The organism is Gordonia insulae (genome assembly GCF_003855095.1).
Taxonomy (GTDB): Bacteria; Actinomycetota; Actinomycetes; order Mycobacteriales; family Mycobacteriaceae; genus Gordonia; species Gordonia insulae.
In genome coordinates, this window is the sequence record NZ_CP033972.1 from 973667 (window position 1) to 1089009 (window position 115343).

Genomic DNA, 115343 nt, shown 5'->3' on the forward strand with positions numbered 1-115343 from the left:
TGAGTTCGAAGTCCACCCGGCGGGGCATGGGGGTGAACGATCCGAAGACGAGCGAGCCGCCACCCACGCCGGCGCCGTAGACGGCTTCGACGCCGTTGCCCATGACGTGATCGAGCACGCCGGGATACGGTTCGGTCGGAACGGCGAGCGCGGAGCTGACCCCGGCGGTGCTACCGAACCAGGCGGTGCGCTTGTCGGGGGAGGCGAACGTCGCGAAGGTGTTTCCGTCGGGGCGGATGTTCCATCGCCGGCCGCGTTCGAACACGGTGGTGGCGATGCCGGCCTGCCCGAGCCGGAGAGCGGCGACCGAGCCGCCGAAACCGGTGCCGATCACGATCGCCGTCTCGCCCGGCGCCGCCGACACGCGGCCGGTGCCGGCGGCCAGCGCACCCAGCGCACCGAGTCCGGCGGCCCCACGCACCACCGCGCGGCGTGATATCGGTGCGCTGGGTGCCGTTTCGCGATTCATTCATCGAACTCTAGCCACTTAGGTGAACCTCACCAAGCACTGATTTCGGGCGGATGCGAATCGGCGGTGGCGGCTCAGCGTTCGATGCGGACGGACTCCTCGACGAGGTCGAGGACCGCGTGGAGGTCATCGGTGGGCTGGCCGGTCGCCAGACGTGTGATCAAGCCGTCGAGAACGAGATCGAGGTAGCGGACGAGCACGTCGGTCGGCACGTCGTCGCGCAGGCGACCGGCTTGCCGGCCGCGCTCGAGGCGCCGCAGGGTGGCCTGTTCGACATCGGCCGAATGCGCCAGCCATGCGGAGCGGAACGAGGGATCGGTGCGCAACTTGCGGGCGATCTCCAGCCGGGTCCCCAGCCAATCGAAATCCTGTGGGCGCGCCAGCATGTCGCGCATCACCTGGACCAGACCCTGCTCGGCGGCGACGTCGGCCATGCGTTCGGCGTCCTCGTGCGCCAGCGCGAGGAACAACGCTTCCTTGTCGCGGAAATGGTGGAAGATCGCACCGCGAGAGAGGCCGGTCGATTCCTCTATGCGCTTGACGGTGGCACCGTCGTAGCCGTACTCGGCGAAGCAGTGCCGCGCGCCGTCGAGGATCTCTCGACGACGCGCGGCGAGCCGGTCATCACTGACCTTGGGCACTTCTGTGCTCCCTGCTCAGCTCTTGATCATGTTGCGCAGCACGAACTGCAGGATGCCTCCGTTGCGGTAGTAATCGGCCTCACCGGGGGTGTCGATGCGGACGACCGCGTCGAATTCGATCTTCTCGCCGCTGTCCTTGGTGGCGGTGACGTGGACCGTCTTCGGCGTCTTGCCCTCGTTCAATTCGGTGATACCGGCGATGTCGAACACCTCGGTGCCGTCGATTCCCAGCGACTTGTAGCTCTCGCCCTCGGGGAACTGCAGCGGGACCACGCCCATGCCGATGAGGTTGGACCGGTGGATGCGCTCGAACGATTCGACGATGACCGCGCGCACGCCGAGCAGCATCGTGCCCTTGGCCGCCCAGTCGCGCGACGAGCCGGAGCCGTACTCCTTGCCGCCGAGCACCACCAGCGGAACACCCGCCTCCTGGTAGTTCTTGGAGGCATCGAAGATGAACGACTGCGGTCCACCCTCCTGGGTGAAGTCGCGTGTGTAGCCACCGCTGACGTCGTCGAGGAGCTGGTTCTTCAGGCGGATGTTCGCGAAGGTGCCGCGGATCATGACCTCGTGGTTGCCACGACGTGAACCGAGCGAGTTGTAGTCCTTGCGCGCGACGCCGTGCTCGTCGAGGTACTGCGCGGCAGGCGTTCCCGGCTTGATCGCTCCGGCCGGCGAGATGTGGTCGGTGGTGACCGAGTCGCCCAGCGCTGCCAGCACGCGTGCACCCTTGATGTCGGTGACCGGCTCCGGCTCCTTCGTCATGCCGTCGAAGTACGGGGCCTTTCGCACGTAGGTCGAATTCTCGTCCCACTCGAAGGTGTCACCCTCGGGGGTCGGGAGGTTCCGCCAACGCTCGTCGCCCTTGAAGACGTCGGCGTAGGACTTGGTGAACATCTCCTGGCTGATCGCCTGGCTGATCGTGTCGTCGATCTCCTTGGAGGACGGCCACACATCCTTGAGGAACACGTCGTTGCCGTCGGTGTCCTGGCCCAGCGGATCGGTCTCGAAGTCGAAGTCCATTGTGCCGGCGATCGCATAGGCGATGACCAGCGGCGGCGACGCCAGGTAGTTCATCTTGACGTCGGGCGAGATCCGACCCTCGAAGTTGCGGTTGCCCGAGAGGACCGCGGTGACCGTCAGGTCGTTGTCGTTGATCGCCTTGGAGATCTCCTCCGGCAGCGGACCGGTGTTGCCGATGCACGTGGTGCACCCGTAGCCGCCCAGGTAGAAACCGAGCTTCTCCAGGTAGGGCCAGAGGCCTGCCTTCTCGTAGTAGTCGGTGACGACCTGGGAACCGGGTGCCATGTTGGTCTTGACCCACGGCTTCGACGTGAGGCCCTTCTCGACGGCCTTCTTGGCCAACAGGGCGGCACCGATCATCACGGTCGGATTCGAGGTGTTGGTGCACGAGGTGATGCCGGCGACAGCAACCGCGCCGTGGTCGAGAACGAACTCGCCCTGGACCTCTGCCTTGACCCGGACCGGCTTGGTCGGACGTCCCTCGGAGCCGTTTGCGGCCGACTGAACGTTCACGGCACCGTCGTCGGCGAAGGACAGGCTCGCCGGATCGCTGGCCGGGAAGCTCTCCTCGATGGCCTCGTCGAGCTGCGTGTGATTCGCCGGGTGATTCTCCTCGACGTACTGGTGGATGTCCTTGCGGAACGCGGTCTTGGCTTCCGACAACAGGATTCGGTCCTGCGGACGCTTGGGTCCGGCAATCGACGGAACGACGTCGCCCAGGTCCAACTCGAGGTACTCGGAGAAGACGGGCTCCTTCTCCGGGTTGTGCCACATGCCCTGTTCCTTGGCGTAGGCCTCGACCAGGGCCAGCTGATCCTCGGATCGACCGGTCAGGCGCAGGTAGTCGACCGTCACCTCGTCGATCGGGAACATGGCTGCGGTGGAACCGAATTCGGGGCTCATGTTGCCCAGCGTCGCTCGGTTCGCCAGCGGCACCTCGGCGACACCCTCGCCGTAGAACTCGACGAACTTGCCGACGACGCCGTGGTTGCGCAGCATCTCGGTGACCGTGAGGACGACGTCGGTCGCCGTGACGCCGGCGCTGATCTGGCCGGTCAGCTTGAAGCCGACGACGCGGGGGATGAGCATCGAGATCGGCTGGCCGAGCATCGCGGCCTCGGCCTCGATGCCGCCCACGCCCCAGCCCAGGACGCCAAGACCGTTCTCCATCGTGGTGTGCGAGTCGGTACCGACGCACGTATCGGGGTAGGCCTGGCCGTTGCGGACCATGATCGAACGGGCGAGGTGCTCGATGTTGACCTGGTGGACGATGCCGGTGCCCGGGGGGACGACCTTGAAGTCGTCGAACGCGCCCTGGCCCCACCGCAGGAACTGGTAGCGCTCACCGTTGCGCTGGTACTCGAGGTCGACGTTGCGCTCGAAGGCGTCCGCGCGACCGAAGACGTCGATGATGACCGAGTGGTCGATGACCATCTCCGCCGGCGCGAGCGGGTTGACCTTGGTCGGATCGCCACCGAGTGCGGTGACGGCCTCACGCATCGTGGAGAGGTCGACGATGCAGGGGACACCCGTGAAGTCCTGCATCAGCACGCGCGCCGGCGTGAACTGGATCTCGATACTCGGGTCCGCTGCGGGATCCCACTGCGCGATCGCGTTGATGTGGTCCGCGGTGATGTTGGCGCCGTCCTCGGTGCGGAGCAGGTTCTCTGCGAGCACCTTGAGCGAGTAGGGAAGTTTCTCGGTTCCCTCGACAGCGCTCAGTCGGAAGATCTCGTACGAGTTGTCGCCCACCTCGAGGGTCCCGCGGGCGCCAAAGGAATCGTTACTCACGTCTAATCCACTCTCCTCAAGTACCGGCGGGCTGCGCCGGCCTGCTTCTCCGTGGTCCGCTCGTCCATCCGGACGGACCGCTGTGATCCATCGATGAGCACCGCCTGCTCGTCGACTCTGACCGTGGCGCCGACGGGCTGCGTCGGCGTCGTGTGTGCAACGGGTCTCGCTGCGGTCGCTGCCACCCGCTCGCGAACCGCACGTGCGGGGTTCGATCCGCCACGGGTGACGACGTCCTCAATGTTAACAGTACGGCCGTACTGTTAACAATCCGACCCCGTCCGCGACACACGGAGGTCACGCGTTCGATCCGGACCGGGTTGTCCAGACGTGTCCATTCTGTCGTACGGTGCTGCAGGAGGTTTGGCGAGCCGCGGCTGTGCGTGCGAATTTAATGCTTGCGAAACCTGGTCGGTGATGCCGCGACACGGCCCGGCGACCGTTGCCGGGTGACGGTAGGGATCGATGTGAGGATGGCCAGATGAGTCCGGGTGCGACGACGCAGAATGTGCTGGCCCTTCCGGCGATGGGGGTGCCGTCGCCGTCGATCATCCCCGAGGACGTCGACATGTCCGCGATCCTCGCCGACATCCAAGAGGACGGCGTTGCCGCGCCCGCCGACCAGGTCGACGGGCTGCGCCAGGTCGTCGCGCACGCGAAGTCCGAGGGCTACGACGTCAGTTTCGTGGTCCTGCCCACCGCGCAGCCGAAGTTCACCTACTACCGCGACATCGCCACCGAACTGCAGTCCGAGGTCGGTGGGACGGTCATCGTCCTCGGCCCGAACTCGGTGGGGAGCTCGTCGCCATACTTCAGCCGGGTGCAGCAGGAAGAGGCGACCGACAACCTCACGCTGACCAACCCTCCGCTCGCCGCCCGCCAGATGTGGGATCAGATGAGCGGGCCGTCGTTGAACTGGACGGCCATCAGCCTCGTCCTGATCGTCGTGGTCGTCGTCGGCGCCGTGATCGCGCGGCTCCGTTCGACACGTCGGGCGCGGATCGCCGATCGCGACACCGCCGAGTCGGCGCCGGAAGGCGCCGCGGGTCCCGGAACCACGGACCTCGCTCGCGACCTGCCGTAGTCGGCCGGGCCGGGACCGCCGATCGTCGCATCTTTCGTGCCCTTACACCGCGTTCCGCGTTGATCGCCCATGGGCATGCCCGAGTGCGTCTTTCGTTGCGAATTCGAGACCTCTCGAATCGCTGGGTCTTTTGACCAGTTCACAGCATTTTCGCAGGTAATCACCCCAATGTAATTCGTGACGTTTGTTTTCCGATGTGTCCGATGTGACGTACGGTTCTGTTGTCACGTGTGGTGCCCAAGTTATGGGCGGCACCGCATGTGATGCATGGTGCAGGTCGAGTACGCGGTCGGGATCGGACAGGCACCAACGTCGCAAACGGTGCGGATGTGGCGGGGTTTGCCGCGAACGACAAGGGAGAACTGGTGAGGCGAGCTAATACCGGTGTGGCGCGTGGGGGCCGAATGTCGACGCCACCACTGGCCCGCCTCTGCGCGCTGATGGTGATCGTCGTCCTCGGCGCGATCGGTGCCGGCCAGGCGAATGCGGCGCCGCGCGGTCAATCCGGGGTGTCGGGACTGATCAACCAGATCGCCAAGGCCAATCAGAACATCGCCGACCTCGACAACGCGGTCGCGGTCCGGCAGGAGAACGTCAACCGCGCGCTCGTCGACTACCAGAACTCGGTGGCGGCCCAGAACCTCGCGACCGTTGCGGCCGGCTCGGCGAAGCGCTCGCTCGACGAAGCCGCGCGTCGGGTCGCCCGGGCGCAGGAATCCTTCGACAAGTTCGCGCGCGACGTCTACCGGCAGGGCAGCGCACAGGGCTCGATGTCGAATTACGTGTCCTCCGACAACCCGCAGTCCGTGCTCGACCGGATCACCGTGCTCGACCGGGTCGGCAAGCAGCAACGCGACACCATCGAGCGACTACAGGTCGCCCGCAACCAACAGGCCAACCGCGTGGCCGCCGTGCAGGCCACCAAGCGCCAGGCCGCCTTCGCGACCAAGAGCGCCGCCACCCGCAAGGACGACGCGCTCGCCGCCGTCGCGCAGGCGCGCACAGCCGCAGCGTCCGAGCAGCAGCGTCGCACCGATCTCATGCGCCAACGCGACAAGGTGCAGGCGTCCCTCGACAAGATCCGCGGGGTCGCGCCCCGGCGTGAGGTCGCCGACCCGACCGTCAACGACCTCCTGAAGAACCTTTTCCCCGAGTCACCCGGCACCCCCTCGACCCCGGGGACGCCGGCGGCCCCCGGGACCGGCGGCGACAACCAGGCGCTCGCCGTTGCCGCCGAGGCCGCGGCGAAGCTCGCCCTCGACGTCGGGCAGAAGGTCCTCGCAGGCGTCGTCGGGCGCCAGCAGCTGCCGCATTCGCAGCTCCTCGACGAACTCGGTATCGGCGGGTCCGACATGACCGGCAGCGGCGCCGACTCACTCAGTTCGACGCTGAGCACCGGCAGTCTCGGATCGCTGTTCGGCAGTTCGTCGGGCGGCGGCGGTGGCATGGTCCGGCCGGGCCTGCGTGGTCCGCAGGCGGTGGAGATCACCGTCAACCGGGCGCTGTCCCAGCTCAACGTCCCCTATGCGTGGGGCGGCGGCGACGGCAACGGTCCGACCCGGGGTATCCGCGACGGTGGCGTGGCGGACAGCTACGGCGACTACAACAAGACCGGTTTCGACTGCTCCGGGTTGATGATCTACGCCTTCGCGGGGGTCGGCATCGATCTGCCGCACTACACCGGCTACCAGTACACCTCTGGTCCGCAGTTCCCGTTGTCGCAGATGCGTCGTGGCGACATGATCTTCTACGGACCCAACGCCAGTCAGCACGTGGCGCTCTACCTCGGTGACAACAAGATGGTCGAGGCGCCGCAGTCGGGTGACGTCGTGAAGGTCTCGCCGTTGCGTACCGCGGGTGCCATGCCCAACGTCGTGCGTCTGCTCTGAGTCCGCGTCGCGCGGATGGTGTCGTCGGCCGTAGGGTCGACGCGGGCGACCCTTCTTGGCCGCATTTCAGACAACGCGACTACGCTGGCAGCGACACGACAGGCCGCCCCACATTGCTGCGCCCCGTAGACGAACAGGAGCACCGGTTGACCTCATCGCATCCCCCTGCCGACCCCGCGGGCGGAGCCGGCCGCGACGGATCGGTCACTCTGTCCGACAGCGACGTCAAGCTGCTCGAACGCGCGATCTACGAGGTGAAACGGGTCATCGTCGGGCAGGACGAGCTCGTCGAGCGCATCCTCGTCGGACTCCTGGCCCGCGGACACATTCTCCTCGAAGGTGTGCCGGGCGTGGCGAAGACGCTTGCCGTCGAGACGTTCGCGACCGTTGTCGGCGGATCGTTCTCGCGCGTCCAGTTCACGCCCGACCTCGTCCCGACCGACCTCATCGGCACCCGGATCTACCGGCAGGGCCGTGAGGAGTTCGACACCGAACTCGGTCCGGTGGTCGCGAACTTCCTGCTCGCCGACGAGATCAACCGTGCGCCGGCCAAGGTGCAGTCGGCGTTGCTGGAGGTGATGGCCGAGCGGCACGTGTCGATCGGCGGGACCACCTACGCGATGCCCGATCCGTTCCTGGTCATGGCCACGCAGAACCCGATCGAGAACGAGGGCGTCTATCCGCTGCCCGAGGCGCAGCGCGACCGGTTCCTGTTCAAGGTCCTCGTCGACTACCCGACGGTCGAGGAAGAGCGCGAGATCGTCTATCGGATGGGCAACGTGCCCCCGTCGGCATCGCAGGTCCTCGACCCGGAGACGATGATCCGGCTCCAGCGGACCGCGGCGAACGTGTTCGTCCATCACGCGCTGGTCGACTACGTCGTCCGCGTCATCAACGCCACGCGCCGGCCGGCCGAACTCGGACTGACCGACGTCGCCGCCTGGCTGTCCTATGGTGCGTCGCCGCGCGCGACCCTCGGCATCGTGGCGGCCGCACGGGCGCTCGCGCTGGTGCGCGGACGGGATTACGTGATCCCGCAGGACGTGGTCGAGATCGTGCCCGACGTGCTGCGGCATCGACTGGTGCTCAGCTACGACGCGCTGGCCGACGAGGTCGATGCCGACCAGGTCATCACCCGCGTGCTGCAGACCGTGGGTCTGCCACAGGTGGGCGCCCAACCGGTTGCCCCGTCGGGGGGCTATCCGGCACAGCCGGCCGGTCCGTCCGCCGGTAACCAGCAACCGCCGAATCAGCAGGCGCCGCAACAGTATCCGGGTCAGCCCAACGGTGCCGCGGTGAACCAGGCCTCGCCACGGTATGCCGGCCAATAGTGACCTGCCGTCGCTCGGCGCCGGCCTGTTGTCCGAACCGCAGTTGACCGCTGCGCTCAAGACACTGGAGCTGACCGTGCGTCGCAAGCTCGACGGCGTGCTGCAGGGGGAACACCTCGGCCTGATCCCGGGTCCGGGGTCCGAACCCGGTGAGGCGCGGGCCTATCAGCCCGGCGACGACATCCGCCGGATGGAATGGTCGGTGACCGCGCGCACCACCCAACCGCACGTACGGCAGATGATCGCCGACCGCGAACTCGAGACATGGTTGGTGGTGGACGTGTCGGCGAGCCTGGATTTCGGCACGGTCAACTGCACCAAACGTGATCTGGCGGTGGCTGCCGCGGCCGCCCTCGTGCATCTGACGTCGGGCGGTGGCAACCGCCACGGTGCCATCGTGGTGACCGGCGATCAGCTGGTGCGGGTGCCTGCGCGCAGCGGCCGGGCGCACGCCCAGAACCTGCTGAAGGCGATCGCGACGACCACCCGCGCGTCCACCGGGGTCCGCGGCGATCTGCACGCGGGGATCGAGGCCCTGCGTCGACCGCAGCGGCGCCGCGGACTCGCGGTGATCATCAGCGACTTCCTCGGTCCGATCGACTGGGAGCGCTCGCTGCGTGCCATCGGTGCCCACCACGAATTGCTCGCGGTCGAGGTACTCGACCCCCGCGACCTGGAACTCCCGGACATCGGTGAGGTCACGCTCGCCGACGCGGAGTCCGGCGAGGTCCGCGACATCACCGTCACGCCGGCGGTGCGCCGCGACTTCGCCGCGGCGGCCAGAGCCCATCAACAGAAAGTGCACCGGACGGTCCGCAGTTGTGGTGGCCCGGTGCTGAGCCTGTCCACCGATCGCGACTGGATCACCGACACGGTCAAGTTCGTCGCTCAACGCCGTCGCGGTCTGGCCGCCGGGGTCGGGTGACGCGGACGTGTCGTTCCTGGCGAGCCCCTGGTGGCTCCTGCTGCTCCTGGTCGTGGCCGGACTGGCCGCGGCCTATGTCTACGTCCAGCGGTTACGCCGCAAGCGGGCACTGAAGTTCGCGAATCTGGATCTGCTGAACCAGGTTGCGCCGCAACAACGCAACCGCTGGCGGCACGTACCGATCGCGCTGTTGCTGGTCTCGTTGTTCCTGCTCGTCGTCGCGGTCGCCGCACCACAGGCCGATCGTCGTGTGCCGCGTAACAAGGCGACGGTGATCCTGGTGATGGACGTGTCCCGTTCGATGAACGCGACCGATGTGTCGCCGTCGCGGATCAAGGCGGCCCAGGCCGCGGCGCGGACGTTCGCCGACGAACTCACCGACGGCATCAATCTCGGCCTGATCTCCTACGCCGGCACGGCGTCGACGTTGGTGTCGCCGACACCGGACCACAACGCGACCAAGGAGGCCGTCGACAAGTTGCGGCTCGACGACAAGACCGCGACCGGTGAGGGCATCTTCGCCGCGATCCAGCAGATCAAGACCCTCAACGCGGTCCTCGGCGGCGACGCCGCGGCGCCCCCGGCCCGCATCGTGCTGCTCTCCGACGGCAAGGAGACGGTGCCCGACGACCCGGACGACCCGCGCGGGGCGTTCACGGCCGCGCGCAAGGCCAAAGAGGAGAAGATCCCCATCTCGACGATCTCGTTCGGCACCATGAGCGGCACGGTCGACCTGGAAGGCGATCAGGTCCCGGTTCCGGTCGACGACGAGTCGCTGCGCAAGATCGCGAATCTCAGTGGCGGGCAGTTCTTCACCGCGGCCAGCCTCGACGAGCTGAACAAGGTCTACGAGACCCTGCAGCAACAGATCGGATACGAGAAACGCCGGGGCGACAATTCTCGGCCTTGGTTGATCGCCGGTACCTTGTTGGCGCTGCTGTCGGCATTCGCCGCGCTGGCCATCAACCGGCGTCTGCCCTGACAGTTCCCCGGATCCGACGAAGCGATAGGTTGGCCTCCATGGCAGACAGCAACGAAGCTCAGCAGGTGTCCCGTTCGGTCCTGGTGACCGGCGGCAACCGCGGGATCGGCCTCGCCGTAGCGCGCCGGCTCGCCGCCGACGGCCACAAGGTGGCCGTGACCCACCGTGGTTCGGGTGCTCCCGACGGGCTCTTCGGGGTGCAGTGCGACGTCACCGACAACGCCTCGGTGGAGCGGGCCTTCGATGAGGTCGCCGAACACCAGGGCCCGGTGGAGGTCCTGGTCGCCAACGCGGGCATCACCGACAACATGCTGCTCATGCGGCTCTCGGAGGAGTCCTTCGAGAAGGTCGTCGACGCCAATCTGACCGGCGCGTTCCGGTGCGCCAAGCGAGCCACCAAAGGTATGCAGCGCGCCAAGTGGGGACGCATGATCTTCCTCGGGTCCGTCGTCGCCACGTCGGGTATCCCGGGTCAGGCCAACTACGCCGCGTCCAAGGCGGGATTGATCGGACTGGCCCGCTCGATCGCCCGCGAGCTGGGATCGCGCAACATCACCGCGAATGTCGTCGCGCCCGGATTCATCGAGACGGACATGACCGCCGCCATGGAGGACCGCTACGTCGAGATGGCCAAGCAGGCCATTCCGCTCGGCCGTGTCGGGGCTCCGGAGGACGTCGCGGCGGCGATCAGTTTCCTCGCCTCGGACCAGGGCAACTACATCACCGGCGCCGTCATCCCCGTCGACGGCGGCATGGGCATGGGCAACTGACCTTCCACCTCGACCATCACACACCAGGAGTGAACCCGTGACCGGAATTCTCGACGGCAAGACAGTCCTCATCACCGGCATCATCACCGACGCCTCGATCGCCTTCCACGCGGCGGCGATGGCGCAGGAGCAGGGCGCCAAGGTGATCATCACCGGTATCCCCGAGCGGCTTCGGTTGATCGATCGGATCGCCAAGCGGCTGCCACAGGAGGTGCCGCCCGCGATCGGTCTCGACATCACCAACGAGGACGACCTCGCCGGTCTCGCCGACAAGGTGAAGGAATTGGCGCCGGAGGGGATCGACGGCGTAATGCACTCGATCGCCTTCGCGCCGCGCACGCTGATGGGTCCCGAGGCCAAGCCGTTCCTCGAGGGACCGGGTCCCGACGCGGCCAAAGCGTTCGAGATCTCGGCGTGGAGCTATGCGTCGCTGGCCCGCGCGGTGCTGCCCGCGATGAACGAGGGCGGTTCGATCGTCGGTATGGACTTCGACCCCCGCACCGCACTGCCGTACTACAACTGGATGGGCGTCGCGAAGGCCGCGCTGGAGTCCGTCAACCGCTACGTCGCGCGGGAAGTGGGCACCGCCAAGAGGATCCGGTCGAACCTCGTCGCCGCGGGTCCGATCAAGACCTTGGCCGCCAAGGCCATCGCCGGTACCGCGACCGACGACGCCAAGCAGCTCACCATGCTCAACACCTACTGGGACGGCGCCTCGCCGATCGGCTGGGACGTCGACGACCCGACCGTGGTCGCGAAGTCGGTGTGCGCGTTGCTGTCCGACTGGCTGCCCGGCACCACCGGGTCGATCGTCTACGTCGACGGTGGCGCGAGCCACAACACCTGGTTCCCGGAGAACTTCACCGGCTAGTGGACGAATCCACGCAGTCATCCCCGTCCGCGGTGCTCGCACCGACGCGGTTCGACGCCGTCCTGTTCCTGAGCTTCGGCGGACCGGACGGGCCGGACGACGTGATGCCGTTCCTGGAGAACGTCACCCGGGGCCGAGGGGTGCCGCGCGAGCGCCTTGCCGCGGTCGCCGAGCACTACCTGCACTTCGACGGGGTGTCGCCGATCAACCGGCTCAACCTCGCCATGATCGACGCACTCCGGTCGGCGCTGGCGGACCGCGGTAGGGATCTCCCGGTCTATTTCGGCAACCGCAACTGGCATCCGATGGTCGAGCAGACGCTCGCACAGATGTATCGGGACGGTCATCGTCGGGTGCTGGTGTTCCCGACCTCGGCCTGGGCCGGCTACTCGGGATGTCGTCAGTATCACGAGGACATCGCCCGCGCGATCGATGCCCTCCGGGAGTCCGAACCGGCGAGTGTGCGTGATCCGATGCTGCTGCGGAAGCTGCCGCAGTACTGGGACGAACCCGCGTTCGTCGCGGCAGGCGCCGACGCCGTGCGGCGGGCGCGCGACGACCTGCCCGGCGGCGAGGGGGAACCGCGTCTGGTGTTCACCGCGCATTCGGTGCCGACCTCGGCCGATCGGGCTGCGGGTCCGGCCGCCGACGGCGGCGGTCTCTACTCGGCGGAGGTGTATGCCGCGTCGGTGTCGGTGGCAGCCGAGGTCGGCTACGGCGATTTCGATCAGGTGTGGCAGTCGCGCTCCGGCCCGCCGCAGATCCCGTGGCTGGAGCCGGATATCTGTGATCACCTGGAAAATATTGCTGCACAAGGCGTTCAACAGGTGATCGTTTATCCCGTCGGATTCGTGTCGGACCATCTCGAGGTCATCTGGGACCTCGACAACGAGGCGTCGGAGGTGGCCCGACGACTCGGGATGGACTATGTCCGTGCCGACACCGTGGGTACCGACGCACGGTTCATCGAGATGATCGCGGACCTGATCGAGCGATACGCCGATGGCGGCGGCGATGTGCGCGCCCTCGGCTGCGGGGACAACGGCCGGACCTGCCGGCCGGACTGCTGTGTGCCGGTCCGCGGCGCCCGGCCATCCCCGGGTAATGCGCGCACGTCCTGAATCATGAGCGATTTCTCTGTGGTGCCAACAGATTTCGACGCACCCTGACCAGCATTGTGGCGCGATCGGCGACGAGCTGCCATCCTGGCGGAAGGTCGCGGCACCGACGACCGTGGCCGGTCCGAACACATCACAGGAGATGAGTGCATTGGCGCTGGCAGACAAGTTCGACAAGGCCTACGAAGACAAGCCCATCGACGACCTGGCGAATGCCCCGGTGGCCGCGCTGCAGGGCGTGAGTGACTCCGACGCCGAACTCCTCGCGCAGGCGTTCGGCATCAAGACCGTCAAGGATCTCGGGACCAACAAGTACTTCCTGTGGGCGCAGGCGGTGGCGAAACTCGCCGAGTGACGCTGCCGGCGTGTGGCGGCCGGCAGCCTCAGCGCTCGGGTGCGGCGTATTCGCGGATCACCTGATTGACCGCCGTCGCCCGTGCGGCACGCGCGAGTGCGGCCAGTTGCCGTAACCGTGCGTCCCCGGTCGCCACATGCCGCGCCGTCATCCCGAACGTCGGCGTCTGCGCACCCGCCAACGTCACGATCGCCTCGACCTGGGCGGCCGAGTCGATGACGCGTGTGGCGCGGACGTCGTCGTGGGGCGGCAGGGTCACCTGATGGCGGACCGTCAGGGCGGCCAGCGCGCTCCGCAGGTCGGTGCCCGACAGTCGGATCCCTCCGCTGCCGAGCTCGCCGATGAGTGTGGCCGTTTCCCGGATCGTCTCGCGCAGATCGTATTCCACCTGGCCGAGCGGATCGGGTCGGCCGACCGGCACCGATGTGGAGTACCGGTGCACCGTCCACCGGCAGGTGTCCCCGACGAGTGTCGGGATCAGGGCGAGGGGGAGGTCGTTGCCTTGTTCTCCATGGATCAGGAGGGTCTCGCCCGCCTCGAGCGCCGCCCGCGTGGCGGCATCGGGCGGCAGTCCCTGCGGGTCACCCGCGGTCGGCAGACGCACCTCGATCCGTCCGGCGCGACGCATCAGTGACAACAGACCCAGGCGGGCGTCGGCGCCCGAGCCACCCAGGACGTCCCCGGGATCGACGACGTCGTGGCGGGCGGCGAACTCGGTCAGGGTGTCGGTGACGTCGTCGGGTGCGCAGCGACCGCCCAGCCAGGCCGCCGCCCACGCGCCGAGCGCGCAGCCCGGCCACGCCGGTGGGCCGGAAGCGATGAGGTCGGTGCTGGTCATAGGTTTTCCACGATAGGCGAGTGCTCGGATTCGGGGTAACCCGGCGTGGCTCTGCACGGTTGGCCGCTCCGGGTCCTACGGTGTCTCACCGTGACCGATGACCGTTATGGACGAGATGTGCTGGCGAATCCGCGCCGGGCGAAGCCCCGCGCGCCCGAGGTGGCCGCGGAACGCGACCTCGTCGTCGAGGACGCGGCCACCGGATTCTGCGGCGCGGTCGTCGGTCTGGAGAAGAGCTACTCCGGCGACCTCGTGCGGCTGGAGGACCGACGCGGCGCGACCCGGGTGTTCCTGATGCTGCCCGCCGCGTTTCTCATCGACGGCCGGGCGGTGACGCTCGTCCGGCCACGGACCCGCGGACCGCAGGCCGCGACCACGACGGCGTCCGGTTCGCGGGCTGCACCGCGGTCGCGCGCCCGGACCGCGCGCGCGAGCCGGATCTTCGTGGAGGGGGTGCACGACGCGACTCTCGTCGAACGCGTCTGGGGTGCCGACCTCCGTGCCGAGGGCGTGGTGGTGGAGAGCCTGGACGGACTCGACAATCTTGCGGCACGCCTCGAGGAGTTCGGTCCGGCGGCCCATCGTCGGGCCGGCGTCCTGGTGGATCATCTCGTCGCCGGCTCCAAGGAGATGCGGCTGACCGGCGAGGTCGGCGAGCACGTCCTGGTGTGCGGTCATCCCTACATCGACGTGTGGGAGGCGGTCAAGCCTGCCTCGGTCCGGATCGCCGCCTGGCCGCGGATTCCGCGCGGCACGGACTGGAAGACGGGTATCTGCCGCGAATTGCGTTGGGGCACACCGCAAGATGGGTGGCGGCGCGTGCTCGCCGGAGTGCATGACTTCCGCGATCTCGAGGTGGACCTCTTGCGTTCGGTGGAGGAACTCATCGACTTCGTGACCGCCGCCGCCGACGACACCTGAGCCGGATCTCGGAGAAACCGGCAGTTCCGGCGGTTCTGGCACACTGGAATCATGACGGCACTGCTCTGGCTGGCAGCCGCGATCGTCCTGGTGATCGCGGAGATGTTCGGCGGGGATCTCGTGCTGCTCATGCTGGGCGGCGGCGCATTGGCCGCGGCCGGGGTCGACTACCTGCTGGAGCCGCCGATCTGGGTGGACGCCGTGGTGTTCGCGATCGTGTCGGTATTGCTGTTGGTTGTGGTCCGGCCGGTCGCCCGGCGGCACATGCTCAATCGCCCGCAACTGCTGACCAACACCGAGGCTCTGGAGGGCCGTCATGCGGTGGTCACCGCACAGGTGGACGAGCACGACGGGCGGGTGAAGATCGGCGGAGACATCTGGTCGGCACGAACGCTGAATGCCGGTGAGGTGATCGAGCCGGGCACCGAGGTGACCGTGGTGCAGATCGATGGCGCCACCGCCATCGTATGGAAGGGATGAGGACCATGGAATACGTCGGCCTGATCGTGTTGGCACTGCTGGTGCTGCTGGTGGTGGTCGTACTGGTCAAATCGGTGGCGCTCATCCCGCAGGCGGAGGCCGCCGTCATCGAGCGGCTCGGTCGGTACACGCGCACGGTGTCGGGTCAGTTGACGCTGTTGCTGCCGTTCATCGATCGCATCCGTGCGCGGGTCGACATCCGTGAGCGGGTCGTGTCGTTTCCGCCGCAGCCGGTGATCACCGAAGACAACCTGACGCTGTCCATCGACACCGTCGTCTATTTCCAGGTCACCAATCCGAGGTCGGCGGTGTACGAGATCGACGACTACATCGTCGGTGTGGAACAGCTGACCATCACCACGCTGCGGAACGTCGTCGGCGGGATGACGCTGGAGGAGACCCTCACCTCACGCGATTCCATCAACGGACAGCTTCGCGGTGTCCTGGACGAGGCGACCGGACGATGGGGCCTGCGCGTCGCGCGCGTCGAGCTGAAGAGCATCATGCCGCCGCCGTCCATCCAGGAATCCATGGAGAAGCAGATGAAGGCCGACCGTGAGAAGCGGGCGACCATCCTCTCCGCCGAAGGTCAGCGCGAGTCCGCGATCAAGACGGCCGAAGGCAACAAACAAAGTCAGATCCTCGCAGCCGAGGGTGCCAAGCAGGCGGCGATCCTGAGCGCAGAGGGGGAGCGGCAGTCCCGGATCATGCGGGCGCAGGGCGATCGCGCCGCCGCGTATCTCAAGGCGCAGGGCGAGGCGAAGGCCATCGAGAAGACCTTCGCGGCGATCAAGGCCAGCAGGCCAACCCCGGAGGTGCTGGCCTATCAGTATCTGCAGCAGCTTCCGGAGATGGCCAAGGGCGACGGCGACAAGGTCTGGGTGGTGCCGTCCGACTTCGGCTCGGCGCTACAGGGTTTCGCGAAGTCCTTCGGCGTGCAGGGTGACGACGGGGTGTTCCGCTACGAGCCGAGCGATGACGAGCCGACCGCGATCGACGAGTCCGACACCGAGGACTGGTTCTCCCTGGCCTCCGATCCCAAGGTGGCACAGGCCGTGGCCGAGGCCGAGGCGGTGGCCCGCACACCCGTTGCACCCGAGGTGACGTCGCGGTCCGCGCGGGAGATCTCCTACGAGAGGCCTGCGGCACGCGTCACCGCGCCGGCCCCGGACGACGAGACCGGGGAAGAATCCTGGACGACTCCGGAAACCGCTGTGCCCAACCGACACTCGGCTGACTAGTGGGTGATCAGGAATCCCACGCCGGCCATCGCCGTCGCCCACAGGACTGAGGCGAACGTGCCCATGATGAACTGCTCACCCGCATGCGGGGCGCGCAGTTCCGGATAGCGGGCCAGGCTCTTGACCGCCAGGATGACGGCAAGTCCCTCCGGCCAGCCCGCCAGCAGGGTGGCCGCGACAGCCGCGCGTTCCAGGTAGCCGATCACCCGTCCGCCGCGCAGCGGGCCGGCCTCGGCCTCGGTGCCGGATTCGGATTCGGCGTCCGGGACGTGTTCGCCGTCGCCGGTTGCCGAATCCCTTGCCCGCTCCCGGGTGTCGGCGCCGCCGGCCCACAAGACGAGTCGCACCACATACCCGCCGCCGCCGACGGCGGCGATCATCGCCGCACAGGCGACGACCACCACACCGACGCCCCGGGCCGGTGCGGCGTCCGCGGCGAGTGCCGCGGCCGTCGCCGCGAATCCGACCATCACCGCGGTGGTCACCGCATCGACCACCAGGGTGGATCGCAGGCGACGTCGGACGATCACCGGGACGAGTGAGGACAGGGCGGTCGCTACGAGCAGGACGATCGCTGTCGCGGTCATGCGGCACCGTCGCTGTCCCGAGCCGTGTCGGCTCTCTCGAGGAGGTCGGCCACGAGGAGATACGCGTCGTCGTCGATGTCCCATCGAGCGCTACGCAGTCGTTGCGACATGGCCTGCGGTGAGATGCCGAGCTCCGTCGCACCCTCGGCCTGGGTGACGCCGGTCCGCATGACCTCGACGGCGCGCGTGCCGTGATCGCTCCGTGCGGCGACGATGTCGGCCAGCATCCGCGCCGCGGTCTGGGCGTGGCGAGACCATCGGGGGTCGCCGCCGCGGATCGTCAGCGGGATGCGCTGGGTCTTGGCCGATTCGACGGCGTCCCGCGCGAGCTCGAACGCGGGCCCGCGTCCGGCGCGAGTGGACGAGGGGAGTGGGATGTCGACGGCACCGACGCCGATGCCGACACTCCAGTGGCCGTCGGCGGCCATGTCGACGGCGAGATGGGCGGCCACGGTCGCCGAGTCGGCGACCGCCTGGACCTCGTCCCCCGCAGTTCGTTCGAACTTCCGGTGGAGGTCGGCGTCGGCGAGGGTGTCGAGGAGATCAACGACGCGGTCGACATCAGTGCGACTGCCACGTTGATCGATGGTGAGGACGAACATCGGATCACCTCCGCGATCAAGCCTATATGCTTGATACTTTCATATCAAGTGTTTTGACTTGATGCACGCCGGCGGTAGGAAAAAGGCAAGTCTGAAGCCTTGATTTGTGACAATCAAGGGCTTGGGCCTCATTCAGGTGCCGGTGCTGACAGCGACTCGGGTACCGGCGCCGAGCGGACCGGCAGTCGCGCGTCGAGCACCAGTCCGATGATGCCGAGGGCGAAGAAGGATGCACTCAGCAGCAGAAGCAGTGGGTTTCGCTGCCCGGTCAGGGCATCGCCGAGGAACACCACGGCGGCGGTGCCCGGGGCCATGCCGAGCACGCTCGCGACGAAGTAGGGGAGCGTCCGCACCGACGACAGCCCGGAGCAATAGTTGGCCACGGAGAACGGGCAGGCGGCGATGAGTCGCAGCGATCCGACGGCCAGCCAGCCGCGTCGGCTCAGCCGGTACTCGACCGCCTGGACCACGGGCTTCTTGAGGTACGGCCGAACCCGGTCGCGGCCGAGGACCCGGACGAGCCCGAAGGCGAGCAACGCGGCGACGGCGGAGGCGATCATGGCGCCGGTGAATCCGACGACCGGACCGAAGAAGATCCCGGACATCACGGTGAAGGTCGACCGGGGGAAGGGCGCGATCGTGACCACCGCGTAGGCGACGAAGAACACCCAGACGAAGGCCGGCCCGAGACTCTCACCCCAGGACCGCACGCTGCCCACCGAGGGCATCGGGATCAGATATGAGCCGATGAGCACCGCGGCCACGACCGCGGTCAGCATCCCGGCCCGACGGAGCACCCGACGGTCGATCCGGCGCCGGACGGGTCCCGTGCTCCCGGATCCCGTGTTCCCGGATCCCGACGCACTGTCGGCAGCGGTGACGGACTCGAGAGGCACCGCGCCACTCTACTCGGCGTCACGCCGTGGCATATCTCACGATCGGCCCTCGATGTGGGGGCCGAGCGAGCGTTCGGCTAAAGTCGGGTACGCGCTCGACCCGAGCATCACGGAGGTGTCACGCCCCATGTCGCAGACCACTGCGTCGAAATCCGATCGGTCCGGCCGGTCGCTCGACGAGGCCTATCAGGCCTGGTCGGATGCCGCGACCGCCGTTTTGGCGAAGTCCCGGCGGTCCACCGTCGAGGAGTTGCCGGCCTCGGCCGAAGAATTGTTGTCGACCGCCACCCTCGACGGTCTGACCATCCGCCCGCTCTACACCCGCAAGGACGAGACAGCCGAATCGGGACTGCCCGGCGGCTTTCCGTTCGTCCGCGGTGCCGACCCGGACCGCGACGTCGCGCTCGGGTGGCGGGTGACCGAACGATTCGGCGACGACGCGACCCCGGTCGCGGACGTCAACGGGTCCATCCTCGACGCGCTGTCCCACGGAGCGAGTGGCCTGTGGCTCTCGGTCGGTGCCGGCATCGCGCCCGACGACCTCGCCGCGGTCCTCGAGGGCGTCTACCTCGACCTCATCCCGGTGACCCTCGACGCCGGCGCCGACGGGTTGACCGCGGCCCGGGCGCTGCTGGATGCACGCGTGCGCGCCACCGACGCACCGGAGGCAGCCGCACCCACGGTCGCGACGATCACCTCGTTGGGACTGTCCCCGCTGACCGCGACATTCTCCGGCCGCCCGACGGTGGACATCGACGCGGCGACCGCGCTCGCCACCGACGTCCCCGCAGGCGTCCGGGCGTTTCGTGTGGACGGCACCGACTTCGCCACCGCGGGCGCCGACAACGGACTCGAACTCGCACTGCTCGCCGCCGCCGCGGTCACCCACCTGCGTGACCTCACCGCAGCCGGACTCTCGGCCGCCGATGCGGTACGCCAGATCACCTTTGCCGTCTCCGCCGACGACGACCAGTTCGCGACCATCGCCAAGTTCCGTGCGCTCCGCAAGATCTGGGCGCGCGTGACCGAGGTCGTGGGCGCGCCGGAGGTCGGTGCCGCGGTGACCCACGGCATCACCGATCTGTCGATGCAGAGTCAGCGCGATCCCTGGGTGAACATGCTGCGCACCACCATCGCCGCCTTCGGTGCCGGCGTGGGTGGCGCCGACCAGGTCACCGTGCTCGGCTACGACGCGGCCATCCCGCCCGACCGGCGCACGTCGAGTGCTGCGTTCTCACGCCGTATCGCGCGCAATACCCAGCTGTTGTTGCTGGAGGAGTCGAACATCGGCCGCGTTCTGGATCCGGCCGGCGGTTCCTGGTTCGTCGAGTCGCTCACCGACGAGCTCGCGTCGGCGGCGTGGACGGTGTTCGGCGAGATCGAGACGGTGGGCGGATACCGTGCCGCGCTGGACTCCGGCTGGATCACCGATCGGGTCGGCGCCGCGCTCGCCCGTCGCGACGAGTCGGTCGCGCACCGCCGCACCTCGGTCACCGGCGTCAACGAGTTCCCCAACCTCGACGAGAAGCCGCTCGGCGCCGACGTCGCCGACACCGTCGACGTCCCGCTGGGCGCGCCCCGGCTGGCCCGCGTCGGTCGAGGCTACGAGGAACTACGTGACCGGTCCGACGCCGTCCTGGCGGACACCGGCCGTCGCCCGGCCGTGCTCCTGCTGCCCCTCGGTTCCGTCGCCGAACACAACGGCCGCACCACCTTTGTCGCGAACCTGCTTGCCGCGGGCGGCATCTCGGCCGTCAACCCGGGTCCGCTCACCGCCGACGGCATCGCCGCGGCGGTCGCCGACGCGGGTTCGCCCATCGCGGTGATCTGCGGCACCAAGCAGCGTTACGCCGAGGACGGCATCGCCGCACTCGCCGCCGCACGTTCCGCGGGGCTCACCGCGGTACTGCTCGCCGGACCGGACAAGGAATGGCCCGACGCAGACGACCGACCGGACGGCTCTTTGCGGGTCGGCATCGACGCGGTCGCGACGCTGCGAGATCTGCTCGATCAGCTGACCCACGAAACCGCCGGAGCGACATCATGACCCAGACGGAACCCAGCCGGCGTCAGGCCGCCGACACCGGACAGACGTTCGGCGCGATTCCTAGCTTCGCCGAGGTCGACCTGTCCACCACCGCGGTCGACGAGACCCCGGCCGCCGATGCGGCGATCGACCGGCTCGCCCGGGCGCAGGGGCAGAGTGTCGACGAGATCACCTGGACCACACCGGAACAGATCGACGTGCGGCCGATCTACACCCGCGCCGACCGGGATGCGGTGACCGCCGTCGACGACAATCCGTACCCGATCGACTCGATTCCCGGCGAGGCGCCGTTCGTCCGCGGGCCCTACCCGACGATGTACGTCAACCAGCCGTGGACGATCCGTCAGTACGCCGGGTTCTCGACCGCGGCGGAATCGAACGCCTTCTACCGCCGCAACCTCGCGGCCGGTCAGAAGGGACTGTCGGTCGCGTTCGACCTCGCCACTCACCGCGGCTACGACTCCGATCATCCGCGGGTCGCCGGCGACGTCGGGATGGCCGGTGTCGCGATCGATTCGATCCTCGACATGCGGCAGCTCTTCGACGGCATCGACCTCGGTTCGGTCTCGGTGTCGATGACGATGAACGGTGCGGTCCTGCCGATCCTGGCGCTCTACGTGGTGGCCGCCGAGGAGCAGGGGGTGCCGCCGGAGAAGCTGGCGGGGACCATCCAGAACGACATCCTCAAAGAGTTCATGGTCCGCAACACCTACATCTATCCGCCGAAGCCGTCGATGCGGATCATCTCGAACATCTTCGAGTACACCAGCCAGAAGATGCCCAAGTTCAACTCGATCTCCATCTCGGGCTATCACATCCAGGAAGCCGGGGCCACCGCCGATCTCGAGTTGGCCTACACGCTGGCCGACGGCGTGGAGTACATCCGGGCGGGCCTCGAGGCCGGCCTCGACATCGACAAGTTCGCACCGCGCCTCTCGTTCTTCTGGGGCATCGGGATGAACTTCTTCATGGAGGTCGCCAAGCTGCGCGCGGCGCGCCTGCTGTGGAGTGAACTGGTCGCCGACTTCGCGCCGAAGAACGCGAAATCGTTGTCACTGCGCACACATTCGCAGACATCGGGCTGGTCGCTGACCGCCCAGGACGTGTTCAACAACGTGGCCCGCACCTGCATCGAGGCGATGGCGGCCACCCAGGGCCACACCCAGTCGCTGCACACGAACGCGCTCGACGAGGCGATCGCCCTGCCGACCGACTTCTCCGCGCGCATCGCCCGTAACACGCAGCTGTTGTTGCAGCAGGAGTCCGGCACCACGCGCCCGATCGACCCGTGGGCGGGTTCCAATTACGTCGAATGGCTCACCCACCAGCTGGCGGACAAGGCCCGTGCGCACATCCGCGAGGTCGAGGAGACCGGCGGCATGACCCAGGCCATCAACGAGGGACTGCCGAAGCTGCGCATCGAGGAGGCGGCCGCGCGCACGCAGGCCCGCATCGACTCGGGTCAGCAACCACTCGTCGGCGTGAACAAGTACCGGGTCGACGACGACGAGGAGATCGAGGTCCTCAAGGTCGAGAACTCGAAGGTGCGCGCCGAGCAACTGGAGAAGCTCGCACGCCTGCGGGCCGATCGTGACGAGTCCGCGGTGCAGTCGGCGCTCGCCGACCTCACCCGGGCCGCGGCGTCCGGCGAGGGTGGCATGGAGAACAACCTGATGGCGTTGGCGATCGAGGCCGCCCGCCACCAGGCGACGGTCGGCGAGATCTCGGATGCGATGGAAAAGGTCTATGGTCGCCACCAAGCGGAGATCAAGACCATCAGCGGGGTGTATCGGCATGAGGCGGGCGAGGTGAGCAACGTCGACGCGGCGACCGAGATCGTCCGGCAGTTCGGTGAGGCCGAGGGCCGTCGACCCCGAGTGCTGGTCGCCAAGATGGGGCAGGACGGCCACGACCGTGGTCAGAAGGTCATCGCGACGGCGTTCGCGGATCTCGGCTTCGACGTCGACGTGGGCCCGTTGTTCGCCACACCGGAAGAGGTCGCGGCGCAGGCCGCGGACAACGACGTGCACGTCGTCGGCGTCTCGTCCCTCGCGGCGGGCCACCTCACCCTGGTGCCCGCGCTCCGGCAGGCGCTCGCCGACGCCGGCCGGCCGGACATCATGATCGTGGTCGGTGGGGTCATCCCGCCGGGGGACTTCGCCGAGCTCTACGACGCCGGTGCGGCCGCGATCTTCCCGCCGGGCAGCGTGATCGCCGACTCCGCGGTCGAATTGGTCACCAAACTCGCGGGCAATCTCGGCCTCGAACTGGCCGGGGTCGCCGCCGAGTGATGGACGAGGGCTCCGGGGCGGGCGCCGCGGTGCGGCGCCGCGTCGATGTCGATGCGCTGGAAGCGGCGATCCTCGCGGACAGCCGCGCCGACCTCGCCCGCGCGATCACGCTGGTGGAGTCGACCCGACCGGATCATCGGGCGGCGGCCCAGGAGTTGTTGCTGCGCTTGACCCCGCACTCGGGCAAGTCGTTTCGCGTCGGCATCACCGGTGTGCCAGGGGTGGGGAAGTCGACCACCATCGAGGCGCTCGGCATGTACCTGATCGAGCAGGGGCACAAGGTCGCGGTCCTCGCGGTGGATCCCTCGTCGACGCGGACCGGCGGGTCGATCCTCGGGGACAAGACCCGGATGGGCCGCCTGTCGATGTCGAAGAACGCCTACATCCGGCCGTCGCCGACATCGGGAACCCTCGGCGGTGTCGCGAAGGCGACCCGCGAGACGATCGTGATGGTCGAGGCGGCCGGTTTCGACGTCGTCCTGGTCGAGACGGTCGGCGTCGGCCAGTCCGAGGTGACGGTCGCCAACATGGTGGACACCTTCACCTTCCTGACCCTCGCACGTACCGGGGATTCGTTGCAGGGCATCAAGAAAGGTGTCCTCGAGCTCGCCGACGTCGTCGTGGTGAACAAGGCCGACGGCAAGCACCTGACCGAGGCGAAGGGTGCGGCGCGCGAGTTGAAGAATGCGCTCAAGTTGATCTACCCGCACGACGCCCTCTGGGTGCCGCCGGTGCTGACGATGAGCGCGATCGAGAACACCGGTGTGGACGAGTACTGGGATGCCGTCCTGCGCCACAAGAAGACGCTGACCGACGCGGGACAGTTCGCCGCCCGCCGGAACCAGCAGCAGATCGACTGGACGTGGGCGATGGTCCACGACATCGTCCTGTCCCGACTGGCGAACAGCCCGGCGGTCAAGGACATTCGCGGCGACATCGAGGCACAGGTCCGCTCGGCAGACCTGACGCCCGCCCTGGCCGCCCAGCAGATCGTGGCAGCCTTCGACGAGCGCTGAGACAGCACGCGGGGCGCCGCCGACGGTGATCGGCACGACGTGTGCAAAAGGTCACCAGTCTTGGCCGTCCCGAGACCGACCTGTTACTTTGCTTAGGATCACCTAATTCGCGGGTGATTCTCGCCGGGGGTCGATCGCGCACGATCGCGTGGTGGTGAGTGGGGATCTGTCTTGGGTAGAGAGGTTGGACGCTTGCTTCGCCGTCTGACGATCATCATGCTGGCCGCGGTCATCACCGTCGGATTCGCCGAGACCCGCGGCTCGCTCGCCGCGCCGGCCGAGGCGGTACCCGCGACACCGCCCTCGTCGTCGCAACCGATTGCCACCGGGGCGAACAGCAAGGAGTGCGTGGGTTCGGACTTCGCCACGCTGGGCAAGATCTACGACTCGATCTTCGATTCGTTCCTCCCGTACCTTCCGCCTCAGGTGAAGAAGGACAAGGACAAGATCAAGGCGCAGACCCACCGGGACATGGACCGGCTGCGCATCTCGAACATGCTGGTCTCGAATCATCCGTCGCAACTCGGCGCACAGCGCGGTGACGCGATCATGAAGTACCGCGACCCGATCTCGTTGTATGTCGTCTCGCAGCTGCTGAATGTGCGGCACGGCAAGCAGTTCCAGGCGATCACAGTAGAGAATCTCACCCTGGCCCAGGCGGTCGAGACGGTGTGGCTGCTGATATACACGACGGTCATCATCCCGTTGACGGTCGTGTTGAGCGCCGTGCCGAACATCGCGCCGATCTGGGGTCCGATCAACGTGCGGTTCCTCATCACGCTTCCGTTCTACGTGGGGATGTACGGCGCACGCTACCTGTACCAGTTCATCTCCTCCGCCCTCGTGAACTCCTGTCTCGTGTCGATGACCAAGGAGGAGCGCGACCGCGCCGGCAAGCCGATCAAGGATCTACGCTTCTCCGGTTCGGTCCCGAAACTCATCGAGGACATCGCCGGGCAGGTCGATCTCGCCGACCAGAAGGGCTGCGAACCCATCGGCAATCAGCCGATGTCGCGCATCGTCGACCGCACCACCCGGTACCTCACGGACACCAACAAGGATCCCGCGACGAGGGCGGCGATCGCGGGCATCGCCAGGGACGTCGAGAACCGCATGCGCAACACCTGGGTGCCGGTGAACCTGATCCCTGCCGATCCGGCCGACTACAACCAGATCGAGGGCCTGATCTCCCTGCTGGGTGGCTACGTCTCACCGGACATCCCGATCACGATCGGCGACAACAGTTTCGGTATCGCGACCGGTGGTGCGCCGCTCGACATCGTCATCGGCCTCGTCCACAACATCACCACCGGCGAGAACATGGGCAAGCAGGTCCGGCTGTGGGACCTCCCGGTCACCAAATCGATGACCGCGGCCTACTACACGATGTACTTCAGCATCTACGTCGCGCAGGTCGTCTATGCGAACGCGTTGCCCATCGCACTACCGGGCGTCGCGAATCTGGTTCCGCGACCATTCGGACTCTTCTACGCGCCGTTGAACTTCGGTTTCAACGCGTATCACAACGTCCTGCGGTCGATGTGCTTCGCCGAGGACAAGAAAGTGGAGGCGGCGGTCGCATGACGTCATCACGTGCGATAGCGATCATCAGCGTGCTGGTCCTCGGCATCGGTCTGGTCTCGATCTCGACGGCCCAGGCCACCCCGCAGCAGCGGGCGGGCACGGTGCTGCGCACCACCGACATCACCGATCGACCCGACGCAACGGTGGCCGGAGCGGGGACGGTCATCGCGATGACCTACCTGTCGGAAGGCCCCGACGGCGCGCTCGTGCCCGTGCGCGGCACCGTGATGATCCCGAAGAAGGCGGCACCAGAAGGTGGTTGGCGCGTCCTCGGGTATGCCCACGGCACCGCGGGGCTGGGTGATCAGTGCACGGTCACCGACCGCATGGGCCATCAGGGTCGTTACGACGACTGGCTGGGACCGTGGCTCGAGGACGGTTACGTGATCACCGCGACCGAGTACGCCGGCATCGGCGGGCCGGGGGAGCACGCCTACCTCGACGGCGCGGTGTCGGGCCGGAACGTGCTCGACTCGGTCCGCGCGGCGCGCACAGTCGTGGCGCAGCGCGGTGGACAGACGTCGACCGGGTTCGTCACCAGCGGTGCCTCGCAGGGTGGTCACGCGTCGCTGTGGGCCTCGCACCTGGCACCGTCGTACACACCGGAGTTGACGAATGTCGGGGGCGTGGTCAATTCGCCGCCGGTTGGTCTGGCGGACTACTTCCAGCTGTTGCGGCCCGGCGTACCGCCCGTCGCCGTACCCGATTACGTCACGTACTTCTCCTACGTGCTGGCCGGACTCAAGGTCGCCCGACCGGGCCTCGACGTCGATTCCTACCTGACCCCGCTGGGACGCAAGGTCGTCGAGGATGCGAAGACGCTGTGCTATCCGAACCAGGGCCGCGCCACCCGCGGTATGACGGTGGGGCAGCTCATCGCCAGGCCGTTCGACCAGGGGCCGCTGATCCCGGCGCTCCGTGCGGTCACCGGCGTCCCGACGTCGGGCTACCAGGCGCCACTGCTCATCCAGCAGGGCACCCTGGACCCGGTCGCCTTCGCGCCGCTGACCGCGGAATTCGTCGACCGAACCCGTTCCGGCGGCGCGCGCATCGACTTCCGCACCGCGCAGGCCGGGCACGGTCTGGGGTCGTGGTCGGAGACGGTGGCGCTGAAATGGTCCGACGAGCAGCGATGGCCGGTCCGGCGCTGACCCCGACGTTCCCGCCGACCAGACCAGCGTGACCAGACCGTCGACGTCGCGTACACCCATGATTCCGAAGTGATTGGTAACTGCCTTGAACACTCTGCGTTTCGCCATCCGAACCCTGCTGATCGCGCTGACCGTGGTGCTCGTCGGCGTGGTCGCCGCGTGCTCGGCTCCGGCCGAGGACGACAACTCGAGCAGCGGGGGCGAGTACACCCCGGTGACGATCGAGCACGAGTTCGGCAGCACGACGATCGAGAAGCGGCCGGAGCGTGTGGTCACGTTGCTCGCCAACTGGACCGACACTCTTGCCGCCCTTGACATCCCCATCACCGCGGAGTTCGTCGAGAAGGGCTATGCCGGCCCGAACAACCACTTCGCCTGGACACCGGAGCACGACTCCGAGGTGAAGGTGGTCAATTCGCTGGCGGCGCTCGATATCTCGGAGATCGCCGCGTTCCAGCCGGATCTCATCCTCGCCGGGTACACCGGGGATCAGAAGAACTACGACCGGCTCCGTGCGCTCGCGCCGACCATCCCGGTGATGAAGAAGGGTGCGACGGTGGACACCTGGGAGGACATCGCCACCACCGCCGGCAGGATCTTCACCAAGGAGTCGCAGGCGCAGGAGCTGGTCGACGAGACCAACGGCAAGATCGAGAAGTTCACGTCCGATCACCCGAACGCCGTCGGCAAGACCTTCACGTTCGCGCAGTTCCAGCCGACCGGCAACATCGGCGCGATCAACTCCACCGACGATCCGGCCGCGGGACTTCTCACGCAACTAGGGTTCACCCTGAACCCGAAGCTCGCGGCCGAGCACACGGGTTCGGCGACACGCTCGCCGATCTCGTCCGAGCGGATCGACCTGCTCGACTCCGATCTGCTCGTCGCGTGGACGCTCGGTGACGACTCCGTCTATCAGAAGGTCCCCGGGTGGGACAATCTGACCGCGGTGAAGAACGACACGGTCGTGTACCTCACCAACGACAACGCCCCGGCCTTCGGTGTGCCCAGTGCACCGTCGGTGGCGTATGTGATCGGGCTTCTCGACCCCGTTGCCGCGCGAATGTAGCTGCCCCTCGTGAGAAATCCACCCTCGCGCGCGAGGGTGGATTTCTTTTGAGACGGCCGATGATCGTTCACATGTCGAGCGTGGCGCCTCCGTCGACCCGGAGGTCGTGCATGGTGACGTGGCGCGCGGCATCGGAGACCAGATAGACGACGGCGGCGGCGATGTCGGCGGGGTCCGCGATGCGCCCGAGCGGGATGCCCAGCCGGAACCGATTCGGGGTGCCGGCGAGCACCCGCGCCTCGTCTGCGTCCGACGACCACATGCCCCGCAGCATCGGGGTGTCGGTCGATCCGGGTGACACGATGTTCACCCGGACGCCGGCCGGCGCGACGGCCAGCGCGACGCTGCGTGCGTACGAAGTCGCGGCGGCCTTCGATGCCGCGTAGGGCGCCAGGTCGGCGCGTGGGGTGGCGCCGGCGTTGCTCGAGACGACGACCGCGCAGCCTCGTCCCCGGGACGTCATCGCTGCGACCGCGACATCCACGACGTTGCGGACACCCCCGGCGTTCACCGCCATGCACAGGTTCCAGTCGTCGGTCATCACCCCGGCCGCCTGCACCACGATGTCGACCGGACCGCAGGCGTCTTCGGTTGTCCGCCAGGCATTCTGGACCGCCGATCGATCGGCGACGTCGACGACGGCAACACCCACGCCCGCCCGGTCCCAGCCATGGACCTCCGCACCCGCCACACGCAGCGCGTCCACGACGGCGCGGCCGATCCCACCGGCAGCGCCGGTGACGATCGCACGGCGGCCGGCGATCCCCGCGATGGGGGCCTCGGTCACCGGGTCGATCCGGTGGCGACGACGTCGGGGTGGTCCGAGGCGGTCGCCGCGGTCATGGCGAGTGACTTCACGACGTGATCACTGGTCACCACCAGGCCGGCCCGCTTGCCGATGTACTCGGCCGCCATCTGATGCTCGTCGCGGGTGAAGTCGCCCATGCCATCCACGACGAAGAACGGTGCGACGTCGCTCATGAACGCCTCTGCGGCACTGATCATGCAGCCCATGTGGGCGTACACACCGACGACGATCAGCTGGTCGCGCCCGTGATGGGCGAGCAGCTGGCGCAGGTCGGTGCGCTGAAAGCCCGAATAGCGCCACTTGGTCACCGTGATGTCGCCGGCATCCGGGGCGAGCTCGGGGATGACCTCCTCGTCGCGACCGGCCTCGAGTCCGGTGCCCCAGAAGTCGGCGAGAATGCCACGGCGGGAGGGATGCTGATCGCCGGGCTGTGCGGTGTAGACCACCGGAACGCCGGCGCGCCGGCACGCCTCGCGGATCCGGATCATGTTCGGCAGCGCGGTCGCCATGGGCTCCCGATCGACTTGATAGGCGTCGATGAAGTATCGCTGCATGTCGTGGATCAGGAGCGCAGCGCGAGGCGCCTCGAGTGTCCAGTCAACGCGAGCGGGGAAGGGTCCACGGGGAATCTCGTACGGGTTGATTGAAGGAATGGCCACATCGTTAGGGTAGCCTCACCTGTCATGAAGGTTGCACCGTGGTCCCCCGAACTCGCCGAACAGTACCGTGCGCTGGGTCTATGGAGCGGTGAGACGTTCGACGACGTGCTCCGAGCGTGGGCGGGTGACGCCGACATCGCGTCACACACCGCCGTCGTCGACGTCGACCGCCGTCTCAGCTACGCCGAGCTGCACGAACGCGTCGATCTGCTCGCCGCGGGTCTGGCCGCACTGGGCATCCGCCCCGATGATCGCGTCCTGCTGCAGATCCCGAACCGCGTCGCGTTCGTCGAGACGGTCTTCGCGCTGTTCCGGGCCCGCGCCGTCCCGGTGTTCGGTCTACCGGCCCACCGGGAGGCGGAACTCGTCGGTATCGCACGTTCGGCCGGCGCCGTCGCGATCGTCGCACCGCGCGCGCACGAGGGATTCGATCACCGGGCGCTCGTCGAAGCCGTGGCCGGGCAGGTGGATTCGGTCCGTCACCTCATCGATGTCGACGACCTCGACTCCCTGTTCGCCGAGCCGATCGAGCACGGCCGCGCCGATCCGTCCGAGTTGGCGTTCCTGCAACTCTCCGGTGGCAGCACCGGCATCCCCAAACTGATCCCCCGTACTCACGACGACTACCTCTACAGCGTGCGACGCAGCAACGAGGTCTGTGGCGTCACCGGCGACACCGTCTTCATGGCGACCCTGCCTGTCGCGCACAACTTCCCGATGAGCTCACCGGGCATCCTCGGTGCTCTGTACGCGGGCGGCACGGTGGCGTTGACGGCGTCGCCGACCCCGTCGGTCGCATGGGAAATGGTGCAGCGCGAGGGCGTGACGATGACCGGCCTCGTGCCGCCCCTGGCACGCCTGTGGACGGAGACGGCGGAACGGGGCACCGAGTTCGACATCTCGTCCCTCGAGACCATCCAGGTGGGCGGCGCCCGCTGTCCGGATGAGCTGGCCCGACGGATCGGTCCCGCGCTCGGAGTCACCCTGCAGCAGGTGTTCGGGATGGCCGAGGGCCTGGTCTGCTACACCCGCCTCGACGACCCGATCGAGGAGATCTGCACGACCCAGGGGCGTCCGATGTCGGACGCCGATCAGGTGCGCATCGTCGACGAGGCCGGCGAACCGGTGTCCTCCGGGCCCGGATTCCTGGAGACGCAGGGCCCGTACACGATTCGGGGATACTGGGCCGGCGCGGGTGCGGATTCGTTCGCACCCGACGGCTGGTATCGCACCGGTGACGTCGTCGAGCTGAACGAGCACGGCAACCTGGTCGTGCGCGGTCGCGGCGGCGATCGGGTCAACCGTGGCGGCGAGAAGGTGTCCGCCGAACAGCTCGAGGAACAACTGCTCGAGCACCCCGGCGTCCGCGATGCGGTGGTGGTGGCGGTCGCCGACCAGTACCTCGGCGAACGGACATGCGCGTACGTGATCCCGGCCGACCCGCAGGAACCGCCGAACCTGGCCGGCATCCGCCGATTCGTGCGGGAGGCCGGCCTGGCGGAATGGAAATTGCCGGACACGGTGAAAGTGGTCGACGGGTTTCCCGAGACCGGGGTCGGCAAGGTCAGCCGAAAGAAGCTGCGGGCCCTGCTCGCCGGGTAGCGCCCCGGGGGCTCGACAGACCCCGGATCGCCGTCAGTTCACCGCGTCCGCGTGCACGGGCTCCTTGCGTACCCCGACCAACGACCGCAGGGTGACCAGGGCGATCAGTGAGAGCACGACCATCACGACGCCGTAGTAGACGATGGCGTCCGACGCCACCCAGATCGTGCCGAAGGCACCCGCGACGAGGGCGCCCACCGTGATGCCCCCGACCTCCTGCGCCATCCAGATGCCGTTCACCCGACCGAGCAGCGGACCCGGGGTGTGGTGCTGGATGATGGAGTACCGCAAGACCTCCTGGATCGCCTCGATGAATCCGATCACGGCGAGCAGCCCCAGGGCCAACCACACCACCGGGGCCAGACCGAAGAAGATCTGGACCACGAACGCGGCGGTGAGGGCGGACACCAGGAGCAGGCCGGGCCGCCGGACGGACGCGAGCCAACCACTCGTCAACGCCGCGATCATGGCGCCGGTCGCCACCGCGGCGTACAGGAATCCCGTCGCGCGGGCATCACCGTCGAATCGCTCGGCGACCAGCGCGGGCAGCAGCGCGACGACTCCGGCGCCGAGCATGGCGAGCACCCCGACGATCATCACGCCCGCGACGACCCGCTGCTCGAGGATGAAACGGACCAGCGACGTCGTCGCGGGTGTCGCCTCGGTGCCGGCCGGTGCGGAGGGTAGCTTCTCACCCACGACCGGGGCGCTGGGCGGCAGCGACGGCAGGCCGAGCAGGATCAGCACCGTCGTCGTCGCCAGGCATGCGGCGACCACATATGCCCACTCGACGCCGGCGCCGGCGATGATGAATCCGGCGATGCCGGGCGAGACGGCGGAGCCGACACGAACGGTCAACGCGCTCAACGCTCCGACGGCCACCAGCTTGTCGCGGGGGATGAGGGTGGGCACCGCCGCCATGAGCGCCGACGTCGACAACGCACCGATCAATCCGTCGATCCCGGCCAGGGCGTACAGCGCCGCGACCGACGGGGTGCCCGGGAGGATGCCGAACGCATTCACCGCGAGACCCGCGAACGACAGCGCCGCGCCGCCGCGGCCGACCAGGATGAGTCGTTTGCGGTCGAACCGGTCGGCCAGCGAACCCCCGACGAGCATCCCGACGAAGGTGGTGATCCCGGTGACGGCGGTGGCGGCACCGACCTGTGCGGACGACCCGGTCAGGTCGTACATCTGGACCGGAACCGAGACCAGCAGGAGGCCGATTCCGATCAGGGAGATCAGGCGGGCGACGAAGATCCGGCGGAACGGTGCGCTCTCCCGCAGTGGGGAGATGTCGATGAGCAGGGACCGTGCGCCGCTCATGCGTCGACCCCGGTGGTGTCGACGGGTGCGCCGTGCGTCAGTTCGCGCAGCGCCGCCGACCACCGTCCGGCGAGGGCGACGACCGCCGCCGGGTCGATGACCCCTGGCTGGTAACTCCAACTGGCCTGCATACGGGTTCCTTCCGGTCCGTCGAGCGTGGTCACGTCGATGATGAGTCCATATCCGCCGGGCATGTCGTCGTCGGGGCCGATCTCGGCGGACTCGGGCGCCGCGCCCCAATCGTCGAACCCGAACGAACGGTACCGACCCAGATAGTTGAATTCGATTGCCGCTCCGGGGAGATCGTGTCCGTTCAGGTGGCGGAGTATGCCGTAGCCGATGCCGCCGTCGGGTAGTTGCGCCCGCTGGGCCGCCAGGTCACGCACCTGCTCGGTGACCGATCCGGAACCGCCGACCCGCACCGGATGCACCGCGGTGAACCACCCGACCGTCCCGTTCAGATCGGCACCTGCGACCAGATGCTCCTCGCGGCCATGTCCTTCGAGGTCGACCAGGGTGGGCGCGCCCGCCGCCGCGCCGAACGCGCCGAGCAGGACGTCGTCGACACCGACGCCGAGTGCCGTCGGCACGGGGCCGAGCAGACGATCGGTGACCTCCGGATCGATGTCGACCCGGTGACGCCGGACCGTGCGCTGCCGGTCGATGCTCGGATCGAGCGCCCTGCCGAACATCGCGTTCGCGGATACGCCCCCGACGAGTTCACGCCACATCGGCAGTTCGGCAGAGCGTTCGAGGTCCACCAGTTCCCGCGCCCACGCCGCGAACGCGGTGGGCGCGGGTGGCAGGGACAGCTGTGTGGCTCCCTCCCGGAGCTGCGCATAGATGGCGAGCAGCTCCGGAACCAGGGTGCGCCACGACACCCCGTCGACGACCAGGTGATGGACGAGGAGCAGCAGGCGACCCGGCTCGTCGCCGAAATCGAGCCACACCGCGGAGGCCATCACGCCCGCCTCCGGATCCAGACGATCCCGTGCGCGCCGCGCCGCGGCCTCCACGTCCCGGTCGGTCTCGCGCAACAGCAGGACCCCGGCCACCGCGTCGGGCACCTCGAAGCGCCACGGCGTCTCGTCGGCGACCAGGCGGGCCCGCAACAAGTGATGCCGGGCGACGAGCTCGGCGAAAGCCTTGTGCAGCAACGACTGATCGAGATCTGCCGGGACCCGCAGCACCGCGGACTGATGGAAGCCACGGATCAGGTCGACCGGTCTCCGTCCGACGGATGCCGCACGGTCCCCGGCGGTGACGAGGTCCTCGAGCCAGCGAACGATCGGTGTCGCCGGGACGACGCCGGAGGTGACGTCGGCCAGGGACGGCGCCACATCCGTCGGCTCACCCAGCGAAGCGGCGAGTTCGCCCGCGGTCCGGCCGGACATCACGTCGCGCGGGGACACGGTGAAGCCCTCCGCGCGCAGCCGCGCGACCAGTTGCATCGCGACGATGCTGTCACCGCCGAGCTCACCGAAGTCCTCGTCCAGGCCCACCCGGTGGCGGGCGAGCCCGAGCACATCGGCGATGGCATGGCAGATCTGTTGCTGCACCGGCGACTCGGGCGCGCGGACCTCCACATCGAGATGCGGCTCGGGCAGCGCGAGTCGGTCGATCTTGCCATTGGGCAGAGTCGGGAACCCCTCGACGACGACGATCGCCGACGGCACCATGTAGTCCGGCAGGACGTCGCGGACCGCTGCGCGCAGCGCGGTCGGTCGCGGCACCGTATCCGGTTCGGCGACAACATAACCGACCAGACGTCCGGACCGGGCAAGGGCGAGTGCGGCATGGACGCCGGGCGCCGCGGCCAACGCCGCCTCGACCTCGCCGAGTTCCACGCGGAAACCGCGGATCTTGACCTGGTCGTCGCCACGACCTCGGTACTCGAGATTGCCGTCACGATGCCACCGCACCGTGTCGCCGGTGCGATACATCCGCGCGCCGTTCGCCGCGAACGGGTCGGCGACGAAACGCTCCGCAGTGAGATCCCCGCGGCCGAGATAGCCGCGGGCCAGTCCGGCGCCGGCGAGGTACAGCTCGCCGTCCACGCCGTCGGGCACCGGGCTCAGACCGGCGTCCAGGACATAGGCCCGCGCGCCGTCCACCGGCCGTCCGACGATGGGATGGGCGGCGTCGGACGCGCGGGCGACGAGCGCGTCGACGGTCGCCTCGGTCGGGCCGTACAGGTTGTAGGCATCGGTGCCCCCGAGGCCCGTGGTGCCCAGTTCCCGAAGCTGTTGCCACTGGGCGTCGGGTACGGCCTCGCCGCCGAATCCGACCGCCACCATCGCACGCTCTGCGCCGCCGAGCCGGCGGAGGTGAGATGGCGTGAGCTCCAGGAAGTCCCACGACTCGTCGATCAGCTGGGTGGAGAGGGCCTGGGCGTCGTGTCGGGTGTCGGCATCGACGATGCTGATCTCGTGGCCGTCGAGCAGCCACAACTGCGGCTGCCACGATGCGTCGAAGGCCAGCGACCAGGCGTGTCCGACGCGCAGCCGTTCCCGGCCGGCACGTGCCCTGGCCGGCTCGTGGAGCATCCGTCGATGACTGGCGAACAAGTTGGTCAGGCCTCGATGCGGGACCACGACCCCCTTGGGGGTACCGGTCGAACCGGAGGTGAAGATCAGATACGCGGGATGGTCGGGCCGGAGTGGACGAACACGCCGGAACCCCTGTGGTGCAGCTTCGTTGATCGCGGCGGCATCGGCGGCAGCGGGATCGGAGGCAGCGGCGTCGAGGTCGACGAACAGATCGTCGTCGAGACGATCGATCACCCGTCGTGGTCGTGCGATGGTGAGCATCGCCTGCATCCGCTCGGCCGGTGTGTCCGGTTCCATCGGCAGATAGGCGGCGCCCGCGTACAGGACCGCGAAGATCGTCTCGAGGGCCACCACGCCACGCGGGAGCCGGACGACGACGACATCCTCGGGACCGATGCCGTCGGCGACGAGCCTGCCGGCGATGTCACGGACCCGACGGTCGAGTTCACCGAACGTGCGGGTGCCATCGGGGCCGCGGAGAGCGGGCGCGGATCGATCGCGGGCGACGACGTCATCGAACAGCACCGGGAAGGTGGTCGGTTCGGCCGGTGCGCGGAACTGCTCACGCCGCTCGTCGGGCACCCGGACGTCGAGTCGGCGCAACGGTGTATCCGGCTGGGCGGCCATGAATTCCAGGATCGTGACCAGCCGCGCCGACATCGCCTCGACGGTGCCCCGGTCGAACAGGTCGGTGCTGAACTCGATCACCCCGCCGACTCGCGGCTCGCCGGACGAGCTGTCCTCGGTGAAGTCGAAGGACAGATCGAACTTCGCCGTTCTCGGCGCCGGGGGAGCTGTGCCGCCCGTGCCCGCTCCGACGGCGACCGACGCGACGGAGGAAGCGACATCCGGCAGTCGGCCGTCGACGTAGACGACCATCGTCTGGAACAGCGGGTTCATCGCCGGCGACCGCGAGGCGGACACGGCGTCGACCACCTGCTCGAACGGGACGTCGCGGTTGTCGAAGGCGGCGAGGTCGGCAGCGCGGACCCGGGCCAGCAGATCGACGGCGGTCGGGTTCCCGGACACATCGGTACGCAGGACCAGTGTGTTCAGGAAGTAGCCGATCAGGCGATCGAGCCGTGCGTCATTGCGGACCGTCACCGGGGTACCGAGCGGGATGTCCCCGCCGCCACCGAGCCGGGACAGCAGCACGGCGACGGCCGACTGCATCACCATGAACATCGAGGTGCCCGTCCGGTCGGCGAGCGCCCGCAGGGATCGCGCCACGGCGGGATCCAACACGACGAACACGCCGTCGCCGCGCCCCGACGGCCGCGGCGGACGCGGACGGTCATAGGGCAGTGTCAGCTCGTCGGGCGCACCCGCGAGTGCGTCGCGCCAGAACGACAACTGTCGGTCGCGACGCTCGCCGGACACGGCCGCACGCTGCCACGCGGCGAAATCCGAGTACTGCAGCGGCAGTTCGTCCCACTGCGGCGCATCGCCGACGACCCGCGCGGCGTAAGCGGTGTCGAGGTCGGCGCGCATCGGTGCGGCCGACCACTCGTCGGTGGCGATGTGGTGGATGGTGACCACCGCGACGTCCTCGGTCGCAGTCACCCGGATGGGGATCTCGCGAGCGAGGTCGAAGGCGTGGGCGCTGCCGGTGAACAACTCCTCCGGGCCCGCCGCATCGACGACCACGACCTCCGGTCGCGCGACGGCCTCCGGCCCCTGTTCGGGGTAGCGGGTCCGCAACACCTCATGGCGCAGAACAACATCGGTGATCGCAGCGCGGAGCGCCGCCCGGTCGATGCGATCCCGGCCGGCAGCTCCGCCCGGCCGCCAGAGCATCGGCACGTTGTACACCGACGACGGGCCGGACATGGCATGGAGGGTGAGCATCTGCTCCTGGCCGAACGAGAGCACCGGTGTGCCACCGCTACGCCGACGCAGTTCGACCACCTCGCCGATGCCGGCGACGAAGTCGGCCGACGTCACGTATCCGGCGAGTGCGGACACCCGCGGATGATCGAACAGCACCCGCAAACCGAGGTCGTAGCCCAGAGTCGCGCGCACCAGATTGATCACCTTGATGGCGAGCAACGAATGACCACCGAGAGCGAAGAAGTCGGCGTGCACATCGGTCACCGGATGTCCGAGCACGGCGCCGAAGATCTCGGCGAGGTCGGACTCGAGGTCGGTTCGCGGTGGGGTGCCGCCGACCGCGGTCGCCGGCGCCGGCAATGCGCGCCGGTCCAGCTTGCCCGCGTGGTTGAGCGGGAACGTATCGAGTACGACGATCGGCGCCGGGATCATGTAGCCGGGCAGCGTCGACGCGAGCCGACTCGAGACGGTGTCCACGATGCCGGCGTCGTCGTCACCGAGCACGGACCGGTCGGGGACGACCCAACCGACCACACGGTGACCGTCGACGGCCACCGCGGCGCCCGAGATACCGGGCAGAGCACGGAGGGCGGCCTCGATCTCACCGATCTCCACCCGATTGCCGCGGATCTTCACCTGGGTGTCGGCTCGCCCGACATACTCGAGCAACCCGTTCCGGCGGCGGACCAGATCGCCGGTCCGATAGGTCCGGGCACCCGGCCACTCACCTGTCGGGTCGGCGACAAAGCTCGCCGCGGTGCGACCGGGGCGCGCGAGATAGCCTCGCGCGACGGCCGTTCCGCGGACATACAGTTCGCCCACCGTGCCGTCGGGAACACGTCGCAGCGACCCGTCCAGAACCACGAGGTCGGTCCCGCTGATCGGCTGTCCGATCGGCACGGTGCGCGTGCGGGTGTCCGGCTGTGCGGTGAAATCGGTGACGACGACAGTGGTCTCGGTCGGCCCGTACGCGTTGATGAGCTGCAACCGGGGCGCCGCCGTGAGCACACGGCCGGCCAGCTCCGCGGTCAGCGCCTCACCACCGGCGATGATGTGGCGCAGGCTCGGCACCGAATCGAGATACGGAACGAACAGCTCGAGCAGGGACGGGACGAACACGGCAGTGGTGACACCGTGATCGGCGATGATCTGCGCCTGACGCGCGGGGTCGCGCTGCGCGCCGGGCTCCGCGACGACCGCGGTGGCACCGGTCACGAACGGCAGCAACAACTCCCACACCGCGCCGTCGAATCCGACGGGGGTCTTGACGAGTACGGCGTCACCCGGGCCCAGCGCTCCGCCGGGCATCGACGCCAGCCGCCACGCCAGGACGTTCACGACGTTGCGGTGACTGACCACCACGCCCTTGGGATGGCCCGTGGAGCCGGACGTGTAGACGACATAGGCAGGATGGTGCGGACGAGGCGTGGTGTGCTGCGCGTCGCCGGACGACCCGACCTCGACGTCGATGGGGACAGACGGCGACTCATCGGAGACCGACTCGTCGGACACCGTGAACGACGGCAACCCCGGCGACACGACCACCGCCGCCGCGGTCGGCGACGTGTCGACGATGACCGCAGTCGGTGCGCCGTCGGCCAGCAGGTACGCGATCCGGTCGACGGGCAGATCGGTGTCGACCGGAAGATAGGCTGCTCCCGCGCGCAGCACCGCGTGCAGGGCGACGAGTTGGGCGACGCTGCGGTCGGCGATCACCGCGACCACGCTCTCCGGTCCGACACCGTGGTGGCGCAGCCTGATGGCCAGGCGTTCCACGGCGCGATCGAGTGCGCGATAGGTGAGTGTGCGGCCCGCGGTGCCGCGGATCGCGATCTCGTCGGCGTGGCGGATCGCCGCGTCACGCAACAGATCGACCACGGTGACACCCGGGTCGGCCGACTCGGCCGGTCCACTCTCACGAGCGCGTATCGCCGCGAGCGCGGTGTCGTCGAGCAGAGCGATCCCGTCCACCCGCACACGCGGATCGGCGACGACGGCGTCGAGGACGAGACACAGATGATCGAGCAGCATCCGCGCGGTCTGCCCGTCGAACATGTCGGTGGCGTACTCGAGGCCGATGGTCAATTCACCGGTGGCAGTGATGTCGACGAAGGTGAAAGCGAGATCGAACTTCGCCTGAACCGCCGACAACGGCTCGAAGGTCGCAGGTGCGCCGAGGAATTCACCTGGCACCGCCTCGAGCGGCAGGTAGCCGACCGTCACCTGGAAAAGGGGATTCCGGCCGATCATGCGTGGCGGTGCCACACGCTCCACGATCTGCTGGAATCCGATGTCCTGGTTGTCGAAAGCGGCCAGATCGAGTACCCGGACCCGCTCCAGGAGTTCGTCGAACCGCGGGCGGCCGCCCAGATCGTTGCGCAGCACCTGGGTGCCGACAAAGAAGCCGACCAGATTGTCGAGAGCCGGATCGACACGACCGGACACCGGTGTGCCGAGCGGGATGTCGTCGCCTGCTCCCTCCCGGTGCAGCAGCGTCGCAACCGCGGCCTGTGCCAGCATGAACATGCTGGCACCGCCCGAGCGGGCGATCTCGGCCAGCCGCGATCGAGTCGCCGCACCCACGGTGACGGTCTCGGTCGCGGCAGGTCCGGGCGGACCCGGGCGACGTGGCCGATCGCGCGGCAGGACGAGCTCCTCCGGGAGATCGGCCAGCGTCTCCGCCCAGAAATCCAGCTGATCCGCGCCCGACTCGGCGATGCGTCGCCGCTGCCAGAGCGCGTAATCCGCGTACTGCACGGGCAATGGTGAGAAGTCCGGTGACATCCCCGCCACGCGTGCGGCATACGCCACGGTGAGATCGGTCAGCAGCGGCCGGTCCGACCACTCGTCGGTGGCGATGTGATGGAGCGCGATCGACAGCACCCCGCTCGCTTCGCTCCCGGCGCCCGGTTGATCGGGCCCGCTCGCTTCGCTCCCGGCGCCCAGTTGATGGGGCCCGCTCGCTTCACTCCCGGCGCCCAGTTGATCGAGACGCACACGTATCGGTGGCGCACCCCGCAGGTCGAACGGGCGGGTCATGAAGTCGCGTGCACGGGCGGTGACCTCCGCGATCACCGCGTCCCCGTCGACGTCGGCGGCGAAGGCGAGGTCATCGATTTCGACGACGTCGGGGACCTCACCGGGCTCGAGGATGCGTTGGGAGGGTTCACCGGAGTCGTCCACGTCGACGACGGTCCGCAGACTCTCGTGCCGCAGCAACACATCCCGGACGGCGGCACGCAGGGCGACCACATCGACGGCGGCCCCCAGCCGGATGACGTGGCCGTAGTGATACGACACGTCGGAAGGGTCGAGAGCGTGCAGCACCCAGAGGCGTTCCTGCGCGGGGGACAGCGGGACGCGGTCGGGGCGGGGACCGACCTCGATGTCGGACGCGGTACCGGTCATCCGGGCCCGCAGGGCCAATTCCGCCGGTGTCCGCGCCTCGAACAGGTCCCGGATGGCGACCTCGGCGCCGAGTTCACCACGGAGCACGGCGGCGAGCCGCATCGCCGCCATCGAATGCCCGCCGAGTTCGAAGAAGTCGTCGTCCACGCCGACCGCACAGTCACCGTCCTCGTCGGCGAGACCGAGGACCTCCGCGAAGATCTCGCAGAGGCGGCGTTCGAGATCGGTTCGTGGCGCACGGCGGACACCAGATCGTTGGGGCTGCGGCAACGCGCGGACATCCAGTTTGCCGTTGACCGTCATCGGGAATTCGTCGACTGCCGCGAACAAGGTCGGCACCATGTAGTCCGGCAGCACGGTCGCCAGCCGGCGACGCAGGTCGGCGAAGTCGATGCCGGCCGCCGGGTCCCTCGGGATGACATAGGCGACAAGCCGTTTGACGTCGGGCGCACCGGGGTCGACGGTCGCGACGACCGCCGACGCGGCGACCTCCGGGAACGCCGTGAGTGCGGCGTCGATCTCGCCGAGTTCCACTCGATGGCCGCGCACCTTGACCTGATCGTCGGTGCGACCGAGGAAATCGAGGTTCCCGTCGGGTCGCACCTTCATGAGGTCGCCGGTGCGGTAGAGGCGTCCGCCCGACGAGAACGGGTCGGCGATGAACCGCTCCGCGGTGAGGTCGGGGCGCCCGAGGTAACCGCGCGCCAAACCCGCTCCGCTGACGTACAACTCACCGGCGACGCCCGTCGGCACCGGACGCAGCCACGGATCGAGCAGATGCGCGGTGGTGTTCCAGATCGGAGTACCCACCGACGAGGTCGGCGACTCGTCGGTGCCGATGCCGAGCGTGTTGATGGTGTACTCGGTGGGGCCGTACAGGTTGTACCCGAGGGTGTGCGGGTCGTCGCGCAGACGTGTCCACACCGGCTCGGACACCGCCTCGCCGCCCAGCAACACCAGCGGGGGCACATGGTCGCTGTCGAGCAGACCGTCGGCGAACAGTTGGGCGGCATAGGTGGGGGTGACGTTGACGACGTCGATCCGGTGCTCGACGCAGTACTCGACCAGGGCCGCGGAGTCGCGGCGTAGTTCCTCGTCGCACACGTGCACCTCGTGGCCCTCGACCAGCCAGAGCAGTTCCTCCCACGACATGTCGAAGGCGAACGACACCGTGTGCGCGATCCGCAGCCGACCCTCGATGCCGGCGTCGGCGGCGAGCGCGATCGCCGGCTCGAACACCTTCTCGCGATGGTTGAGTTGCATGTTGGTCAGCCCGCGGAACGGCGTGAGGACACCCTTGGGTCTCCCGGTCGACCCCGAGGTGTAGATCACGTACGCGGGAGAGTCCGGATCGACCTTCGGCGCAACCCAATCCGGAGATACGGGCTCGGGTAGGTGGTCGATGTGCAATGCGGGCAGCCCGACCGCGTCGACGCGGTGCGCCACGTCGCCGTGGGTGAGCACCACCGCCGGACCGGCATCGGCGATGATCGCCTGCAGCCGGTCATCGGGGTGATCGAGTTCCAGAGGCAGGTATGCGCCGCCGGCGCGGAGGATCGCGAACAATGCCACGACGGTGTCGATGCTGCGCGGGATTGCCAGCGCCACGATCGTCTCCGGTCCGACCCCGTGGTCGTGCAGCACGTGGGCGACGCGGTCGACCTCTGTCTCGAGTTCGGCATAGGTCAGTCTGCGGTCACCGAACACCAACGCATCGGCGTCCGGAATCCGGGCGGCGCGGGCGGTGAGCAGATCGGACACCGTGGTCTCCGGCAGCGCATGCGACCCGCCGGTGAGAGGGAGGTCGCCGGGCAGGGTGGTGTCGAGTGCGGCAACCGGATCGGACAGTCGAGCGCCGATGTCGCACAGCAGGTTGCGCAGCCGCGCGACGAGATCCTGTGCCGCGCGATCGTCGATGAGGTCATCGCGATACTCGAGACGGAACCGGATGTCACGGCCGGGCGTCACCACCAGGGCGAGTGGATAGTGCGTGTGGTCCAGGCTGCCCTCGCCGACCACGTCGTGCAGCTGCGACTGGGCGTGTTCTTCGTCCTCGGTCCGGAAGTTCTGCAGCACGTATAGGACGTCGAACAACACCGGATGGCCCGTCTCCTGCTGCAGCTGTGCCAATCCGATGTGGTCGTAGGACATCAACGCCACCCGGTCGCCCTGTACGCGCCGCAACAGGTTCCCGACGGTCTCGGCCGGGTCGAGGACGGTCCGTACCGGCACGGTGTTGAGGAACAGTCCGATGACGGTGTCGATGCCGGGGACCTCGGTCGGCCGACCGGCGACCGTCGAACCGAACGCGATGTCGGTGCGGCCCAGCACCCGCGACAGGGTGAGGGTCAGTGCCGTGGAGACGATCGTGTTCAAGGTGACGCCTGCGGCTCGGGCATCTGCGCGCAACCGGTCCGACAGCTCCGGGCCGAGGTCGACCTCGATCCGTCGGGGCGATCGCGGCGCCTGTCCGACGGCGCGGGGCGCGACCAGCGCCGGCTCGTCGTATCCGGCGAGATGCTCCCGCCACGCGGCGACCGCGGCGGTGTCGTCCGAGCGGGCGATCCACGACAGGTAGTCGCGCAATGACGCCTCGCGTGGCGGTACCGGGGTGCCGTTGAGATGGGCGAGGAGTCGGGAGACGAACAGGCCGCCGGACCAGCCGTCCCACAACAGGAATCGTCGATTGACTACGAGTCGGTCCCGCCCGCCCGGCAGCTGCACCAGCGTCATCCGCCAGAGCGGGGCGTGGTCGAGGGCGAGCGGGGTGGCGCGGTCGCCGGCGAGGAGCCGGTCGAGGTCCGCGTCGACCGTGTCCGGCCGGTCGGTGAGGTCCACCACGGTCAGTTCGGGTTCGGCGTCGGCCATGACGATCTGCAGCGGACGGCCATCGTGCTCGACGAACGCCGCACGCAGCTCGGGATTCCCGCGCAGCAGCGCCCGGGCCGCGGCCCGGACGGCCTCCGGGTCGAGGCGGTGGCCGAAGTCGAGCCAGAACTGTGCGGTGTAGATGTCGTTGTCGGCGTCGACGCGGGCCTGATAGTAGAGACCCTCCTGCAGCGGTGCGAGCGGCCACACATCGTCGATGGCACCGTGCCGTTCGGTGAGTCGCCCGATGGTGGCGTCGTCGAGCGGTACCAGCCGGGTGTCGGACCGTTCGGCGAGTGCGGTCGCGACGGCGGCGCTCACCCGGTCGGCGTCCGCGATCCGGGACGGGTCGGCGGATACCTCGACGGCCCAGCCGTCGACCGTGGCGATCACCGCGGCGGTGAGCGCGTGACCGGTCGGCAGACCGTGATCACCGAGGAGGATCGCCGGCTCGACGATGGTCCCCGCCGCCGCGGCGCCCCTCAGGGCGTTGCCGACCTGCGGGGACAAGAAGCGGAGCACGTCGAGCGGCGGACCCGCGGGCACGACGGCCACGGGATCGGTGACGTCGATGCGCGCCGGACTCAGCCCCTGTAGTGGTCCGGCGGTGCGGTCGGCGCCGGCCGGGCGCAGGTCGACGACGAGGTCGACGAGCACCGAGGGCGGCATCCGATCGCCCAAGACGTCGGCGAGTGCATCGATGACGACGGGTGCCATCGCGGTCGCCGACGCGAGGTCGGGGCGAGTGCCGGCCGGTGCGTCGAGCTCCAGCCGCTGCACGATCGGCCCACCGGCCGTGCAGGATTCGGGCGTGGGCGATTCGGGTGCGGGTAGATCTGCACCGGGTGCGAGGGCGTCGAGCCACCTCGGCAACGACGACGGGTCGGTGGCGGCAGCGGTGAGATCGCCGACGACGCGCTGCAACGAGCACGGCACCGCGTCGATCTCGATGTGCCGTGCCGCGGCGAGATCGTCCAGCGCGGTCTGCAGATCGACCCTGAGCAAGTGCGCCGACACGGGATCGACGAGGACCGGATCGACGGAGAGGACGACTTCCCCCGTGGCAGGCACATAGGTGACACCGGGAGCCGGCTCGTGCGGCACATGATCCGACTCGGCGACGACGACGGCGGGGACGCAGGCAGGTTCGGTGGACAGGGTCCACAGGATCGGGACGGGACGCTGCAGGGTCGTGCGCAACACCCCGTGGCGTGCCGCGAGCGCATCGGCGACGGTCTGGATGTCGGCCGTCGGTGTCTGCGCAACGGCTCGGGCGTGGATCAGGCGGCGCGGCAGCGTCTCCGGATCACGTCCGAAGTCTCGGAGCCGGTGCAGCGACGGGGTGGGTGCGACCGGACCGTCGGCATCGTCGTGCTCGATCTCGACGGCGTCGGCGGACAGCGCGGCGAGCCGTGCGTCGGGCTGTCCGGACAAGGCGCGGAGGAAATCGGCGAAGGCGTCGGCGATCTCAGCCGCCTCGGTTGCGGCCGCTTCCACCGCCCGCACGACCACCTCGGCCGGCCGGTCCCTGCGCCGCAGCTGGATCTGGATCTCGACGTCCGACACCGGGCCCGAGGCCAGCGAATGTGCCGTCAGGACGTGGCCGCCGACCGACTGTCGGGTGGTGTTGGACATGACGTTCACACCGAGTCCGAACATCCGGTACGGCCCGTCGGAGCGGTCGGCGGTGGTGGCCAGCGCTCGGCCGAGATCCTCACCGCGGAAACGGCTGTGGGCGATGAGCGCGAAGAGGGCGCGATCGACGCGCAGGGCGATGTCGGCGAGATCGTCGCGGCGACCGGCCGTGATCCGGAGGGGGAGCACGCTGGTGACCATCGACGGCGCGGTGCGCATCGCCCGATCGAGCCGGCCCGTGACGGGCAGCGCGAACACGAGGTCCTCGCGGCCCGTGCGGACCTGGGTGAACGCCGCGACCGCCGCGATCATCAGCACGGCCGGGCGTACGCCGATCCGTGACGCCAGCGCGCGCAGAGGTGCGAGCTCGTCGGGGGAGACGGCGAAGCGGGCGTGGATCTGGCCCTTGCCCGGCGGCAGATCGGATTCGAGGAGTCGGGCCGGCTCGGGACGGTCGGCCATCCGATCGACCCAGTACCGCTTGTCCTCGAGGAAGCGCTCACCGGACCGGTAGTCCTCCTCGGCGGCCAGCACCGTGCGGAGGTCCCATGCGCGGGACACCTGCTTGCCGTCGTACTGCTCCTGCACGGCCTGCAGCAGGTGGATCAGACCGATGCCGTCGCACACCAGATGGTGCACCTTGAGGAACACGAAGATCGTGTCGTCGGTGACCCGCAAGATCGCGAACTGCGACAGCGGGCCCGCGTCGATGTCCATCGGCTCGGCCATCCGCGAACTCATCCAGGAGTGCGGATCGCCGTCGCGGAGGTCGAGCACCGGCAGGTGCCACCGGTCCGAGGGCAGCAGTCGCTGACGGAGTTCGCCTGCGTCGTCGACGAACACCGCGCGTAGTGCCTCGGCGGACTCGAGCGTCGTCACCAGCGCAGCATGGAGTCGGCCGACGTCGAGTTCGGCCGAGACCTCCGCGTACAGGCCGGTGTTGTACAGCGTCGGGTCCGGTGCGACCTGCATCGCGAGGTAGATGTCCTGCTGCCCGGCCAGCGCCGGAACAGTCTGGGTCGAGGTCGAGGCCGTGGTCACGCGTGCGCTCCGGAATCGATCGGTGCCGACAGGGATTCGAGCGCGGTGCGCCACGCCTCGGCGAGGTCGTGAACGGTGTCGGTGCTCAGTTGGTCGGGCAGATGGGTGAAGGTGGCGGACAGGACGGGTCCGGTTGTCTCGTCGCGGCACACGATGTCGATCTCGAGCGGGTAGCCGCAACCCAGGTCGGGATCGGGCACGGCATTCAGCGCGGTGGACTCGGCCGCCGGTTGCCAGGCGATGCCGCCGCCGACCGGGAACCGGCCGAGATAGTTCATCAGCACCGACGCCCGCGACATACCGGCGAGTGCGCCCCACAGCTGTGGATTGAGGTACCGGAGCATCCCGAATCCGGCACCTGCCGAGGGCATCTCGTCCCACAGTCGTTCGGCGTCGAGCACGGCCGTCGTCAGGTCCACGGCCGGGGGCAGACGCAGCGGGGCGACGGTGGTGAACCAGCCGACCGTGTGCGACAGGTCGAGATCGCCGAGCCCCGCGCGGTCGGTGTCGCGCCCGTGTCGTTCGGTGTCGACGATCAGATCGCCCGTGCCGAGCACCGCACCGGCGGCCACCCGGAACGCGCCGAGGAACAGCGCGGTGATGCCGACTCCGAGCCGGCCGGGAACATCGGTCAGGATTCGGGTGGTGACGTCGGGCTCGGGCGTCACCACGTGATGCCGCTGATCGCCCACGCGGCCACCGGCCGGTGGTGTGCCGGGGATCAGCTCGCCGCCGGGGGCGAGGACGGTCGCCCAGTGCTGCGCCTCGGCCAGCACCGCCGGGTCGGCCGCGCGTGCGGCGACGGTGCCGGCGAAGGCCGGGAGCGTCGTGCCCTCCGGCAACGCGACCGGCGTGATGCCGGCGACGGCCGCCTCGTGGAAGGCGGCGAGGTCGTCGAGGATGATGCGCCGCGACACCCCGTCGACGGCCAGGTGATGGATGACCAGGATGAGTCGACCCGTCTCGCCGGCCGTCGGCTCGAGAAATGTCGCGGCCAGCATGATGCCTGCAGACGGGGCCAGACGTGCCGCGGCACGGTCGGATTCGACGTGAACAGCCATCGCCGTGTCGTCGTACCCGGACAGCGCAACCACGTCGAGGACGTCGGCCGCCCGCACCGAGCCGACCGGATGGGCCTCGATGCTCCACACCACCCCGGCGACCACCGACAGACCGGTGCGCAACGCGTCGTGACCATCGAGCAACGCCTGCAACGCCGCCGCCAGGGAGGCGCGATCGGTGCCCACCGGCGTGTCGACGACCAGCGACTGGTTGAAGCGGTCGATCGTGCCGCCGAGTTCACGGAGCCGGTGAACGATCGGCAGCAGCGGGACCGCCCGGGAGGTGGACGTCCCGGCCGCGCCGCCGGGCGTGACCACCCGATCCTGATCGGCCCATCGGGCGACGGTGGCCAGTCCGGCGATCGTGCGATGGGTGAACACATCTCGCGGGGTCAGTTGCAGTCCGCGGCGGCGGGCCCGGTTGACCATGGTGGTCGACACGATGCTGTCGCCGCCGAGCGAGAAGAAGTCGTCGTCGACGCCGAGCGCCGGGATGCCGTCGGTGTCGCGGTCGATGCCCAGGCTGTCGGCGAAGACCTCGGCGAGGGCGAGCTCCATGCCCGCGGCCGGTCGGCGACTGCCCCCACCGCTGAGCTCCGGGTCGGGCAACGCGGCGACGTCCGTCTTGCCGTTGACGGTCAGCGGAATCCGGTCGAGGACCACGATTGCCGCGGGCACCAGGTGATCGGGAAGCCGTTCGATGAGAGCGACCCGGATGGCGGCGGAATCGATGCCGTCGCCGACGACGTATGCGAGGAGCCGGTCGGCACCGTCGGGACCGGGTCGGGCGATCACCGCGACATCGCGGACGTTCTCGAGCGCGGCCAGCGCCGCGCGTACCTCGCCGAGTTCGATACGGAATCCGCGGATCTTGACCTGTGCGTCCGAGCGGCCGACGTAGAGCAGTCGGCCGTCGGCGGTGTGCCGCAGGACGTCTCCCGTGCGGTAGAGCACGGCTCCGGGATGGTACGGATCCGCCACGAACCGGGTCGCGGTCAGACCCGCCCGTCGCAGATAGCCCGTCGCCAGCTGAGGGCCGGCCAGATAGAGCTCGCCGTGCGCGCCGGTCGGGACCGGGCGCAGGTACTGATCGAGGAGGTGCCCGCGGAATCCGGGTAGCAGGGTCCCGACGTCGCTGCCCTGGGCGCGTGACGCGATATCGGCATCGATCGCGAGATGGCTGGCGTGCACGGTGATCTCGGTGATCCCGTACATGTTCACGGCCCGCACCCGGGGATGCCGGGTCAGGAACCCATCCAGTCGCCCGAGGTCGAGGGCCTCACCACCGAAGATCACGTAGCGCAACGACGAGAGGTCGAAAGCCGCGAGCGCGGTCCCGGGGGTCGAGGTACCCGCACCGTCGACCGCATCGAGTGCGAAGAAGGCCGATGGTGTCTGGTTGAGCACGGTGACGTTCTCGGCGGCGATGAGGGCGCCGAGTTCCTCCGGCGAGCGCGTCGTCGCGCGATCGGGGATCACGACGCTCGCGCCGGTCGAGAGTGGACCCCACAACTCCCACACCGAGAAGTCGAATGCGTAGGAATGGAACATCGTCCACACGTCGTCGGAACCGAACTCGAACAGGCCGGCGGTCGCATCGAGCAGCGCGACCACGTTGCGGTGGGAGACGGTGACGCCCTTGGGACGACCGGTGGAGCCGGACGTGAAGATGACGTAGGCCGGGTGGTCGGGCCCGACCGTCGGCCACACGACAGAATGCGGTGACGTCGCATCGCCCGATCCCGATGCGAGATAACGATCGTCGACGATGAGCCGGGGACGGGCGTCGTCGAGGATCCCGCTGACCCGGTCGGCCGGATAGTCGGGGTCGATCGGGACGTAGGCGGCCCCGGCACGCAAGGTCGCCAGCACGGCGACGACCAGGTCGGTCGACCGGGACACGAGCAGGGCCACGAAGTCGCCGGGCACGACACCGTCGGCGATCAGTCGAGTAGCGAGTCGTGCACTGCGGTGGTCGATCTCGCGATACGTCAGTCGTTCCGCGCCCGCGATCACCGCGGTCCGGTCGCCGGCGATGGCGACGGTGGCGGCGACGATGTCGACCAGACTGCGCGGCGGTCCGTCGGGCACGGGCACGGCAGAATCGGACAGGGCAGGATCGGACAGGGTTGCGGCCGGCCCTCCGGCGAGCCGGAGATCGGCGAGTCGGGTGGTCGGTGCGTCGGCGATCAGGCCGAGCAGGGTCACGACCCGGTCGGACAGTGCCGTCGCCGTGTGCCGATCGAAGAGCTCGGTCGCGTATTCCAGCCGGAACCGGATTCCGAGATCGTCGGCGAGTTCGGCGAACTCGAAGGTGAGATCGAACTTCGCGGTGCTGGTGCGGGGGAACTCCGGAGTCGCACGCAGATCGTCGAAAACCGGCGCCACGATCGGGTCGCGGTACTGCACCATCGTCTGGAACAGGGGGTGGCGGGCCAGTGACCGATCCGGTGCGAGGGCGGCCACGACCGCGTCGAACGGGACGTCCTGATTCGCATACGCGTCCAGATCGCCGCGCCGGACGCGGGCGACGACCTCGCTGAGATCGGGATTGCCGGACAGGTCGGTCCGCAACGTCAGGGTGTTGACGAACATGCCGATCAACTCGTCGGTGGCCGCCGCTGCACGGCCGGCGATCGGCGCGCCCAGCACCACGTCGTTGCCCGCGCCCGAGGCCGAGAGCGCCACCGCCACAGCAGAGTGCACGAGCATGAACATCGAGGCGTTCTCGTGGCGCGCCCGGTCGCGGAGAGCGGCGAGCCGGGCGGGGCCGACCGTCGCGACGATCTCGTCTCCGCGGTTGTCTCGTTCGAGCTCCCGAGGCCGGTCGTAGGGAAGGTCGAGTTCGTCGGGGGCGTCGGCAAGTGTGCGGCGCCAGAAGGCGATCTGCCGGTGGACTCGTGACGCCGGGTCCGCGGGATCCCCGAGCCGGCCGAGCTGCCATATCGTGTGATCGGCGAACTGGATTGTCGGCGTGGGGACCTCGACGCCGTTGTACCCGTCGGCGAGTTCGGCGAACAGTCGTCCCGCCGACCATTCGTCGGCAGCGATGTGGTGCACCGTGACGAGGAGGACCGCATCGGATGTCGGATTATCGCTTTCGCCCGTGCCGTCCGCATGGATCCGCAGCAGATCGGCCCGGATGGGGAGGTCGGCGGTGAGGTCGAAGGGTCGCGCGATCAGCGTGGCCATCGCCGTGGAGAGCCCGTCGTCCGTCGCGTCATGGTCGGGAATGTCGATACTCTCGGCGCGCTCGGGCGGGTCGATGACCTGCGCCCCGCCGACGATCCGGGTGCGCAAGGCCTCGTGCCGTCGCACGACTCCCCGCAGGGAGACGCGCAGCCGATCGGCGTCGGCGGCACCGGCGCCGGTGCCCTGCAGTCGTACCGCGAACGGCACGGTGTACGCCGAGTCGTCGATACCGCTCTGGAACTCCAGCCGCCGCTGTGCGGGGGACAGGGGGATCGGGTCCGGTCGGATGGCGAGGGCCACCGGCTCGTCCGAGGGCGCCGGGGTCGACGTCGCCGACTGCTCGTCTCGCCGGGCGTCGTCGATCAGCCCCACGATGTCGGCGAGAACGGGATGGTCGAAGACCTGTGCCACGGTCAGCGCCACACCGGAGCTCACCCGCAGCCGGGTGAGCACGCGGGTCGCGGAGAGCGAATGACCACCGAGGTCGAAGAAGTCGTCGTCGAGGCCTGCGTCGGCCACGCCGAGTACATCGGCGACCGCGGCGACCACATCTCGCTCGAGCTCGGTGCTCGGCGGACGGCGGTGGCCGGCGCGCGGCCGATCGGGAGCGGGCAGCCCGCGCCGGTCCAGCTTGCCACCCGGGGTCATCGGGATGGCCTCCAGCCGCGTCCATGTCGCCGGCATCATGTAGGTCGGCAGGAGGCGCCCGATGGCGGCGGTGACATCGCGCGTGGCCGCCGAACCGGCCACGTAGGCGTCGAGGCGGGCATCGCCGTCGCTGCCGGTACCGGCGACGACCGCGGCCCCCGTGACGCCGTCGACGGACAGCAGGGCCGACTCCACCTCACCGAGTTCGACCCGGTTGCCGCGGATCTTGACCTGGGCGTCGGAACGGCCCAGCAGGATCAGACGGCCGTCGGCGCGACGCCGGGCACGATCTCCGGTCCGGTACATGCGGCCACCGTCCCCGGCGATGTCCGCGACGAAACTCGTTGCGGTCCACTCGGGATGGCCGTGATACCCCCGGCCCACCTGGACACCTGCGACATAGAGTTCGCCCGGGACCCCGGGTGGAACGGGCTGCAGATGGCGATCGAGAACCCGCAGCGCCACCCCGGGCACCGGATGCCCGGCGTGCACCTCCACCTCTACGCCGACCGGCCCCATCGCGACGTCGCCGGCGACCTCGGAGGAACCGTAGGAGTTGATCAGCTCGTCCGTATCGACGCGGAGTCGCTCGGCGACCGGTAGGGGTAGCGGCTCACCGGACACGATCCAGCGGGCGGTGTGCAGTGGTCGGGTGGCCCCCTCCACCACCGCGCGCGCCAGGGCGGGCACCGCGGTGATCTGATCGACGCCGGAGTCGAGGGCGAGCTGCGCGAGCGCGACCGCGTCGCGGGACGTGGCGTCATCGGCCAGGACGACGGTGGCGCCTGCGGCCAACGCACCGAAGATCTCGGTGGTGCCGTCGATGAACGCGATGGAACTCTTGGCGAGCACGATGGTCCCTTTCCATCGGGCCGCCGCCCAGCCGATCCGGTTCGCCAGCGCCCCCGCGGTACCGACGACGCCCTTGGGTGTGCCGGTGGATCCGGAGGTGTAGACGAGGTAGCCCGCGGATGCCGGATCGACGTCGACCGGCGGCAATGTCGCCGGGTCCGAGACGGTCTCGTCGATCAGCGCGTCCAGGACGGTGTCGTCGACGATCAGGTCGGGCATGGCGTCGGCCAGCATGAACCGCACGCGGTCGTCCGGGTATCCCGGGTCGACGGGGAGATAGGCGGCGCCTGTGCGCGCGACGGCCAGCAACACAACGACCATGTCGACGGTGCGGCGCAGGCGGATCGCCACGATCGACTCGGGGCCCACACCGCGGCGGGCCAGTGCGGCGGCGAAACGCCCGGCGGCGGTGTCGAGCTCGCGGTAGCCCAGACGACGCTCGCCGGCGACGACGGCCGCCCGACGCCCATGCGCAGCCGCGGTGGCCGCGATACGCGTGGCGACCGACTGGTAGGGCTGGACCGGTTGGGCCACCGACTGGGTGATCCCGTGATCGGTTCGTCCGATGCGCCCGACGACCTCCCCGGGGCGGTCCACGATCGATTCGAGGTGACGGACGAGCCTGTCGAGCACGGTGGCGTCCACACCGCGGCGCTCGAGCAGGAGACGTATCTCCGGCTCGTCCTCCACGAGCAGGGTTGCCGGATAGGTGTTCTCGTCCTCGATGCGGGGCCGGACGGAACCGCGCGGGAAGCTCTCGAACACCACCACCGAGTTGAACAGCTCACCGATGCCCTTCGCGGACTGGATGTCGCCGAGAGCCGTGTGATGGTGATCGAGCAACGCGAGCTGTTCCCGCTGGACGCGGGCGAGGAGTGTGGTCACCGACTCGGTGGGGCGCAGCCGGATCCGGACCGGGATCGTGTTGATCAGCATGCCGACCATCTCGTCCACACCGGTCACCGCGGGATTGCGACCGGAGACGACGGCACCGAAGACGACGTCGTCGACGTCGTCGAGTTCGGCGAGCGTCAACGCCCAGCCCACCTGGATCAGGGTGTTCACCGTGGCACCCGCGTCCCGGGCGACGGCGCGTAGCCTGGCCGATCGCGCCACATCGAAGTGATGGTCGGTGACCTGCGAGGTCCCCGTGGACTCCGGCACGTCGACGAGGGTCGGGGCGGAGAGCCCGGCGAGGGCGGCGGTCCACGCCGCGGTGTCGCCCGTGCGCGTCGACAGCCAACCGAAGAAGTCGCTCAGCGGTCGTACCGGTGGCAGGTGGTCGCCGCGATAGGCGCGCACGATCTCGTCCAGCACGCGGTGGATGGACCATCCGTCGACGGCCACGTGGTGCGCGATCATCACCAGTGTGGTGATCGGTCCGGTGGAGTCGGAGGCCGATGCGAGGACGAAACGCAGCGGGGGAGGAGCGGTCAACGCGACTCCTGCGGCGCGCTCGCGTCGGTGCAGGGCGGTGAGGTCGGTCGTGGCGTCGAGCCGGACGACCGACAACGGGACGTCGACGGTTGCGTGCACGCGGGCGACGGGCTGTCCCGTGCGGCGCCGGGTGTACGACGTGCGCAGGGCCGCATGGCGATCCATCACGATGCCGATCGCCTGCCGCAGGCGATCGGCGTCGACGTCGCCGACGAGCGGAAGCAGATCGAGATCGGCGAGGATCAGGTATGGATCGGTCTCGCCGGCGCCGCGCGGTCTCGTCGAGTGATAGACGATGGCCTCCTGCAGCGGGGTGAGCGGCAGGACGTCCTCGATGGCCTCTCCGGGTGCGGCGGTCACAGCAGGTTTCCGTCCATCAATTCGTCGAGTTCGGCGGAATCGATTCCGGCGGTGGTCAGTTGGTCGATCGTTCCGGGTCCGGGAGCGCCGCTTGCGGGCACCTCGACCGAAATCGGCCGTGCCACCGCGGCCAGCCTCGCGACGGTCGGCCCGTCGAACACCTCGAGTGGGGTGATCTGCAGGCCGGCCTGCGCCGCGGCCGCGACGAGTCGCACCGCGGTGATGCTGTCCCCGCCGAGGAGGAAGAAGCTGTCGTCGGCGCCGACGCGGGCCACGCCGAGCACGGCGGCGAATACCTCGGCGAGCGTGCGTTCGGTGTCCGTTTCCGGTGGGCGGGTGTGACCGGCGATGCCGGCGAAATCGGGTGCGGGCAGTGCGCGTCGGTCGATCTTGCCGTTCGGCGTCAGCGGGAAGGCGTGCACCGTCACGATGGCAGCGGGCAGCATGTAGTCGGGCAGCCGTGCGGCGAGATCGGTCCGTACCGCGGCCGGGTCGATGTGGTTGCCGGGTGCGGCGGTGACATAGCCGACGAGACGTCCGCCGACCGTGGTGGCGACCGCCTTCTCGACCGAATGATGCTCGGCCAAAACGGATTCCACCTCACCGAGTTCGATGCGGAAGCCCCGCACCTTGACCTGGTGGTCGGTACGGCCGAGGCACTCGAGCGAGCCGTCCACCCGTGTCCGCACCAGGTCGCCGGTGCGGTACATCCGGCTGCCGCTGGGGCCGTAGGGGTCGGCGACGAACCGCTGAGCGGTCATCGCACCCAATCGGTGGTAGCCGCGGGCGAGACCCGCGCCGCTGAGATAGAGCTCGCCGACGCGACCGGCCCGCACCGGGTGCAGCGTCGCGTCGAGCACACGGATACCGGTGTTGTCGATGGGGCCACCGATGCAGACGGCATGACCGGCGCGCACCGGAGCGGTCGTGGACCAGATCGTCGTCTCGGTCGGGCCGTACATGTTGCGCACCGAGCGGGCCGTCGCGACGAGACCGGACGCGACCTCGGGCGGCAACTGTTCGCCCCCGACGAGGACGTCGACACCGGCCAGCGTGCGGCCGTGCCCGCCGTCGAGGAACGCCGACCACAGCGAGGGGGTGGCCTGCATGTGGGTGACCCCGTGTCGCACGATGAGGTCGGCGAGCCGGCCAGGGTCGTGCACCTCGTCGGGGGTGGCCACGACGACCGACGCTCCGGCGGCCAGCGGGACGAGGGTCTCGAGGATGGCGATGTCGAAGGAGATGGTCGTCACCGCGAGCATCGACGTGCCCGGGCGATGGCCGATGTCGCGGATCATCGCGTCGGTGAAGTTCACCAGCGCACCGTGTCCGACGACGACGCCCTTGGGTGTGCCGGTGGATCCCGAGGTGTAGATGACGTAGGCGGCGGCGTCGGCACGCGCGTCCGCGCGGGCGCGCGACGGGCTCTGCCGCACGTGGCGGTGTCGACCGACGTTCGGGCCGTGCACGCCGGGTTCGATCACGGCGACCGGTTGCGCGTCGTCGAGGGTCGCCGCCAGCCGGTCCGCGGGAAACCCCGGATCCAGTGGCAGGAAGGCGGCTCCGCTGCGCAGCACCGCCACGAGGGCGACGACGAGGTCGAGTCCTCGGGGCAGGCGGATGGCCACGATGTCCTCGCCGCCGCACGGGCCGATGCGGGACGCGAGATCGTCGGCCCGCCGGTTCAGTTCGCCGAAGGTGAGGCGCTCGGCGCCGCAGACGGCGGCGGTGAGGTGGTCGGGCTGTCCGGCGATGCGTGTGGCGACAGGGGTGGGATCGGTGCGCACCGTGGCGCGGGCGTCGCCGGTCCGGATCGCGGTCACCCGGGCCTGCTCACCCGACGCGTCGAGCGGGATGCCGCCGCAGCGCGGCCGGAGGTCGTCGAGAAACGTCGTCACAAAGGTGCGCAGGGTGTCCGCGACATCGCTGATCTCCTCGGCGCCATACAGATCGGCGTCGGCGTCGAGCAGCAATTCCAGGTCACCGCTCGGGAGGTCCAGTGCCGTCACCGAGAGGTCGACGACGGGTCCGCGCGCCAGCGAGGCGACGGTTGCGCCGATCTCGCGGCCGTCCGGGTCGCGGCCGAAGGAGATCCCGGCACCGAACGGCTTGATGTTGATGGTCGGCCCGACGGCGCCGTCCACGCCGCGGCGACGGAGATCGCGCACGATGTCCTCGCCGCGATACCGCGCATGGGGTGCGATCGCCCGCATCTTCTCCCCGACGCGGTCGGCGAGTTCGTCCACCGTCTGCCCGGGTCGCACCTCGATGCGCAGCGGAACGACATTGACCGTCGTACACGGCACATTCGCCGCCGGAGAACCCAGACGGTTCATCATCGGGAAGCCCACCACGACGTCGGTCGTCTCGGCCCGGCGGCTGCAGAAGGCGGCGATCGCGGCGGTGAGCCGGGCGGGCGAGCGGGTGAGTGCGCCGGCGCCGGCGACCGTCACCCGAACGGTTCGTACCCGGGTCGCGACGCGATGTCCGCGCGGGCGATCGGACAGCGTGAGCGGTCCGTCGACGCCGGACAGTTCGGCGGTCCAGAACTCCTGGTCGCCGGGGCGAGCGGCATCGACATCGACGGGGAGTTCGGTCACCGGTCGCAGTCGGCGATCGTCTTCCGGATCGGCGTACAGCCTCCCGATGCGTCGGCCCAACAATCCCAGGCCGTAGGCGTCGAGGACGATGTGGTGCGCGATCAACAACAGGGCGATGCGGTTTCCGGCGGTCAGCACCGTCGCCGATGCGCACGGACCGACGGCCGGTTCGACAACGGTCCGCACCGCCTCGCCCGCGTGGCAGTCGATCGCCGCGGGGTCGTCCCCGAGGTCGATGGCCGACACGGGTATCGGACCGCCGAGGTCGACGGAGACGTCACCGTCGCGCCGCTCGGTGAAACGCGAACGCAGGCCGTCGGCTTCGTCGATCGCGGCCTGTACCGCGGCGAGGAGCCGAGCGTGGTCGGGGGCCACGCCGAAGTCGATGAGCTGGCCGACGGTGAAGACCGATGAGGATGGCAGGAGCGACTGGGCGAACCACAGTCCACGCTGCGCCGCGGACGCTCGCATCAGCCTCGTGAACCCGGGACGTGGTGGGTGCGCCCGTTACAGGGTTCACGATGGACGTTCAGCACAGTAGCTTAGCCTACCCAATCTTTTGCTGCCCTCCCAATCCGACTCCTAGACGGTGACTTAGTCGATCTGGACATGAGGGGGATGGTAAGGAAGGTTAGGCTAAGCGATGTAACGTGCTGGCGCCGGGGCGGGAGCGGGTCGGAATGCTGCCGACGATTCGGGTCGCACTGCCGCGCGGCGCCCTTCGAGAAGCTCCGCAGTAGAGGCCATCCCGGGATGGCGGAAATGAGGAAACACCATATGGCGACGACCAGTTCGACTCTGACCAGGGAACGGATCATCGGCGACATCGCCGAGATCCTGCAGGTACCCGTCGAGGAGATCGGCGACGACACGAACGTTCTCGATGTCGGTCTCGACTCCGTCCGACTGATGTCGCTGATCGAGCGATGGCGCGCGGCCGGGGCGGTCAAGGCGGATCTCGTCGCGCTGGCATCGGATCCCGTGGTCGGTGCGTGGGTGCGCGAGCTGACCGAGGACGCGGCCGCAGCGGGTCACACCCAGGGGGCGGACCGATGACATCGACCACCATCGAGGACGTCGACGTCGTGGTCGTGGGCGGTGGGCCGGGTGGCTCGACCGTCGCGACCCTGCTGGCCAAGAGCGGGCATCGGGTGGTCCAGCTGGAGAAGGAGACCTTCCCTCGGTACCAGATCGGTGAATCGTTGCTGCCGTCCACGATTCACGGGGTGTGCCGTCTCCTCGGCGTGGATCAGAAGATCAAGGACGCGGGCTTCATGCACAAGCGGGGCGGAAGCTTCCGTTGGGGTAAGAATCCGGTGCCGTGGAACTTCCTGTTCGCCATCTCGCCGGAGTTCGCGGGCGAAGGCTCCTACGCATACCAGGTCGAGCGCATGAAATTCGACAACATCCTGCTCGAACACTCCGCCGAATCCGGTGTCGACGTGCGGCAGAACTGCCGGGTCAACGGCACCGAACAGGACGAGAACGGACGCGTCGTGGGCGTCCGCTACGTCGACGGTGACCGCGTGGACCGTCATCTGCGGGCGAAATACGTCGTCGACGCCTCGGGCAACACGACCCGGTTGTCGAAATACGCCGGCGGAGAGCGGATCTACTCGGACTTCTTCCAGAACGTCGCCATCTTCGGCTACTTCGAGAACGGCAAGCGGCTGCCCGCGCCGGACTCGGGCAACATCCTCTGCGCGGCGTTCGACGAAGGGTGGATGTGGTACATCCCACTGTCGGACACGCTCACCAGCGTCGGCGCCGTCATCTCGAAAGAGAAGGCGGACAAGCTGAACGCCCAGGAAGAGACGCTGCGCCACTACATCGACCGCTGCGGACTCGTGAAGGACATGCTGGCCGATGCCACCCGGGTGACCGAGGGCACGTATGGCGAGATCCGTCTGCGCAAGGACTACTCGTACGCCAACACCAGGTTCTGGGGCAACGGCACGGTCCTCGTCGGCGATGCCGCCTGCTTCATCGACCCGGTCTTCTCGACGGGCGTGCATCTCGCCACCTATTCCGGTGTGCTGGCCGCGCGGTCGATCAACAGTGTGCTGTCCGGCTCGATGACCGAAGAACGGGCCTTCGGAGAGTTCGAGGGGCGCTATCGCCGCGAGTACGCGGTGTTCTACGAGTTCCTCTCCGCGTTCTACGACATGGAGCAGTCCGAGGACTCGTACTTCTGGAAGGCACGCAAGGTCACCAACTTCGACCGCACCGACCTGGCGTCGTTCGTCTCGCTGGTGGCCGGCGGCTACTCGGGTGAAGACGTACTGACCGACCCGGACCAGATCATCGAGAAGTTCAGCGCCTCGACCCGGGCGCTCACCGAGGCGACCGAGAAGACCGGCGGCATGGACACCGATTCCGGCCAGCGGATGGGCCACATGTTCAGTGCGCCGGTCGTGCGCGACGTGATGGAGGAGATGAACGCCTTCCAGGCGCGCGGGGCGTCGGGCGACGGAACGATCGAGCCGCCGCTGCTCGACGGCGGTCTCGTCCCGTCGGCGGACGGACTCGCCTGGGCCGAACCGGCCACGGTCTCGGTGTGATCCGTCCGAATCGACGCGTGGCCGCGAGACCCGCTCTTGCGCCGTGATGCTCACCCAATTGGCGATCATCCTCGGCGCCGCGGTGGTGCTGGGGATGATCGCCCGCCGGGTGGGCCTGCCCGCGATGGTCGGCGAACTCCTCGCCGGTGTCGTGCTGGGCCCGTCGCTGTTGGGCTGGGTCTGGCCCGACGGGGCGGCGAACCTCTTTCCCGACAACGGTGACCCGTCGGCACTGGTGACCGGCATCGGGCAACTCGGCGTCCTGCTCTTGGTGGGACTCGCGGCCGCGGAACTCGACTCCGGTGTGCTGCGGGCCCGCCGCCGGGTCATCGCTTCGGTCAGCGTGTGGTCGTTCGCCATCCCGCTTGCCTGCGGGATCGGTGTGGGCTTTCTTGTGCCGGAACGATTTCACGGCGCGGAGTCGACCGCGCTGGAGTTCGCGCTCCTGCTCGGCACCGCCATGTCGGTCAGTGCGATCCCCGTGATCGCGAAGATCCTCACCGACCTCGACCTGCTCCGCAAGGAGATCGGTCAGGTGATCCTGAGCGCCGGCACGCTCAGCGACGTCGGCGCCTGGATGTTGCTGGCCATGGTGTCGGCGATGGCCACCGTCGGCCTGCGCGGATGGCAACTCCCGCTGACCGGGATCTCCCTGGTGGCGGTGGTGACGGCAACCTGGTTGTTGCGCCCGTGGGTTCGGAAAGGGCTGGACCGCCTGGAGGGTTCGGCGCACGGCGGGTACGTCAACGCGATCGTCGTCGTCCTCATCGTCGGGGCCGCCGCGGTGACCGACGCACTCCATCTCGAGGCCGCACTGGGCGCGTTCCTGGCGGGCCTGATGGTCGGCCGCCGTGGCAGCGGGGTGCTCGCACCCCTGCAAACCGTCACCACGGCGGTCCTCGCACCCGTCTTCCTCGCCACGGCCGGGCTGCATCTGGATCTCACGCTGCTGGGTGAGTCGGCCACCGCGCTGCTGGCCGCGGTCGTCCTCGTCGTCGCGGTGAGCACCAAGCTCGCCGGCGGATACGTCGGGGCCCGGCTGGCCGGCGTCGGCCACTGGGAGGCGATGGCGCTGGGCTCGGGACTCAATGCCCGCGGGATCGTCGAGATCATCCTCGCGGCGATCGGTCTGCAACTCGGCGTGTTCACCGACCCCGTCTACGCGATCATCGTGCTGCTCGCCCTGACGACGTCGATCATGGCCGGGCCGATGCTGGTGTTCACCACGCGCCGATTCGAGTCGGCATCAGTGCCCGCGCAGCGTGCCGAGGCATCGACGAACGGGCCGCGGCACGCGGATTCGATGGGGAACATGGCGGTGCCGCCGCCCGCCCGCCGCTCGTGATCGTGCGTGTGCCACGGCGGTGAGGGCGATGCAGCAAGCGCATCGTGCTTAGGATAGTCTTACCTACAGTCTGGCGAACGAGCGCGTCCTGCCGGATGACGCGGTCACACACGACGCTGCGGCCCACCAGGGCGACGCACCGTCTCACAACGACCCAGAGGAGCAAACGCTTGTGCAGTGACTATTCCCCCGTGGTCGATCTGGTCGGCATCGGGTTCGGACCCTCGAATCTGGCGCTGGCGATCGCGATCGAGGAGCACAATCTCACCGCCGGTCCGCACGAGACGGTCGCCGCGCGGTTCTTCGAGAAGAAGGACGCATTCGGGTGGCACTCGGGCATGCTGTTGCCCGGCACGACGATGCAGGTGTCCTTTCTGAAGGACCTGGCCACGCAGCGCAACGCGCGCAGCGCCTACACCTTTCTCAGCTACCTCGCCGAGCGAGGGCGGTTGACCCACTTCATCAATCGGCAGGACTTCTTCCCGTTGCGTGCGGAGTTCCACGACTATCTGTGCTGGGCCGCCGATCGGGTCGACCTCCCGGTGGAGTACTCCACCGAGGTGACCGGTGTGCGATGGGCGGATGGCCACTTCGAGGTCACCTCGAGGTCGCAGGGCGTGGTCCGGGCGCGCAATGTTGTCCTGGGCGGCGGTCTCCGATCGAAACTGCCCGCAGGTATCTCCGCCGGCCCCCGTGTCTTCCACAACCATCAGATGCTGTCCCGGTTCGCGGACGTGCCGAGTCACCACCACCGTCGTTACGCGGTGATCGGCGCGGGACAGAGCGCGGCCGAGGTGGCCGCCTACCTGCACGATGAGACCGACGCGGAGATCCATGCCGTCTTCGCCAAGTACGGGTACACACCGGCCGACGACAGTCCGTATGCGAACCGCGTCTTCGACCCCGAGGCCGTCGACGAGTACTTCTCGGCCGACCCGGCATGGCGCGAGCGCCTGCTGCACTATCACCGCAGCACCAACTACTCGGCCGTGGATCCGGTCCTGATCGAGGATCTGTACCGACGTGAGTACACCGAGAGGGTCGACGGTGCTCGTCGACTCTTCGTCCACGGCGCCAGCGAGATCGTCGAACTGGACGAGACCGACGACGCCACGCGCATCCGGATCATCAACCGGCTCACCGGTTCCGAGACCGTACTGGAGTGCGACGCGGTGATCTTCGCCACCGGGTTCGAGCCGACGCCGTTGTCCGACATGGTCGGTGATCTCGCCGCCCACTGCCAGGAGGATCGACATGGTCGTCCGGTGCTGGATCGCCAGTACCGCGTGCAGACCGACGATGTGGTCGGCGGGCAGATCTTCGTCCAGGGCAACTCCGAACACACCCATGGCCTGACGTCGACGTTGCTGTCGAACGTCGCGATCCGCTCCGGTGAGATCGTGCACGCCATCGTCGACGGCCGTGCACTGGTGTCCGCGGGCACGGTGCCGGACATGGTCGACGTGTCGGGGGAGCCCGCGAACAGTCGGGACGGGTTCCGGTGACCCGCGCCGATTCCGCCCCGCTCGATCTCACGCCGGACCCCGCCGAGATCCGGTTGACCATGTACGACCTCGAGCCCCGCACGGTCGAGGTGGTCGAGACCACCGATCTCAGTGCGGAGATGCGTCGCGTGCGGTTCGCGATCACCGCGCCCGAGGAGTTCCATTTCGTAGAAATGGCCACCGACGACCACATCAAGCTGTTCTTCCCGGACGCGGAGACCGGCGAGATCGTCATGCCCGGAATCGGTCCGGAGGGCATGCGCCTCCCGGCGGAGGGCCGCCATCCGATCTATCGGGACTACACCGTGCGTGCCTACGATCGCGCCGCGGGGCTGCTGGACGTCGACTTCGTCCTGCACACCCACGGGGTGGCCGGTTCCTGGGCGATGAGCGCGCGTCCCGGCGAGCGCCTGGGCATGCTCGGGCCGCGCGGCTCCACCATCTTCCCGACGGGTTATGACTGGTATCTGCTCGGCGCCGACGACACCGCGTTGCCCGCGTTGACGCGCTGGTTGGAGGAGCTGCCCGCCGACAAGCCGGTCATCGCCTTCGTCGAAGTGTCCGGTCCGGCTGCCGAGATCGAGCTCCCGGCTCGCGCCGGCGCCGAAGTGCATGTGCTGCATCGTGGTTCGGCTGCACCGGGTAACAGCACCCTGCTGTATGAGGCGATTCGCGATCACCCTCTGCCGGGTGGGGACTTCTTCAGCTGGGTGGCCGGGGAGGCCAATTCGCTCAAGCCGGTCCGCCGCCATCTGCGGCGCGAACTCGGGCTGCCGAAGCAACGCGTCAAGGTCGACGGCTATTGGCGGGCGGGAACGGTCAACCTGGACCACCACGAGGCCGACGGCGAGGACTGAGTCGCCGTCCGGCCAGAACGCGACCGAGGCCCGGCTATCCGATCAGCGGCGCGAGGGTCTGGCCCAGCAGTGACACCCGTCCCGGGACATGTCCGTTGGCCGGCGCGTTGACGGTGACGCCGTCGATCCCGGTCGCCAGCAACTCGCCGAAGCGTGCGGCCACCTCGTCCGAGTCGCCGACGATGGTCGACTCCCGGCGCACCTCGGCGGCCGGATTCCGCGCCAGGTAGGCCTCGAACTCCGCGACCGCCTCATCATGGGTCGGTGCGATACATGCCGACGTCTGCAGACTGACCGTGATCTCGGAGCGGTTGCGGCCGAGCCGCTCACAGTGGCCGGCCAGCGCGTCGAGTTTGCGGCCGATGTCCCCGACTGCGCAGATCAGGTTCGATTCGTCCGCGTACTGGGCGACCATCCGCAGCGTCTTGCGTTCGCCGCCACCCCCGATCATCACCGGGATCTTCGAGAGCGGCGCAGGCACATTCATCGCCTCGTCGACCTGGTACCACTTCCCGTCGAGGCTCGGCGTGGACCTGTTCAGCATTCCGAGCACGATCTGCAGCGATTCCTCCAGTTTCTCGAATCGGTCCGTGAAGGTGCCGAACTCGTAGCCGAGGGAGTCGTGTTCGAGCTCGAACCAGCCTGCGCCGATACCCAACTGACCGCGGCCGCCGGACACCACGTCGAGGGCGGTGACAGTCTTGGCGAGCAGCGTCGGGTGCCGATAGGTGTTGCCGGTGACGAGCGCTGACAGTCGCACCTCGGTCGTGTGCTGTGCGAGCGCGGACAGCAGCGTGTAGCACTCGAACATCGCCTCGTCCGGGGAGCCGAGGATGGGCAGTTGGTAGAAGTGGTCCATCACCAGGACCGTGTCGAATCCGGACCGTTCCGCCTCGACGGCCTGCGCGACGACCGTCGGGAAGAGTTGGTCGGCGGCGACGTCGGGGTAGGTGAAATTGGGGATCTGGTAGCCGAGTCTGGTCACATCTCGACGCTACTCCCGTGGTGGTGCGGATGCCCCCGATCAGCGGGTCGCTGTGGGTGCATTGTCGGAATTGCCGGATGGTGCAAACGATCTGGCGAACTCCGCGATCGTGCCCAGCAGTTCGTCGAAGACCGCGTCGACGTCTGTCGCCATGGCGATCCGCGCGTTGGGTTCGCCGGTCATCGACCGCTCGTCGGCCACCGTCATGCCCCGGGTGAGCGTGCCGGTCAGCTCCACACCGACCCGGGCGGGGATGGTGGTCACGATGTCGGGCGCCAGCGCGACGAGCGCGGCGAAGGGGTCGTGCAGATGGGCGATGTATCCCTCGTCATGTGCGTGGTGGAACTCGAGGTAGAAGCGCAGCGCATCGGTGACGTGCCGTATCAGCACGTTGTCGGCCACCGAGCGCAGGCCGAGCTCGTCGCCGGCATCGGGGCATTCGACCGGATTGCTGCCCGCCGCCGCGGCCAGCCGGACGAGGTGGTCGGGCGTCAGAGCCACCGACTCGGTGAGGTCGAGCGGACAGATGATCGGCGGTTGCACGCCGGCGGCGTCGAAGACCTCGGCGGCCGCCTCTGGATCCACCGCGACATTCCACTCCGACGTGGGGGTGGTGTTGCCGTGCACATGGAATGCACCGCCCATGGTCACCAGCCGGGCCAGTCGGTGGGGCAGGCCGGGATCCCGGCGCACCGCCGCGGCCAGCGACGTCAGTGGACCCGTCACCAGCCCGATCAGTTCGCCGGGGTACGTCGCGGCGGCCTCGATCCAGGCGTCCGCGGAGTCGAGGGGGCTCGGCGACAGCATGCTCGGGGACAGCTCGGCGTAGCCGACGCCGAGCGGACCGTGGGTGTCCTCGGTGGTCATCAGTTCGGCGACCAGCGGTGTGGCCGAACCGATGTGAACCGGGATGTCCGTGCGGCCACACAGCTCGAGCCAGGCCAGATTGTTGGCGGCGACGACGTCGACCGGGACGTTGCCGGCCGTGGAAGCGATGCCGATGAGGTCCACGTCGCGGCGCGCGAGCAGATACAGGAGGGCGAGAGAGTCGTCGATCCCGGTGTCGCAGTCGAAGAAGAGGCGGGTCACCCGGCCATTGTCCCCGGTAACGGTCCTGACGTGCGATCGGGGACATTACGATCTCCGTACCCGGGTATCCCCGTATCCGGTATCGACGTATGCCCGGCAGAATCGAGAGTCGATGATCACGATCGGTCGTCACATGCGGGTCGTCCTCGCCGTCGTCGCGGTGGCGGTGGCCGCGGGCTGCGCGTCGGATGAGCAATCCGCCGGTTCGGCTTCGAGCCCGGGGTCGGACACCGCAGCGGATTCCGCGGCGTCCGGCGCACCGCCCGAGCCGGTGGTGACCCCGGTGGTGGGCTCGGTGATGTTCGACCCGACGCCTTTCGCGGGTTCCGATGGCGACACGCACCTCGTCTACGAGGTCACGCTGACCAATTTCACGCCCACGGACGCCACGGTCAGCTCGGTCCGCGTCCTCGACGCGGCCGGCGACGCCTCGTTGGAATCCCTGGACGCGTCGGCGGTCGCGGCACGACTCAAGCCCGTCGGTCGCCCGGTGAGCGTCACGCCCGGGGCACCGGAGGGTTATTCGAACATCCTCGGCGGCGGTCAGGTGGGCACATTGTTTCTCCACGTGACGCTGCCCGGGGGCGCGACACCGCCGGCTGAGCTCATCCACGAGGTCGCCGTCCGCGTGACCGGCCCGTCCGGCGAGCAGACGATCACCGAGAGGATCGCGCCGACCGAGGTCGACGACCGCACGGTGCCGGTGCTGGGCGCGCCGCTGCGGGGCGAGCGTTACATCGCGGCCGACGCCTGTTGCGATGCCGTCCGGCACACCCGAGCGATGCTGCCGGTCAACGGCGCACCGGAGCTGGCACAGCGATATGCCGTCGACTGGGAGCAGGCCGATGCGCAGGGTCGCATCTACGTCGGCGATCGTCGGGACCCGTCGAGCTACCAGATCTTCGGCGACGATGCCCTCGCGGTGGCCGACGGCACGGTGGTGGCCAGCCGCAACGACCTCCCCGAACAGACGCCGGGCACCTATCCCGAGGGCATCGACATCGCCGACGCCGACGGCAACAACCTGGTGCTCGACATCGGCGACGGCTTCTACGTCAACTACGCCCACATGCAACCCGGCTCGGTGCGCTTCGCCCCCGGGGACCGGATCCGTCAGGGCGACGTGATCGGCAAGGTCGGCAACACCGGGAACTCGGTGGCCCCACACCTGCACGTGCACGTGATGAACGGCCCGTCGTTCCTCGCCTCGCAAGGTGTGCCCAGCGTCACCCACCGATTCACCATCACCGGACGCGTCGCGAGCACCGCCGCATTCGACGCCGCCGAGGGGGAGGGCGTGCCGCTGGTCATGGCCCCGGGCGCGCCGACCGGCGAGCGCACGGACGAGATGATCCTCGATCAGAACGTCGTGACGTTCGCCGCAGGCTGAGCGGGCCGTCGGCAGCCCAATCGTCATCGCGGGCGCGCTCGGCTGGACATGCGCGTCCTCATCCGTACGGTCGGAGTCATGACGGCACACGACATCGCATTCGAATGGACGGAGACAAACCGCGAGTGGCTCATCGAGAATCCGATCAGGATCGTGGCCTACATCGCCGTGGCGCTCATCGTGCGGTTCCTGTTGCATCGTGCGATCGACCGCGCCACCAGACGTCCCCAGCCGGCGACCGGGAGCAGCTCGGAGTCGCGGAAACCGGCCCTGCTGCGGCACCTGCGTGAACGTACGCCGTCGTCGGGCCGTAGCGCCGCGGTGATGGAACGTCGAGCCCAGCGCGCCAAGACCATCGGTTCGGTGCTCAAGTCGACGGTCTCGATCATCCTGCTGGCCTGGGTGATCCTGTCGGTCCTCAGTGTGCTCGGCGTCAACATCGCACCGTTCATCGCCTCGGCCGGCATCGTGGGTCTGGCGATCGGTTTCGGCGCGCAGAACCTGGTCCGCGACTTCGTGTCCGGTGTGTTCATGCTCCTCGAGGACCAGTACGGCGTCGGCGACGTCGTCGACCTCGGCGAGGCCGCAGGCGAGGTCGAGTCCGTCGGCCTACGGGTCACCACGCTGCGCGACATCGACGGCACCCTCTGGTACGTGCGCAACGGCGAGATCGTGCGGGTCGGCAACATGAGTCAGGAGTACGCCGTCGCCCGTGTCGAGGTCCTCGTCGCACCCACCGCCGACATCGACCGGGCCGAGGAGGTCGCGCTGACCGCGGCCAACGCGGCGTTGGCCGAGGAGCCGGTGGTCGGCGACGTCCTCGGGCAGGCCGAGATGCTCGGCGTCCAGGAGGTGTCGCCGTATCAGATCACGCTGCGTCTGACCGTGAAGACCAAGCCGAACACCCAGTGGGCGACGCAGCGGCTGCTACGCCGCGCGATCCTGCAGTCCTACGAGGAGCACGGCATCGAACTGCCGCATCCGTTGGGGCGTTTCGTCGGCGCCGCGCCGGGATCCGCGGAGTAGGGCCCCGCGGCCCGGCGCGTCCGGTCAGCGCGACACGATGGTTGCCGACGCCGTCCCGGGTGCCCCGTAGACCTGCGCGAGCCCGACCCTGGGATTGCCCGGCACCTGTCGGTCGCCGGCCTCCCCGCGGAGTTGGCGCACGAGTTCGTGCATCTGACGTAGGCCGGACGCCCCGATGGGCTCGCCGTTGGCGATCAGACCGCCATCGGTGTTGATCGGGATCGACCCGGTGATCTCGGTCGCGCCGTCGGCGAGCAGCTGTTCCTGCTCGCCGTCCTTGCACAGTCCGGTCTCGGCCATGTGGATGATCTCGGCGCCCGCGTCGGTGTCCTGCAGTTGTGCGATGTCGATGTCCTCGGGCCCGATGCCGGCGCGCTCGTAGGCCGCCTTCGCGGCGTAGACGGTCGGCGACACGTCCTCCTCGATCGGCGCCGACGTCGCGTGCACCTCGTAGGCGCCGTACCGTCGGGTGCGGATCTCACTGGCGCGCAAGAAGACCGGCTTGTCGGTGAACTTGTGCGCCAGGTCGCCGCGACACATGATCACCGCAGCCGCGCCCTCGTCGGGCGAGCAGAACATGTACTGGGTCAACGGGTAGTTGACCATCGGCGAGCCGAGGATGGTCTCTTCCGGAATCGGGCTGCGGCGGAAGGCGTTCGGATTGCGCTCCCCGTTGCGGAAGTTCTTCGCCGCGACCTTCGCGAGGGTGGCGGGGGAGATGTTGTGGTCGTGGATGTAGCGATTGGCCTTCATCCCGAAGAACTTGGTGGTCAGGAACTGGCCGTTCTCTGCATACCACTGGGGCAGTGCGAGCTTCGCCGGATTGTCGGTGAACGCGCCCCGCGGATGCTTGTCCATCCCGACGGCGATCCCGATGTCGTAGGTGCCGAGACGGATGGTGTCCGCGGTCTGTTGGATGGCGCTGGCCGAGGTGGCGCAGGCGTTGAAGACGTTGGTGAAGGTGATCCCGGTGAGCCCGACGAGGCGGGTGACCGCGTCCGGGTTGGAGATCTCGTAGCTGCCGCCGAAGCCGAATTGAATGTCCTGCCATGTCAATCCGGCATCGGTCAACGCCAGTTGGATGGCGTCGGCACCCATCTCCATCGCGGTCTTGTCGAACCGTCCGAAGGGATGCAGGCCTACGCCGATGATGGCGACGTCGTTCGTCATGGGGGTCCTCTCGGGTCAGGCCGGTGCGAAGGCGAAGGTGTAGATCTCGTCGCCGTCGTCGTCGGTGGCGAACGGGATCATGGTCAGCTCGACCTTCTGGCCGAACGCCAGTCGGGCGGGGTCGTTCTCGGTGAGACGGCCCTCGACACGCACCACGTCATCGAGCTGGACGAGTCCGACACCGAACGGCACGAAATCGTCGCCGACGGGACCCGCGTAGGGCGCTCCCGGCGGGAACCCCTGCACCGTCCATGCGACGAGGGTTCCGGTGCGCGGCAGGCGGGTGTCGGCCATGCCGCCGGTGCCGCACTTGGGGCAGTGGCTCTGCGCCGGGAAGGTGACGAACTCGCAGCTGCCGCACGTGCTGCCGATGAGCTGCGCCTCCTTGTCGGGCCACGTCGAGATCTCGGGCGCCAGCGCCTTGGGCATGTCGATTCCTCCGCGATCGGTCGATCAATGATTCTGCGCAAGCGTATATTACAATTCCGAAGATGGAAATGTCATTCTCGCGGTGCAACGACGAGCCACCGCCGACAGCCCTGGCGGGCACGGACAGAAGGACATGAACAGATGACGGCACGGACAAAAAAGACCCCGGCCGCCGGCCGGGGTCTTCCATGTGGTGTCCGAGGGGGGACTTGAACCCCCACGCCCGTTAATAGGGCACTAGCACCTCAAGCTAGCGCGTCTGCCATTCCGCCACTCGGACCTGTCTTCAGTGCGGCACCACAGTAACCGAGGTTGCCCGCCTATCCCAAATCCCGTAGGAGTGGGGGGTGACTTCCCAGCCCGATACCGGTCGCGCCGTCGACGAAGTGGTCGATCTCGTCGGTCGGCTGATCCGTTTCGACACCACCAACACCGGCGAGCCGGAGACCACCAGGGGCGAGGAAGAGTGCGCCAAATGGGTGGCGCAGCTTCTCGAGGAGGTCGGGTACACCACCCAGTACGTGGAGTCAGGCCGGCCGGGGCGGGGCAACGTGTTCGCCCGCCTCGCCGGTCCCCCGGATTCCGACCGTGGCGCCCTGCTGGTGCATTCGCACCTCGACGTCGTGCCGGCCGAACCGTCGGACTGGAGCGTTCACCCGTTCTCCGGGTCGGTGAAGGACGGCTACATCTGGGGCCGTGGCGCCGTCGACATGAAGGACATGGTCGGGATGGCGCTGGCGTTGGCGCGCCAGTTCAAACGCGACGGCACCGTCCCGCCGCGCGAGTTGGTCTTCGCCTTCCTGGCCGACGAGGAGGCCGGCGGGACGTGGGGGTCGCACTGGCTGGTGGACAACCGCCCCGATCTGTTCGAGGGCATCACCGAGGCAGTCGGTGAGGTCGGCGGATTCTCGCTGACCGTCGACCGCCCGGACGGCGAGCAGCGGCGTCTCTATCTGGTCGAGACGGCCGAGAAGGGACTGTCCTGGATGCGGCTGACGGCGGACGCCAGCGCGGGTCACGGGTCGTTCCTGCACGAGGACAACGCGGTCACCGAGGTCGCCGAGGCCGTCGCGCGGATCGGACGACACACCTTCCCGCTCGTGATGACCGAGTCGGTGAGCGAGTTCCTCGCGGCGGTGTCCGGCGAGACCGGCCTCGATCTGCGGCCGGACGCACCCGATCTGGACACGACCTTGTTCAAGCTCGGCAACCTCGCCCGGATCATCGGTGCGACACTGCGCGACACGGCGAACCCGACGATGCTGAAGGCGGGCTACAAGGCCAACGTGATCCCGCAGAAGGCCGAGGCGGTGATCGACTGCCGGGTGTTGCCCGGCCGGCAGGCCGAATTCGAGAAGGAGATCGACGAACTCCTCGGCCCCAACGTGCGGCGCGAGTGGATCACCCATCTCGATTCGTACGAGACCACGTTCGACGGGCATCTCGTCGATGCGATGAACGATGCGATCCTCGCCCACGATCCGCAGGGCAAGACGGTGCCGTACATGCTCTCGGGCGGCACGGACGCGAAGGCGTTCGCGAAGCTCGGGGTCCGATGCTTCGGTTTCGCCCCCCTGCAACTGCCGCCGGACCTCGACTTCGCGGCGCTGTTCCACGGCGTCGACGAGCGCGTGCCCGTCGATGCCGTGTTGTTCGGAACAAAGGTGTTCGAGCACTTTCTGTTGCACAGTTGAACCACCCCGACCGGGGCGCCGACGAGGTGTCGGTGTCCGGTCGACGAATCCCGCGGCGACGCGAGAAAGGTGATCTGATGTCCTTCAATCCCTATGACCCGCTGCCGGATCTGCCCGGCTTCACGCTGACCTCGGACAGCATGTCCGACGGTGGATCGCTGCGGAACCAACAGGTGAGCGGTCTGATGGGGGCCGGCGGCGAAGACCTGTCACCGCAGCTGAGCTGGTCCGGATTCCCTTCGGCCACCAAGAGTTTCGCGGTGACCGTCTACGATCCGGATGCGCCGACCGCGTCCGGCTTCTGGCACTGGGCGGTCGCCGACGTCCCGGCGTCGGTGACGTCGCTGCCCGAAGGTGCCGGCGCCGAATCCGGCAGCGGCCTGCCCGACGGTGCCGTCACGCTCGCCAACGACGCGGCGATGAAGCGCTACGTCGGGGCGGCCCCGCCGCCGGGGCACGGCCCGCACCGCTATTTCGTCGTGGTGCACGCCGTGGATGTCGAATCGCTGGGTCTGCCGGACGGTGCCACGCCCGCCTACCTGGGGTTCAACCTCTTCTCGCACGCGATCGCGCGCGCGACGATCGTCGGCACCTACGAACAGGCCTCCGAGGACGTCTGAGCGGCGGGGCGCGGACGGGTCCGCGTCACGCCCGCACGATGGCGCGCCGGGCAACCGGTGCGCCATCGGCGTCCGAGGGGCCGGACGCCGATCGGTACCATCACGGCTCAGATGTTGTCGGGGGACTCGAGGGGGACTGTGGTGGGGGAGATCTCGCGGCGTGCACTGCTGGTCGGCGGTCTCGCGCTCGGTGGACTGGCGGCGACCGAGGCAGCGGGTACGGCAGCCGCTCGCCCACCGTCGGTGCCGTTGCCGCCGCTGCCGGGTAACCTGCCGCCACAACCCCAACCACCGTTCAACAGTCCACTGAACTTCGCGTCGCCGCAGCTGCCACGATTCGTCGACGACCTCGTGGTGATGCCGAGCGCGGCGGCCGGTGGTCTGCTCGTGGCCCGGGAGTCGGTCCACAGGTATCACCGGGATCTGCCCGTCACACGCGCGTGGGGATACGGCCCGCACATCAACGGCCCCGTCCTGGAAGCGCAGTCGGAGGTCGAGGCGCGGATCGGCTTCCGCAACGAACTCGGCCGCCATGTGCTGGCCGCCGACGTGGACACCACGATGATGGGTGTCGGCGAGGCCGACCGGGTGCGTCCGCGCATGGTGGTCCACCTGCACGGCGCCCCGACCCGGCCCGATCACGACGGCCACCCGATGATCAGTTGGCGCCCCGGCGCGACCGCGCAGCACCGGTACGACAACCGGCAGGAGGCCGCCACCCTCTGGTATCACGATCACGCGATGGGGATCACCCGCCTCAACGTGCAGGCCGGGCTGGCGGGCTTCTACCTCGTGCGCGATCGGTTCGACACCGGCCGCGCCGACAACCCGCTCGGACTCCCGGCGGGTGACCACGAACTGCCGCTGATGATCGCCGACCGTACGTTCAACGCCGACGGCACGTTGCAGGCGCGGCAGGTCGTCTTCCTCCCGCAGGGCGGCAACCAGGGCGGACTCTGGGGTGACGTCGCGGTGGTCAACGGGGTCGCGTGGCCCACGCACGACGTCGCCCGCGGCCTGTACCGGCTGCGCCTCTGCAACGGCGCGAACTCACGGACGTTTCGGCTGGCCTTCGGCAACGGCATGCGTTTCTGGGTGATCGGCAGCGACCAGGGTCTGCTCGAACATCCGGAACCGATCACCGCCCTCACCCTGGTTCCCGGCGAACGTGCCGACGTGCTCGTCGATTTCGGTTCGCTCGGCGACGGAGAGGCGGTGGAACTGTGCAACGTCGCGTCGAACAGCATCGGCAACACCCTGTTCATGGTCCCGCCGCTGACCTCGGTCATGCGATTCGTGGCACGGGGGCGGCCGATGCGCACCGGCGCGGTCCCGACGCGCCTGCGGGGTCGCCCGGGCCTCCCGCCGGCGTTGCCGAAACCCGCTCCGCCGCAGCGTCGCCGCACGATGACGCTGATGTGGACGGCGAACGCCGCGCACTCGTTGCCGTTGCCGATCCGGGCGATGCTGCTCATCAACAATCTCGGGTTCATGTCCGACGACGTCGAGGTCGTCCGGGCGGGCACGGTCGAACGATGGGACATCGTCAACACCCTGCCGTTCGAACATCCGATCCACATCCACCTCGCCAGGTTCCGGGTGATCGGGCGCCGGGCACTGAACTCCGCCGCGTACATGGCGGCCGACCCGCCGCCGGTCGACGTCGACCGCCGGTGGGCGCCTCCGGCGGATCGTTTCGTCTTCGGGCCGACACAGCCGCCGGAGCCGGCCGAACGCGGGTACAAGGACACCGTGCACTGCCCGGAGGATTCGGTGACCAGCCTGTTGGTCGAATGGCCGTCCGCGTCGGACCTGGGATTCGATCCGGATGCCGTGATCCGGGTGCCGGCGGGTGCCGAGTCGGTCCGGATGGAGTCGGCGGGCGGTGCGCATGCCGGTGCCGGCCCGCGCCACCAGGTCCACCGCGGCCACCACCACACAGGGATCAAAGGCTATGTGTGGCACTGCCACAACCTCGACCACGAGGATCACGACATGATGCAGCGGATCCGGGTGAAAGCCTGACCGGTCAGCCCGAGACGGCGTCGCTGCCGACCGCGTCGGCCACCCCGGCGAAACCGGCGGCACGCACCCGCGCGGCGAGGCCGTCGTGGATCTCCTTGGCCCACAAGGGGCCACCGTAGATGAAGCCGGTGTAACCCTGCAGGAGGCTCGCGCCCGCACAGATGCGTTCCCAGGCCTGGTCCGCGGTCTCGATGCCACCCGCGCTGACCAGGGTCACGCGTCCACCCACCCGCGCGTGGAGGCGCCGCAGGACCTCGAGGGACCGATCGGCCAGCGGCGCGCCGGACAACCCGCCCGCGCCCATCGCCGCCACCTCGTCGGCGGGCGTGCGCAACCCGCCGCGGTCGATCGTCGTGTTGGTCGCGACGATGCCGGCCAACCCGAGTTCCACGGCGAGATCGGCGACCGCGTCGATGTCCTCGTCGGCGAGATCGGGGGCGATCTTGACCAGCACGGGGACGCTCACCTCGGCCTGCACCGCGGAGAGGATGGGCCGCAGCGAATCGACGGCCTGCAGGTCACGCAGGCCGGGTGTGTTGGGTGAACTGACGTTGACGACGACGAAGTCGGCCAGCGGACCCAGCCTGCGGGCGCTGAAACGATAGTCCTCGACCGCGTCCTCGATCGGCACGACCTTCGTCTTGCCGATGTTCGCACCGATGGGCACGCTCACCGGCCCGGGGCGAAGCGCCGCGAGGTGCGCGGCGGCGACGGTCGCACCGGGATTGTTGAACCCCATCCGGTTGATCAGTGCGCGGTCCGCAGGCAGCCGGAACAGTCGCGGCGCGGGATTGCCCGGTTGCGGGCGACCGGTGATCGTGCCGATCTCGGCGTAGCCGAAACCCAGTTGCCCCCAAGCGTTCACGGCGGACGCGGTCTTGTCGAATCCGGCCGCGAGGCCCAGTGGGGCGGGGAAGTCGACGCCGAAGACACGTTGGCGCAGCACCGGATCGTGGGTGGCGAACACCTTGGCGGCGAGGAAGCGCAGCACTGGATTCCGGCCGGTGAATCCGATGGCCCCGGCCGCGATCGAGTGGATGCGTTCCGGGGACAACAGGAACATCGCCCGCAGCAGGACCGGGTAGAGGAGATGGTTGACCCGGCTCAGCACGCGGCCGCCCCCGCATCGGGGGCGTGCGGGACCTGGCCGCGCATGCGTGGCGGTTTCCGTCGGCGCAACAGGACTTTCCGGGTGCCGTCGGAGTAGAGCCGGACGCGTTTGAGCTCCCACCCGCCGAACTCCGCCTCGATCGACAGCCGCATCGACGCGGTGATCCGCGTGACGTCGGGCGGCAGGGTGAGCAGCACACATTCGTGGTCGTCGGTGGTGACCTCCCATCCGCGTGGATGGCGCGAGCCGAATCGTGCGCTAGGCGACATGATCACCTGCCGGACGGACGGGTCGTGATGGCACCACGGGTCCGGTAGTCCGGGGGAGCCACCTGCAGTCCGCCTCGCTGGGAGAGGACGTAGACGGTGCCGGACTCGTCGTCGACGGCGATGTCGTCCGGTTGCGCGACCGCCGGGAACCGATGCTTCTCCACGGGTTCGCCCCCGGACAGGTCATAGGCCACCACCTCGTTGTTCGCGGTTGTCGACACCCACACGAGGTTGCGGGTGTCGTCGTAGTCTACGGCGTACGGCCCGCCGGTCACCGGATAGCGGAATCGCATGACCAGCGGTGATCCGAAGAATCCGATCAGTTCACCGTCCCGGGTGTTCGCGACGAGGACCCGGCCGTACCGGTCGACGGTCGAGTTGGTCGCACCGTTGCCGGCGCGCAACGCGGGTCCGAGTTCGCCGTCGGACAGGGTGACCGGGGTCACCGACGACTGGGCCCGGTCGAGGACCACGACCTGCTCTGTGGCGAGGTCGGCGCCCGGCGGCGACACGGTGATGTCGTCCACGCGGACGAATCCGTCGATCACCCGGCCCGGGCGCAGGTCCTTGTCGAACACCAGTAGCCGGCCGTCGGATGTGCCGACGACGATCTCACCGGATGCGGTGCGCGCCAGCGCGGTCGGATTCCCCGCGGACATGGGCGTCGTACTCACGGCTCCGTCGGAGGCGATGCGCACGAGGATGTTCGGACCGACGCCGAGGAACGTGCCGTCGCCGCTCCCGATGATCTTCGTCAGTTCGGGGGTGGCCGAGACCTGGGCCGGACCGGTCATGTCGCCGGGGCCGTGGCGCAAGACGGTGGTGCCCGCAGGATCGAGAACCCCGACGACCCCGTCGTCGATTGCCAGCCCCCGGCTCTTCGCCGGTGTCGGGACCACCACACCCACCGGATCGGCGGCCGGTCCGGGCGGCGACGGCCACGCTGTCGCGGGTGTGACGGTGGGCACATCGGGCGTCGACGGCGTGTCGGACGATCCACATCCCGCGACCACCGCCAGCACAGCGGCGACGCAGAGCGCCGCGGCGAGGACCCGCGGTCGACGCCCCCCATCGAACCGGCTGGTCGGGCGCTGCGGTGTCGGCACGTGCATGTCACCATCTTGCGGCACGCCGTGCCGCCGGGACGACCGGGGTGGACGGTGCCGCCGGACCCCGGTTCGGGCGCACGGAGTCCGCGACGCGTAACCGGCAATGCGGTGACACTCCCGGTTTGCACGTAGCATCTGCGGCCGTGAGCGACACGATGACTTGGGCCCAGGCGATCGTGCTCGGCGCCCTGCAGGGGCTGACCGAGTTTCTGCCGATCTCGTCCTCGGGACATCTGCGGATCGCCTCCGAGGTCATGTTCGGCGAGGATGCCGGTGCCTCCTTCACGGCGGTCACCCAGCTCGGTACCGAGGCGGCGGTGCTCGTCTACTTCGCACGCGACATCGTGCGGATCGTCGCGGCCTGGTTCCGCGGCCTGTTCCACAGCGACGAGCGCGGCCTCGACTATCGAATCGGCTGGTATGTGATCTTCGCGACCATCCCGATCGGCGTCCTGGGGTACCTGTTCAAGGACGAGATCAGGACCACCGGGCGCAACCTGTGGCTGGTGGCCACCGTGCTGATCCTGTTCGCGGGCGTGATCTGGCTGGCCGAACGGTACGGCCGCAAGGAACGCTCCATGGAGCAACTGACCCTGCGTGACGGCGTCGTGATGGGGCTCGCGCAATGCCTCGCGCTCATCCCGGGTGTCTCCCGTTCCGGCGCCACCGCCAGCGCCGGCCTGTTCCTCGGGCTCGAACGGGAGGCCGCGTTCCGGTTCTCGTTCCTGCTCGCCATCCCCGCGGTGACCGCGTCGGGCCTGTTCAGCCTGCCGGACGCGTTCAACCCGAGTGGGGAGGGCATGGAGGCGACCGGATCCCAGTTGCTGGTCGCCACGCTCGTCGCGTTCGTGATCGGATTCGCGTCGATCGCCTGGCTGCTGCGATTCGTCAGCGCCCACTCGATGAACTGGTTCGGCGCCTACCGCGTGATCCTCGGACTCACCGTCATCGGCCTGCTCTCCGCGGGCGTGATCAGCGCGACGTGATCGGTGCGGCAGGATCACCACACCGTGAGCCGTAAGGTTGAGACATGACCGTGATACTTGTGCGACACGGGCGTTCGGTGGCCAACACCTCGGGGGTCCTCGCCGGACGCACGCCCGGGGTGTCGCTCGACGACAAGGGACGTGAGCAGGCCGCCGCGCTGCCGGATCGGCTCGGCGTGTGCCTGGGTGAGATCACGGCCGTGGCCCGTTCGCCGCTGGATCGTTGTGCGCAGACCATGGCGCCGTTGATGGCCGCCTTCGACGCCGACCCCGACCGCGACGTCCCGGAGATCGTCGTGGACGCACTCGCCGAGGTCGACTACGGCTCATGGACCAACCGGCCGATCAAGGAGTTGCTGAGCGAGCCGTTGTGGAAGACGGTGCAGCAACACCCGTCCGCGGCGATCTTCCCGGATGGCGAAGGCCTTGCCGACGTGCAGAGCCGGGCGGTGGCCGCGATCCGCGAGCTCGACCGCGTCCACGGTGGTCCGGACGGCAGCGGGGTCTGGCTGGCGTGTTCGCACGGCGACGTGATCAAGTCGGTGATCGCCGATGCGATGGGCATGCACCTCGATTCCTTCCAGCGCATCGTCGTCGAGCCCGCCTCGATCAGCGTGATCCGCTACAGCCCGACCCGGCCGTATGTGCACACCGTCAACAGCACCGCGGTGCTGTCGGTGCCGCCGCGGCATCGCGAGAAGCCCGCCGAGGGCAACGGGTCGTCGGATCCGGGTCCCGACGCCGGCGAGGACGCCGTCATCGGCGGCGCCACGGGCGTCGACGGCCACGATCACGGCCGCAAGGCTGCGGCCACCCCACTGGCACGCGGATAATGAACGGCACAGTCAAGGAGGTGTGATGTCTCGCGCGATACACGTGTTCCGGACCCCGGATCGGTTCGTCGCCGGCACGGTGGGCCAGCCGGGAGACCGGACGTTCTACCTCCAGGCCGTCCACGAGACCCGGATCGTGAGTGTCCTGCTGGAGAAGCAGCAGGTCGCGATCCTGGCCGACCGGATCGGTGCGCTGCTCGAGGAGATCCACCGGCGGTTCGGGACACCGATCCCGCCGGAGAGCGACCGGGTCGGTGACCTGAGCCCGTTGGTCATGCCCGTCGATGCGGAGTTCCGGGTGGGCACCATGGGCCTCGGGTGGGATGCCGAATCCGAGGCCGTCGTGGTGGAGTTGCTCGCGATCACCGAGGGCGAGTTCGACGAGAGCGTCGTCCTCGACGACACCGACGAGGGCCCGGACGCGGTCCGCGTGTTCCTCACCACCGAGGCCGCGCGCGAGTTCGCGGCACGGTCGTCGCGGGTCATCTCGGCCGGTCGTCCGCCGTGCCCGCTCTGCCATGAACCACTCGATCCCGACGGCCATCTGTGCGTGCGCACCAACGGCTACAAACGTGATGCCGAGCTGAGCAAGTCGCTCGACTTCGTGGATCCGGAGGTGTTCCGCCACCTGACGATTCAGGACGAGAGCGGATACATCGACCCGGACACCGTCGAGGGGGATCCGAACGATCCCGACGACGACGCCGACCCCGGTCCGACTCCGCAGGGCTGATGTGAGCGTCGGCGAACCGTCCGTGCCCGGACCCGACGAGGCGGTCGGTCCCATCGGCCCGCATGACGACGACGTCCGCCGGGGTGAGACCGAGACCCTGCGCGACGGCGAACTGATCATCGTCGGCCGCATCCCCGCCGCGAGCAACACGACTCTGGTCTGCGATGCGGTCCTCGACGGCACCGAGGTGCGGTGCGTCTACAAACCGGTGCGAGGCGAGGTGCCGCTGTGGGACTTCCCTGACGGCACCCTCGCCGGGCGCGAGGTCGGCTCGTACCTGGTCTCCGAGGCGCTCGGGTGGTCGGTCATCCCGACGACCATCCATCGGGACGGACCACTCGGGCCGGGCATGGTGCAGCGATGGGTGGTGACCGCGGACAACGACGAGCCGTCGTCAGCTGTCGGTGTCACGGCCGAGTTGCCCGCACCGCGAATCGAACTCGTCGATCTCTGCCCGACCGACACCGTGCCGACGGGGTATCGGGCGATCCTGCGGGCCCTCGATCCGCTCGGCGAGCCGGTGGTGCTGGTCCATGCCGACGACCCCCGGCTGCAGCGGATGGCGGTCCTCGACGTCGTGTTGAACAACGCGGATCGCAAGGGCGGCCACGTGCTGGAAGGACTCGACGGCGGCGTGTACGGCGTCGATCACGGCATCTGCCTGCACACCCACGACAAACTGCGCACGGTGCTGTGGGGCTGGGCGGGAGAACCGATCCCGGGGCACCTGCTCGCCGACCTCGCCGACCTCGTGGAGCACCTGACGTCGGCGGATCACCCGTTGACCACCGCGTTGTCCGAGCACATCACCGATGCGGAGATCATCGCGCTCGCCGAACGCGCCGCCGATCTCGTCACCGCGGAGTCGATGCCGCATCCGCCCGGGCACCGTCCGATCCCGTGGCCACCGTTCTGACCGACGGCTCCGACGCACGGCGCCGGATGCGGCGGCACCCGATCCCGATAAGGGACGCCCGCGGTCGGGCCATACAGTGGACGCATGCAGTCTTGGCCTGATCCCGCCCTCCCGGCCGTTCCGGGCACCGGGCCGGCACTCCGCCTCCACGACACCTCCGACGCGCAGGTCCGGCCGGTGAGTCCCGGCACCACCGCGACGATGTACGTCTGCGGGATCACCCCCTACGACGCGACCCACCTCGGGCACGCGGCCACCTACGTCACCTTCGACCTCGTCAACCGGGTCCTGCGCGACCTCGGGCACGACGTCCACTACGTGCAGAACGTCACCGACGTCGACGACCCGCTCTTCGAACGCGCCGAGCGCGACGGTGTGGACTGGCAGGATCTCGGCGCCCGTGAGACGCAACTGTTCCGCGACGACATGACCGCGTTGCGGGTGCTCCCGCCGCGCGACTACATCGGCGCGATCGAATCGGTGGGCGAGGTGATCGAGGTCGTCGGCAAGTTGCTCGCCTCCGGCGCGGCCTACATCGTCGACGACGCCGAGTTCCCGGATGTCTACTTCCGCGCCGACGCGACCGAGCAGTTCGGCTACGAGTCCGGGTACGACCGCCCGACGATGGACCGCTTCTTCGCCGAGCGCGGCGGCGACCCCGACCGCCCCGGAAAACGCGATCCCCTCGATGCGCTGCTCTGGCGTGCCGCACGGCCCGGAGAGCCGTCCTGGGAGTCGCCGCAGGGCCCCGGTCGGCCGGGTTGGCACATCGAGTGTTCGGCCATCGCGCTCAATCGGCTCGGTATCGAGTTCGACATCCAGGGCGGCGGCAACGACCTGATCTTCCCGCACCACGAATACTCGGCGGCGCACGGCGAGGCGCTCACCGGCTCCCGTCGTTTCGCCCGCCACTACGTGCACACCGGGATGGTCGGGCTCGACGGCGAGAAGATGTCCAAGAGTCGCGGCAACCTCGTGTTCGTCTCGGTGTTGCGCCGCGACGGTGTCGACCCGGCCGCGATCCGGCTCGCGCTGCTCTCCGCGCATTACCGCGCCGACCGCATGTGGACCGACGCGGTCCTCGACGACGCACGGGCGCGCCTGCGGCGATGGCGCTCGGCCACTGCAGCGGCCGCGGGTCCCGACGCCGCGGCGGTGATCGCGCGGGTGCGCGAACACCTCGCCGACGACCTCGACACCCCGAGGGCGATCGCCGCGATCGACGGCTGGTGTGCCGACGTCGAGGAGGGGATCGGGCAGTCCACCACCGCTCCCGGCGAGATCGCCCGCGCGGTCGACGCACTGCTCGGGGTGGCGCTGCACGATCGGTGACACCGTCGGCCGGTCCGTCGGCCGCCTCGGTACAGTTCTCCCGTGGCACGCGCGCAGCAAATCGATCCCGACACCACCGACGGGGTATGGACGGTGGTCACCCGCACGTCGACCTATCTACTCGACTTCGACGAGATGACTCTGCTCCGAGCACCGGGCGTGGGTGGAACCGACAGTGAGGAGTGGGCGGTCAGCCGCCTCCGGCGCGACTCGGAGGACATTCCGCTCCTCGGGGTCAAATCCTGCCGGATCGGCGAGTCCGCGCAGTTCTGGGTGCGCGCCGCCGACGATCCCGACGTCCGCACGTGGCGGATCACCACTCCAGTGGTGTCGATCGAACGGATCGGCTGACCCGCAGACGGTACGACCGCAGGATCAGCTCCCGAACGAACCCGGGCCGCGACCGGCCCCGCCGGGTCCGCGACGCTTGAGGTAGCGCTCGAACTCGGCGGCCAGTGCGTCGCCGTCGATCTTGGCCATCACCTCGTCCGTGTCGAGCTCGGCGTCCCCGCGCTCCTCGAGCCCGCGCACGTAGTCGGCGATCTCCTCGTCGTCCTCGGTCATCTCGGTCACCGCGCGCTCCCACTCCTCGGCCTGCTCGGGCAGGGTGCCCAGCGGCACCTCGATGTCGAGCACCTCCTCCACCCGATTGAGCAGGGCGACGGTCGCCTTGGGGTTCGGCGGCGTGGACACGTAGTGGGGGACCGCGGCCCAGAAGGAGACCGCCGGGAGGCCGGCCTGGACGAACAGGTCCTGCAGCACGCCGGTGATCCCGGTGGGCCCCTCGTAGCGGCTCTCGGCAAGGTTGAAGCGGGCCGCGGACTCGCTGCTGTAGGCGGTGCCGGTGACCGGGACCGGCCGGGTGTGGGGGGTGTCGGCGAGCAGGGCGCCCAGCATCACGGTGGTCTCGACGTCCAGCGACCTGGCGAGGTCGACGATCTCCGCGCAGAAGGAGCGCCAGCGCATGTTCGGCTCGATCCCGCGGACGAGTACGATGTCACGGTCCGCACCATGGGGGGTGCAGTACGAGATGGACGTGGTGGGCCAGTCGATTCGTCGGGTGACCCCGTCGACCTGCTTGACCGTGGGCCGGTTGACCTGGAAGTCGTAGTAGTCATCGGAGTCGATGTCCACCAGGGGAACGGTGTCCCAGGTGAGGGCGAGATGCTCGATCGCACTGCTGGCCGCGTCCCCGGCGTCGTTCCACCCCTCGAAGGCGGCCAACAGGATGGGCCTGCGCAGCTGGGGAAGGTTCGACCTCTGCTCAGCGTTCACTGAACCAGCCTACGACCGAACCCCGAGAGAGGGCGAACTACGCTGACAACCATGCCGACCCGCACCACCGACCCGTCCGCGTACGACACGACATTCCTCACCGCGATGTCGCGTCGTGTGCTGATCGGCGATGGGGCCATGGGCACCATGCTGCAGGCGGCCGACCTGACCCTCGACGACTTCAACGATCTCGAGGGCTGCAACGAGATCCTCAACGACACCCGCCCCGATGTCCTCGCCGACATCCATCGCGCGTACTTCGAGGCCGGTGCGGACGCGGTCGAGACCAACACCTTCGGCTGCAACCTCTCCAACCTCGGCGACTACGACATCGCCGATCGTATCCAGGAGCTCTCCTACAAGGGCACCGCGATCGCGCGGGGCGTGGCCGACGAGATGGGTCCGTCCGCGGACGGTACGGCGCGGTTCGTGCTCGGTTCGATCGGACCCGGCACCAAACTGCCCAGTCTCGGGCACACCACCTTCGCGGTGATCCGGGACGCCTACTTCGAATGCGTCGCGGGCATGCTCGAGGGCGGTGCGGACGCGATCCTGATCGAGACGTCTCAGGATCTGCTGCAGGTCAAGGCGGCGATCGTGGCCGCACGACGGGCGATGAGTCACCTGGGCCGGCACATCCCGATCATCAGCCACGTGACGGTGGAGACCACCGGCACGATGCTGCTGGGTTCGGAGATCGGGGCGGCGTTGACCGCCATCGAGCCGCTCGGCGTCGACATGATCGGTCTGAACTGCGCGACCGGCCCCGCCGAGATGAGCGAGCACCTGCGCTACCTGTCGCGCCACGCCCGCATCCCGGTGTCGGTGATGCCCAATGCCGGTCTACCGGTTCTGGGGCCGAAGGGGGCCGAGTACCCTCTGCAACCCGATGAGTTGGCCACGGCGCTCGGCGATTTCGTGTCCGATTTCGGGCTCTCCTTCGTCGGCGGGTGCTGCGGCACGACGCCCGAGCACATCCGGCAGGTCGCCGAGCGGGTCGCCGAGATCTCCCCGGCCGCTCGCGAACCGGAGCACGTGGCGGAGACGTCGTCGCTCTACACCGCGGTCCCGTTCGATCAGGACGCCAGCTTCCTGGTGATCGGGGAGCGCACGAACACCAACGGTTCCAAGGCGTTTCGCGAGGCGATGATCGCCGAGGACTACCAGAAGTGCCTGGACACCGCGAAGGACCAGACGCGCGACGGTGCCCACATGCTCGACCTCAACGTGGACTACGTGGGCCGCGACGGCGCGGTCGACATGACCGCGCTGGCAAGCCGATTCGCGACGTCGTCGACCCTGCCCATCATGCTGGACTCCACCGAGCCGGAGGTCATCCGGGCCGGACTGGAGGCACTGGGCGGACGGTGCGCGGTCAACTCGGTGAACTACGAGGACGGCGACGGACCCACGTCACGGTTCACCCGGATCATGGAACTCGTGGTGGAGCACGGCGCCGCCGTGGTCGCCCTCACGATCGACGAAGAGGGACAGGCACGCACCGCGGACTGGAAGATCCGGATCGCGGAGCGGCTGATCACCGACATCACCGAGAACTGGGGGTTGGCCGAGGAGGACATCATCATCGATGCCCTCACGTTCCCGATCTCGACGGGCCAGGAGGAGGTGCGCCGCGACGGCATCGAGACCATCGAGGCCATCCGCCGGCTGCACGAGGCGCACCCCGACATCCACTTCACGCTCGGCATCTCGAACATCTCGTTCGGTCTCAACCCGGCCGCCCGACAGGTCCTGAACTCGGTGTTCCTGCACGAGTGCGTCCAGGTGGGTCTGGACACCGCGATCGTGCACGCGTCCAAGATCCTGCCGATGGCCCGGATTCCGGACGAGCAGCGCGAGGTCGCCCTCGACCTGGTCTACGACCGCAGACGGGATGGCTATGACCCGTTGCAGAGGCTGATGGAGCTGTTCGAGGGGGTGTCGGCGGCGTCGGCGCGGGAGTCGCGGGCCGCCGAGCTCGCCAAGCTGCCGCTGTTCGAGCGACTCGAACGCCGCATCGTCGACGGTGAACGCAACGGACTCGAGGCCGACCTCGATGCGGCGATGACCGAGAAGCCGCCGCTGGAGATCATCAACGAGACCCTGTTGTCGGGGATGAAGACGGTCGGCGAACTGTTCGGGTCGGGCCAGATGCAGCTGCCGTTCGTGCTGCAGTCCGCCGAGGTGATGAAAACCGCTGTCGCGCATCTGGAACCGCACATGGAGGCGACCGGAGAGGACGGCAAGGGTCGGATCGTGCTGGCCACCGTCAAGGGCGACGTGCACGACATCGGCAAGAACCTGGTCGACATCATCCTGTCCAACAACGGCTACGAGGTGGTCAATCTCGGCATCAAGCAGCCGATCAACACCATCCTCGAGGCGGCCGAGGACAAGAAGGCCGACGTCATCGGCATGTCCGGCCTGCTGGTGAAATCGACCGTGGTGATGAAGGAGAACCTCGAGGAGATCAACTCCCGAGGGGTGGCCACCAGCTATCCGGTGCTCCTCGGTGGTGCCGCGTTGACCCGCACCTATGTCGAGAACGATCTGTCCGAGACCTACGACGGTGACGTCCATTACGCGCGTGACGCGTTCGAGGGTCTGCGGTTGATGGACGAGATCATGGCCACCAAGCGTGGCGAGGGACCGGACCCGAACAGCCCGGAAGCGTTGGCCGCCAAGGAGAAAGCCGCCGAGCGCAAGGCGCGGCACGAACGCTCGAAGCGTATCGCGGAGAAGCGCAAGGCGGCCGAGGCCCCGGTCGAGGTGCCTGCCCGTTCGGATGTGGCGGTCGACAACGCCATCCCGACCCCGCCGTTCTGGGGTACCCGGATCGTCAAGGGCGTCCCGATCGCGGATTATCTTCAGCTACTCGACGAGCGTGCGCTGTTCCTCGGGCAGTGGGGGCTGCGTGGCGCCCGTCGCGGCGAAGGGCCGTCGTACGAGGAACTGGTCGACACCGAGGGCCGCCCTCGACTGCGGTACTGGATCGATCGGCTCGCGACGGAGAACATCCTGCAGCACGCGGCGGTCGTCTACGGGTACTTCCCGGCGGTGAGTGACGGGGACACCGTGCATGTGCTCGCCGAGCCGCGCCCGGATGCCGAGGTCCGCCACAGTTTCACCTTCCCGCGTCAGCAGCGGCCCCGGTTCCTCTGCGTCGCCGACTTCATCCGGTCGCGCGAGGAGTGCGTCACGGCCGGGCAGGTCGACGTCCTGCCCTTCCAGCTCGTGACGATGGGCCAACCGATCGCCGACTTCGCGAACCGGCTCTTCGCCGAGGACGCCTACCGCGACTACCTCGAGGTGCACGGCATCGGCGTGCAGCTGACCGAGGCGCTCGCCGAGTACTGGCATCAGCGAGTCCGCAGTGAGTTGACCGTCCAGGGGACGTCGTTCGCAGGTGAGGATCCCGACGACCCCCAGGGCTTCTTCGACCTCGAGTACCGCGGTGCGCGCTTCTCGTTCGGTTACGGCGCCTGCCCGGACCTCGACGACCGCGCGAAGATGATGGAGTTGCTGGAACCCGAACGCATCGGCGTGGTGCTGTCCGAGGAGCTGCAGCTGCATCCCGAGCAGTCGACCGACGCGTTCGTCCTCCATCATCCGGAGGCGAAGTACTTCAACACCTGATCGGTGCGACTGGCGAGAAATCAGTTGTAGTCATACAATCGTTGTATGACTACAACTGATGCTGCGGGCGACCCGTCGGCAGTGGTGGTCCCGACCTCCACCGAACTGTGGTTCGCGATGAACAGCCTGGTCCGCGATCACGCCATGGAATCGCGGTCCCGGATCGACTCCCGCATCGACATGCCGTTCAGCCGATTCCGTGCGCTACGCCGGATCGCGGTCCGCGACCTGACCCAGAGCGATCTGGCCAGGCGTCTCGGTATCGATGCGCCGGCGACGAGTGTGATCGTCAACGACCTCGTCGACCGTGGACTGGTCACCCGGGAACACCACCCGACCGATCGCCGCTTCAAGGTGGTGACCATCACCGACGCCGGTCGGCAGATCGTCGACTCGGTGATCGCGGATCCGACCGCCGCACCCGACATGTTCACCGCGCTCGACGACGAGCAACGACGCCATCTCGGAACCCTGTTGACCACACTGCGCGAGGCGGCCGAATCATGAACGCTCCGAACATCACCGGGCCGGGTACGGACATCTCCGAACTGAGCACGCGCCGCCGGATGGCGATCCTAGCGACGTGTTGTCTGAGTCTGTTCATCGTCGGCATCGACACGTCGGGGGTCAATGTGGCCCTGCCGTCGATCAGTGCCGATCTCGGCGCGTCCGAATCGCAGCTGCAGTGGGTCGTCGACGCCTACACGCTGGTCCTCGCCAGCCTGCTGATGCTCGGCGGGTCCCTGGGTGACCGATGGGGGCGCAAGCGTGTCTTCCAGGTCGGGCTCACCGTTTTCGGGCTCGGCTCCATCCTGTGTTCGTTGTCGGTGTCTCCGGAGATGCTCATCGGCGCCCGGATGTTGCAGGCCGTCGGCGGCGCGATGATGAATCCGGTCGCCATGTCGATCATCACCAACACCTTCACCGAGCCCCGCGAAAGGGCGCGAGCCATCGGTATGTGGGGGACGGCCATCGGTGTGAGCATGGCGCTCGGCCCACTGGTCGGGGGTGCCCTGGTCGACGGGATCGGCTGGGAGGCCATCTTCTGGCTGAACGTGCCGGTCTGTCTCGCCGCATGCGTCCTCACCGCGCTGCTCATCCCGGAATCGAAAGCGCCGCACGCCCGTCGCGCCGACCCCGCCGGGCAGTTCCTGATCCTGGTCTTCCTCGCGACCCTGACCTACGGGATCATCGAGGGCCGCGGTCTCGGATGGGGATCGGCGTGGGTCGTCGGCGCCTTCGGCACCGCCGCAGTCGCGTTGGCCGTGTTCCTCGTCGTCGAATCGCGTCGGCGTGAGCCGTTGCTCGATCTGCGCTTCTTCCGCAGCATCCCGTTCAGCAGCTCGGTCGTCGGCGCCGTCCTGGCGTTCAGCGCGATGGGCGGATTCCTTTTCCTCAACACGCTCTACCTGCAGAGTTCTCGTGGGCTGAGTCCGCTGCAGGCCGGGTTGATGACGCTGCCGATGGCCGCGGCCAACGCCGTCTTCTCGCCTTTGTCCGGTCGCCTCGTCGGCGATCGCGGCGCCCGGCTGCCCATGGTGGGAGCGGGCGCGATGGTCCTCATCAGCGGGTTGATGCTGACCCAGACCGGTGTGGACACCAGCATGTGGTTCCTGGCGGTCGCCTACCTGTTCCTGGGTATCGGCATGGGACTGGTCAACGCACCGATCACGAACGCCGCGGTCTCGGGCATGCCGCGGGCGCAGGCGGGTGTCGCATCGGCGATCGCCTCGACCAGTCGTCAGGTCGGCATCTCGCTGGGCGTCGCGGTCTTCGGTGCGGTGGCGTTCGCCGGCATCGACGGTCCCGTCGCCGACGGTCTGCCCGAGGCGTCGCACCCCGCGTGGGCGCTGATGGCGTTGTGCGGCGTCGGGCTGATCATCGTGGGGTTCGTCTCGACGGGCCGATGGGCGGCCGCGACCGCCGAGCAGACCCGGGAACGGATTCTCGCCTCCTCCGGGGCGACCTCCCAGCGGGCTGACACCGGGTCCCCAGCATCGGCGCCGACAGTGGAGGCATGAGCCTTGCCGACCCTGCGCGCACCCGATCCGATGTCACCCGATCCGATGTCACCGAATCCGATCTGACGGACGCCGGCGACGGGTCGCGACCACCGGCCGCGAGCCCGTCGTCGCCGCCCCGATGGCTGCGCTGGACGGTGATCGCGGTGATCGTGGCCGTCGGGCTCGGGGTGCGATGGTGGTTCCTCGACGTCGAGACCCTCGACTACCGCGCATTCCTCAGCCGGTGGTACGGCACCCTCGACAGCCAGGGCTTCGGCGCGTTCCGCGAGAAGTTCGCCGACTACAACTACCCGTATCTGTACCTGCTGTGGTTGCTCACGGTGCTGCACATCCCGGCGCTGGTGGGTGTCAAGGCGATCTCGATCGCCTTCGACCTCGTGCTCGCCGTGGTCGCGTATCGGATCGTCGCCCTGCGCACCGCTCGATACTGGCTGCGTGCCATGGCCTTCGGTATCGTCTTCCTTCTGCCGTCGGTGATCGCGAACAGTTCCTATTGGGGTCAGGCCGATGCGATCTACTCCGCGTGCGCCATCGGTGGGGTCTACTTCCTGATGCGTGCGCAGCGAGAGTCGTTGCGCCGGAACTCGATCTGGGCATGTGCATTGTTCGGCCTGGCACTCTCGTTCAAACTGCAGGCGATCTTCGTCCTGCCGGTGCTGGTCTGGTTGCTGATCCGTAGGCGGCTGCCGTGGTCCTCACTACTCGCGATCCCGGCCGTCTACCTGCTCCTCGACATCCCGGCCGTGCTCGCCGGCGCCTCGTGGTCGACCGCGTTGTCGGTGTATCTGGATCAGACCGGTTCCTATCAGCAGCTCACCCTCGGCGCGGCGAATCTGTATCAGCTGATCGCGATCGAGGGGGACGCCACGTGGCTCGCACATCTCGGCATCGGTGCGGCCGCCGCGATCATCGTCGCCTTCCTCGCCTGGTCGCTGTGGCAGAAGCCGGCCGTGAGCCCGACGTCGATCCTGGTGGTCGCGACGGCGTCGGCCGTCATCGTGCCGTTCCTGCTGCCGGCCATGCACGATCGCTACTTCTACACCGCGGAGATCCTCAGCGTGGTGACGGCCTTCTATCTGCCGCTGCGGTTCGTGGTGATCCCCATCCTGATCCAGGCGTCCGCGATCGGTGTCTATCACGCGTCGTTGACCGGCGATCAGGGGCAGGCCATGGTTGGTGGACCCGCTCAGGGCGGTGCCGGACACGGCGGTGCCGGACACGGCGGTGCCGGACACGGCGGTGCCGGACCGGCCGGGCCGGGACCAGGTGCTCCAGCGCCGGGCGGGATGCATGGCAGTGGTGGCGGTTACACGTCGGGCCGCGGCGACCCGGCGCTGTCCGTCTACGCCTCGATGATGGGGCTGGCGGCGCTGGGCATGGTGTACGCGACGCTCGACACGTTCCGCCGCGCACGGTCACTCGTCTTGCGGTCGCCCGCCTGAGTCCGCCACCAGTCGACGGCGCGCTCGACGACCGGTCGTGGTGTCCGGACCCACCGGACGTGATCGACCGAACCGCCCGGTGGACACCGATCGGCGGTGTAGGTCCAGACGGTCAGGGAATCGGGCTGGACGGTGCGTTCGAACTCGCGGGCCGCGGCCGGGGTCACCAGTCGGTCGGCGTCGAGTCGGATGGCGAGGGTGGGCACCTGCACCTTCGCATCCCCGTCGAAGGGTGTTTGCCGACGTCGGACCATCCGTGCCCACTGGCGCATCAGGGTGCGTGGCGCGGGTGCGCCGAAACCCGGTGTGGGCCAATGGCCGACGATGCCGGTGACGATCGGGACCGCAGCAGCGATCGCCCATTCGACGACACCACCGTGGGGGTAGTCGCGGAAGAATGGCACGGACGCGGCGACCGTGACCACACCATCGGGCGCCCCGTCGTCGGACGCATTCGCCACCATCGCCGCCAAGTGGGCGCCGAGACTGTGCCCGAGCAGCACGACGTACCGGTCGGGCATGGCGGCACGGGCGGCGCGGACCGCGGCCGTGAGGTCGGCCGCCTCGTCGGCATAGGACCAGTCCTCGGCCCGCGACGGCGGCGAATCCCCGGGTTCGATGCCGCGCCGCGCCACGACCGTCGCGGGCCAGCCGTGTTCGGCGAACGCCGCGACGAGCGGACGATAGAAGCGAGCCGGCACGGCCATCGCGGGCGAGATCAGCACGATCGGTGCAGTGTCGGTGGTCATGACTGCAGCGTCCGTCGGTTGGCTGCCCGAATCCACTACCTGTCAGGTAATCGTATTCGTTCCCGTCCGCGCCTAGAGTGACGTCATGACCGTCGACGTGGGAACCATGCTGCGACAGTGGCGATCACATCGGTCGATCAGCCAACTCGACCTGGCTTATGACGTCGGGGTGTCCCCGCGGCATCTGAGCTTCGTCGAGACCGGGAAGTCGACGCCGAGTCCTACGCTCATCGAGGCACTGTCCACTCGGCTCGACATCCCGCTGCGTGAACGCAACGCGCTGCTGTTGGCCGCAGGCCACGCCCCGCGGTACTCGGAGGAGTCGCTGGATGCCGGTGCGATGGAACGAATCCGCGCATCGGTGCAGCGAATCCTGGACGCGCACAACCCCTATCCGGGGCTGGCGCTCGACCGTGCCTGGAACGTCGTGTTGGCCAACGACTCCGCCGCAGGTCTCGCCGCAATGCTCCCGGAGGACCTGCGGGGGCCACCGTTCAACCTGTTCCGCGCATCATTGCACCCGGAGGGATTCGCCCGGATGACGGTCAACCTCGACGTCTGGGCCGGCTACCTGGTGGACATGTTGCGCCGACTCGTCCGGGTGACGGGCGATCCGCGGTTGGTCGAGCTCGAGCGTGAGGTGCGGAGCTATGCCACGGTGGTCGATCTCGACCGCCGGACGGCCCGGGTGTCGCGGTCGACGAGTGAGCCGACACTGCTGGTTCCGTTCGAGCTGCAGCTCGGCGATCAGGTGTTGGCGTTCTTCACCACGCTCACCACCTTCGGTACACCACGCGACATCACCCTCGAGGAGATGACCATCGAGCTGTTCTACCCCGCCGACGAGACGACCGAACGCGCGGTTGCGATGATGCAGGGGTGACCGAACCAGCACCGCAGTCCCCGGCCGCCGTCCTCTGGGACATGGACGGCACCTTGCTCGACTCCGAACCGCTCTGGGACATCGCCATGGCCGACCTCGCCCTGCGGCACGGCATCGTGATGAGCCCGGCGCTGCGGGAGTCGACGCTGGGCAACTCGTTGCCCGATGCGATGACGAAGGTCTACGTCGCCGCCGACGTCGCGCCCGAGGCACAGGACCGCGACGGTGACTTCCGCTGGCTTCTCGACCACGTGGCCGACCTCTTCGGTGCCGGTCTCCCGTGGCGGCCGGGCGCCCGGGATGCGCTGGACCTGATCGCGGCCGCGGGCGTGCCGATGGTGCTGGTCACCAACACGGTGCGGGAGCTGACCGACATCGCCCTGGGCACATTGGGCCCCGATCGGTTCAGTGCCACCGTCTGTGGCGATGAGGTCGCCCACGGCAAACCGGCGCCGGATCTGTACTTGCGCGCCGCCGAACTCGTCGGCGTCCGGACGGGTGCGTGCCTGGCGGTGGAGGATTCGCCCACCGGCACCGTCGCCGCCACGACGGCCGGCTGCCCGACGCTGGTCATCCCGTCCGCGGCACCGGTCCCGCCGGGGAGCCTGCGAACTTTCCGCGAATCGCTGGTGGGTCTGTCTCTCGACGACATCACCGACGCCTGGACCGGGCAGCACCCCGGTCATCGTTCCGACCTCCGTGACATGCCAAGATAGGGGATCGTGAAGACATTCGAGGAGCTGTTCGCCGAACTGAGCGACAAGGCGCAGAGCCGTCCCGCCGGCAGCGGGACGGTCGCCGCCCTCGATTCCGGAGTGCACACGCTGGGCAAGAAGATCATCGAAGAGGCGGGCGAGGTCTGGCTCGCGGCCGAGCACGAGTCCGATGAGTCGCTCGGTGAGGAGATCTCCCAGCTGCTCTACTGGCTGCAGGTGATGATGATCAAACGTGGGCTCTCGCTGTCCGACGTATACCGCCATCTGTAGGGGCCGGCGACCCATCGTGCCCCCGGTCCCATGCGTCAGCAGACCCTCATCTCCCGTACGTCAGTAAGGACACACCGATCATGTTGCGCGTAGCCGTGCCCAACAAGGGAGCGCTCTCCGAGTCGGCGGCAGCCGTCCTGGCCGAAGCCGGGTATCGCAAGCGTTCCGATTCCAAGGACCTCACCGTCCTCGACAACGCGAACGACGTCGAGTTCTTCTTCCTCCGGCCGAAGGACATCGCGATCTACGTCGGTGCCGGGACGCTCGACCTCGGCATCACCGGCCGTGACCTGGCCCGGGACTCCGGGGCAGAGGTCGACGAGCAGCTGTCGATGGGTTTCGGATCATCGACGTTTCGCTACGCCGCGCCGGCGGACTCCGCCTGGAGCGTCGCCGATCTGGCCGGTAAGCGGATCGCCACGTCGTATCCGAACCTCGTCCGGGCTGATCTCGCCGCGCGGGGTCTCGAGGCCGAGATCATCCGTCTCGACGGCGCGGTCGAGATCTCCATCCAACTCGGCGTCGCCGATGCGATCGCCGACGTCGTGGGTTCGGGCCGCACCCTCCGCCAACACGGGCTGACCGCATTCGGGGAGTCGCTGTGCGACTCGGAGGGAGTGCTGATCTCGCAGGCCGGGGTGGAGCAGAACAAGGCCGCACGCCAGTTCGTTGCGCGCGTGCAGGGTGTGGTCTTCGGTCAGCAGTACGTGATGATCGACTACGACTGCCCCCGGACCCTGCTGGCCGAGGCGACGAAGCTGACCCCCGGACTCGAGTCGCCGACGGTGGCACCCATGGCGGATCCGGACTGGGCGGCCGTCCGGGCGATGGTGCCGCGCAAGATCCACCAGAACCTGATGGACGAGCTCTCCGAGCTCGGCGCCAAGGCCATCCTGGCCACCGACATCCGGTCCTGCCGCTTCTGATCCCGGGGTGATCGCCGCAGGCGCGGCGGCCGCTCAGCGCGCCGTGAGCAGCACGGTCTGTGCCGACCTGCCGATGAAGCCGTTCGCGTCGTAGAGGTCGCCGAACGTGGCGCCGAAGCCCTCCGGCCCCTGCACCATGTCGGCGTCGATGCCGACCCAGGGGCCCTGGGGGATTCGGGACAGGTGCACGGTGGTGTCGGTGTTCATCCACGACCACTCGTCGGTACGCAGGCGTGTGCCGAGACCGTTGGCGATGTCGATGACGGTGAAGATCGACTCGAGGTCGGAGATCTCCTCGCCGCCGACGAGCGGGATCGCCGGGCGCACCCACACCGCGGGTGTGTCACCGGTCCGTCCACCGACGGTGGCCGATTCGATGCTGCCGATGAAACCGATGGTGCCCCAGTCGACTCCGAGGTCCTCGCTCTCGGTCACGCCGATGACGGGTGTGAGCTCATCGGGGCCGGGTGTCAGTGGCTCGGGCGCTTCCACGATCCCCGCGGTGTCCACGGTCCGCAGTCGCCAACCGGCGGAACGGGCGGCGAGCCGGAACTCGCCGTCGGGCTGCTGGACCTCGAGATCGGTGCTGACGAGACTGATCTGGCGTCCCGGGCGGATCACCTCCGCACGAATCCGGTTCACGCCGAGCCCGATCGGGCCGAGGATCTCGGTCGTCACACGAGTGAATTGTTGTGCGGGGTGGGGGTCACACCGCAGCAACGATCGCATCATGAGCCCGGACGGCGGTCCACCGTGCTGCATCGTCGACGCCCAGACGCTCTGTGTCGCCTCGGTGGGCTGGAAGTACTCGTATCCCGGCTCGAGGTGCGCATCGGGTGGGTCGATCGGTACGTAGTAGCAACTCTCCACCCGGCCACTCTATGTGAACCATCATAGTGGTCGCGCAGAGGGGCCGCGGCGTGCCGTTCAGCCGCGGAATCCGGGTGGGGGCCCGGGGTACGCCGGGATCTCACCACCGAACTCCGGACAGCGTGATTTGTGTTCGCACATGCCACACAGACGGGACCGCCGCGGCCGGAAGTCGCCGCTGGCGACGGCCGAGCGGATCGCCGCCCAGATGGCCTTCAGCGTTCGGCCGAAGCGCTCGAGTTCGTCGCGGTCGGGGGTGTAGGTGAGCTGCTGCCCATCGGACAGGTACATCAGCTGCAGCCGCGCCGGGACCTCGCCCCGGATACGCAGGATGGCCAGCGCGTAGAACTTCATCTGGAACAGCGCCTTGGCCTCGTAGGCCTCGCCGGGGAGCGGCCGGTCTTGTAGTCGACCACCCGGATCTCGCCGGTCGGCGCGACGTCGATCCGGTCGATGAAGCCGCGCATCAGGACGTCGTCGACGTCGATCTCGACGTGTTCCTCACACGAGTCCGCGTCGAACGCGGTCGGGTTCTCCATCGTGTAGTACGTCGCGATGAGCTTCTGCGCCTCGGCGACGAAACGCGCGGTCTGACTGTCGTCGACGACGTCCGTCAGGTGCGGATCGGCCTCGCACATCGCCGCCCACGCACCCTCGACCAGCAGGTCCGCGGACTCCTGGGTCCGCAACTCGGCGGGCATGTCGAACAGGTTCTCCAGCGCTGCGTGCACCACCGTGCCCCGGGTCTGTGCCTGGGTGGGTGTCTCGGGGAAACGATCGATCGCGCGGTAGCGGTACAGCAGCGGACATTGCTTGAAGTCGGCCGCGCGGGACGGTGACAGGGCCAGCGGTCGCCCGACCAACCCCCGCGCCGGCTGCCCGTCCGCGGGCGGCGGTGCGGCACCGATCGTGCCCGGAACGGCCCCAGCGTCAATCGTCGTACTCACATTTGGCAGGGTAGGGCGCAACAGTGACAGGTTCGGGGATCAACACCCTGACCTCCGGAAGGATCCCAACCTGATGCCGACCACCGGCCCCTTCGCCCCCGACGACCGTGTGCAGCTGAGCGACTCCAAGGGGCGCAAGTTCACCGTGCTCCTCGAGGCGGGCAAGCTCTTCCACACCCATCGGGGTGCGATCGCCCACGACGACCTGATCGGCGCTCCCGAGGGCAGCATCGTGTCCGCCACGAGCGGCACCCAGTACCTCGCGCTGCGTCCTCTGCTCGTGGACTACGTGCTGTCCATGCCGCGCGGAGCGCAGGTCATCTATCCGAAGGACGCCGCACAGATCGTCACCGAGGGTGACATCTTCCCGGGGGCCAAGGTGCTCGAGGCCGGTGCCGGCTCCGGGGCGCTGACCTGCTCGCTGCTCCGTGCGGTGGTCCCCGGCGGCAGCGTCACGTCCTACGAGATCCGCGACGACCACGCCGAACACGCGGTCCGCAACGTCGAGACCTTCTTCTCGGGACGGCCCGAGAACTGGGATCTGATCATCGACGATCTCGCGAATCTCGACGTCGATGCCCTGGGGCCGGACGACCTCTACGACCGGATCATCCTGGACATGCTCGCCCCGTGGGAACCGCTCGACGTGGTCCGCCGGGCGATAAAACCGGGTGGTGTGCTGGTTGTTTATGTGGCAACGGTCACTCAATTGTCGCGAATCATGGAGGCGCTGCGGGAGCAGGAGTGCTGGACCGAGCCGCGCGCCTGGGAGTCGCTCGTCCGGGACTGGAGCGCCGTCGGACTCGCGGTCCGCCCCGAGCACAAAATGCAAGGCCATACGGCATTTCTGATCTCCGCGCGGCGCCTCGCCGACGGTGTCACGACGTTGCGGCCGCAGCGCCGCCCGACGCGCGGATGACGATGTTGTAGTCGCTCTGCGTCAAACGCCTTTACCGGGCGAAACGTCGCGAATACGTTGCGAATACGTAGATTTAACAGTCCGTCGACACCGTGTCTTGCGCGGTGCGCGGCGTTTTCCGGTCCACACCGGTAGCGTGGGGTCACGGCGCAAACACTCCATGGAGAGAAGTGTTTGCCGGGGAGAGGAGTCAGCAATGACCGAATCTGACCGCCAGGGCGCCAATGGTGCCGACCGCCTCGGGTCCTCGGGTGCACAGGACGACGAGCGAGACGACTCCGCCCGGGTAGCCGACGAGGGTTTCGTCCCCGCGTACGCGTCACCGTTGGCGCGGCCCGATTCGTCGCGGCCGTTCACACGACCCGCGGACGCCAAGGACCTGCAGGAGCGCGTCGACAATCTGACCGCGCGCAACGCGAAGCTGCTCGACACCCTCAAGGAGGCCCGCCAGCAACTGGTCGCCCTCCGCGAAGAGGTCGACCGGCTCGGTCAGCCGCCGAGCGGCTACGGCGTGCTCCTCGACATCTACCCCGACAGCACGGTGGACGTGTTCACCTCGGGTCGGAAGATGCGACTCACCTGCTCGCCGAACATCGACCTGGAGGCACTCAGCAAGGGTCAGACCCTTCGGCTCAACGAGGCGCTGACCATCGTCGAGGCATGCGAGTTCGACTCCGTCGGCGAGATCAGCACACTGCGGGAGATCCTCGGCGACGGTGATCGGGCGCTCGTCGTCGGACATGCCGACGAGGAGCGCGTCGTCTGGCTCGCCGAGCCACTGAAGGGCGACGTCGACGGCGAGGACGGCAAGCGTCGCAAGCTGCGTCCCGGCGATTCCCTGTTGATCGACACCAAGGCCGGATTCGCGTTCGAGCGGGTGCCCAAGGCCGAGGTCGAGGATCTCGTCCTCGAAGAGGTACCCGACGTCGGGTACGAGGACATCGGTGGCCTGGGTCGGCAGATCGAGCAGATCCGCGATGCGGTGGAACTGCCGTTCCTGCACAAGGATCTCTTCCGCGACTACGCGCTGCGGCCCCCCAAGGGCGTGCTGCTCTACGGTCCGCCCGGATGTGGCAAGACCCTGATCGCCAAGGCGGTCGCCAACTCCCTGGCCAAGAAGATCGCCCAGGTCCGCGGCGACGACGCCAAGGAGGCGAAGTCGTACTTCCTGAACATCAAGGGTCCGGAACTGCTGAACAAGTTCGTCGGTGAGACCGAGCGGCACATCCGCCTGATCTTCCAGCGCGCGCGGGAGAAGGCGTCCGAGGGCACCCCGGTGATCGTCTTCTTCGACGAGATGGACTCGATCTTCCGGACCCGTGGTTCCGGCGTCTCCTCCGACGTGGAGACGACGGTCGTGCCGCAGTTGCTCAGTGAGATCGACGGCGTCGAGGGCCTGGAGAACGTCATCGTGATCGGCGCCTCCAACCGTGAGGACATGATCGATCCGGCGATCCTGCGTCCCGGCCGTCTCGACGTCAAGATCAAGATCGAGCGTCCCGATGCCGAGTCGGCGATGGACATCTTCTCCAAGTACCTCGTGGAGGGACTGCCGGTCCACGTCGACGACCTCAACGAGTTCGGCGGCGACCGGACGGCATGCATCAACGCCATGATCGAACGGGTCGTGGAGCGGATGTATGCGGAGAGCGACGACAACAGGTTCCTGGAGGTCACCTACGCCAACGGCGACAAGGAGATCATGTACTTCAAGGACTTCAACTCGGGCGCGATGATCCAGAACGTCGTCGACCGGTCCAAGAAGTACGCCATCAAGTCGCAGCTCGAGACGGGTCAGCCGGGTCTGCGGGTGCAGCACCTGTTCGACTCGATCCTGGACGAGTTCGCCGAGAACGAGGATCTGCCCAACACGACCAATCCGGACGACTGGGCACGGATCTCGGGCAAGAAGGGCGAGCGGATCGTGTACATCCGCACGCTGGTCACCGGCAAGAGCGCGGGCGCCAGCCGCGCGATCGACACCGAGACCAACACGGGTCAGTACCTGTAGGCAACCGACACCAGACAGACGGAGGGCCGGCACTTCGTGTGCCGGCCCTCCGTCTGCGTCTGCGTGCGGTCAGGTGTTGGCGCCGGGAACCAGCACGTCGGTGCGACCAGGGCCGGCGTCCTCGGCGGTGCCCACGGGGTAGCGGACCAACCCGAGTTCGGCGTCGTCGGACAGCTGCGGGTGCCGCGGCAACACCCGGGCGGTGTATCCGTGACGGCCGGACCGGGCGGGTGAGATCGTCGCGACGAACAGCGTCCGCCCCGACGGGTCGGTACCCGATGTCGGGTCCATCTCGGCGATGACCGGGTCGACGATCTCACCGGCATCGGTGACCCGCCCGACGAGTGCCTGCACGCGCACCCGCTCCGGGCTCAACTCACCCAGTGCCACATGGGCGGTGAGCGTCAGACTCACCCGTTGTGGGCTGTCGTGGTCGAGCGAGGCCCCGGAACCGGATTCGTCGATACCGGCGATCTGCACCGACGACCAGCTGCGGTCGAGGACCTTCCGGTAGTCGGCGAGGTCGCGGGCCGGCGCGAACCCGTCGGCGCAGATCGACGCGAACTGGGTGGACGCCGGACCGTACAACGCGGTCGTGTAGTCGCGGACCATCCGTGACGCCTGCACCTCGGGGCCGAGTCGGGTCAGCGTGTGCCGCACCATGTCGACCCACCGCTCGGGCACGCCGTCGGCGGAGCGGTTGTAGAACAGCGGGATCACCGACTCCTCGAGCAAGGAATACAGGGCCTCGGCCTCGAGGTCATCGCGTCGGTGTTCGTCGGCCACACCCTCCGCCGACGGTATGGCCCATCCGTTCTCGCCATCGGCCATCTCGTCCCACCAGCCGTCCATGATCGACAGGTTCAGACCGCCGTTCATCGCCGACTTCATGCCTGATGTCCCGCAGGCCTCCATCGGGCGCACCGGATTGTTCAGCCAGACATCGCACCCCGCGTAGATGTCGCGCGCCATGGAGATGTCGTAGTCGGGGAGGAACACGATGCGATCACGGAGGTCGGGATCGTCGGTGAACCGCACCACCTGCTGGATGAGTGCCTTGCCGCCGTCGTCCGCGGGATGCGCCTTGCCGCCGATGACCAACTGCACCGGTCGGTCCGGGTCGGTGAGGATGCGGCGCATGCGGTCGGGATCGCGCAGCATCAGGGTGAGGCGCTTGTAGGTCGCGGCGCGGCGGGCGAATCCGATCGTCAACGCGTTCGGATCGAAGATGTCGGCGGTCCACCCGAGTTCTGCATCGGTGAAGCCACGTTCCCGGCCGCTCGCATGGGTGCGTCGTCGGACCTCGTCCACCAGCTCGGCGCGCAGCGTGGAACGGATCCGCCAGATCTCCGCGGACGGGAGGCCGGCCACGGCCGCCGCCCCGCCGTCGTCGTCACCACCGGCGAGTTCCTGCCACCGCCGGGCGATCCAGGTCGGCCCGTGCACGCCGTTGGTCACCGCGCCGATCGGCACCTCGTCGGCGTCGAAACCCGGCCAGAGGTCCGCGAACATCGCCCGGCTGACCTCGCCGTGCAACTGCGACACCCCGTTGCTGCGCTGGCCGAGCCGAAACCCCATGTGCGCCATGTTGAACACGCCGGGATCGGCCTCGTCGCCGAGATCGACGACCATGGTGGTCTCCAGGCCCGGCAGCAGCCGGGAACAGCCGCGCTCGTCGGCGTCGAGGTAATACCGCACCATGTCGCGGGGGAACCTGTCGATGCCCGCCGGCACCGGGGTGTGCGTGGTGAAGATGTTCGAGGCCCGCACCACCGCCTCGGCGGTGTCGAAGTCGAGCGCATCGGCGCCGCTGATGAGTTCTCGGATCCGCTCCACACCGAGGAACCCGGCGTGGCCCTCGTTCATGTGGAACACGGTCGGTTCGGCATGTCCACTGAGCCGGACGTACTCGCGGACCGCGCGTACACCGCCGATGCCGAGCAGGATCTCCTGCTTGATTCGGTGATCCTGGTCGCCGCCGTAGAGCCGATCGGTGACACTGCGCAGTTCCTCGTCGTTGGGCGGCACATCCGAGTCGAGCAGCAACAGCGGGATGCGACCCACGGTCGCGACCCAGACCTGGGCGCGCAGGGTGCGGCCGCCGGGCATCGAGATCGTCACGACGACGGGTTCGTCGCCGTCGGTGAGCATCGTGAGGGGAAGTGACGTCGGGTCGTTGACCGGGTAGCGCTCGATCTGCCAGCCGTCGTGGGACAGGCTCTGGTGGAAGTAGCCCGACCGGTAGAAAAGGCCGACCCCGATCAGCGGCAGGCCGAGATCGGACGCGGCCTTGAGGTGGTCCCCGGCCAGGATGCCCAGGCCACCCGAGTAGATGGGCAGCACCTCGGAGATGCCGAACTCCATCGAGAAGTAGGCAATACCCTGCGGCGCAACGCTTTCCGGACCGAGGTCGGCGATGTAATCGTCGCCGAACCAGCGTGGGTCGTCGATGTAGCGGGAGAGGTCGTCGGCCGCGGCGGTGAGGCGGTCGCGGAAACCGGGGTCGGCCGCGAGCTCCGCGAACCGCTCCGGATCGACCTCGGCGAGCAGGCGCAGCGGGTCCGCGGTGTCGCGCCAGAGGTCCGGGTCGATCGACTCGAACAGTTCCTGGGTGGGCGCGTGCCACACCCAGCGCAGATTGTGGGCAAGTGCGGTGAGGTCGGCGAGCTCGGTCGGCAGGGGCACCCGAACCGTGAACCGGCGGAAGGCTTTCACCGGGTAGACGGTACCCAGCAGGGACCGGGACTGCGACTCAACCGAAATGAACATCTACCCTCGTCGTATGCAGCGAATCATCGGTACCGAGGTCGAGTACGGCATCTCCGCCCCCGGCGACCCGACCGCGAATCCGATCATGACGTCCACCCAGGCCGTGCTGGCCTATGCCGCCGCCGCCGGAGTTCCCCGCGCCAAGCGCACACGCTGGGATTATGAGGTGGAATCCCCGTTGCGCGACGCCCGCGGCTTCGACCTCGGCCGGGGCTCGGGACCCGCGCCGATCATCGACGCCGACGAGATCGGCGCGGCCAACATGATCCTCACCAACGGTGCCCGTCTCTACGTCGACCACGCGCACCCCGAGTACTCGGCGCCCGAGGTGACCGATCCGATGGACGCGGTCATCTGGGACAAGGCCGGTGAGCGGGTCATGGAGGCGGCCGCACGGCATGTCGCCAGCGTCCCGGGTGCACCGCGCCTGCAGCTCTACAAGAACAACATCGACGGCAAGGGCGCGTCCTACGGCACCCACGAGAACTATCTGATGAACCGCGAGACCCCGTTCACCGCGGTCATCGCCGGGCTCACCACGTTCTTCGCGTCGCGCCAGGTCATCACCGGCTCCGGCCGGGTCGGCATCGGCCAGTCCGGCGATGAGGCCGGATACCAGTTGTCCCAGCGGTCCGACTACATCGAGGTCGAGGTCGGTCTGGAGACCACGCTCAAGCGCGGCATCATCAACACCCGCGACGAGCCGCACGCCGACCCGGAGCGGTATCGCCGGTTGCACGTCATCATCGGCGATGCCAACCTCGCCGAGACCGCCACGTATCTGAAGGTCGGCACCACCGCACTCGTGCTCGATCTCATCGAGGCGGGCGTCGACTTCTCCGACATCGAGTTGGCGCGGCCGGTGCAGGCGGTGCACACCATCAGCCACGATCCCGGACTCACCACGACCGTCGCGTTGACCGACGGCCGCGAACTGACGGCGCTCGCGCTGCAGCGGGAGTACCTCGAACGGTGCATGAAGTTCCACGACGCCGAGCACTCCGACGACACACGTGCTGCGCACGTGCTCGAGACCTGGGCCGAGGTACTGGACAAGCTGGAACGCGATCCGCTGGAATGCGCGGACATCCTGGACTGGCCGGCCAAGCTGCGCATCCTGGAGGGTTTCCGGCAGCGCGAGGGGCTCGGATGGTCGGCGCCGCGGCTGCAACTGATCGACCTGCAGTACTCGGATGTCCGTCTGGACAAGGGCCTCTACAACCGCCTGGTGGCGCGCGGCTCGATGAAGCGGCTCGTCGACGAGAACGATGTCATGCGGGCCATCAGCCAGCCGCCGGAGAACACCCGTGCGTACTTCCGCGGTGAATGCCTGCGGCGGTTCGGCGCGGACGTCGCTGCTGCCAGTTGGGATTCGGTCATCTTCGATCTGGGCGGCGACTCATTGGTCCGGATCCCGACACTCGAACCGCTGCGCGGCAGCCGGGCGCACGTCGGGAAGCTGTTGGATTCGGTCGACTCGGCCGCCGAACTCGTGGACCAACTGACCACGCCCTGACGAACCCGCTCGTCCATCGGTGTTTCGCTTCCGCCCGCGGGGGCGTGCGCACCGGTAGGGTAGGGAGTCACACGATTTCGAGATCCGCCTCGTTGTGAGACGGGTCGACGCCCGACAGGGCGGATCGGTGCCGGAAGCGCAATGAGCGGGCCCGGGTGAGTCGAAGGAGGCAGCAGATGGCGCAGGAACAGACCAAGCGCGGTGGTGGCGACGACGATGGCGACATCGGTTCGGACGGCAGTGCCGGCCAGGAACGCCGTGAAAAGCTCGCCGAGGACACCGACGACCTGCTCGACGAGATCGACGACGTGCTCGAGGAGAACGCCGAGGACTTCGTCCGCGCCTACGTGCAGAAGGGCGGCCAGTGAGCGATCGGTTCGGTTCACTGCACCCCAACCAATCAGCGCGATCCGCATCTCCCATCTCGTCGCTTCTGGGCGCGGAGATCTCATCCTTCAGCGACTACCTCCGGCTCCATGCCCCGGAACAGTTGCCGCAGCACCGGGCTGACCGGATGACGATGAGCGCGTCGCCGACCGAGGAGATCCCACACGGCACCACGATCGTCGCCGTGTCGTATCCGGGCGGGGTGATCCTCGCGGGCGACCGGCGCGCGACGATGGGCAACCTCATCGCCACCCGCGACGTGAAGAAGGTCTACATCACCGACGAGTACTCGGCGGCGGGTATCGCCGGTACCGCGGGGATCGCGATCGAGATGGTGCGGCTGTTCGCGGTCGAACTCGAGCATTACGAGAAGATCGAGGGCGTCCCGCTGACCCTCGACGGCAAGGTCAGTCGCCTCGCGTCGATGGTCCGCGGGAACCTGGGCGCGGCGATGCAGGGCCTGGCGGCGGTCCCGCTGCTCGTCGGCTACGACATCGATCACGACGATCCCTCCGAACGCGGACGGATCTTCTCCTTCGACATCGCTGGCGACCGGCACGAGGAGTTCGGTGGCTATCAGGCCATCGGCTCGGGGTCGGTGTTCGCCAAGTCGTCGCTGAAGAAGCTGTACCGCCACGACCTGACCGAGGACGACGCTCTCGCCATCGCCGTCGAGTCGCTCTACGACGCCGCAGACGACGACTCGGCGACCGGCGGACCCGACATCGTGCGCAAGATCTTCCCGATGGCGGCGGTCGTCGGTGCGCAGGGGGCCCGTGAGGTGGAACCCGACGCGATCGAAGCGGCGGCGCGCGCCGTCGTCGAACGTCGGTCCGCCGAGCACGAGGGGGGTGCGCGATGACGTTCCCGTATTACGCCAGTGCCGAGCAGATCATGCGCGACCGCTCGGAGTTGGCGCGCAAGGGGATCGCCCGCGGCCGCAGCGTGATCGCGCTGACCTACGCCGATGGTGTCCTGTTCGTCGCGGAGAACCCGTCGAACACACTGCGCAAGACGAGCGAGATCTACGATCGCATCGGTTTCGCCGCGGTCGGCAAGTACAACGAATTCGAGAGTCTGCGCAAGGCGGGTATCCAGCTCGCCGACATGCGCGGGTACAGCTACGACCGCGCGGACGTGTCGGCGCTCTCCTTGGCCAACACATATGCCAACGCGCTCGGTTCGGTCTTCACCGAGCAGGCGAAGCCGTATGAGGTGGAACTCTGCGTCGCCGAGGTCGCCAGGTACGGCAAGCCGAAGCCCTCGCAGCTGTACCGGATCTCGTACGACGGGTCGATCGCCGACGAGACGCGGTTCCTGGTGATGGGTGGCGCCAACGACGCCATCACCGCGGCCCTACGGGAGAGCTACGAGGCGGATCTGGATCTGTCCGCGGCACTCGCCCTCGCGGTGAAGGCGCTCTCCACACCGGCCGAGAGCGCGTCGAGTTCATCGACGTCGTCGTCCACGGCCACCACGGTTCCGGCGCCCCGCGAGCTCACCGCCTCCGATCTCGAGGTCGCGATCCTCGACCGGAATCGCCCACGACGCGCGTTCAAACGGCTCACCAACTCCGCGCTGACCGACGTGCTGCCGGCCGTATCGCCGGCGTCCGGGTCCACTGCCGACGACGCGTCGGCGGCCACCGATTCGCCGTCGACCGACACCGAATCCTGATCGGTACCGATCGGGCGACGCGAACACCCGTCGCGTCGCCCGGTCTGTACGTTGGTCCGCGGGTAGGGTTGTGGGTGTGCAGCGTCGAATCATGGGTATCGAGACGGAATTCGGTGTCACATGTACCTTTCACGGCCATCGTCGACTGAGTCCTGACGAGGTCGCCCGGTACCTGTTCCGCCGGGTCGTCTCCTGGGGTCGTTCGTCCAACGTGTTCCTGCAGAACGGTGCCCGGCTCTACCTCGACGTCGGGTCGCATCCGGAGTACGCGACAGCAGAGTGTGACAGCCTCATCCAGCTGATCAATCATGATCGGGCGGGGGAGCTGGTCCTCGAGGATCTCCTCATCGACGCCGAGCAGCGGCTCGCGGACGAGGGGATCGGCGGAGACATCTACCTGTTCAAGAACAACACCGATTCGGCAGGCAACTCCTATGGCTGCCACGAGAACTACCTGGTGGTTCGCGCGGGCGAGTTCTCCCGGATCTCCGACGTCCTGCTGCCGTTCCTGGTGACCCGGCAGCTGATCTGCGGCGCAGGCAAGGTTCTGCAGACACCCAAGGCGGCCACCTTCTGCCTCTCGCAGCGTGCCGAACACATCTGGGAGGGCGTGTCGTCGGCGACCACCAGGTCGCGCCCGATCATCAACACCCGCGATGAGCCGCACGCCGACGCGGAGAAGTACCGCAGGCTCCACGTCATCGTGGGCGATTCCAACATGTCCGAGATGACCACGATGCTCAAGGTCGGGTCGGCCGCGCTCGTGCTCGAGATGATCGAGGCCGGCGTCGCGTTCCGCGACTTCGCGCTCGACAACCCGATCCGCGCCATCCGCGAGGTCAGTCACGACCCGACCGGCCGTCGCCCCGTCCGGCTCGCCGGTGGGCGCCAGGCCAGCGCCCTCGACATCCAGCGCGAGTATCACGCACGGGCGGTCGAGCACATGACCAATCGGCGGCCGGATCCTGAGATGGACAAGGTCGTCGACCTGTGGGGCCGGATGCTCGACGCGGTCGAGAGCACCGACTTCTCCACCGTCGACACCGAGGTCGACTGGGTGATCAAGCGCAAGCTGTTCCAGCGCTACCAGGACCGCTACTCGATGGACCTGTCGGACCCCAAGATCGCCCAGCTCGATCTGGCGTTCCATGACATCAAACGCGGGCGTGGTGTCTTCGACGTGCTCACCCGCAAGGGGCTCGTCACCCGGGCCACCACCGACGAGGCGATCGCCACCGCGGTCAACGAACCGCCACAGACCACGCGGGCCAAGCTGCGGGGCGACTTCATCTCCGCAGCACAGAAAGCCGGCCGCGACTTCACCGTCGACTGGGTCCATCTGAAACTCAACGATCAGGCGCAGCGGACCGTGCTCTGCAAGGACCCGTTCCGCAGCGTCGACGAGCGCGTCGATCGTCTGATCGCATCCATGTGATCGTAAGCTGTGCGGGTGGCAACCCCGAAAGTTGAGCGCCTACTCAACCTCGTGATCTGCCTGCTGTCGACGCGCCAGTTCGTGACCGCGGAGTACATCCGTCGCAACGTCAAGGGCTACAACGACGACGGGCAGTCGGCCGAGGCCTTCAACCGCATGTTCGAGCGCGACAAGACCGAGCTCCGCGATCTCGGCATCCCCCTGGTCACCGGCCGGGACCGGATGTCCGGGGGTGGCGACGGCTACCGGATCAACCGGGACAGTTACGAACTTCCCGACATCACCCTCGAACGTCCGGAGGCGGCCGTCGTCGCGATGGCCGCCGCCCTCTGGGACGCACCGGAGATCTCCGCGATCTCCCAGACCGCGGTACTCAAGCTCCGGGCCGCCGGCATCGATGTGCGCGCCGACGACGAGATCGACTTCTCCGCGGCACTGTCGGCCCGATCGATGGGGTCGGAATCCGCGCTGGCGACCGTGCTCTCGGCGATCGGTACGTCCCAGGCGGTGACCTTCACCTACCGTCCGGGGGCCGCGTCGACCGCGGCCACCCGCACGTTCGAGCCGTGGGGTGTGGTCACTCATCGCGGTCGCTGGTACGTCGTCGGTCACGACCGCGACCGCGACGCCACCCGGACGTTCCGGCTGTCGCGCATCTCCGACGTCGTGGCGATCGGCACCGCGGGCGATGTCACCGTTCCGGCGGACACCGACCTGCAGCAGATCGTGACGGCCGCGGTCGACTCCGCGACGGGAACCGACGGCCGGACCGCGCAGATCTGGGTGGCGGCCGACCGCGCTGCCGGCCTGCGTCGGCTCGCGGCGGGCTCCGCCGCACACGAGCTCGACGGCGTCGCCGGCGACGTCCTCGAGGTGGAGATCGGCTCATTGCCGACGCTGGCCCGGATGGTCCTCGGCGCAGGGGCCGACGCGGTCGCGTTGTCACCCCCGGAGCTGCGCGACACGGTGGTCGCCGGTCTGGACCGACTGGTGCAGGTGCAAGCCTGATGGCGCCGCGTCCTGATCGACTGAGCCGGTTGCTCGCGATGGTGCCGTACTTCGCCGCACGCCGTGGGATCGCCGTCGAACAGGCAGCCCGCGATCTCGGTATCACGCCGAAACAGCTGACCAGGGACCTCGAGCTGCTGTTCGTCTGCGGCCTGCCCGGGCACTTCCCGGACGACCTCATCGACCTGCAGTTCGAGCAGGGGTTCGTCGAGGTGGGCTTCACCGCGGGCATGGACCGGCCGTTGCGGCTCACGACCACCGAGGCGAGCACCATGCTCGTCGCGCTGCGCGCACTGCTGGACATGCCCGGTGCGGTCGACCGTGCCGCCGCCCGCCGGGCGATCGCCAAGATCGAGCAGGCGGTCGGCTCGTCGGAGACCGCTGTCGCGACCGGCGACGACGGTGACGACACCGACAACCCGACGTATGCGACCATCCGCGACGCGGTGAGAACCGGTCGCGCCCTTGGCATCCGCTACTATTCGGCCACCCGGGACAGCGTCACCGAGCGCACCGTCGATCCCATTCGCCTGCAGACGATGGACAACAACACCTATCTCGAGGCGTGGTGCCGCAAGAGCGACGGTGTCCGGCTGTTCCGGTTCGATCGCGTCGAGTCCGCCGACGTGCTCGACGAACCGTCCGCACCGCCCGCCGACGCGACGGCGAACCCCCAGTCGGCGATCCTGTCCGACAACCCTGATCTGCCGTCGGCCGAGATCGAGATCGACCCGTCGGTGCTCTGGATCCTCGACTACTTCATGATCGAACCGCTCGAGCCGGCCGACAACCGTCCCGATCCGGCGGCCCCGGTCCGTGCCCGGCTGGTCTACGGGTCGCCGGAATGGCTCACACGCTTCGTGCTCGGCTTCGGTGGCCGGGTGCGGCTGGTCTCCGACGCCGGCATCGCGTCGCGCGTCGGCGAGGTCGCGGCAGCGGCGCGGGCCCGGTATCGGTAGCGTCGGAAGCAGGACAGATGACCGAGTGTGACGTGACGTCGGCGCGCTCGGGTAGCATGGGAAACATCGCGAATCGGAGGTAGAAACATGGGCGCCATTCAGCCTTGGCACATCATCCTAGTGCTGCTGGCTTTCCTCATCTTGTTCGGATCGAAGAAGCTGCCCGACGCGGCTCGCGGCCTCGGCCGCTCGATGCGCATCTTCAAGAGTGAGGTCAAGGAGATGCAGAACGACGGCAAGCCGGATACCGACACCGCCACGCCTGCTCCCACCCCGCGCGAACTTCCGTCCGGCGAGGTGCCGCCGACCACCACGGCTCCGACCGACGATGTGAAGAAGTCCGCGTAGACACACGTCGAGGCGTTAAAGAGGCCGGGGCTCGGTGAGTAGTGCGTATTCCGTTTGACCCGAGACAGCGCAAACGAAAGATCAATCCCGACGGCACGATGTCGTTGGTCGAGCATCTTTACGAGTTGCGCACGCGTGTCGTCATCTCGATGCTCGCGGTCCTGCTGACCACGATCATCGGCTTCGTCTGGTATTCGCACGGCTTCCTCGGCTTGGAGTCGCTCGGCGAGCTGCTGCGCGGCCCGTACTGTTCGCTACCACCGTCGTCCCGTGCGTCGCTCACTGCCGACGACGCCTGCCGTCTGTTGGCCACCGGCCCCTTCGACCAGTTCATGTTGCGACTCAAGGTCGCACTAACGGCCGGTGTCGTGTTGGCGTGCCCGGTGTGGTTCTACCAGCTCTGGCAGTTCATCACGCCCGGTTTGCTCGACAAGGAACGGCGTTATGCGTACGGGTTCGTGTCGGCGGCCGCACTCCTGTTCGTCACCGGCGCCGTCATGGCCTACCTGGTCGTCGCCAAGGCTTTCCATTTCCTGCTGACCGTCGGCAGCGACGTCCAGGTGACCGCTCTCGCGGGTGACCAGTACTTCAACTTCATGCTGCACCTGCTGATCATCTTCGGCGTCAGCTTCGAGATGCCCCTGCTCATCATCGCGCTGAACCTGATCGGCGTGCTCAGCTACGCGAAATTGAAGAAGTGGCGGCGGGGGCTGCTGTTCGCGATGTTCGTGTTCGCGGCGATCGTGACGCCCGGTTCCGACCCGTTCACCATGCTCGCGCTCGCCGGTGCGCTGTGTGTATTGCTCGAGTTCGCGATCCAGGTCACCCGCCTCCACGACAAGCGGCGCGCCCGCAACGAACCGGACTGGGCTGCGCTGTCGGACGACGAGGCGAGCCCGTTGACGACGTCGTCGCGCGAACCCGCCACGGCACCGATCCCCGCACCTGCACCCGTGACGGTCCGCTCATCGGTGCGCGACCGCGACACCTTCGACGACATCCTGTGACCCGGCTCGACGATTTCACCGACCGGCTGACCTTCCGCCTCGATGACTTCCAGCGACGTGCGTGCGTCGCGCTCGAGGGTGGGCACGGCGTCCTGGTGTGTGCGCCGACCGGGGCCGGCAAGACGATCGTCGGTGAGTTCGCGGTCCACCTGGCGCTCGCCGGCGGCACGAAGTGCTTCTACACCACCCCGATCAAGGCGCTGAGCAATCAGAAGTACGCCGACCTCGTCGCCGTTCACGGGGCCGAGTCGGTGGGTCTGCTCACCGGTGACATCTCGATCAACGCGGATGCACCCGTCGTCGTCATGACGACCGAGGTCGTGCGCAACATGATCTACGCCCGATCTCGCGCGTTGCAGGGACTGTCACATGTCGTGATGGACGAGGTTCACTTCCTCGCCGACCGGTTCCGTGGGGCGGTGTGGGAGGAGGTCATCCTGCATCTCGAGCCGTCGGTGCGGGTGGTCAGCCTGTCCGCGACGGTCAGCAACGCCGAGGAGTTCGGCGACTGGATTCAGACGGTGCGCGGCGACACCGCAGTCATCGTCGACGAACACCGCCCGGTCCCGCTGACCCAGCACATGCTCGTGGGTGGTCGGATGTTCGACCTCTTTGACCCGACCACCGTGGTGCCGGCGCCGGGAGCGGAGCGAGCGGGCCGATCGGCAACGGCGCCGGGAGCGGAGCGAGCGGGCCGATCGGCAACGGCGCCGGGAGCGGAGCGAGCGGGCCGATCGCAGGTCAATCCCGAACTCAAACGCTATATCCGGCACCGCATGCTGACGATCGATGATCGTGACGACCGGTCGTCCGGCCGCGGTCGCCGGGGTCCGGCGACCCGGGGTGGACGACGCGGCGGCGGGATACGACCACCGTCGCGGCCCGACCTGGTCGCGCGACTCGACCGCGAGGGTCTGTTGCCGGCGATCGGGTTCATCTTCTCTCGCGCCGGCTGCGACGGCGCGCTCGCACAGTGTCTGCGATCCGGCCTGAACCTGTTGACCCCCGAGGAGTCGATGGAGGTCGACGCGGTGGTCGATCGCCATGTCGCGGAGCTTTCGCCGACCGATGAGGACATCCTCGGGGTCGGGGAGTGGCGGGCCGGTCTGCGGCGGGGTTTCGCGGCGCATCATGCCGGCCTGTTGCCGACGTTCCGGCACGCGGTGGAAGCCCTGTTCACCCGCGGTCTGGTGAAGATGGTCTTCGCGACGGAAACCCTCGCACTGGGCATCAACATGCCGGCGCGGACCGTCGTGCTCGAGCGACTCGTGAAGTACAACGGCGAAGCCCATGTCGACCTCACCCCCGGCGAGTACACACAGCTGACCGGCCGGGCCGGGCGACGGGGCATCGACGTCGAAGGGCACGCGGTGGTGGTGTGGACGCCGGAGACGGTGCCCGAACAGGTCGCCGGACTGGCCGGTGCCCGTACGTTCCCGCTGCGCAGTTCCTTCCAGCCCGAATACAACATGGCGGTCAACCTGATCGGGCGATTGGGTCTCGACGGGTCACGCGAATTGCTCAATCGGTCGTTCGCACAGTTCCAGGCCGATCGGTCGGTGGTCGGGCAGGCGCATCGGGTCGAGGAGTCGCGCCGCCGCCTCCGCAAGCTCGACGTCGAGCTGACCGGTGCGGCCGCCAATCGGGGCCTGGAACCGGGTGTCGTGATCGACGATGTGGATGAGCCGGGCATCGAGGATCCGGGTGACGGTGATCCGCACAGTGGATTCCTCGGCTATGTGCAGCTGCGCGAGGACATCCGGCGCCGGGAGCGCGACCTCAAGTTCGAGCGGCGGGCCGCCAACGCGCAGTCGACGGTCGCCGATCTGGCGGCGTTGAAGCGCGGACACGTGATCGGCCTGCAGGGCGGGCGGCACCGTGGTCTCGCGGTGGTGCTCGAGGCCGCGACGCAGTCGCTGGATCCGAAGCCCCTGGTGCTGAGCGAGGACGCCTGGTGCGGTCGCGTCGGTACCCGTGATTTCGTCAACCCGCCGGAGGTGCTGGGCAACATGCGGTTGCCCAAGCACGTCGACCGACGGACCGGTCGGGGGCGCCGCGACCTCGCCTCGGCCCTGCGATCGACGGGTATCGAGGCGCCGCGTGGACGGTCGAAGAAACGCGCACCTGCCGCCGACGACCGCGAACTCGCCAGGCTGCGTTCGGCATTGCGGGCCCACCCGGCCCATCGGCTGGGCAACGACGACGAGTTGTTCCGGCTGGCCGAGCGACGTAACCGGGTGCTGCGTGAGATCGTCTCGGCGGAACGCGTCATCGCCGAGAAGACGTCGACGCTGGGCGTGCAGTTCGAGCGGATCGTCGGGGTCCTCGCGGAATTGGGTTACCTCGATGTCGGCACCGATCGGTCGGGCGCCGGGCGCGCGTCGGTGACCAAGGCGGGTCATCTGCTCAGCCGAATCTACAGCGAGAGCGACCTGCTGGTCACCGAGTGCATCCGCGCGGGTGTCTGGGATGAACTCGCGCCCAACGAGCTGGCCGCCGTGGTGGCGGCGATGGTCTTCGAGGCACGCCGGGAGAGCTATTCCGGTGCCGACGCGATGCCGGGCAGCGTCGCGCTCCGCGGTGCCCTCGCCCGCACCATCGAGATCTGGCGTGAGGTCACCGCCACCGAGTCCCGCCACCATGTCGACTCGACCCGTGAACCCGACACCGGCTTCTCGGTTGCGGTGTCGCTCTGGGCATCCGGGCGTTCGTTGACCGAATCGCTGGCCGCCGCCGGTGAGCGCGGTCAGTTGTTGTCGCCGGGTGATTTCGTCCGCTGGAATCGGCAGGTGATCGATCTCCTGGAGCAGGTCCGACTGGGTGCGGGTGCCGACACCCGACTGGCCGGCTCGGCGCGGTCCGCGGTGTCCGGCATCCGTCGTGGTGTGGTGGCCGCCGAACTGGGCTGACGAGCCCGCATCGACGGTTCCACACGCCTGTCAGATGACTGAGGGTGATAGGGGAGTGAGGTAACCTTCTCCACGCGGTCGGGAGCACGGGTGGGTCGATTCGGCGCATCCGCAGTGACAACACCAGGGGTGGCGCAACACAGCTCGCCGACCACCATGTCCAGGCGTATCGGTGCCCAGTCACCGGGCAGAGCGGGAGAGACCCATGAGTGAGCCGAACGATCCCACCCGTCCGACCGGAACACCGCAGGCGGGTGGCCCGGATCCGGCCGGGTCCGCCGACACCGGCAAGACCGAGGTGGTCGGTCTGCCCGACACCCCGCCCGGAGACAGCACCACGGTCATCCCCACCGGCCAGGGCACCCGGCCCGCCGAGTCGTCATCGTCGGCTCCGGCCGGTCAGCCCCAGGAGGCCGCACCGTCGGGGTATCCGCAGAATCATGGTCAGCCGACCGCCCAGTACGGCCAGCCGCCGACGACCCCGTATCCGCCACAGGGCTATGGCCAGCCGGGGGGCCAGGGATACGCACCGCCGCAGGGGTATGGCCAGCCGCAGGGTTACGGCCAGCCGCAGTCCGGTGGGTATAGCGGCCAGCCACCCGCCGCGGGCGGTTATCCGCCGCAGGGCTACGGAGCGCCGGGCCAGGGTTACGGCAACCCGGGTCAGGCAGGTGCCTACGGTGCTCCCGAGCAGGGGTACGGGAATCCCCCGACCGGCGGCTTCGCCCCACCCGGACAGCAGGGTGCACCCGGTCAGTGCGGTGCCGGTCCGCAGCAACCCGGTTACGGTCAACCGGGCGGCTATCCGCAGCCCGGCCCGACACAGCAGTTCGGTGGTCAGCCACCGTACGGACAGTTCGGTGGAGACCAGTTCTCCTCGATGGCCACCCCGTCGGGCAACAAGCGCACACGCAATCTCCTGCTGATCGGCGGTGGCGTCGCGGTCCTGATCGCCGCGATCCTGCTGATCACCGCATTCATCGCACCGGGCTGGGCGCCCAAGACGATCTCGCAGGACGCCGTACAGGACGGGGTCAAGAAGGTCCTGACCGACGACTACCAGGCCACCGACGTGAGCCAGGTCAGCTGCCCGTCCGGCCAGCGGGTCGAGCAGGGCGCATCCTTCACCTGCACCGCCACCGTGGGCGGTCAGCAGCAGTCGGTGAAGGTGACCTTCCTCGACGACGACGGCAAGTACGAGGTGTCCCGCCCGACCAGCTGATCGCGCGGCCGCCGGACTACGGTCCGAGCGTGTCGTCGGAGATGGTGTAGTTCCGTCGCAGGTGTCGCGTCGCAACACCCCACGCGGAATCGGCGGTGCGACGCTGGTGGTCGTCGAAGGCCGCCCGATCGACGAAACGCTCGTCGACCAGTAGCCGATCCGGATGAGTGGGACTCGGCCGAACCGAGAATTCCAGGCATCCCGATTCGGCGAGCGTGCGGACCCGATGCTCGTCGAGCAAGGCTGCGAGTCGTCGGAGCTCCTCGGAATCGATGGCGATCCACCCCGTCAGGCGGATCGCCTGCGCCCGGCCCGGCGTCGTCATCCGGCGGAGACCGGCCAGCCGAGCGCCTTCGACAGCCGCGACACCGATGCACCGATGCCGAGCTCGTCGACCAGGTCGGCGAGACCGCCGGGATCGGCGGGCGCATCGGGCAGCCGATCGTCGTCGGTGCTGTCGATCGTGTCGGCATCGGTCTTGACCAGCACCACGGTGCGGGCCGCGGTGAGGTAGTCGGTCGATGCGAGCAGGGACTTGCGGCTGCGTGTGGGCACCGATGACGAGCTGTCCGCGGCCGCGGCCTCGAGTGCATCGAGACTGCCGTACTCGGTGATCAGTGTCGCCGCGGTCTTCTCGCCGATCCCCGGCACGCCCGGCAGGCCGTCCGACGGGTCCCCCCGCAGCATCGACATCTCCGCGTACGCCATCCCGGCACGGTCGACCGGGACCGAGTACTTCTCGGCGACCTCGACCGGTCCCATCATCTCGGCCTTGGCGAGGCCTCGTCCCACGTACAGGACCCGCACCTCCACCGGGTCGTCGGCGACGACCTGGAGGAGATCGCGATCGCCGCTGACGACGATCACCGGGTCCGTCGACTCGTCGTAGGCGAGCGTGCCGATGACATCGTCGGCCTCGCAGCCGATCGCCCCCGACGTGGCGATTCCGGCGCAGCGCAAGACGTCGAGAATCATGTCGACCTGAGGCGTCAACGTATCGGGGACCTCTTCGATGTCGGTGACCGGCGTTCCGTCGGCGGTCACCTCGACGGTGTGTGCGACCTCTTCGACGACCCGGTGCGCCTTGTACGACGGGATCAGCTCGGTGCGGAACGCCGGCCGCCAGTCCAGGTCCAGACACACCACGAGCCTGCTGGGCCGCTCACGGGTGACCAACGTCGCGATGGTGTCGAGGAAGCCACGCACCGCGTTGACCGGACGCCCGTCCGGTGAGGTCATCTTCTCGGGCAATGCGAAGAAGGATCTGAACCAGAGACTCGCCCCGTCGAGGAGCATCAGCGAACCGGATGTGTGATCGGGAGCCATGGGACCAACTCTGTCATTCTTCGCTCCGAATCGACACAGCGGTAGGCTGCGCTCATGGCCTACCGGTTCTCCTCCGATGTCTATCGCAATCGCCTCGACCGGGCCCGGAAGCTCACTGCCGATGCGGGTCTCGACGCCCTCGTGGTGTCGACCGGTCCGGATCTGCGGTACCTCACCGGATCCCGCGCGGACACCTTCGAACGGCTGACAGCGCTGGTGGTTCCGGCGGATGCGGCCCCGCGTCTCGTGGTCGCGCGTCTGGAACTCGCCTCGGTCCGCGACTCGGCGGTCGCCGATCTCGGCGTCGACGTGGCCGACTGGGTGGACGGCGAGGATCCCTACGCGCTGGCGCTGGACGGTCTGCCCGCGCAGGCCAGGCTGGCCGTCTGCGACACGATGCCCGCGTTGCATGTGGTGCCGATCGCCGCACACGGTGGCGGCACCCCCGTGCTGGCCACCGAGGTACTACGCGAACTGCGGATGATCAAGGACGCCAGCGAGATAGCCGTCCTACGCCAGGCCGGGGCCGCGATCGACCGAGTGCACGCACGCATGGGTGAGTGGTTGCGTCCGGGGCGCACCGAGCGCGCGGTCGCCGACGACATCCGCGCCGCGATCCTCGCGGAGGGACACACCGAGGCGGCGTTCATCATCGTCGGTTCCGGGCCACATGGCGCCGACCCCCATCACGAGTTCTCCGACCGCGTCATCGAGTGCGACGACATCGTGGTCATCGACATCGGCGGTCCCGTCGACCCGGGTTACAACTCCGACTCCACCCGCACCTATTGCTTCGGCCGGCCACCTGCCGATGTGGCCGAGGCGTATGACGTGCTGCAGACGGCACAGCGCTCGGCGCTTGAGGTCATCCGGCCCGGCATCACCGCGGAACAGGTCGACGCCGCCGCCCGAGATCTTCTGCGCGAGCACGGGCTCGCCGATCGGTTCATCCACCGGACCGGTCACGGGATCGGGTTGTCGGTGCACGAGGAGCCCTACATCGTGAGTGGCAACGACATCACCTTGCGTCCGGGGATGGCGTTCAGTGTGGAACCGGGCGTCTATTTCGACGGTCGGTGGGGCGCCCGGATTGAGGACATCGTGGTGGTCACCGACGAGGGCTGCGAAACACTCAACAACCGTCCCCACGAACTGACGGTGCTCTGAGACCACGCCGATCGAACCGGCGCCGGTCGGGTCAACCGAGCAGGGTCGCCGATCCCATCACGCGCGACACGCTGATCTCGATCACCACGCGACGTGGATTCGGCTTCGGCTCGCGATATCGGGCCGCGTACCGGCGTTCGGCCTCCTGCACCCGCTCCGGATCACGCGAGACCACGGCGGGGCCCTCCAACGTCACCCAGCGGGGGCCGTCGACATTGGTCACCGACGCGTAGCCACCCCGCTCGACGTTGCGCACCTTCTGGTTCCCGTCGGAGGTGATCACCCGCGCCACGCCGTGCTCGCCGTCCCAGGTGAACCCGACGGCGACGGCGTGCGGGGTGCCGTCGGCACGCAGGGTGGTCAAGGTGGCGAGGTGGCGCTGTGCGAGGAACTCGACAGCGCCGGGGCCGAGATCGGCAGCAGTGCGGGTCATGTGTTCACGCTAGCGGCGCCGCCCTGACGCCGACGATCCGGGCGATGGGATACTGGCCACCATGTCCCAGCGACCACCGACGACCGGAACCATCCTGCTGTTCGGCGGCCGCAGTGAGATCGGCGTCGCCGTGGCCCGGCGACTCGGCACCGGTCGCACGGTGGTGTTGGCCGCCCGACGTCCCGACGACCTCGTGGAGCAGACGGCGACGTTGGTGGCCGCCGGGGCCACCGACGTCCACACCGTCGCCTTCGACGCCGACGACACCGATGCGCACCCGGCCCTCGTCAAGGGTCTGATCGAGCGTCACGGCCCGATCGAGGCGGCGATCGTGGCGTTCGGGATCCTCGGTGATCAGCAGCGCGCGGAAACCGACGTCACGCACGCCCTGCAGATCGCCCACACCGACTATGTGGCCCAGATCAGCGTGCTGACCCCGCTCGCCCAAGCGCTGCGTGCTCAGGGGTCGGGCACGATCATCGTCTTCTCGTCCGTGGCCGGGATCCGGGTGCGCCGGGCCAACTACGTGTACGCATCCACCAAGGCCGGACTCGACGGCTTCGCGAGCGGCCTGTCGGATGCCCTGCACGGCAGCGGTGTTCGGCTCCTGCTGGCGCGTCCAGGGTTCGTCGTCGGGGCGATGACCCGGGAACTCATGGCCTCCGGGGTACGCCCGGCG

Annotated in this window: 85 protein-coding genes, 1 tRNA gene and 1 pseudogene (2 of these 87 running past the window's edge); 58 read left to right on the top strand and 29 right to left on the bottom strand. The window is 68.5% G+C overall.

The genetic code is table 11. The features are described 5' to 3' along the window. From D7316_RS04555 to acnA, 3 genes are all read right to left on the bottom strand, one after another. Positions 1-469, bottom strand: the 5' portion of a protein-coding gene (locus D7316_RS04555) for a GMC oxidoreductase (protein WP_124707232.1). It extends 1145 nt beyond the left edge of the window; only the first 469 of its 1614 coding nucleotides appear in the window; its start codon is at positions 467-469; its stop codon lies off the left edge, out of view. A 74-nt stretch (positions 470-543) separates the two neighbouring features. Further along, positions 544-1110, bottom strand: a complete 567-nt coding sequence (locus D7316_RS04560) for a TetR/AcrR family transcriptional regulator (protein WP_124707233.1) — start codon at positions 1108-1110, stop codon at positions 544-546. A 15-nt stretch (positions 1111-1125) separates the two neighbouring features. Further along, positions 1126-3924, bottom strand: a complete 2799-nt coding sequence (gene acnA, locus D7316_RS04565; RefSeq protein ID WP_124707234.1) for an aconitate hydratase AcnA — start codon at positions 3922-3924, stop codon at positions 1126-1128. A gap of 481 nt (positions 3925-4405) precedes the next feature. On the opposite strand from acnA, the gene D7316_RS04570 reads away from it, so the two are divergent. The 9 genes from D7316_RS04570 to D7316_RS04610 all read left to right on the top strand — a co-directional run bounded on the left by D7316_RS04570 (position 4406) and on the right by D7316_RS04610 (position 13249). After that, the gene (locus D7316_RS04570; RefSeq protein WP_124707235.1) at positions 4406-5008 is read left to right on the top strand and encodes an Rv1476 family membrane protein; all 603 of its coding nucleotides are present in this window, start codon (positions 4406-4408) and stop codon (positions 5006-5008) included. A 404-nt stretch (positions 5009-5412) separates the two neighbouring features. After that, positions 5413-6897, top strand: coding sequence for an NlpC/P60 family protein (locus D7316_RS04575; protein ID WP_232016762.1), 1485 nt, complete (start codon positions 5413-5415; stop codon positions 6895-6897). Between the two features lie 146 nt (positions 6898-7043). Next, positions 7044-8228 (top strand): AAA family ATPase, encoded by a 1185-nt coding sequence (locus D7316_RS04580; protein ID WP_124707236.1) that lies wholly within the window; start codon positions 7044-7046, stop codon positions 8226-8228. Continuing rightward, on the top strand, positions 8215-9153 hold the full coding sequence (locus D7316_RS04585; protein ID WP_124707237.1) for a DUF58 domain-containing protein: 939 nt from the start codon (positions 8215-8217) through the stop codon (positions 9151-9153). The genes D7316_RS04580 and D7316_RS04585 overlap by 14 nt, the downstream gene beginning before the upstream one ends. Positions 9154-9160: 7 nt before the next feature. Next, entirely contained in the window at positions 9161-10135 is a 975-nt protein-coding gene (locus D7316_RS04590) for a VWA domain-containing protein (RefSeq protein WP_124707238.1), read from the top strand. Between the two features lie 38 nt (positions 10136-10173). Then, positions 10174-10905 (top strand): 3-oxoacyl-ACP reductase FabG1, encoded by a 732-nt coding sequence (gene fabG1 / locus D7316_RS04595; RefSeq protein ID WP_124707239.1) that lies wholly within the window; start codon positions 10174-10176, stop codon positions 10903-10905. Between the two features lie 37 nt (positions 10906-10942). Then, positions 10943-11776 carry an NADH-dependent enoyl-ACP reductase InhA gene (gene inhA / locus D7316_RS04600; RefSeq protein ID WP_124707240.1) on the top strand — a complete coding sequence of 278 codons (834 nt, stop codon included), beginning with the start codon at positions 10943-10945 and terminating at the stop codon, positions 11774-11776. Beyond that, positions 11776-12897: a ferrochelatase gene (locus D7316_RS04605; protein ID WP_232016763.1), complete on the top strand. Its 1122-nt coding sequence runs from the start codon at positions 11776-11778 to the stop codon at positions 12895-12897. The genes inhA and D7316_RS04605 overlap by 1 nt, the downstream gene beginning before the upstream one ends. Before the next feature lie 139 nt (positions 12898-13036). Further along, positions 13037-13249, top strand: a complete 213-nt coding sequence (locus tag D7316_RS04610) for a hypothetical protein (RefSeq protein WP_124707241.1) — start codon at positions 13037-13039, stop codon at positions 13247-13249. A gap of 28 nt (positions 13250-13277) precedes the next feature. Here the strand turns inward: D7316_RS04610 and D7316_RS04615 are convergent, their stop codons facing one another. Beyond that, positions 13278-14087: a hypothetical protein gene (locus D7316_RS04615; protein ID WP_124707242.1), complete on the bottom strand. Its 810-nt coding sequence runs from the start codon at positions 14085-14087 to the stop codon at positions 13278-13280. Positions 14088-14177: 90 nt separating this feature from the next. Between D7316_RS04615 and D7316_RS04620 the strand changes: the two genes are divergently transcribed. The 3 genes from D7316_RS04620 to D7316_RS04630 are packed head-to-tail and all read left to right on the top strand — an operon-like array spanning position 14178 to position 16729. After that, positions 14178-15008, top strand: coding sequence for a DUF3097 domain-containing protein (locus D7316_RS04620; protein WP_124707243.1), 831 nt, complete (start codon positions 14178-14180; stop codon positions 15006-15008). Positions 15009-15059: 51 nt separating this feature from the next. Beyond that, the gene (locus D7316_RS04625) at positions 15060-15488 is read left to right on the top strand and encodes an NfeD family protein (RefSeq protein WP_124707244.1); all 429 of its coding nucleotides are present in this window, start codon (positions 15060-15062) and stop codon (positions 15486-15488) included. Next, positions 15485-16729, top strand: coding sequence for an SPFH domain-containing protein (locus D7316_RS04630; RefSeq protein WP_408609971.1), 1245 nt, complete (start codon positions 15485-15487; stop codon positions 16727-16729). The genes D7316_RS04625 and D7316_RS04630 overlap by 4 nt, the downstream gene beginning before the upstream one ends. On the opposite strand, the gene D7316_RS04635 is transcribed toward D7316_RS04630, so the two are convergent. From D7316_RS04635 to D7316_RS04645, 3 genes are all read right to left on the bottom strand, one after another. Beyond that, positions 16726-17316 (bottom strand): hypothetical protein, encoded by a 591-nt coding sequence (locus D7316_RS04635; RefSeq protein ID WP_124707245.1) that lies wholly within the window; start codon positions 17314-17316, stop codon positions 16726-16728. The genes D7316_RS04630 and D7316_RS04635 overlap by 4 nt on opposite strands. Beyond that, a complete protein-coding gene (locus D7316_RS04640; protein WP_124707246.1) occupies positions 17313-17918 on the bottom strand; it encodes a hypothetical protein in 606 nt (201 codons plus the stop codon). The genes D7316_RS04635 and D7316_RS04640 overlap by 4 nt, the downstream gene beginning before the upstream one ends. A gap of 128 nt (positions 17919-18046) precedes the next feature. After that, on the bottom strand, positions 18047-18814 hold the full coding sequence (locus D7316_RS04645; protein WP_408609972.1) for a TVP38/TMEM64 family protein: 768 nt from the start codon (positions 18812-18814) through the stop codon (positions 18047-18049). Positions 18815-18941: 127 nt separating this feature from the next. Here D7316_RS04645 and D7316_RS04650 point away from each other — a divergent pair, with 127 nt between their 5' ends. The 6 genes from D7316_RS04650 (at position 18942) to D7316_RS04675 (ending at position 27972) form a co-directional block, all read left to right on the top strand. Next, complete coding sequence (locus D7316_RS04650) at positions 18942-20861, top strand: methylmalonyl-CoA mutase family protein (RefSeq protein WP_124707247.1); 1920 nt, start codon at positions 18942-18944, stop codon at positions 20859-20861. Further along, on the top strand, positions 20858-23152 hold the full coding sequence (gene scpA / locus D7316_RS04655) for a methylmalonyl-CoA mutase (protein ID WP_124707248.1): 2295 nt from the start codon (positions 20858-20860) through the stop codon (positions 23150-23152). Before D7316_RS04650 ends, scpA begins: the two co-directional genes overlap by 4 nt. Further along, the gene (meaB, locus tag D7316_RS04660; protein ID WP_124707249.1) at positions 23152-24168 is read left to right on the top strand and encodes a methylmalonyl Co-A mutase-associated GTPase MeaB; all 1017 of its coding nucleotides are present in this window, start codon (positions 23152-23154) and stop codon (positions 24166-24168) included. Before scpA ends, meaB begins: the two co-directional genes overlap by 1 nt. Before the next feature lie 192 nt (positions 24169-24360). Continuing rightward, positions 24361-25752: a hypothetical protein gene (locus D7316_RS04665; RefSeq protein ID WP_232016764.1), complete on the top strand. Its 1392-nt coding sequence runs from the start codon at positions 24361-24363 to the stop codon at positions 25750-25752. Further along, a complete protein-coding gene (locus D7316_RS04670; protein WP_124707250.1) occupies positions 25749-26903 on the top strand; it encodes a lipase family protein in 1155 nt (384 codons plus the stop codon). Before D7316_RS04665 ends, D7316_RS04670 begins: the two co-directional genes overlap by 4 nt. Before the next feature lie 85 nt (positions 26904-26988). Beyond that, positions 26989-27972, top strand: coding sequence for an ABC transporter substrate-binding protein (locus tag D7316_RS04675; RefSeq protein ID WP_232016765.1), 984 nt, complete (start codon positions 26989-26991; stop codon positions 27970-27972). Positions 27973-28039: 67 nt separating this feature from the next. Here the strand turns inward: D7316_RS04675 and D7316_RS04680 are convergent, their stop codons facing one another. Beyond that, on the bottom strand, positions 28040-28759 hold the full coding sequence (locus D7316_RS04680) for an SDR family oxidoreductase (protein ID WP_232016766.1): 720 nt from the start codon (positions 28757-28759) through the stop codon (positions 28040-28042). Next, the gene (locus D7316_RS04685; RefSeq protein ID WP_124707251.1) at positions 28756-29439 is read right to left on the bottom strand and encodes an isochorismatase family protein; all 684 of its coding nucleotides are present in this window, start codon (positions 29437-29439) and stop codon (positions 28756-28758) included. The genes D7316_RS04680 and D7316_RS04685 overlap by 4 nt, the downstream gene beginning before the upstream one ends. Positions 29440-29463: 24 nt before the next feature. Here D7316_RS04685 and D7316_RS04690 point away from each other — a divergent pair, with 24 nt between their 5' ends. Continuing rightward, complete coding sequence (locus tag D7316_RS04690; RefSeq protein WP_124707252.1) at positions 29464-31041, top strand: (2,3-dihydroxybenzoyl)adenylate synthase; 1578 nt, start codon at positions 29464-29466, stop codon at positions 31039-31041. Positions 31042-31074: 33 nt separating this feature from the next. On the opposite strand, the gene entS is transcribed toward D7316_RS04690, so the two are convergent. From entS to D7316_RS04710, 4 genes are read right to left on the bottom strand one after another with little or no spacing between them, the layout of a single operon-like run. Then, positions 31075-32367, bottom strand: a complete 1293-nt coding sequence (gene entS, locus D7316_RS04695; protein WP_124707253.1) for an enterobactin transporter EntS — start codon at positions 32365-32367, stop codon at positions 31075-31077. After that, entirely contained in the window at positions 32364-45698 is a 13335-nt protein-coding gene (locus D7316_RS04700) for a non-ribosomal peptide synthetase (RefSeq protein ID WP_232016767.1), read from the bottom strand. Before D7316_RS04700 ends, entS begins: the two co-directional genes overlap by 4 nt. Continuing rightward, entirely contained in the window at positions 45695-53248 is a 7554-nt protein-coding gene (locus tag D7316_RS04705) for a non-ribosomal peptide synthetase (RefSeq protein ID WP_232016768.1), read from the bottom strand. Before D7316_RS04705 ends, D7316_RS04700 begins: the two co-directional genes overlap by 4 nt. After that, entirely contained in the window at positions 53245-56319 is a 3075-nt protein-coding gene (locus D7316_RS04710) for a non-ribosomal peptide synthetase (protein WP_124707255.1), read from the bottom strand. Before D7316_RS04710 ends, D7316_RS04705 begins: the two co-directional genes overlap by 4 nt. 306 nt (positions 56320-56625) lie before the next feature. Between D7316_RS04710 and D7316_RS04715 the strand changes: the two genes are divergently transcribed. The 5 genes from D7316_RS04715 (at position 56626) to D7316_RS04735 (ending at position 62116) form a co-directional block, all read left to right on the top strand. After that, complete coding sequence (locus D7316_RS04715) at positions 56626-56904, top strand: phosphopantetheine-binding protein (RefSeq protein ID WP_124707256.1); 279 nt, start codon at positions 56626-56628, stop codon at positions 56902-56904. Further along, the gene (locus D7316_RS04720) at positions 56901-58409 is read left to right on the top strand and encodes a tryptophan 7-halogenase (RefSeq protein ID WP_124707257.1); all 1509 of its coding nucleotides are present in this window, start codon (positions 56901-56903) and stop codon (positions 58407-58409) included. Before D7316_RS04715 ends, D7316_RS04720 begins: the two co-directional genes overlap by 4 nt. Before the next feature lie 46 nt (positions 58410-58455). Beyond that, on the top strand, positions 58456-59754 hold the full coding sequence (locus tag D7316_RS04725; RefSeq protein ID WP_124711114.1) for a cation:proton antiporter: 1299 nt from the start codon (positions 58456-58458) through the stop codon (positions 59752-59754). A gap of 170 nt (positions 59755-59924) precedes the next feature. Then, positions 59925-61259 (top strand): lysine N(6)-hydroxylase/L-ornithine N(5)-oxygenase family protein, encoded by a 1335-nt coding sequence (locus D7316_RS04730; protein ID WP_124707258.1) that lies wholly within the window; start codon positions 59925-59927, stop codon positions 61257-61259. Further along, entirely contained in the window at positions 61256-62116 is an 861-nt protein-coding gene (locus D7316_RS04735) for a siderophore-interacting protein (protein ID WP_232016769.1), read from the top strand. Before D7316_RS04730 ends, D7316_RS04735 begins: the two co-directional genes overlap by 4 nt. 34 nt (positions 62117-62150) lie before the next feature. Here the strand turns inward: D7316_RS04735 and D7316_RS04740 are convergent, their stop codons facing one another. Next, entirely contained in the window at positions 62151-63101 is a 951-nt protein-coding gene (locus D7316_RS04740) for an LLM class F420-dependent oxidoreductase (RefSeq protein WP_124707259.1), read from the bottom strand. A 39-nt stretch (positions 63102-63140) separates the two neighbouring features. Then, positions 63141-64190: a nucleoside hydrolase gene (locus D7316_RS04745; RefSeq protein WP_124707260.1), complete on the bottom strand. Its 1050-nt coding sequence runs from the start codon at positions 64188-64190 to the stop codon at positions 63141-63143. A 112-nt stretch (positions 64191-64302) separates the two neighbouring features. Between D7316_RS04745 and D7316_RS04750 the strand changes: the two genes are divergently transcribed. Both D7316_RS04750 and D7316_RS04755 read left to right on the top strand, forming a co-directional pair. Beyond that, the gene (locus tag D7316_RS04750; protein ID WP_232016770.1) at positions 64303-65580 is read left to right on the top strand and encodes a M23 family metallopeptidase; all 1278 of its coding nucleotides are present in this window, start codon (positions 64303-64305) and stop codon (positions 65578-65580) included. Between the two features lie 78 nt (positions 65581-65658). Next, positions 65659-66606: a mechanosensitive ion channel family protein gene (locus tag D7316_RS04755; RefSeq protein ID WP_124707261.1), complete on the top strand. Its 948-nt coding sequence runs from the start codon at positions 65659-65661 to the stop codon at positions 66604-66606. A 24-nt stretch (positions 66607-66630) separates the two neighbouring features. Here D7316_RS04755 and D7316_RS04760 read toward each other — a convergent pair whose 3' ends face one another. The 3 genes from D7316_RS04760 to D7316_RS04770 all read right to left on the bottom strand — a co-directional run bounded on the left by D7316_RS04760 (position 66631) and on the right by D7316_RS04770 (position 68485). Beyond that, positions 66631-67776, bottom strand: a complete 1146-nt coding sequence (locus tag D7316_RS04760; protein ID WP_124707262.1) for a thiolase family protein — start codon at positions 67774-67776, stop codon at positions 66631-66633. Between the two features lie 15 nt (positions 67777-67791). Next, entirely contained in the window at positions 67792-68205 is a 414-nt protein-coding gene (locus D7316_RS04765) for a Zn-ribbon domain-containing OB-fold protein (RefSeq protein ID WP_124707263.1), read from the bottom strand. 191 nt (positions 68206-68396) lie between these two features. Then, a tRNA-Leu gene (locus tag D7316_RS04770) sits at positions 68397-68485 on the bottom strand. A 67-nt stretch (positions 68486-68552) separates the two neighbouring features. Here D7316_RS04770 and D7316_RS04775 point away from each other — a divergent pair. The 3 genes from D7316_RS04775 to D7316_RS04785 all read left to right on the top strand — a co-directional run bounded on the left by D7316_RS04775 (position 68553) and on the right by D7316_RS04785 (position 72544). Then, complete coding sequence (locus D7316_RS04775) at positions 68553-69899, top strand: M20/M25/M40 family metallo-hydrolase (protein WP_124707264.1); 1347 nt, start codon at positions 68553-68555, stop codon at positions 69897-69899. Between the two features lie 74 nt (positions 69900-69973). After that, positions 69974-70519: a YbhB/YbcL family Raf kinase inhibitor-like protein gene (locus D7316_RS04780; RefSeq protein ID WP_124711117.1), complete on the top strand. Its 546-nt coding sequence runs from the start codon at positions 69974-69976 to the stop codon at positions 70517-70519. A gap of 141 nt (positions 70520-70660) precedes the next feature. Continuing rightward, on the top strand, positions 70661-72544 hold the full coding sequence (locus tag D7316_RS04785) for a multicopper oxidase family protein (protein WP_164473725.1): 1884 nt from the start codon (positions 70661-70663) through the stop codon (positions 72542-72544). A gap of 4 nt (positions 72545-72548) precedes the next feature. Here D7316_RS04785 and D7316_RS04790 read toward each other — a convergent pair whose 3' ends face one another. The 3 genes from D7316_RS04790 to D7316_RS04800 are packed head-to-tail and all read right to left on the bottom strand — an operon-like array spanning position 72549 to position 75036. Next, positions 72549-73655: a quinone-dependent dihydroorotate dehydrogenase gene (locus D7316_RS04790; protein WP_124707266.1), complete on the bottom strand. Its 1107-nt coding sequence runs from the start codon at positions 73653-73655 to the stop codon at positions 72549-72551. Beyond that, positions 73649-73924, bottom strand: coding sequence for a DUF5703 family protein (locus D7316_RS04795; protein WP_124707267.1), 276 nt, complete (start codon positions 73922-73924; stop codon positions 73649-73651). The genes D7316_RS04790 and D7316_RS04795 overlap by 7 nt, the downstream gene beginning before the upstream one ends. A 2-nt stretch (positions 73925-73926) precedes the next feature. After that, on the bottom strand, positions 73927-75036 hold the full coding sequence (locus D7316_RS04800; protein WP_124707268.1) for a YncE family protein: 1110 nt from the start codon (positions 75034-75036) through the stop codon (positions 73927-73929). Positions 75037-75176: 140 nt separating this feature from the next. Here D7316_RS04800 and D7316_RS04805 point away from each other — a divergent pair, with 140 nt between their 5' ends. The 6 genes from D7316_RS04805 (at position 75177) to D7316_RS04830 (ending at position 80184) form a co-directional block, all read left to right on the top strand. Next, positions 75177-76019, top strand: a complete 843-nt coding sequence (locus tag D7316_RS04805) for an undecaprenyl-diphosphate phosphatase (protein WP_124707269.1) — start codon at positions 75177-75179, stop codon at positions 76017-76019. Positions 76020-76063: 44 nt separating this feature from the next. Beyond that, entirely contained in the window at positions 76064-76852 is a 789-nt protein-coding gene (locus tag D7316_RS04810) for an MSMEG_4193 family putative phosphomutase (protein ID WP_124707270.1), read from the top strand. A gap of 25 nt (positions 76853-76877) precedes the next feature. Next, complete coding sequence (locus D7316_RS04815) at positions 76878-77585, top strand: DUF3090 domain-containing protein (protein WP_124707271.1); 708 nt, start codon at positions 76878-76880, stop codon at positions 77583-77585. Between the two features lie 52 nt (positions 77586-77637). After that, positions 77638-78501 (top strand): SCO1664 family protein, encoded by an 864-nt coding sequence (locus tag D7316_RS04820; RefSeq protein WP_124711118.1) that lies wholly within the window; start codon positions 77638-77640, stop codon positions 78499-78501. 84 nt (positions 78502-78585) lie between these two features. Further along, on the top strand, positions 78586-79833 hold the full coding sequence (mshC, locus tag D7316_RS04825) for a cysteine--1-D-myo-inosityl 2-amino-2-deoxy-alpha-D-glucopyranoside ligase (RefSeq protein WP_124707272.1): 1248 nt from the start codon (positions 78586-78588) through the stop codon (positions 79831-79833). Between the two features lie 42 nt (positions 79834-79875). Then, the gene (locus D7316_RS04830) at positions 79876-80184 is read left to right on the top strand and encodes a hypothetical protein (RefSeq protein WP_124707273.1); all 309 of its coding nucleotides are present in this window, start codon (positions 79876-79878) and stop codon (positions 80182-80184) included. A 24-nt stretch (positions 80185-80208) separates the two neighbouring features. On the opposite strand, the gene D7316_RS04835 is transcribed toward D7316_RS04830, so the two are convergent. Continuing rightward, positions 80209-81108: a PAC2 family protein gene (locus D7316_RS04835; protein WP_124707274.1), complete on the bottom strand. Its 900-nt coding sequence runs from the start codon at positions 81106-81108 to the stop codon at positions 80209-80211. Positions 81109-81159: 51 nt separating this feature from the next. Here D7316_RS04835 and metH point away from each other — a divergent pair, with 51 nt between their 5' ends. The 4 genes from metH to D7316_RS04855 are packed head-to-tail and all read left to right on the top strand — an operon-like array spanning position 81160 to position 88210. Beyond that, a complete protein-coding gene (metH, locus tag D7316_RS04840) occupies positions 81160-84744 on the top strand; it encodes a methionine synthase (protein ID WP_124707275.1) in 3585 nt (1194 codons plus the stop codon). 45 nt (positions 84745-84789) lie between these two features. Then, positions 84790-85251 (top strand): MarR family winged helix-turn-helix transcriptional regulator, encoded by a 462-nt coding sequence (locus D7316_RS04845; RefSeq protein WP_124707276.1) that lies wholly within the window; start codon positions 84790-84792, stop codon positions 85249-85251. Beyond that, positions 85248-86765, top strand: a complete 1518-nt coding sequence (locus D7316_RS04850) for an MFS transporter (RefSeq protein ID WP_124707277.1) — start codon at positions 85248-85250, stop codon at positions 86763-86765. Before D7316_RS04845 ends, D7316_RS04850 begins: the two co-directional genes overlap by 4 nt. Next, positions 86762-88210 carry a hypothetical protein gene (locus tag D7316_RS04855; RefSeq protein WP_232016771.1) on the top strand — a complete coding sequence of 483 codons (1449 nt, stop codon included), beginning with the start codon at positions 86762-86764 and terminating at the stop codon, positions 88208-88210. The genes D7316_RS04850 and D7316_RS04855 overlap by 4 nt, the downstream gene beginning before the upstream one ends. Here D7316_RS04855 and D7316_RS04860 read toward each other — a convergent pair. Further along, a complete protein-coding gene (locus D7316_RS04860) occupies positions 88111-88959 on the bottom strand; it encodes a serine aminopeptidase domain-containing protein (protein WP_124707278.1) in 849 nt (282 codons plus the stop codon). The genes D7316_RS04855 and D7316_RS04860 overlap by 100 nt on opposite strands. 85 nt (positions 88960-89044) lie before the next feature. Here D7316_RS04860 and D7316_RS04865 point away from each other — a divergent pair, with 85 nt between their 5' ends. From D7316_RS04865 to hisG, 4 genes are all read left to right on the top strand, one after another. Next, positions 89045-89842, top strand: coding sequence for a helix-turn-helix transcriptional regulator (locus D7316_RS04865; protein ID WP_124707279.1), 798 nt, complete (start codon positions 89045-89047; stop codon positions 89840-89842). Then, complete coding sequence (locus D7316_RS04870; RefSeq protein WP_269462486.1) at positions 89839-90558, top strand: HAD family hydrolase; 720 nt, start codon at positions 89839-89841, stop codon at positions 90556-90558. Before D7316_RS04865 ends, D7316_RS04870 begins: the two co-directional genes overlap by 4 nt. Positions 90559-90564: 6 nt before the next feature. Beyond that, on the top strand, positions 90565-90828 hold the full coding sequence (locus D7316_RS04875) for a phosphoribosyl-ATP diphosphatase (protein ID WP_124707280.1): 264 nt from the start codon (positions 90565-90567) through the stop codon (positions 90826-90828). 80 nt (positions 90829-90908) lie between these two features. Then, a complete protein-coding gene (gene hisG / locus D7316_RS04880; protein WP_124707281.1) occupies positions 90909-91754 on the top strand; it encodes an ATP phosphoribosyltransferase in 846 nt (281 codons plus the stop codon). Between the two features lie 33 nt (positions 91755-91787). On the opposite strand, the gene D7316_RS04885 is transcribed toward hisG, so the two are convergent. Further along, on the bottom strand, positions 91788-92624 hold the full coding sequence (locus D7316_RS04885; protein WP_124707282.1) for a thioesterase family protein: 837 nt from the start codon (positions 92622-92624) through the stop codon (positions 91788-91790). A 57-nt stretch (positions 92625-92681) separates the two neighbouring features. Beyond that, positions 92682-93559: pseudogene (locus D7316_RS04890) on the bottom strand (RecB family exonuclease). 85 nt (positions 93560-93644) lie between these two features. Between D7316_RS04890 and D7316_RS04895 the strand changes: the two are divergent. Next, positions 93645-94490 (top strand): tRNA (adenine-N1)-methyltransferase, encoded by an 846-nt coding sequence (locus tag D7316_RS04895; RefSeq protein ID WP_124707283.1) that lies wholly within the window; start codon positions 93645-93647, stop codon positions 94488-94490. A gap of 196 nt (positions 94491-94686) precedes the next feature. Continuing rightward, positions 94687-96501 carry a proteasome ATPase gene (arc, locus tag D7316_RS04900; protein ID WP_124707284.1) on the top strand — a complete coding sequence of 605 codons (1815 nt, stop codon included), beginning with the start codon at positions 94687-94689 and terminating at the stop codon, positions 96499-96501. A gap of 69 nt (positions 96502-96570) precedes the next feature. Here arc and glgP read toward each other — a convergent pair whose 3' ends face one another. Further along, on the bottom strand, positions 96571-99216 hold the full coding sequence (gene glgP / locus D7316_RS04905) for an alpha-glucan family phosphorylase (protein WP_124711121.1): 2646 nt from the start codon (positions 99214-99216) through the stop codon (positions 96571-96573). 67 nt (positions 99217-99283) lie between these two features. Between glgP and dop the strand changes: the two genes are divergently transcribed. From dop to D7316_RS04960, 11 genes are all read left to right on the top strand, one after another. Then, positions 99284-100786: a depupylase/deamidase Dop gene (dop, locus tag D7316_RS04910; protein WP_124707285.1), complete on the top strand. Its 1503-nt coding sequence runs from the start codon at positions 99284-99286 to the stop codon at positions 100784-100786. Between the two features lie 176 nt (positions 100787-100962). After that, the gene (locus tag D7316_RS04915) at positions 100963-101154 is read left to right on the top strand and encodes a ubiquitin-like protein Pup (protein ID WP_124707286.1); all 192 of its coding nucleotides are present in this window, start codon (positions 100963-100965) and stop codon (positions 101152-101154) included. Then, the gene (prcB, locus tag D7316_RS04920) at positions 101151-102035 is read left to right on the top strand and encodes a proteasome subunit beta (protein WP_124707287.1); all 885 of its coding nucleotides are present in this window, start codon (positions 101151-101153) and stop codon (positions 102033-102035) included. Before D7316_RS04915 ends, prcB begins: the two co-directional genes overlap by 4 nt. Continuing rightward, entirely contained in the window at positions 102032-102850 is an 819-nt protein-coding gene (gene prcA / locus D7316_RS04925) for a proteasome subunit alpha (RefSeq protein WP_124707288.1), read from the top strand. The genes prcB and prcA overlap by 4 nt, the downstream gene beginning before the upstream one ends. A gap of 76 nt (positions 102851-102926) precedes the next feature. Next, positions 102927-104285, top strand: a complete 1359-nt coding sequence (gene pafA / locus D7316_RS04930; protein ID WP_124707289.1) for a Pup--protein ligase — start codon at positions 102927-102929, stop codon at positions 104283-104285. Positions 104286-104300: 15 nt separating this feature from the next. After that, positions 104301-105293 carry a helix-turn-helix transcriptional regulator gene (locus D7316_RS04935; RefSeq protein WP_124707290.1) on the top strand — a complete coding sequence of 331 codons (993 nt, stop codon included), beginning with the start codon at positions 104301-104303 and terminating at the stop codon, positions 105291-105293. Next, a complete protein-coding gene (locus D7316_RS04940) occupies positions 105290-106252 on the top strand; it encodes a helix-turn-helix transcriptional regulator (RefSeq protein WP_408610065.1) in 963 nt (320 codons plus the stop codon). The genes D7316_RS04935 and D7316_RS04940 overlap by 4 nt, the downstream gene beginning before the upstream one ends. Before the next feature lie 87 nt (positions 106253-106339). Then, positions 106340-106600, top strand: a complete 261-nt coding sequence (tatA, locus tag D7316_RS04945) for a Sec-independent protein translocase subunit TatA (RefSeq protein WP_124707292.1) — start codon at positions 106340-106342, stop codon at positions 106598-106600. Between the two features lie 41 nt (positions 106601-106641). Further along, positions 106642-107607: a twin-arginine translocase subunit TatC gene (gene tatC / locus D7316_RS04950; RefSeq protein WP_124707293.1), complete on the top strand. Its 966-nt coding sequence runs from the start codon at positions 106642-106644 to the stop codon at positions 107605-107607. After that, the gene (locus D7316_RS04955; protein WP_124707294.1) at positions 107604-110516 is read left to right on the top strand and encodes a DEAD/DEAH box helicase; all 2913 of its coding nucleotides are present in this window, start codon (positions 107604-107606) and stop codon (positions 110514-110516) included. Before tatC ends, D7316_RS04955 begins: the two co-directional genes overlap by 4 nt. A 205-nt stretch (positions 110517-110721) precedes the next feature. Then, complete coding sequence (locus D7316_RS04960; RefSeq protein ID WP_124707295.1) at positions 110722-111738, top strand: DUF4333 domain-containing protein; 1017 nt, start codon at positions 110722-110724, stop codon at positions 111736-111738. A gap of 16 nt (positions 111739-111754) precedes the next feature. Here D7316_RS04960 and D7316_RS04965 read toward each other — a convergent pair whose 3' ends face one another. Then, a complete protein-coding gene (locus tag D7316_RS04965) occupies positions 111755-112063 on the bottom strand; it encodes a putative quinol monooxygenase (RefSeq protein ID WP_124707296.1) in 309 nt (102 codons plus the stop codon). Next, positions 112060-113034, bottom strand: a complete 975-nt coding sequence (locus D7316_RS04970) for a 5'-3' exonuclease (protein ID WP_124711122.1) — start codon at positions 113032-113034, stop codon at positions 112060-112062. Before D7316_RS04970 ends, D7316_RS04965 begins: the two co-directional genes overlap by 4 nt. A gap of 84 nt (positions 113035-113118) precedes the next feature. Between D7316_RS04970 and D7316_RS04975 the strand changes: the two genes are divergently transcribed. Next, positions 113119-114231, top strand: coding sequence for a M24 family metallopeptidase (locus D7316_RS04975; RefSeq protein ID WP_124707297.1), 1113 nt, complete (start codon positions 113119-113121; stop codon positions 114229-114231). 31 nt (positions 114232-114262) lie between these two features. On the opposite strand, the gene D7316_RS04980 is transcribed toward D7316_RS04975, so the two are convergent. Then, positions 114263-114664, bottom strand: coding sequence for a pyridoxamine 5'-phosphate oxidase family protein (locus D7316_RS04980; protein ID WP_124707298.1), 402 nt, complete (start codon positions 114662-114664; stop codon positions 114263-114265). Between the two features lie 61 nt (positions 114665-114725). Between D7316_RS04980 and D7316_RS04985 the strand changes: the two genes are divergently transcribed. Then, positions 114726-115343, top strand: the 5' portion of a protein-coding gene (locus D7316_RS04985; protein ID WP_124707299.1) for an SDR family NAD(P)-dependent oxidoreductase. The gene runs 153 nt beyond the window's last position; only the first 618 of its 771 coding nucleotides appear in the window; the start codon lies at positions 114726-114728; its stop codon lies off the right edge, out of view.

What these genes read in the sequence shown, in the direction of transcription:
- D7316_RS04570 (WP_124707235.1), top strand. Translation starts at nt 4,406, where the DNA reads ATGAGTCCGGGTGCGACGACGCAGAATGTGCTGGCCCTTCCGGCGATG.
- D7316_RS04575 (WP_232016762.1), top strand. Translation starts at nt 5,413, where the DNA reads ATGTCGACGCCACCACTGGCCCGCCTCTGCGCGCTGATGGTGATCGTC.
- D7316_RS04585 (WP_124707237.1), top strand. Translation starts at nt 8,215, where the DNA reads ATGCCGGCCAATAGTGACCTGCCGTCGCTCGGCGCCGGCCTGTTGTCC.
- fabG1 (WP_124707239.1), top strand. Translation starts at nt 10,174, where the DNA reads ATGGCAGACAGCAACGAAGCTCAGCAGGTGTCCCGTTCGGTCCTGGTG.
- D7316_RS04610 (WP_124707241.1), top strand. Translation starts at nt 13,037, where the DNA reads ATGAGTGCATTGGCGCTGGCAGACAAGTTCGACAAGGCCTACGAAGAC.
- D7316_RS04615 (WP_124707242.1), bottom strand. Translation starts at nt 14,087, where the DNA reads ATGACCAGCACCGACCTCATCGCTTCCGGCCCACCGGCGTGGCCGGGC.
- D7316_RS04625 (WP_124707244.1), top strand. Translation starts at nt 15,060, where the DNA reads ATGACGGCACTGCTCTGGCTGGCAGCCGCGATCGTCCTGGTGATCGCG.
- D7316_RS04630 (WP_408609971.1), top strand. Translation starts at nt 15,485, where the DNA reads ATGAGGACCATGGAATACGTCGGCCTGATCGTGTTGGCACTGCTGGTG.
- D7316_RS04635 (WP_124707245.1), bottom strand. Translation starts at nt 17,316, where the DNA reads ATGACCGCGACAGCGATCGTCCTGCTCGTAGCGACCGCCCTGTCCTCA.
- D7316_RS04640 (WP_124707246.1), bottom strand. Translation starts at nt 17,918, where the DNA reads ATGTTCGTCCTCACCATCGATCAACGTGGCAGTCGCACTGATGTCGAC.
- D7316_RS04650 (WP_124707247.1), top strand. Translation starts at nt 18,942, where the DNA reads ATGTCGCAGACCACTGCGTCGAAATCCGATCGGTCCGGCCGGTCGCTC.
- scpA (WP_124707248.1), top strand. Translation starts at nt 20,858, where the DNA reads ATGACCCAGACGGAACCCAGCCGGCGTCAGGCCGCCGACACCGGACAG.
- meaB (WP_124707249.1), top strand. Translation starts at nt 23,152, where the DNA reads ATGGACGAGGGCTCCGGGGCGGGCGCCGCGGTGCGGCGCCGCGTCGAT.
- D7316_RS04670 (WP_124707250.1), top strand. Translation starts at nt 25,749, where the DNA reads ATGACGTCATCACGTGCGATAGCGATCATCAGCGTGCTGGTCCTCGGC.
- D7316_RS04690 (WP_124707252.1), top strand. Translation starts at nt 29,464, where the DNA reads ATGAAGGTTGCACCGTGGTCCCCCGAACTCGCCGAACAGTACCGTGCG.
- entS (WP_124707253.1), bottom strand. Translation starts at nt 32,367, where the DNA reads ATGAGCGGCGCACGGTCCCTGCTCATCGACATCTCCCCACTGCGGGAG.
- D7316_RS04710 (WP_124707255.1), bottom strand. Translation starts at nt 56,319, where the DNA reads ATGCGAGCGTCCGCGGCGCAGCGTGGACTGTGGTTCGCCCAGTCGCTC.
- D7316_RS04715 (WP_124707256.1), top strand. Translation starts at nt 56,626, where the DNA reads ATGGCGACGACCAGTTCGACTCTGACCAGGGAACGGATCATCGGCGAC.
- D7316_RS04720 (WP_124707257.1), top strand. Translation starts at nt 56,901, where the DNA reads ATGACATCGACCACCATCGAGGACGTCGACGTCGTGGTCGTGGGCGGT.
- D7316_RS04725 (WP_124711114.1), top strand. Translation starts at nt 58,456, where the DNA reads ATGCTCACCCAATTGGCGATCATCCTCGGCGCCGCGGTGGTGCTGGGG.
- D7316_RS04750 (WP_232016770.1), top strand. Translation starts at nt 64,303, where the DNA reads ATGATCACGATCGGTCGTCACATGCGGGTCGTCCTCGCCGTCGTCGCG.
- D7316_RS04755 (WP_124707261.1), top strand. Translation starts at nt 65,659, where the DNA reads ATGACGGCACACGACATCGCATTCGAATGGACGGAGACAAACCGCGAG.
- D7316_RS04760 (WP_124707262.1), bottom strand. Translation starts at nt 67,776, where the DNA reads ATGACGAACGACGTCGCCATCATCGGCGTAGGCCTGCATCCCTTCGGA.
- D7316_RS04765 (WP_124707263.1), bottom strand. Translation starts at nt 68,205, where the DNA reads ATGCCCAAGGCGCTGGCGCCCGAGATCTCGACGTGGCCCGACAAGGAG.
- D7316_RS04795 (WP_124707267.1), bottom strand. Translation starts at nt 73,924, where the DNA reads ATGTCGCCTAGCGCACGATTCGGCTCGCGCCATCCACGCGGATGGGAG.
- D7316_RS04800 (WP_124707268.1), bottom strand. Translation starts at nt 75,036, where the DNA reads ATGCACGTGCCGACACCGCAGCGCCCGACCAGCCGGTTCGATGGGGGG.
- D7316_RS04810 (WP_124707270.1), top strand. Translation starts at nt 76,064, where the DNA reads ATGACCGTGATACTTGTGCGACACGGGCGTTCGGTGGCCAACACCTCG.
- D7316_RS04815 (WP_124707271.1), top strand. Translation starts at nt 76,878, where the DNA reads ATGTCTCGCGCGATACACGTGTTCCGGACCCCGGATCGGTTCGTCGCC.
- mshC (WP_124707272.1), top strand. Translation starts at nt 78,586, where the DNA reads ATGCAGTCTTGGCCTGATCCCGCCCTCCCGGCCGTTCCGGGCACCGGG.
- metH (WP_124707275.1), top strand. Translation starts at nt 81,160, where the DNA reads ATGCCGACCCGCACCACCGACCCGTCCGCGTACGACACGACATTCCTC.
- D7316_RS04845 (WP_124707276.1), top strand. Translation starts at nt 84,790, where the DNA reads ATGACTACAACTGATGCTGCGGGCGACCCGTCGGCAGTGGTGGTCCCG.
- D7316_RS04850 (WP_124707277.1), top strand. Translation starts at nt 85,248, where the DNA reads ATGAACGCTCCGAACATCACCGGGCCGGGTACGGACATCTCCGAACTG.
- D7316_RS04855 (WP_232016771.1), top strand. Translation starts at nt 86,762, where the DNA reads ATGAGCCTTGCCGACCCTGCGCGCACCCGATCCGATGTCACCCGATCC.
- D7316_RS04860 (WP_124707278.1), bottom strand. Translation starts at nt 88,959, where the DNA reads ATGACCACCGACACTGCACCGATCGTGCTGATCTCGCCCGCGATGGCC.
- D7316_RS04865 (WP_124707279.1), top strand. Translation starts at nt 89,045, where the DNA reads ATGACCGTCGACGTGGGAACCATGCTGCGACAGTGGCGATCACATCGG.
- hisG (WP_124707281.1), top strand. Translation starts at nt 90,909, where the DNA reads ATGTTGCGCGTAGCCGTGCCCAACAAGGGAGCGCTCTCCGAGTCGGCG.
- D7316_RS04895 (WP_124707283.1), top strand. Translation starts at nt 93,645, where the DNA reads ATGCCGACCACCGGCCCCTTCGCCCCCGACGACCGTGTGCAGCTGAGC.
- arc (WP_124707284.1), top strand. Translation starts at nt 94,687, where the DNA reads ATGACCGAATCTGACCGCCAGGGCGCCAATGGTGCCGACCGCCTCGGG.
- dop (WP_124707285.1), top strand. Translation starts at nt 99,284, where the DNA reads ATGCAGCGAATCATCGGTACCGAGGTCGAGTACGGCATCTCCGCCCCC.
- D7316_RS04915 (WP_124707286.1), top strand. Translation starts at nt 100,963, where the DNA reads ATGGCGCAGGAACAGACCAAGCGCGGTGGTGGCGACGACGATGGCGAC.
- prcA (WP_124707288.1), top strand. Translation starts at nt 102,032, where the DNA reads ATGACGTTCCCGTATTACGCCAGTGCCGAGCAGATCATGCGCGACCGC.
- tatA (WP_124707292.1), top strand. Translation starts at nt 106,340, where the DNA reads ATGGGCGCCATTCAGCCTTGGCACATCATCCTAGTGCTGCTGGCTTTC.
- D7316_RS04960 (WP_124707295.1), top strand. Translation starts at nt 110,722, where the DNA reads ATGAGTGAGCCGAACGATCCCACCCGTCCGACCGGAACACCGCAGGCG.
- D7316_RS04965 (WP_124707296.1), bottom strand. Translation starts at nt 112,063, where the DNA reads ATGACGACGCCGGGCCGGGCGCAGGCGATCCGCCTGACGGGGTGGATC.
- D7316_RS04970 (WP_124711122.1), bottom strand. Translation starts at nt 113,034, where the DNA reads ATGCTCCTCGACGGGGCGAGTCTCTGGTTCAGATCCTTCTTCGCATTG.
- D7316_RS04975 (WP_124707297.1), top strand. Translation starts at nt 113,119, where the DNA reads ATGGCCTACCGGTTCTCCTCCGATGTCTATCGCAATCGCCTCGACCGG.
- D7316_RS04980 (WP_124707298.1), bottom strand. Translation starts at nt 114,664, where the DNA reads ATGACCCGCACTGCTGCCGATCTCGGCCCCGGCGCTGTCGAGTTCCTC.